Below are 83,293 nucleotides of genomic sequence, written 5' to 3'. Positions count from 1 at the left end.
CGGTCGGCCTGCATCGACGCGGTGGGGGCGGCGTGCGCGGCGAGGGCCGGGCCGGCGATCCCACCGGCGGTAGCGGCGACACCGGCGACGGTCAGGGCGGTCTTGCGGATCAGATCGGTACGCATGAGGGTGCACCTTTCGATCAGGGGGATACGCGCACACCGCCGGGGGACGGCAGCGCGTGAAAGGAAGTCAAAGAAGGGGATTGCCCGGCGGCCGCACAAGAGGCTCTGCTCGGGTGTCCGGGGGATGTAACCAACCGGGGCGGGCCGGCATTCCGCCGGGTCTGACTCTCCGGTTCACCCGTCCGGGCCGGGGGGCCACGGCGGTCTGCCATGTACAACGACCCCACCCGGCCGACCATTCCACCGGCCCGGTGACCTCCGAACCTGACGTCGCGGGTCGAACCGGACAGCTGGCCGGCGAACACCCGAGGTAACCCGGACATTTGCGTCGAACAGGCAAAGCGGGGACGGCATCCCGAGGCATATGACGATCGAGCGATATGCCTGTGAGGCATAAATATGACTCAGAGGCATATCGCTCACTGTGGCAATTGAGGGGCGGGCACGGACTGTAGCCCCGGCCCCCCGCGCCGACCGGACCCCGCGCCCAGCCGGCCACGCAGGCGGCCCGGTCGCCCGCCAAGCCCCCAGACCGCCCGGCTTCTGCTGGCCGACCGCGCGAGCGCAACGTTTCCACCAATCAACGGCGTTGCTGCCGGTGGTGGAAACTCACGCGCGCCGCGAGTCCGGCAGCCACCGGTGGCCGGGACGGCACGCTCAGCCGGCGAACAGCCGACCTGCAGCCCACCGGTCGGGGTGGCGCGCTCAGCCGGCGAGCGGCCGGCAGGAAGCTGACCGGGGGTCAGCGACCCGCCTTCGTGCCCTCGTCCAGGGCGGCCAGGATCGCCTCGGCGGTCCGCTTCCCCACCCCGGGCACCTCGGTGATCTCCTCCACGCTCGCGGCGGAGAGCCGCTTGAGCGAGCCGAAGTGCCGCAGCAGCGCCTTGCGGCGTACCTCGCCGAGGCCGGGAACGTTGTCCAGCGCGGATTCGGTCATCCGCTTGGAGCGACGCTGCCGGTGGAAGGTGATGGCGAAGCGGTGCGCCTCGTCGCGGACGCGTTGCAGCAGGTAGAGCCCCTCAGAGGTGCGCGGGAGGATGACCGGGAACTCGTCGTCGGGCAGCCAGACCTCCTCCAGCCGCTTGGCCAGGCCGCAGAGCGCCACGTCGTCGATGCCCAGCTCGGCCAGCGCCTGGGCGGCCGCCGCCACCTGCGGTGCGCCGCCGTCGACCACCACCAGCTGCGGCGGGTACGCGAACCGGCGCGGCCGCCCGGTGGTCGGGTCGATGCCGGGCCGGTCCGGGTCGGAAGCGGTCTCCTCGCCGATCTCGCCGCTCTCGGCCCGGGCGTCGAGGTAGCGGGCGAAGCGGCGGCGCAGCACCTCGGACATCGCGGAGAGGTCGTCGGTGGCGCCCCGGACGATGAAGTGGCGGTACTCGCTCTTGCGGGGCAGCCCGTCCTCGAAGACGACCATGCTGGCCACCACGTCGGTGCCCTGGATCTGCGAGACGTCGAAGCACTCGATGCGCAGCGGGGACGTCCGCATGCCGAGCGCCTCGCTGATCTCGTCGAGCGCCTTGCCGCGGGTGGTCAGGTCGCCGGCCCGGCGCAGCTTGTGCCGGGCGAGCGCGTCCTTCGCGTTGCGCTCGACCGTCTCCATGAGCGACTTCTTGTCGCCGCGCTGGGGCACCCGCAGCGACACCCGGCTGCCCCGGTGGCTGGAGAGCCAGTCGGCCAGCGCGTCGGCGTCGGCCGGCAGCTCGGGGACCAGCAACTCGCGGGGCACGTCCGCCTCGCCGTGCTCGCCGCCGTACACCTGGGTGCAGAAGTGGTGCACCAGGTCGCCGGTGCTCAGCTCCTCGGTCTTCTCCACCACCCAGCCGCGCTGGCCGCGCACCCGCCCGTCGCGGACGTGGAAGACCTGCACGGCGGCTTCCAGCGGGTCGTCGGCGAAGGCCACCACGTCGGCGTCGGTGCCGTCACCGAGCACCACGGTCTGCTTCTCCATGGCCCGGCGCAGCGCGGCGACGTCGTCGCGCAGCCGCGCGGCCCGCTCGAACTCCAGCTGTTCGCTGGCCTCGGTCATCTCCCGTTCCAGCTTGCGGACCATCGTGTCGGTGCGGCCGGCCATGAAGTCGCAGAAGCCGTTGACGATGTCGCGGTGCTCGTCGGCGGAGACACTGCCGACGCAGGGCGCGGAGCACTTGCCGATGTAGCCCAGCAGGCAGGGCCGGCCCACCTGGCCGGCCCGCTTGAACACCCCCGAGGAGCAGGTCCGCGCCGGGAAGACGCGCAGCAGCAGGTCGAGGGTTTCGCGGATCGCCCAGGCATGCGAGTACGGCCCGAAGTAGCGCACCCCCTTGCGCTTGGCGCCGCGCATCACCTGCAGGCGGGGGTACTCCTCGTCGAGGGTGACCGCCAGGTACGGGTACGACTTGTCGTCGCGGTAGCGGACGTTGAACCGGGGGTCGTACTGCTTGATCCAGGTGAACTCCTGCTGGAGCGCCTCGACCTCGGTGGCGACGGTGATCCAGTCCACCGACTCGGCGGTGAAGACCATCTGCCGGGTGCGCTGGTGCAGGTTGACCGGGTCGGCGAAGTACGAGTTGAGCCGGCTGCGCAGGTTCCTCGCCTTGCCGACGTAGATCACCCGGCCGGTGCCGTCACGGAAGCGGTAGACCCCCGGTGACTCCGGGATGGTGCCGGGTGCGGGACGGTAGGTCGAGGGGTCAGCCACCCGTCAAGACTAATCCGCACCCCCGACACGCTCCCCCGACCCGCGGGGGAGCTCCCCCGCCGCCCGGCCGGTGGATCATGAGGCCGGCATCGCCGACCTCATGATCACGCAGGTCCGCTGCCGGCACCGGCGGTTCAGGCCAGGCTGATCTGGTCGCCCTGGACCTTGAGCGGCTTCGGCGCGAGCGGCTTGGTGGCCGGGCCCTGCTTGACCGAGCCGTCGGTGATGGAGAACTTGCTGTTGTGGCAGGTGCAGTTGATGGTGCCGCCGTCGACGTTCGACACCGGGCAGCCCTGGTGGGTGCAGATCGGGTCGAAGCCCTTGAACTGCCCCGGCTCCGGCTGGGTGATCACCACGCCCTGGGCGGCGTAGACCTGCCCCCCACCGACGGGGATGTCGCCGGTGGTCGCCAGCGAGGACGAGCCCTCGCGGTCGCCGCCCTCCGCGTCGCCAGCGGTGGCGCCCGGTCCGCCGCTGGTCGGCGCGGTCGTCCCGTCCCCGGAGTCGTCGCCTCCGCAGGCGGTCAGGAGGACCGACGCCCCCACCGCGCCGGCGCCCGCGAGCAGGGCCCGCCGCGTCTGCGTACCGGGTCCGGTCAACACCTGGTCGTCACTCATCTCCGGCCTTTCTCTCGACTGCCGCCGCCGGTCGTCGACCTCGCGGCCTCACCTCGGCACACGCAACACTGTGCCGGACGGTTCAATCCGGTCGACCCGCGGCTCGCCGGGGAACGGGACGGGCGGGCCGGTTTCCCGACCCGCCCCGCCGTACCGTCGCTCAGTGCGCCGCGGCCGGCACCTTCCGGGTACGCGACTTCGTGGCGCTGCCGTTGGCCTTGGCCGCCCGGCTGGTCGCCGCCTTGGCGCCCTTGGCCTCGCCGTCGAGCTTGAGCACCTGGCGCAGGAACTGACCGGTGTGGCTCTCGGCCACCTCGGCGACCTCCTCCGGGGTGCCGGTGGCCAGCACCGTGCCGCCCCGGTGGCCGCCCTCCGGACCCATGTCGATCAGCCAGTCGGCCGTCTTGATCACGTCGAGGTTGTGCTCGATGGTGATCACGGTGTTGCCCTTGTCGACCAGGCCCTCCAGTACCATCAGCAGCTTGCGGATGTCCTCGAAGTGCAGGCCGGTGGTCGGCTCGTCGAGCACGTAGACCGTCCGCCCGGTGGAGCGCTTCTGCAGCTCGGAGGCGAGCTTGACCCGCTGCGCCTCACCGCCGGAGAGCGTCGGCGCCGGCTGGCCGAGCCGGACGTAGCCCAGGCCGACGTCGACCAGCGTCTTGAGGTGCCGGTGGATGGCCGGGATGGCGGAGAAGAACTCCGCCGCCTCCTCGATCGGCATCTCCAGCACGTCGGAGACGGTCTTGCCCTTGTAGTGCACCTCCAGCGTCTCCCGGTTGTACCGGGCGCCCTTGCAGACCTCGCAGGGGACGTAGACGTCCGGCAGGAAGTTCATCTCGATCTTGATGGTGCCGTCGCCGGAGCACGCCTCGCAGCGGCCGCCCTTGACGTTGAACGAGAAGCGGCCCGGGCCGTACCCCCGGACCTTGGCCTCGGTGGTCTCGGCGAAGAGCTTGCGGACGTGGTCCCAGACGCCGGTGTAGGTGGCCGGGTTGGAGCGCGGCGTCCGGCCGATCGGCGACTGGTCGACGCCGACGACCTTGTCCACGTGCTCCAGGCCGCTGACCCGGGTGTGCCGGCCCGGCACCAGTCGGGCGCCGTTGATCTGGTTGGCCAGCACCGCGTAGAGGATGTCGTTGACCAGCGTCGACTTGCCGGAGCCGCTGACCCCGGTGACCGCGATGAGCTGGCCCAGCGGGAAGGAGACGGTGAGGTTGCGCAGGTTGTGCTCGCGCGCGCCGTGCACCACCAGCTCCCGCTCCGGCGTCTGCGGGCGGCGCTGCCGGGGCGTCGGGATCGACCTGCGCCCCGACAGGTACGCCCCGGTGACCGACTCCGGGTTCTCCAGCAGCGCCGGCACCGAGCCGCTGTGCACGATCTCGCCGCCGTGCTCGCCGGCGCCCGGGCCGATGTCGACGATCCAGTCGGCGACCCGGATGGTGTCCTCGTCGTGCTCCACCACGATCAGCGTGTTGCCCAGCCCGCGCAGCCGCAGCAGCGTCTCGATCAGCCGGTGGTTGTCCCGCTGGTGCAGGCCGATGGAGGGCTCGTCGAGCACGTAGAGCACGCCGACCAGGCCGGAGCCGATCTGGGTGGCGAGCCGGATGCGCTGCGCCTCGCCGCCGGAGAGGGTGCCGGCCGGGCGGTCCAGGGAGAGGTAGTCCAGACCGACGTCGAGCAGGAACTTCAGCCGGGCGTTGATCTCCTTGAGCACCCGCTCGGCGATCATCTTCTGCCGGTCGGTCAGCTCGATGCCGGCGAGCAGCTCGGCCGCCTCGCCGACGGACAGGTTGCAGACCTCGGCGATGCTCTTGCCGGCCAGGGTGACCGCGAGCACCTCGGGCTTGAGCCGGGCGCCGCCGCAGGCCGCGCAGGGCACGTCCCGCATGTAGCCCTCGTACTTGTCCCGCGACCACTCCGACTCGGTGTCGGTGTGCCGGCGCTCGATCCACTGCACCACGCCCTCGAAGCCGGTGTAGTAGGAGCGCTCGCGGCCGTACTTGTTGCGGTAGCGCACGTGCACCTGGTCGTCGGAGCCGTGCAGGATCGTCTTTTGCGCCCGCGACGGCAGCGCCCGCCAGGGCGTGTCGACGTCGAAGTGCTGGCTCTCGCCGAGCGCCTCCAGCAGGCGGAGGAAGTATTCGAGGTTGTGCCCGGTGGCCCAGGGCTGGATCGCGCCCTCGCGCAGGGTGCGCTCCGGGTCGGGGACGACCAGCTCGGGGTCGACCTCCTTCTTGGTGCCCAGGCCGGTGCACTCCGGGCAGGCACCGTACGGCGCGTTGAAGGAGAAGACCCGGGGCTCCAGGTCCTCGATCGCCAGCGGGTGGTCGTTGGGGCAGGCCAGGTGCTCGGAGTAGCGGCGCTCCCGGCCGGGGTCGTCCTCGGCCAGGTCGACGAAGTCGAGCAGCACCAGGCCGCCGGAAAGGCCCAGCGCGGCCTCCACCGAGTCGGTGAGCCGCTGCTTGGCGCCGGCCTTGACGCTGAGCCGGTCGATCACCACCTCGATGGTGTGCTTCTCCTGCTTCTTGAGCTTGGGCGGCTCGGTCAGCGGGTGCACCACGCCGTCCACCCGGGCCCGGGCGTAGCCCTTGGCCTGGAGCTCGGCGAAGAGGTCGACGTACTCGCCCTTGCGCCCGCGCACCACCGGCGCGAGCACCATGAAGCGGGTGCCCTCGGCCATGCCGAGGACCCGGTCGACGATCTGCTGCGGGGTCTGCCGGGAGATCCGCTCCCCGCAGACCGGGCAGTGCGGCTCGCCGATGCGGGCGAAGAGCAGCCGGAGGTAGTCGTAGACCTCGGTGATGGTGCCGACGGTGGAGCGGGGGTTGCGCGAGGTCGACTTCTGGTCGATCGAGACCGCGGGGCTCAGGCCCTCGATGAAGTCGACGTCGGGCTTGTCCATCTGGCCGAGGAACTGCCGGGCGTACGACGACAGCGACTCGACGTACCGGCGCTGGCCCTCGGCGAAGATGGTGTCGAAGGCCAGGCTCGACTTGCCGGAGCCGGAGAGCCCGGTGAAGACGATCAGGGCGTCCCGGGGCAGGTCGAGACTGACGTCACGCAGATTGTGCTCGCGCGCGCCACGGATGATCAGTCGGTCGGCCACTGTCCGTGTACTCCCGGGTGAAGAAAGTGAGGCGGATCTGTCCGCTCGGAGCGTGATCTGAGCGGTTTACGGGCGCAGAAATGACGCCTCGGCAACTCTAGCCCCGAGGTACGACAACTTTCCGCGCCCGCACATTCCCCCAGCTCACACCGGTCGGGCCGGGGTAACCCACGCCGGTACGGGGTTCAGAATCCGCCCGGTGACGCCGGCGGTGCCGGACGCGCCGTCCGCCGGCGGCCACCCCGCCACCCGCCGCGCCGCTCGGCCGCCAGCCGGGTCTCCCGGCGGCGGCTCTCGTACGCCACCTCCCGCTGCAACCGGCTCCAGCTCTCCCAGCGCCGCGGGGGCAGCTCCCCGGTCTCCAGCGCCTCCCGCACCGCGCAGGCCGGCTCGGCCTCGTGCGCGCAGTCGGCGTACCGGCAGCCGGTGGCCAGCTCGGCGATGTCGGAGAAGGCACGGTCCAGCCCGGCGGAGCCGTCCAGCAGGCCCACCGCCCGTACCCCCGGGGTGTCCAGCACCGCTCCGCCGCCCGGAACCGGCACCAGCGCCCGCCAGGTGGTGGTGTGCCGGCCCTTGCCGTCCACCCGGCGGATCGCCTGGGTCGGCATGACCGCGGCCCCGGCCAGCGCGTTGACCAGGCTCGACTTGCCGGCCCCGGAGGGACCGAGCAGGCCGAGCGTCAGCCCGGGGGCGACGAGCGGACGCAGCGGCTCCAGCCCGGTGCCCCGCTCGGCGCTGACCGGCAGCACCGGCACCCCCGGCGCCACCGAGGCGAGCTGCCGGGCCACGGCCGCCGGATCGGCGGCCAGGTCGACCTTGGTGAGCACGACCACGGGCCGCGCCCCGGACTCGTGGGCCAGGGAGAGCAGCCGCTCGATGCGGGCGACGTCCGGTTCCGGGTGCACCGGCTCGACGACCGCGGCGGCGTCGAGGTTGGCGGCGAGCACCTGGCCGCTGGCGTCCTTGCCGGCGGTCCGGCGCACCAGCGCGGTGCGGCGCGGCAGCACCGTCTCGACGGTGACCGGGCCGTCCGGCCAGGTGGCGAGGAGCACCCAGTCGCCGGCGCAGGGCAGGGCGGTCAGGTCGCGGGCCGCGGCGGCGAGCACCGCCGGGCCGAGGCTGGCGCGGACGGGTCCGTCCGCGCAGAGCACGGTGCAGACCCCGCGGTCGACCCGGGCCACCCGGCCCGGTCGGCGGTCGGGGCGCCGTCGTGCGTACGCCGCCCGGTCGGCGTCGAGGCCGAGGGCGGTCAGATCGATGGTCATGGCATCCTCATCGGAGTCGGAACTGGCCGTGGTGGTACACGCGTGCTGCTGCTACCGGCATGGCCACCACCTCTCCTCCGATGTCCGGGTCCGCGTTCGATGCCGACGGTAGGTGCCGCGGCGACGCGCCGAAAGCGATTTCCCCGGCGACGGGCCGGCCCGGTACCGCTAGGGTCGGTGCGTGACCACTGATCCGCTTCTGCTGACCGGTGAGGTGGACGACGCCACGGCCCGGCTCCTGCGCGCCGCGGCCGCTCTCGACGACGCGGACGTCGCGGCGCCCTCGCTGCTGCCCGGCTGGACCCGCGGGCACGTCCTGGCGCACCTCGCCCGCAACGCCGACGGCTTCGTCAACCTGCTGACCGCCGCCCGTACCGGCGAGCCCATCCCGATGTACGCCAGCCCGGAGGCCCGCGCCGCCGACATCGAGGCCGGCGCGTCCCGGCCGCCGACGGCCCACCTGGACGACCTGCGCCACTCCGCCGAGCGGTTCGCCGAGGCGGTCGCGGCCATGCCCGTCGAGGCGTGGTCGGCCACGGTGCAGACCCGGCGCGGCCCCTGGAAGGCCGCGATGCTGGTCTGGGGGCGGCTGCGCGAGATCGAGGTGCACCACGTGGACCTCGACGTGGGTTACCGGGCGGCCGACTGGCCGGCGGCGTTCGCCCACCACCTGCTGCACGAGGTGGGCGCCGGCCTGGCCGCCCGCACCGACGTACCGGCGATGGTGCTGCGCTTCGACGGCAGCCGACACGAGCTGGTCGTCGGTGAACGTGAGGCCGCGCCGCTGGTCAGCGGCCCGGTCGCCGAGCTGGCCGCCTGGTTGATCGGGCGCAGCCGCGGCGAGGCGCTGACCGTCACCCCCGACGGACCCCTGCCGACTCCACCGGAATGGATATAGCCACGTCATGAGCTACACCGGAGACGTCACCGCCGGCGGCCCGCCCGCGGTGCGGGAGCTGGACCGGCTCACCGTCACGAAGCTGTCGGTGGGCCCGATGGACAACAACGCGTACCTGCTGCGCTGCAAGGGCACCGGCGAGCAGGTGCTCGTCGACGCGGCGAACGAGGCCCCGCGGCTGCTCGACCTGGTCGGCGACGGCGGGTTGGCCGCGGTGGTCACCACGCACCGGCACATGGACCACTGGGTCGCGCTGGAGGAGGTCGTCGCGAAGACCGGCGCCCGCGCCCTGGTGCACGCCGACGACGCCGAGGGCCTGCCGATCGAGGCGGAACGGCTCGCCGACGGCGACACCGTGCCGGTGGGCGACTGCGCCCTGGAGGTGATCCACGTCCGGGGGCACACGCCGGGCTCCATCGCCCTGCTCTACCGCGACCCGGCCGGCACCCCGCACCTGTTCACCGGGGACAGTCTCTTCCCGGGTGGGGTCGGCAACACCGACCAGGATCCGGAGCGCTTCGGCCAGCTCATCGACGACGTGGAGCAGAAGCTCTTCGACCGGCTGCCGGACGAGACCTGGTTCTACCCGGGGCACGGCAAGGACAGCACGCTCGGGGCGGAGCGCCCGTCGCTGCCGCAGTGGCGGGCCCGCGGCTGGTGAGGCGTCCGGCGTCGGTCAGCCCGGCTGGCCGGCGTCGGTCAGGGCGCGCAGCCGGCGCCGGGTGCCCAGCAGCACCACGCCGGCCAGCGCCAGGCCGACCGCCATGGTGACCAGCATCGGGCTGCCCTCCCCCGGCAGCAGCCCGGCCAGCGACCGGGACGCGGTGCCCAGCGCCAGGTAGAGGCCGGCCCAGAGCGCGGCGCCTGCCGTCGCGCAGGCCACGAACCTCCGGTACGACATCCGCAGCCCGCCCGCGGCCAGCGGCAGCAGCGCGTTGAACACCGGCAGGAAGGGCGCGACCAGCACCATCCGCCCGCCGCCGGAGCGCAGGATCCCCTCGGCCGCGGCCCAGCGGGCCTCGCCGATCCAGCCGCCGACCCGGCTGTGCCGCAGCCGCTCGCCGTACACGCGGCCGGCGAGGAAGCTCAGCGACCAGCCGGCGACGCAGCCCACCACCACCGCGGCGACGGTGGCCGCGCCGGTCGCCGGGCGGCCCACCCCCACCGCCGCGAGAACCGCGACGTCGCCGGGGACCAGCACCCCGAGCAGCGGTACGGCGTCGGCGAGCATGACCAGCCCCAGCGCCCCCATCAGCAGGGTGGTGGGCAACTCCCCGACCTGGGCCAACGTGTCCAGCATGGCCATGACGCTATGGGCCGCGGGCGATCCGCACATCGGGTCCGGTCCCCCACCCCGCCCTGAACCCCGGCTCGGGGTCACCCCTGAGCCGGCCGTCGGGTCAGCGCGGCCGGAGCACCTGCACCCGGCGTACCGGCGAGTCGACGTACGGCTCGGTGGTGGGCACCGGATAGCTGGCCACGACCTCCAGGGCCCCGGCCGGCAGGTGCCCCCGGTCGGGGTCGCCGACCAGCACCACCGCCCCGGCGGCGGCGGCCCGATGCAGGAACGGCAGCACCCGTCCGGCCAGCCCCGCGTCGTAGAGCACGTCGCCGGCGAGCAGCAGGTCCACCCCGGTACCGTCGCCGTCGAGCAGGTCGCCCTCGGTGGCCGTGACCGCCACCCCGTTGGCCCGGGCGTTGACCGTCACCGCCGCCACCGCCCACGGGTCGACGTCGTTGGCGACGACCTCGGACGCGCCGGCCAGCGCGGCGGCGATGGCCACCAGACCGGAGCCGGCGGCCAGGTCGAGCACCCGACGTCCGGCGGCCAGCTCGGGGTGGTCGAGCAGGTACCGGGCGAGCCCCTGCCCGCCGGGCCAGGCCGACGCCCAGTACGGCGGCGGGAGGGTACGGCCGGCCGCCGCCTCCATCCGGGCCCACCAGACGATGGCGTCCTCGGCGAGGTGCAGCCACACCTCCGGCACGAACGGGGTGGGCACCAGCCGCAGCCGGTCCAGCCCGTCGCCCGGCGCGCCGATTTCGCGCGTCAGGACGCTCAACGCCGCCGTGCTCGGTCCGCCCACCGGTCGAGCATGCCGGAGCCGACCGGGCATCGCGCGGCTTTCGCGTCCGACTCGCGATTTTTCCGTTTGCCGCCATGCGGCACTTCAGCCAGCGAACGGGGGGTTCGCCGGTTACGCTCGGGGGAGTACAGGGCGATCATCCGCCGACGCGCGGGTGCTCACCCGTCTTGAACAGGGAGAGATGCATGGCAACCGGCACGGTCAAGTGGTTCAACTCGGAAAAGGGCTTCGGCTTCATCGAGCAGGACGGCGGAGGCCCGGACGTCTTCGTCCACTACTCGGCCATCGCCTCCAGCGGCTACCGCGAACTGAACGAGGGCCAGAAGGTCGAGTTCGAGGTGACCCAGGGGCAGAAGGGTCCGCAGGCGGACAACGTTCGTCCGCTGTAGTTCCGTGCCGGTGGCGGCGGTCGGGGTCGGCCGCCGCCACTGCGCGTCCCCCCGGGCCGGTCGGACGCGGCCGGCCGGTGTCCGGCCTGCTCAAGCGACCATGCGTCGGGCGAGTTCGTCGGCGACCTGTTTGGCGATGGTCGGCGGGATCGCCGCGGCGATCTTCTCCGGCGTGAGGCCGGCCAGGACACCCTGGACGATCGCCGGCTCGTCGGTGAAGTCCTTGTTGGCGAGCGCGGTCAGCGCCGTCTGCAGCGCGGTGAGTTGCGCGCCGAGCGACTTCAGGGTCGGGTGCTGGACGACGAACGCGGGGTCCGTGTGGTCCTCGCCCAGCGCCATCCGGGTGTAGATCTGGCCGACCGGGTTACGTCCGTCCAGCACGGTCAGGTTGCGGTGGACGGTCTGCAGCCAGTTGTGCTCTTCGGGGGTCATGTCGTCGTCCTCCAGGAGTCCGATGGTGGTGAGATAGCGCCGGAACAGCGGTCGCTGGTCCCGGTTCGCCTTCGTGGAGTCGCGGAAGTAGCTGAAGTGGGTGTGGTAGAGGTGCGAATCGTCGCCGCTGCTGCGCCTGCCCAGCCGGTCCCACCGGCGGACGACCGTCCCGTCCGGTGAGTAGATGATTTCGCGCAGGTCGCGGCTGTCCGGCGTGTTCGCCACGCACTGGGCGACACACCAGGTGGAGAACGTGCGCAGGTTGTGCGTCCGGCCGCCGGAGCGGACCTCGAAGATGCCGACGTCCATCGCGGAGGCGTACAGGGTGAGCCCGGTGGAGTCCCGGGTGGACTCGACCACCGAGTAGTCGTTGGTCACCACCCGGTCGGAGCCGCAGTGGTAGCCGCCACGATGTGCGGGATCGCCGACGATGCCGACCTCACCGGGTTCGAGGTCGTCGTCGCGAGACGTGTCGGGGTCGATGTTGAGGTTGTCGAGCAACAGGCGGCGGGCGGCCAGCAGGTTGGCCGGAGCCGTTGTCATGGGATCCCCCTTCCGTAGGGTCAGGGGCCGGGCACGACAGTGACACCGCGTGGCGGTGTCCGGATGCGGGAGCGAGCCCGACCAGGAGATGCACTTCGTCGGGCGTTGGCTGAACGATAACCGGACGAACGGACAACGCCCAGCTCAAATGGCTTCTCTTCAGATGAGACGAAGCTGTGAGCCGGCTGGGACCACCGGCCGTAGGACAGCGCGCCACCCGCGCCGCCGCCCCCGGATGAGCCATAGTCCACAACGGAGAGTGACCGGAACGCCGGACGGCGGGTGCGCGGAACCCTTGGCTGAAAAACCTCGCCCCGGCGGCGGGTCAGCTCGTCGGGCGGCGGGCCGACTCGGCCCGGACGGCGTCCCGGTGCGCCCGCATCGAGTCGACCATCGTCGCCATGAAACGGTGCACGATCTCCAGTTCCTCGTCGCTGAAGCGGGCCATCACCTCGTCGGTGCGCCGGCCGAGCGGGCCGAAGAAACTCATCGCCAGCGCGGCGCCCTGGTCGGCGTAGTGCAGGAAGACCTTGCGCCGATCGGCCGTGTCCCGGTCGCGGCGGATGTGCCCGGCCCGCTCCAGCCGGTCGATCAGTGCGGTCACCGAGCCGGAGGAGAGGTTGAGCTGCTCTCCCAGCCGCCCGGGGGTGATCGGGTCGCCGGTCAGTTCCGCGTCCATGACGGCGATCAGGGCGTGCAGGTCGGTGGGGTTGAGCCCGTGCAGGCCGGCGAAGGCGTGCCCGATGTGCTGCGCGTCCACCGAGTACCGCCGCAGGTCGTTGGTGATCTCGGCGACCAGCTGACTGCGTCGGTCGTCCCGCCGTCGATACATGCCCTGCGCTGCCACGTCTGGTCGTTCCCCCTGTCGGACCGCCGCCCGGGTGCAGCATAGAGCAGCCCTCGACAATCTCGCTTGTCAAGATACTCGACAACTTGCACCAATGCTCTCGCCCGACAAGACTCTTGACAGTCGAGATTTCAAGTTGACGGACCGTGAGGGCATCCGATGTCTGTGTTCACCCGCGTCGCCCGCGGCCGGCTGACCGCCTGGCTCACCGTGCACCGTCATCGCGTCGTTCTTCGCCAGCCTCGGCGCGGCGTGGCTGCTCTTCGACCACGTCCTCGGGTTCCCGGCGCTGGACAGCGGGGTCCTGCTGATCGCGTTCGTGTTCCTGGTGGCGCTCGGCGTGGACTACAACATCTTCCTGGTCACCCGGGCCCAGGAGGACGCCCGCAGCGCGGGCACCCGGGACGGCATGCTCTCCGCGCTCCGGGTCACCGGCGGGGTCATCACCAGCGCCGGCATCCTGCTCGCCGCGGTCTTCGCCGTCCTCGGCGTCCTGCCGCTGATTACGCTGACCCAGGTCGGGATCATCGTCTGCATCGGTGTGCTCCTCGACACCCTGCTGGTGCGCACGGTCCTCGTCCCGGCACTGGCCTTCCTGCTGGGCGACCGGTTCTGGGCGCCGGGCCGCATCCACCGCGATCCCACGCCCGACGCGCCGGTGGAGCCGGAACCCGTCACCGCACGGCACTGACCGTTTCCGGGGCCGGGGCGCGTCGCGCCCCGGCCCCCGCCGCGCCCCCGCTAACGCCGGCTCGGCTTCTCGCGACGCTGTTGGGGCGGTGGGGCGCCGGTGGCGCGTACCGCCCGGTCCCGGGTGGCCCAGGCGACCACGAACACCGCCGTCCAGGCCACCCCGAGCAGCACCGAGGTGACGGTCCCGCTGGCCGTGCTCCAGCCCAGGTAGAGGCGGGCCCCGCCGAGCACGGCGATGCCGGCCGCCGCCGCCGTCCAGGCGGCCACCGCCACCGGCCAGCGGGCGTCGCGGGAGACCAGCCAGGCGAGCGTGCAGAGGCTCGCGGCGACCACCGCGTTCTGCGTCGGGAACATGACAGCCGCCCGGGCCGACGGGGTGGCGTCGGCGACCACCGCCAGCACCACCAGCGGCAGGAAGGCCCCGACCGTGCCGAAGACGCTGAGCAGGTCCGCCCGCCAGGGCCGGTGCCGCCAGGCGAGCACCCCGGCCACCACCGCCACCAGCACGATCAGGAACGACCCCCGCAGCACGGAGACCGTGGTCAGGGCGGCCTGCATCGCGCCCGGGGTGCGGCGGTGGGCGAACCAGTCCGCGATCGCGCCGTCGACCACGGCCAGCCCGCTGAAGCGCACCACCGCCTCCAGCAGCCAGGCGACGGCGAACCCCGCCGCCGACAGCAGCAGCAGGCCGGCGCCGAGGTTGAGCAGCAGCGCCCAGCCCGGCCCGAGGTGCATGGCGATCAGGAAGAAGAGGATGCCGTACCGGCCGGTGACCCAACGCACAGGCGGCAGGGCGGCGGCCCGGGTCAGCAGCGCCCGCGCCGGGTCGGGATGGCGTCCCAGCCACCGCCCGGCCAGCACGATCGCGGCCAGCACGGCCAGCAGCACCAGCACCACCCCGGTGGCCCGGCCCAGCAGCCGGGAGACCGTCTCGTACGACTCGCCGGCCAGGTAGCCCAGCAGCACCGAGCCGCCCACCCAGGTCGTCACCCCGGCCAGGTTCCACGGCGCGAACCGCCGGTACGGCAGGCCGGCCGCACCCGCCAGCCGGGGCACCAGGGTCCGGGCGAAGGCGATCCACCGGGCCGCGAACACCCCCCGCCCGCCCAGCCGGCCCAGCAGCGCGTCGGCCCGGGCCCACCGCTCGGGTCCCACCCGGGTGCCCAGCCCGCTGGCCCGCAGCCGGGGGCCGTACCGGCGGCCGGACCGGAAGGCGAGTGTGTCTCCCATCACCGCCGCACCTGTCATGACGAGCAGCGCGGGAACAAGCCGAAGCGTCCCCGCGTAGGCTAAGAAGCCGACCAGCAACAGGGTCGCCTCGCCCGGCACCAGCAGACCGAAGATCACCGCGGTCTCCCCCGCGACGATTGTCGCGGCGATCACATAGATCAGCAGGGACGGCAGGCCCTGCAGCGAGGTCAGCAGGTCATGCATCCGGTCCCCATGAACACGGGGGCCAGCATGCCAGCCGCGCGAACGGTCGGAACAGCAGTTCCGGCACAGATCCGGGCCATCTGGGGGTTACCCCGACACGTGCCCCGGCAACCGTAGACAGGAGTATGGAGGGTATGCAGCTTCGCACCGACCTCCGCAACGTCGCCATCATCGCCCACGTCGACCACGGCAAGACGACCTTGGTCGACGCCATGTTGCGGCAGGCCGGCGCCTACGGCGCCCGCGGCGAGGTAACCGAGCGGGTCATGGACTCGATGGACCTCGAACGGGAAAAGGGCATCACCATCCTCGCCAAGAACACCGGCGTGCGGTACATGCCGGCGGACGGCTCCGACCCGGTCACCATCAACATCATCGACACCCCCGGCCACGCCGACTTCGGTGGCGAGGTGGAGCGCGGCCTCACCATGGTCGACGGGGTCGTCCTGCTGGTCGACGCCAGCGAGGGCCCGCTGCCGCAGACCCGGTTCGTGCTCCGCAAGGCGCTCAAGGCCCGCATGCCGATCATCCTGGTGATCAACAAGGTGGACCGCCCGGACGCCCGGATCAAGGAGGTCGTGGACGACACCTACGAGCTCTTCCTGGACCTGGACGCCGACGAGGAGCAGATCGACTTCCCGATCGTCTACGCCTGCGCCCGCGACGGCATCGCCTCGCTGACCCAGCCGGCCGACGGCTCGGTGCCGGACGACAGCAGCTCCCTGGAGCCGCTGTTCCGCACCCTGCTGGACACCATCCCGGCGCCCGCGTACGAGGACGGTGCACCGCTGCAGGCGCACGTCACCAACCTCGACGCCTCGCCGTTCCTCGGCCGGCTGGCGCTGTGCCGGGTCCGGCAGGGCACCATCAGCAAGGGCCAGTCGGTCTCCTGGTGCCGCACCGACGGCAGCACCCAGCGGGTGCGCATCTCGGAGCTGCTGATGACCGAGGGGCTGGAGCGCAAGCCGGCCGACTCGGCGGGCCCGGGCGACATCATCGCGGTCGCCGGCATCCCGGAGATCATGATCGGTGAGACCCTCGCCGACGCGGAGAACCCGATCCCGCTGCCGCTGATCACCGTCGACGAGCCGGCCATCTCGATGACCATCGGCACCAACACCTCGCCGCTGGTCGGCCGGGTCAAGGGCGCCAAGGTCACCGCCCGGATGGTCAAGGACCGGCTCGACAAGGAGCTGGTCGGCAACGTCTCGCTGCGGATCCTGCCGACCGAGCGGCCGGACGCCTGGGAGGTGCAGGGCCGTGGTGAGCTGGCGCTGGCCATCCTGGTCGAGCAGATGCGCCGGGAGAACTACGAGCTGACCGTCGGCAAGCCGCAGGTGGTCACCCGGGAGATCGACGGCAAGATCTGTGAGCCGGTCGAGCGGCTGACCATCGACGCCCCGGAGGAGTACCTGGGTGCGATCACCCAGCTGCTGGCCACCCGGAAGGGTCGGATGGAGCAGCTGGTCAACCACGGCACCGGCTGGATCCGGATGGAGTGGCTGGTCCCGGCGCGCGGCCTGATCGGCTTCCGCACCGAGTTCCTCACCGACACCCGGGGCACCGGCATCCTGCACCACGTGTTCGAGTCGTACGAGCCGTGGTTCGGCGAGCTGCGGACCCGGCAGAACGGTTCGCTGGTCGCGGACCGGGCCGGCGCCGTCACCTCGTTCGCCATGATCAACCTTCAGGAGCGCGGACAGCTCTTCGTCGAGCCGACCACCGAGGTGTACGAGGGCATGATCGTCGGGGAGAACTCCCGCTCCGACGACATGGACGTCAACATCACCAAGGAGAAGAAGCTCACCAACATGCGGGCGTCGACCTCCGACGAGACCGAGAAGCTGATTCCGCCGCGCAAGCTCTCCCTGGAGCAGGCGCTGGAGTTCTGCCGCGAGGACGAGTGCGTCGAGGTCACTCCGAGCGCGGTCCGGATCCGCAAGGTCGTGCTGGACCAGCAGCTGCGCGGCCGGGCCGCCGCCCGCCGCAAGCACGCCGGCTGACCCACCGCACGGCACACCACCGGAGCCCGGACCGCCCCTGCGGTCCGGGCTCCGCCCGTTCCCGCTCCGCACCGGCCGTCGGTCACGACCGGCGGTGTTTGACGGCGAGCAGGGCGAAGAGGTCCGGCACCGGGCCGGACCCGGACTCGGTGGTCCGGGTCAGCGTGAGGCCGGCGGCGGTGACCGCGTTGAGCAGGTCGGCCAGGGGTACGTGCCAGGCGCCGACCCGGGCCCGCACCCCGTGCGTCGACCAGACCCGGAAGCTGCGTTCCCGCTCGGCGTAGCCGCCGTCGACGACGATCCGCCCGGGGTCGGACCGGTCGGCGAACGGGCCGATGAAGCACGGGTGCACGCCGACGTGGACGAAGCGCCCGCCGGGCGCCAGCACCCGGGCCGCCTCGGCGATCACCGCCGGGTAGTCGGGCACGTCGGTGTGGGCGAGCACGCAGGCCACCGCCGGCAGCGCCGAGTCGGCGACCGGCAGCGCGGCGGCGTCGCCCCGGGTCACCGACAGCCGGGCGCGGGCGTGCCGGAGCTGCCCGCCGGAGAGGTCGACGCCGACCGGCTCCCAGCCCGACCGGCGCAGCTCGGCGGCGTGCGCGCCGGTGCCGCAGCACAGGTCGAGGCAGCGGCCCGGGCCGGGGCCGAGCAGGTCGGCGAGCTGCCGGCGGACCCGGGTCATGTAGTCGGCGGCGGTGTCGGAGGCGAACTGTTCGTACCAGTCGGCGTGGGCGTCGTACGCGGCAACCGTCATGTCGGCACGGTAGGTGCCCGGGCCGGGGTCGCGCTGTCCCGCGCCGGGGATGATCGGCTACGGTCACCGGCATGACCTGGGATGATCTCGACGCGCGGCTGGAGCGGGTGCCCGGCACCGTCTCGGCGTACGTGGGGCGGCTGGGCGCGGAGCCGACCTGGACCCGCCGGCCCGACGCCACCCACTACGCGGCCAGCACGATGAAGGTCGCGGTGCTGCTCGCGCTGCACCGGGCCGCCGAGGCGGGCGAGCTGGACCTGGACGCGCCGATCCCGGTGGTCAACGGGTTCGACTCGGCGCAGCCCGGGACGCCCCGCTTCGCCTGTGCCCAGCACTACGACAACGACGACGCGGTGTGGGCGCGGGTGGGCGGGAGCGCCCCGCTGCGCTGGCTCGCCGACCGGATGATCACCCGGTCCAGCAACCTGGCCACGAACATCGTGCTCGGCCGGGTGGGCCTGCCGGCGGTGGCCCGCGCCTGGGCGCTGGCCGGGGCCCGGCACAGCGTCACCGGCCGGGGCATCGAGGACTTCGCCGCCCGGGACGCGGGCATCACCAACCTGGTCACCGCCGCCGACCTCGCGGCGCTGCTCGGCGGGCTGGTCACCGGGGCCGCCCGCCCGGGGCCGCTGGCCTCCCCGGCCGCCTGCGCGGCGATGATGGACGTGCTGCTGGCCCAGGAACACCGCGAGGACCTGGCCGCCGGCCTGCCCGAGGGGACCCGGATCGCGCACAAGAACGGCTGGGTACGCGGCGTCCGGCACGGCGCCGGCGTGGTCCTGCCGGACGACGCCCCGCCGTACGTGATCGTCGTCTGCACCACCACCGACCTCGCCGACGGCGGCGCGACCGGCGAAGAGGTCGAGGACGACGCCTGCCGGCTGATCGCGGAGGTCTCGGCGGCGGTCTGGGCGGCCCGGCACGACCTGGCCGGCTGACCCCGGGCGGGTCACTCCAGCAGGTTGTCCCGCAGCGCGTCGCGCACCTCGTCGGTGACGCCCAGCCCGTCGCGCAGGTACGCGTCGAACGAGCCGTGCACCCGGCGCACCTCCTCGTAGGCGGCGTCCAGGTACTCCGGGCGCACCTCCAGCACCGGGCGCACCGTCTCCGGGTCCAGCGCCGGTTGCCGCCCCACCATCGCCTCCAGCAGCACCTCGCGCAGGCTCACGGTCAGCTCGTTGTGGCACAGGTAGTCGGCGCGGATCGCCGCGGGGTCCACGTCCAACGCGGTGAGCAGCAGCACCGCCAGCCAGCCGGTGCGGTCCTTGCCGGCCGAGCAGTGGAACAGCAGCGGCAGGTTGTCCGCGTCCGCCGCCAGCCGCAGCGCCGTGCCGAACCCCGCCCGGGCCGCCTCCCCGGTGACGAACCAGCGGTAGATCGCCGCCATCGCCGCCGGAGTGCCCTCCCGGGCCAGCTCGTCGTACGCCTCCAGGTCGTGGCCGAGCAGCAGCGCCGAGACGTACGTGAAGACCGGGTGCGCCGGGTCGAGGACCGGCAGGTGCACCACCCGCGGCTCCCCCACCAGCCGGTCCGCCGGGGCGACCACCATCTCGGAGGCGTCCCGCAGGTCCACCACGCAGGCCGGGGCGAGCTTGCCCAGCACCGGCAGGTCGGCGTCGGTCAGCCGGCCCAGCGCCGGGGTGCGGATCAGCCTCCCGGCGCGCACCCGGCGCCCTTCGGCGGTGGGCAGTCCGCCCAGATCACGCGCGTTCGGCGCACCCACCAGCTCCCAGTCCCGCCTGCCCATTCGGCCTCCCCCTGCGCTGCCCGTCTCCGTATAGGGTGCCGCACATGACGATCGCCGCGGTACGCACCCACCGGCTTTCCGCGCCCCTGCACACCCCGTTCGTCACCGCGCTGCGCCGCACCACCACCGTGGACACCCTGGTGGTCGAGGTGATCGACTCCGACGGGCGGTCCGGGTTCGGCGAGGCGCCCCAGGTCTGGAAGGTGACCGGCGCCTCGGTCGCCGGCGCCGAGGCCTGCGTACGCGACATGCTGGCCCCCGCGGTCGCCGGCCGGGACGCCGACGACCTGGTGGCCCGCTGCGCCGAGGTGCGCACGGCGGTGACCGGGAACGAGTCGGCCAAGGCGGCGCTCGACGTCGCGCTGCACGACCTGGCGGCCCGGCGGCTCGGCGTACCCCTGGTGCGGCTGCTCGGCGGCACGACGCTGCGCGTCCCGACGGACGTCACGCTGGCCGCCGGCGACGCGGTGGAGCTGGCGGCGGCGGCCAAGCAGCGCCGCGCCGAGGGCTTCGACGTGCTCAAGCTCAAGGTCGGCACGGACGCGGCGACCGACCTGGACCGGGTCCGCGCGGTGCGGGCGGCGGTCGGCCCCGGGATGCGGATCCGGCTGGACGCCAACCAGGGCTGGACCCCGCGCGAGGCGGTGCGGGTGATCCGGGGCATCGTCGACGCCGGGCTCGACGTCGAGCTGGTCGAGCAGCCCGTGTCCCGGTGGGACCTGGACGGCCTGGCCTGGGTCAGCGACCGGGTGGAGGTGCCGATCCTGGCCGACGAGTCGGTCTTCGGCGTCCGCGACCTGGTCGAGGTGATCCGCCGTCGGGCCGCCGACATGGTCAACGTCAAGCTGGCCAAGTGCGGCGGCCTGCACACCGCCCGCACCCTGCTCGACCTGGCCCGCGCCCACGACATGGGCACCATCGTCGGTTCCATGATGGAGAGCGCGGTCGGCATCGGGGCGGCCGCCAGCCTGGTCGCCGCCTACCGCACCAGCGCCGTGTCGGACCTGGACGCCGCCTGGTGGCTGGCCTGGTCGCCGGTGCGGGGCGGGGTCCGGTACGACGGCGCCACCGTCGTGCTGCCGGACGCGCCCGGGCTGGGCATCACCTCCGTCACTGAAGCAAAAGTGCAGGCCCGCAGTTGATGATCGTTGGTTTCTTTCATAGGGTCGGATAGGCGCCCGCCCGAACCGGAGGTCGACGTGAAGCTGCAACCGGGCCGCGAGGCCGTCGTCCGGGTCGCCGTCGCGACGCTCTGGGCCACCCCCGAGGCGGTACGCCCCGTCGACCGCCCCGCCCTCGCCCCACGCACCGACATCCCGGCCTGGGTCGCCGGGATGGACACCGACCAGCGGGTCGGCGAGTGCGTGCTGAGCCAGCTGCTGCTCGGCGAGCGGGTGCTGATCACCGAGCTGCGCCCGGACGGCTGGGCCCGCGTGGTCGCCGTCGAGCAGCCCGCGGCGGAACTCGACCCGCGCGGCTACCCCGGCTGGCTGCCCACCGCCCAGCTGGCCCCCGCCGACCCGAACACCCCCGCCGGTGAGCCGCTGGTGGTCGACGCCGGCGTCACCGCCCTGCACGCCGCGCCGGACGGCCCGGTGGTCGTGCCCGGCGTCGTCCTCGGCACCCGACTGACCCCGGCCGGCGGCCCGGTCGACGGGTGGCGTCCGGTGCACGCCCCCGGCCACCCGGGGCCGCTGTGGATCTCCGAGGCGGACGTGGTCCCGCTGCCCACCGGCCGGCCGGAGCCCGGCGAGGTGCTGGCCGTCGCGGAGCGCCTGCGCGACGTGGTCTACATCTGGGGCGGGGTCTCCAGCCACGGCATCGACTGCTCCGGCCTGGTGCACCTGGCCTGGCGCCGGTTCGGGGTGACCCTGCCCCGCGACGCCGACGACCAGGCCGAGGCCACCGCGCCGGTGCCGCTGGGCGAGGAGCATCCCGGCGACCTGTACTTCTTCGCCCGCCCCGGGCGCCCGATCCACCACGTCGGCATCGTCACCGCCGAGCCCGGCGGCGACCGCCGGATGCTGCACGCCTGCTACCGGCAACGGCGGGTGCTGGAGGAGCAGCTCCCCGCCGACCGGGCCGCCACCCTGGTCGCCGTCCGCCGGGTCTGACCCGCACGCGAGAGGGGCACCCCGGCGAACGGGTGCCCCTCTTCTGTGTACGCGGGTGCGGCTCAGCGCCGGGCGTCGGCCAGCTCGCGGCGCCGGTCCCGGGACGACTTGATCAGGCTGGCGGCGGTGGCCACGGCGAGGGTGCCGAGGATGACCGTCAGGGAGAGCCAGATCGGGATGTGCGGCGCCCACCCGACATGCTCCCCGCCGTTGATGAACGGCAGGTTGTTCTCGGCCAGGGCCTCCAGCACCAGCTTGACGCCGATGAAGCCGAGCACCACCGCCAGGCCGTAGCTGAGGTAGATCAGCCGGTCCAGCAGGCCGCCGAGGAGGAAGTAGAGCTGCCGCAGCCCCATCAGCGCGAAGACGTTCGCGGTGAAGACCAGGTACGGCTCCTGGGTGATGCCGAAGATCGCCGGGATCGAGTCCAACGCGAAGATCAGGTCGGTGGTGCCGATGGCGATCATCACGATCAGCATCGGGGTGAACAGTCGCCGGCCGGCCTGGTGCGTGGTCAGCTTCGCGCCGTCGTAGTCCTTGGAGATCGGCAACGCCTTGCGGCTCCACCGGATCAGCATGTTCTCGCTGAACTCGTCCTCGTCCGGCTCGCCCTGCCGGGCGAGGTTCACCGCGGTGTAGATCAGGAACGCGCCGAAGATGTAGAAGACCCAGGAGAACTGGGAGATCAGCGCCGCGCCGGCGGCGATGAACCCACCCCGCATCACCAGGGCCAGCACGATGCCGACGAGCAGCACTTTCTGCTGGTACGGCCGGGGCACCCCGAACCGGGCCATGATGATCACGAAGACGAAGAGGTTGTCCACCGAGAGGCTGTACTCGGTGAGCCAGCCGGTGTAGAACTGGCCGGCCGCGCTCGCCCCTGAGGTGAGCCAGAGCCCGGCGCCGAAAATCAGGGCCAGGGCCACGTAGAAGCCGACCCAGAGGCTCGACTCGCGGACACTGGGTTCGTGCGGTCGTCGACCGACGATGAGAAGGTCGACGAGCAGGACCGCCGTCATCGCGACGAGGGTCCCGGCCCACACCACTCCGGACACGTTCAATGCATTCCTCCGGCAGACACGCGACGTCGGGCACACCGTAACGCCGGTTGGCGGCGAGACGAGCGGCGACGCGGACTCTGGTGACTGTCGGAGGTCTCTTCCGTCAGCGACCCGCGGGCGGGGCGATGACCGACGGCGCCGGGTCGGGCCGCCGGGTTCGGCGGTCGACCGTGCTGACGACTCCGTCGCGGGGGAATACTCCCCTCCTCGCGGGCCATTGTTCCCCATCCCGGCCGGGCACCGCATCTCCAGGTACCTGGATTGCCGGCAGTATCACCTTCCGACACGATCCGTGGCACGCTTTCTACGCCGTCCTAGGAGGCTAGGTGTCATCCTGGGGATCGGCGCCGCCTGCGGTGGATGCGCTGCTCAGCGGGGTGGCAGCAGCGGATCGGCGAGCGACCAGCCGGCGGCCAGCAGCGCGTCGCAGGCCGCCACCGCCCGGGCCAGCCGCTCCGGGTGCGGCCCGGTGAGTTCGATCACCGGCACCCCGCAGCCGGCCAGCTCGGCCCGGAACCGCTCGGTCATCCAGGCCCGCAGGTGCGCGCCGTCGCGCAGCCCGTCGTCGGTGAACGGCACCCCGACGTGGTCGGTCAGCAGGTAGAGCGCGGGCCGGCGGGCCGCCGCCCGGACCGGCTCCGACGCCGAGCCCAGGTAACGCTCCTCCCACACCGCGGTCGCCCGGGCGTCGGTGTCGCAGACCAGCAGCGGGCCGCTGGACCGGGCGGCGGCGTCCTCCGCCGCCTGCTGGGCGCGGACCACCTCGACGAAGTCGTCCCGGTCCCAGGTCACGTCGAAGACCGTCGCCGCCGGCCGCCCGGCGCGCAGCCGGGCCAGCTTGCGGGCGGTCAGCTCCCGGCCGTACTCCGGCACCCAGGCCGTGCCGTAGTGCGCGGCCAGGGCGGCGGCCATCGTGGTGGTGCCGGTGGACTCCGCCCCGACCACCACCACCCGCCGGACGAACCAGGCCCGCACCGCCGGGCTCAGCCGGTCCCAGTGCCCCGCCGGGTCCGCCCGCACCGCCGTGCCGGAGACCGGCACGACCCGCCGGTCCGGGTCCACGCAGACCGCCGTGGCGTCGAACCGCCGGGCCAGTTCCCCGCCGTACGCCTCCGAGGAGAACACCGCGTCCACCGGGCGCCCGCCGAGCGCGGCCCGGAAGACCGCGCAGTGCGCGTCCCAGGCCGCCGGGTCGGCGTAGTCCACCGGGTGGTCGTCGTAGCGGCCGACGAACCGGACCCAGGGGGTGTGCGCGTGCGCCTCGCGCAGCCAGTCCAGCCGCAGCGCGAGCGGGATGGACTCCCGGCGCGACGGCGCGACCACCACGGTCACCGCCGCGCAGCGGCCGGCGGCGGCCTCGATCAGGGCATGGTGCCCGGCGTGCGGCGGGTAGAACTTGCCGACCACCATGCCGTGCCGGAACTCCGGCCGGGCCGGGCCGCTCACGCGGTCGCGGGGGCCGGACCGGGCGGCACCAGGGTCGGAGCGCCGGCCGCGCGCAGGTCGGCCCGCCAGGCCCGCAACCCGAGTACGCAGAGCGCCAGGAAGACCAGGTAGAGCGCGCCGGTGAGCCAGAGCCCCTTGTACGCGTAGAGCGGGATGTAGACCAGGTCGGCCACGATCCAGAGCCACCAGCTCTCCACCAGCTTGCGGGTCTGCCCGTAGGTGGCCAGCAGCGACAGCGCGGTGGTGAACGCGTCGGCCAGCGGCACGGTGGAGTCGGTGGCCCGGTCCAGCAGCGCCCACAGCCCGCCGGTGAACAGCACCCCGGCGACCGCCAGCCCGGCCCACTCCCGGCCGCTCGTCCGGCTGACCGCGAGCCGGCTGCGCCGCTCGCCGCCAAAGAGCCAGTGGTACCAGCCGTAGAGGCCGAGCAGCACGTAGACGACCTGGAGGCCGGCGTCGGCGTACAGGCCGGCGGTCCAGAACAGCACCATCAGCAGCAGCACGTTGGCGATGCCCACCGGCCAGTTCACGATGTGCTGCCGGGCGACCAGCCAGACGTTGAGCACGCCGGTGGCGAAGCCGAGCAGCTCCGCCCAGGTCGTTCCGACGCCCCCGACGCTGAACGCCACCGTGGTCAACCAGTCCAGCATGATCCGCCCCTCCCCTGGCCCGAGCGATCACCCTAGGGCCTGTGTCAAAGTCCTCGGTCGAGCCGAGGCGGAGTCCAGGCGGCGATCCGGCAAGGCGGAGATCCGTCCGGATACCGGTGTTGTATCCGGACGGATCTCCAACGCGGCCGGTCGTCGTCTGGGCCCGCCGCAGGCCGGCCAGGGGCTTTGACACAGGCCCTTGGGCCGGGGCGGCCGGCGGAGAAGACCCCTCCGTCCGGTTCCACCGCCGGGCGTGCGAGGCTTCGGTCATGGTGCTTGAGGTCGCGCTCATCGACGTACTGCCCGGACACGAGGACGAGTTCGCCGCCGCCTACGCGCAGGCGGCCGGGATCATCACGGCCGTCGAGGGCTGCCGGTCGGTCCGGATGACCCGGGGCATCGAGACCCCGACCCGGTTCGTGCTGCTGGTTGAGTGGGACTCGGTCGAGGCGCACGAGCAGAACTTCCGGGGCACCGAGGCGTTCGACAAGTGGCGGGCGCTGATCGGCCCGCACTTCGCCGGCCCGCCCCGGGTCGAGCACTTCGTCGACGTCCCGGCCTGATCCGGCGGATCCACACCCGTCATTGTCGTACCCCCCGATTACCGTGCGAAGCACGCGCGGCACACCGGCCCCGACGCGTTCGGGGGTGCCGGGTCCGGTGGCCGCGCGGCGTCCTGCCGGCCTACCGCTGACCGGCCAGGTGACCGACCCGGCGGGCGGCTTCCCGCGGCACCGCCGAGCGCCCGTTCACCCGCCGGCCGGCTGACCCGCCGGCTCCCCCTCGGCGCCGCCGGGGCGCGCGCCGTTGGCGACCTCGCCGGCCCGGTCGCGCAGCAGCGCGGCGGTCTCCTCCGCGCTCAACGCCACCGCCGACAGCCACCCGGTCATCCGCTCGTAGCGGGCGACGTCGGCGTCGGTCACCAGCCGCACGTCGTTGGTGAGCGTCTCCAGCATCACGGTGCGCGGGTCGGCCGGGTCGGGGAAGGAGTAGCAGGAGTAGGCGGTCAGCGCGTGCACCGCCCCGGGCGGGGCGGCCGTGCGGGGCACCACCCGGATCGTCACGTTCGGCAGGTCGGCCAGGGCGAGCAGGTGCGCCAACTGCTCCTGCCAGATCTCGACCGGGACGCCGGCCGGGTCGCAGACCCGTTCGTCCAGCAGGCCGGTGTAGTGCGGCGGGTCGGGGCGGCGCAGCACCTCCTGGCGGGCCAGCCGCGCCCGCACGTCGGCCTCCACGTCCACGTCGGGGTGCAGCAGCCGGCCGGCGAGGACCCGCAGGCGGGCGTACCCGGGGGCCTGGAGCAGACCGGGTACGACGGCTGGCTGGTACTCCACGATGGCCGCCGCCCCCGCCTCCAGTTCGGCGTACGTGCGCTGCCGCTCGTGCATCTCGCCGAGCGCCTTCCACCACCCACGGCTGGTCGCGGCATCCCGGGCGATGACGATCAGCGCTTCCCGCTGCGGCGACGGCACCTGGTAGACGTCCAGCAGGTCGAGCACGTCGGCGAGGTCGGGCCGGCTCTGCCCCAGCTCGATGCGGGACAGCTTCGACGTGGAGGCCCAGCCCAGCAGCCCACACACCTGTTCCAGGGTGAGCGCCTCCCGTCTGCGCAGCTGGCGCAACTCGGCGCCGAGGCGCGCACGGCGAATGACAGGACTCGATGACAACGGCATCCCGGCCTCCCCACGACGGAGGGTACGCAGGACCGTCACCCAGGGCAATACCTTGCTTGCGCACCGCAACCGCCCGGCGACCCCCCGTCGGGTGCGACCCCCGCGCCGCCGGGCGGAGCGCACCGGTCAGGGCCGGTACGTGCCGAACGACCAGACGTTGCCGGCGAGGTCACGGGCGGTGTAGTCGCGGGAGCCGTAGTCGGTGTCGAACGGCTCCCGGACGATCTCCGCGCCGGCCGCCCCCGCCCGGCCGTGATGGGCGTCGACGTCGTCGACCGCCACGTAGACGACGTAGTCGTCGTCGGCCGGCCGGACCCGCAGACCGCTCCCGGTGGCCAGCATGATCAGATCGCCGCCGTAGCCGAGTTGGGCGTGCGCGACGGACCCGTCGGGCGCGTCGTGCACCTCGTGGACCTGGAAGTCGAACGCCGCGCAGAGCCAGTCGATCGCGGCGCGGGCGTCGGGATACCGGAAGACCGGGTAGATGGTTCGCATGGCCCGAGTCTGCCGCCGGCCCGGTCAGCCGGGATTGGACGAAAGCGATCCGGAGCGCGCCAGCGTGGCCGGCGTCGTACCGGCGAACTCGCGGAAGTCCCGAATCAGGTGGGACTGGTCGTAGTAGCCGCAGCGGGCGGCCACCTCCGCCCAGCCGCCCGGACCCACGGGGGCGTCGGCGCCCGGCCGGGGGACCAGGTCGCGGGCCAGCGTCGCGTACGCCCGCTGGAAGCGCAGCAGCCGGGCGGTCGCCTTCGGCGTCAGCCCCAGCTCCGCGCGGAACCGGACGGCGAGGTGCCGGCTGCTCCAGCCCAGCTCGTCGGCGAGCGCACCGACGCCGATCCGGCCGCCGGTGCCGGCGAGCCGGCGCCACGCCCGGCCCAGCGTCGGATCGAGCGGGGCGGAGCCGGCCAGCCGCGCGCCGAGCGCCGCGTCGAGCAGGGCGAACCGGCGCGGCCAGTCCGGCGCGTCGGCCAGCCGGCAGCGCAGCCCCTCCAGCCACCGGTCCGGCAGGTCACCGACCGGCACGGCCCGGTTCGCCAGCTCGCCCAGCGGCAGGCCGAGGACCCGGCGGGCCGCCGGTGGGGTGAGCACCAGCTGCACGCCGAGCCCCACACCCAGGGTCGAGGTGGTGCAGTGGCCGTCGAAGGGCCCGGCGACGAACGAGTCCACCCCGTACGCCCCGCGCCCGGCCGCCCGCGGGTCGACCACGTCGAGCGGGGCGCCCCAGCCCAGCACCAGCACCACGAAGGCGCCTGCCACCTCGCGGCGGACCAGCGGCAGCGGGGCGGGCTCGCGGTAGCCGAGGTACCGGTCGACGAACGGGCGCAGGCGGGGGTCGGGCAGACCGACGAGGACCTCGATCCCGCCCATCCCCCACTCCCTCTACTTCACGCCCGCGGCGTCCATCCCGCGCAGTTCCTTCTTGAGGTCGGCGACCTCGTCCCGGATCCGGGCGGCCAGCTCGAACTGCAGCTCCCGGGCGGCGGCCAGCATCTGGTCGTTGAGCTCCTGGATGAGCTGCGCCAGATCGGCGCGGGCCATCCCCTCCCGGGACGGGCCGGCCGCGCCGGCCCGACTGCGGCTGCGGGTCTCCTTGACCGGGGCCTTGCCCCGGGAGAGCTGGCGCACCGCCCCGCCGACCCGGCTGTTCTCGGTGTCCTCCGCCTCGCGGTAGATGTCGTCGAGGATGTCGTGGATCTTCTTGCGCAGCGGCTCCGGGCTGATGCCGTTCGCCTCGTTGTGCGCGATCTGCTTGGCCCGGCGCCGGTCGGTCTCGTCGATCGCGGCCGCCATCGACGGAGTGATCTTGTCGGCGTACATGTGCACCTGGCCGGAGACGTTACGGGCGGCACGGCCGATGGTCTGGATGAGCGACCGGCCGCTGCGCAGGAAGCCCTCCTTGTCGGCGTCGAGGATCGCGACCAGGGACACCTCGGGCAGGTCGAGGCCCTCCCGGAGCAGGTTGATGCCGACCAGCACGTCGTACTCGCCCTTGCGCAGCTCGCGCAGCAGCTCGACCCGGCGCAGCGTGTCGACCTCGGAGTGCAGGTACCGCACCCGGATGCCGTTCTCCAGCAGGTAGTCGGAGAGATCCTCGGCCATCTTCTTGGTCAGCGTGGTGACCAGCACCCGCTCGTCGCGCTCGGTGCGCAGCTTGACCTCGTGCATCAGGTCGTCGATCTGGCCCTTGGTGGGCTTGATCACGACCTCCGGGTCGATCAGCCCGGTCGGGCGGATCACCTGTTCGACGAATTCGCCCTGCGCCTGCTCCAGCTCCCACGGGCCGGGGGTGGCGGAGAGGTAGACCATCTGGCCGACCCGCTCCAGGAACTCGTCGAAGCGCAGCGGCCGGTTGTCGGCGGCGCTGGGCAGCCGGAAGCCGTGGTCGATCAGCATCCGCTTGCGGGACGCGTCGCCCTCGTACATGCCGCCGATCTGCGGGATGGTCACGTGCGACTCGTCGATCACCGTGAGGAAGTCGTCGGGGAAGTAGTCGAGCAGGCAGTGCGGCGGGCTGCCGGGCAGCCGCCCGTCCATGTGCATGGAGTAGTTCTCGATGCCGGAGCAGAAGCCGACCTGGCGCATCATCTCGATGTCGTAGGTGGTGCGCATCCGCAGCCGCTGCGCCTCCAGCAGCTTGCCCTGCCGCTCCAGCTCGGCCAGCCGCTCGCCCAGCTCGGTCTCGATGTCGCGGATCGCCCGCTCCATCCGCTCCGGGCCGGCGGCGTAGTGGGTGGCCGGGAAGATGACCAGCTGGTCGACCTCGCGGACCACGTCGCCGGTGAGCGGGTTGAGGTAGTAGAGCTTCTCCACCTCGTCACCGAACAGCTCGATCCGGACCGCCAGCTCCTCGTACGCCGGGATGATCTCCAGGGTGTCGCCGCGGACGCGGAAGGTGCCCCGCTGGAAGGCCATGTCGTTGCGGGTGTACTGGATGTCGACCAGGCGACGCAGCAGCTGGTCCCGGTCGAGCTCCTGCCCCACCGCGACCCGGACGGCACGGTCCAGGTATTCCTCCGGCGTGCCCAGGCCGTAGATGGCGGAGACCGTGGCGACCACGATCACGTCCCGGCGGGTGAGCAGCGACATGGTGGCCGAGTGGCGCAACCGCTCGACCTCCTCGTTGATCGAGGAGTCCTTCTCGATGTAGGTGTCGGTCTGCGGGATGTACGCCTCGGGCTGGTAGTAGTCGTAGTAGGAGACGAAGTACTCCACCGCGTTGTGCGGGAGCAGCTCGCTGAACTCCTTGGCCAGCTGGGCGCAGAGCGTCTTGTTGGGCGCGAGCACCAGGGTGGGGCGTTGCAGCCGCTCGACGAGCCACGCCGTGGTGGCGCTCTTGCCGGTGCCGGTCGCGCCGAGCAGCACCGTGTTGCGGTCGCCGCGCCGGACCCGACGCTCAAGATCGTCGATGGCAGCCGGCTGGTCGCCGGCCGGCTGGAACTCGCTGACGACCTGGAAGCGGCCGTCGAGCCGGGGAATGTCGAGCGCCATGACACCAACCGTACGCCGAGGGTCCGACACTCCGTCGCGACTACGGGCGGTCCGTGATCGGCTTCAATATTCCCATTGTGGGCCACATCCCACCGCGCTAGCCTGAACACCGTAGGCCGCTCGCGGCGGCCGACCGGGCAGGCGGCCGGGCCCTCACGGGGCTCCCGCCCCCGGCACAGGAGGGTCGCAGCACCCGGACATCGCCGGCGTGCGCACCCGACGTGGTCGCGCCCATGGCGCAGACCGGCCGCCGCGAGCGCCCCTGCCTCGGCACCGTCTTCCTCGTCACCCACGCCGCCGCCGGGCGTTCAACCACTCGTGGAGACCTCCCCCGACCGGCCGCCGCCCCCGTCCACCCCGACGGGTCCGCCCCCCGACATCCCCGTCGCCGCGCGGCCGCCCACCCGTACCCCCGGCGCCAACGGCGGACGCGGCTCGGCCGGCCACGGCACCGGGCGTCGACGGCCGGGCCGGCGCCGGCGCGAGGCCGCCCGGCACGCGCGGCGCACCCCGCCGGTCCTGGCCGCCGTCGCCGGCTCCCCGGAGGAGCCCGCCCGCCGGCGCACCACCCTGGTCGCCCTCGGCGTGGTCGCCGCCGCCTCGGCCGCGGCGCTGGTCGCCGGCCTGCTGAGCTGGGCGCCCGCCCCCGGGGAGCCGGCCCGGGCGCTGACCGCGGCCGAGGCCGAGCGGCTGGCCGCGACCCGGGTCACCAACCTCCGCGACGTGCGCGCCGGGGTCCGGGTGACGGTCGGCACCGGCGCCGCCCGCACCGACCTGGTCGGCTGGATCGACTGGGCGCGGCCGCTGGCCTACCTCGACGTGGGCGGTCCGGGCGCGGGCGCCGACCGGGGACTGGTGCAGGCGACGCCCTCGGTCGTCGTGCTGCGCCCCGACCCCGCCGCGGTCCCCACGCCGGCATCCCCTCCGCTGGTACCGCCGACGGACCGCTGGCGACTGCGCGACCTGCCCGCCGGCCGGCCACTCGCCGGGGCGCTCGACGTGCTCTTCGGGCTCAGCGCGGACCGGGCGGAACCGGCCGACCCACTGCGCCACGGCGCGGGGCGCTGGGTGGGACGGGAGACCCTCGCCGGCGAGCCGGTGGACGTCCTCCAGGCCCCGCTGCCCAGACCCACCGCCGCCGCCGACCCGACCGCCCGTCCACCCGCCCCGCCGGCGGCAAGCGACGGCGACCCCCGCTGGTGGGTCGACGGCGACTCCCGGCTGCACCGGTGGGAGGGCCGGCTGCCCGGCGGACAGCCGGCCGCCGTCGAGCTGGAACGCAACGACCGGCCCACCATCTGGCCGGTCGACGCGCTGGGCGGCCGACCCGGGCTGCCCCGCGCGCTCACCGACACCGAGGCCGAAAGGCTGGCCCGGCTGCCCGCCCAACTGCGAGCCCAGCCCGGTGCCGCGGTCAGCGTCGCCGTCCCGCTCGGCACCGCCGCCAACCTGCGCGGCTCGGGATGGTTGAGCTGGTCCGGCGGGGTGGCGTACCTGTCGGTGGCCGAGCTGGACACCCTCGGCCGGCGCACCCTGCTGCGGCGCGACCGGGGCGGCTTCGCCCGCGCGGAGGTGCCGGTCGAGCCGGGCGCCGGCGCCACCGGGGCCGCCAACGGCCCGCCGCTGCCACCACCGGCCGAGGCCGGCTGGCGGACCGGCGCCCGCCCGTTGGACGACCTCGACCTGCTGGTCGACGCGGCGCTGCGGGCGGACACCGCGCCCGCCCGGCCGACGGCCGCCGTGCGGCTGCGCACCGACCGGGTCGCCGGCCGGGTGGTGGACGTGGTCGAGCTGCGCGTGCAGGGCCTGCGGCTGCGTTACTGGCTGGACCGCACCGGCCTGCCCCGCCGGCTGGAGCTGCGCACCCGGGCGGGCGCCTGGGCCCAGCTCGACCTCACCCCGGCGCCGGTGCCGGCCGGGATCGTGCCGCCCCGGCCCGGACCGCCCGCCGCGGAGGCACCGGCGACGCGGGCCGGCACGGCAGGCCGCCGCTGACCGGTCAGGGCCGCCACCCGGTCTGCGCGGCCCACTCCTCGGCCCGCAGGTGCTCCTCGTCGAACCACGGGTCCTTGGCCGTCGCGTACGCGCCGCTGTCCGGGGCCGAGGCCGCCAACTCCCGCTTCAGCAGCAGGTAGGCGGCCCGCTGGTCCGGGTCGGCGCGCAGGTGGTCCCGCATCAGCAGGGCGTACCGCCAGCCGGGCGAGTCGGCCACCCGCAGGTGCAGATAGGCCGGGCGCCCCGGGTCGGCGCTGCCGTGGAACCGCTTGGCCCACCGCCCGCTGCCGGCCGGGCGTGGGCTGTCCCACCAGTCGCCGGGCAGCCGCGGGAAGCCGGCCCGGGCGAGCCGCTCGGCGAGCGGCCCGTCCGCCTCGTCTAGCGACGACACGGTCACCTGGATGTCGATCACGTCCTTGGCGGCCAGGCCGGGCACGGCGGTCGAGCCGATGTGGTCCACCCGCAGGTCCGCCGGGGCGACGGCGTGCCGGATCCGGGCGGCCAGCCGGGCGTACTGCTGGGGCCAGGTCGGGTCCGGCTCGGTCAGCACGACCCGCTCCGGCCGGGCCACCCGGCCCGCGCGGACGTTGCGCTCGTAGGGCAGCAACCGGTCCCGCCAGAGGGCGTCCACGGCGGCCCGCAGCTCCTCGAGGGTGCCGTCGTTGCTGAGCACCACGTCCGCCGCCGCGCGCCGGCGAGCGTCGTCGGCCTGCGCGGCGATCCGCCGCTCCGCCTCCGCGCGGGGCATCCCCCGGTCGCGTTCCAGTCGCTCCAGCCGGGTCGCGACGGCCGTCTGCACCACGACCACCAGGTGGTACGTCGGCGCCAGCCCCACCTCGACCAGCAACGGCACGTCGTTGACCACCACCGCGTCCGAGGGCGCGGCGGCGGCCAGTTCGGCGGTACGCGCCCGCACCCGGGGATGGGTGATCGCCTCCAGCCGCCGGCGGGCCACCTCGTCGCCGAAGACCACCGCGCCCAGCGCCGCCCGGTCCAGCGCGCCGCCGGCGTCGAGCACCCGGTCGCCGAAGGCGGCGACGATCTCCGCCAGCCCCGCAGAGCCCGGGGCGACCACCTCACGGGCGATCCGGTCGGCGTCGATGACCACCGCACCCCGCTCGGCCAGCCGGGCCGACACGGCGCTCTTGCCGGAGCCGATCCCTCCGGTCAGTCCCACCATCAGCACCGGACCAGTCAACCGGATCACCACCCCCACCACAAAACCGCGTGGGCGGGGGCGGCGATGTCCCCCGTTTGCGGCGTGTGGCGGTGTCCGGGACTCGGGAAACCACCACACGCCGCAAACGGAGTGGATCAAGTCGCCCTGGCGGCAGCCCCGACCCAGAGCAGCGACGGCGTCTGCGGCAGCAGCCGCTTGGCGGGGCGTCGACGGCGCCGGTCCGCGTGGGGTGGCGGTGGCGTCGCGGATTGCGGCGTGTGGCGGTGTTCAGGGCCCGGGACACCGCAACACGCCGCAAACGGAGTCGATCAAGCCGCCTCTGGCGGCAACAGCCGGCCACGGCGTGGCCGGAGCGGCTGAGCTTCGCCGCGCACAGCGATGCGCACAGCCAGGCGCGCGGCCAGGCGCGCGGCCAGGCGGGGTCAGGCGTGGCTCCCGCGTGAGCGGCGAGGGAGGACTGTCCGGAGACGCGCGAGGGCCCCGCCCCCGCGACCCGGTGATTACCGGATCGCGGGAACGGGGCCCGTCGTCGTCACTGACGGCTCCAGGTCGCTGCGCGGCGTCAGCCGCGCCGAGCTGGAGTTGTCACAGGATCACTTGCCGCCGGCGAGCTTCTCCCGCAGAGCGGCGAGCGCCTCGTCGGTGGCCAGGGTGCCGGCCGGCTCCTCGGCCTGACGGCTCGGGGCCGTGGTGGTCGTGGTGGTGGTGCCACCGGTGACGGCCGGAGCCGGGTTGGCAGCGGCCTCGGCGTCGGCCGCGCGAGAGGTCTGCACCTGCTTGGTGTGGGCCTCCCAACGCTGACGCGCCTCGGCGTACTGGTTCTCCCAGGTCTCGCGCTGCTTGTCGTACCCCTCGAGCCACTCGCCCGTCTCCGGGTCGAAGCCCTCCGGGTAGATGTAGTTGCCCTCGGCGTCGTACGTCGCGGCCATGCCGTAGAGGGTCGGGTCGAAGTGCTCCTCGCCCTCGACGAAGCCCTCGTTGGCCTGCTTGAGCGACAGCGAGATGCGGCGGCGCTCCAGGTCGATGTCGATGACCTTGACCATGACCTCGGAGCCGACCTGCACGACCTGCTCCGGGATCTCCACGTGGCGCTCGGCCAGCTCGGAGATGTGGACCAGGCCCTCGATGCCGTCGTCCACCCGGACGAAGGCGCCGAACGGCACCAGCTTGGTGACCTTACCCGGCACGATCTGCTGGATCGCGTGGGTGCGGGCGAACTGCCGCCACGGGTCCTCCTGGGTCGCCTTCAGCGACAGCGAGACCCGCTCGCGGTCCAGGTCGACGTCCAGGACCTCGACCTCGACCTCCTGGCCCACCTCGACGACCTCGGACGGGTGGTCGATGTGCTTCCAGGACAGCTCGGAGACGTGCACCAGGCCGTCCACGCCGCCCAGGTCGACGAACGCGCCGAAGTTGACGATCGAAGAGACGACGCCCTTGCGGACCTGGCCCTTCTGCAGCTTGTTGAGGAACTCGGTGCGCACCTCGGACTGCGTCTGCTCCAGCCAGGCACGGCGGGACAGGACCACGTTGTTGCGGTTCTTGTCCAGCTCGATGATCTTGGCCTCGAGCTCGCGGCCGACGTACGGCTGCAGGTCGCGCACCCGCCGCATCTCGACCAGGGAGGCGGGCAGGAAGCCGCGCAGCCCGATGTCGAGGATGAGACCACCCTTGACCACCTCGATGACCGAACCGCGGACGACGCCGTCCTCGTCCTTGATCTTCTCGATCGTGCCCCAGGCCCGCTCGTACTGCGCCCGCTTCTTGGAGAGGATCAGACGACCCTCCTTGTCCTCCTTCTGGAGGACCAGGGCCTCGATGTGGTCACCGACCGAGACGACCTCGGCGGGGTCCACGTCGTGCTTGATCGACAACTCCCGAGAGGGAATGACGCCCTCGGTCTTGTAGCCGATGTCGAGCAGGACCTCGTCCCGATCGACCTTGACGACGGTGCCTTCGACAATGTCGCCGTCGTTGAAGTACTTGATGGTCTCGTCGATCGCGGCGAGGAAAGCCTCCTCGGAACCGAGATCGTCGTGGGTGACCCGGGTGGCGCTCGAGGGGGCCTCGATGCTGCTCGTCATGTGGGCGGTTGCTCCGGTCGGATGGGTTGTCACAGCAGGCGTGGTGTCGCGGTGACCATTTCGCGCCAGCGGATCCGCCATCGGGCACACCGAACGATCGCCAAGTGAAGATCATTAGTGGCTCCGGTGACCGCGCACCTGCTCCCTGCCGAGGCACACGATCCGCGAGCGCATCGTCTAGCCTACCCGCTGCATTACCACAGCGTGCAAGGCCTCCCGTGTCCTCGCGACCTCGTCAGCTGCGAAAGCGGAGATTTCGGTGGAAAAGCGTCTCGACTGTCTCTTGCGTCACAGCCGTCCCACCACGCAGAGAAGGTAGCGCACCGCGGCGACGCCCGCAGACCGCCCTCGCCTTCGTGCCGATCGCGGCCGTATCCGCCGGCCGGTCGCCGTCGGCGTCGACCGGGCCAGGGCCTAGCGTGAGCGGGTGGACGACGACAGGGTGACCCGACGGCGGGTCGGCGACGCGGAGACCCGCCGGGCCAACCGGGGCTGGTGGGACACCGACGCCGACGACTACCAGGCCGAGCACGGCGCCTTCCTCGGCGACACGGACTTCGTCTGGTGCCCGGAGGGCCTGCGCGAGGCCGACGCCCGGCTCCTCGGTGACGTCGCCGGACGCCGGGTGCTGGAGGTGGGCTGCGGCGCCGCGGCCTGCGCCCGCTGGCTGGCCACCCAGGGCGCCCGGCCGGTCGCCTTCGACCTCTCCGCCGGCATGTTGCGGCACGCCGCGCAGGCGGCCGACCGCACCGGGGTACGGGTACCGCTGGTGCAGGCCGACGCGTTGGCGCTGCCCTTCGCCGACGGGGCGTTCGACATCGCCTGCACCGCCTTCGGCGCGATCCCCTTCGTCGACGACTCGGCCGCGCTGATGGCCGAGGTGCACCGGGTGCTGCGCCCGGGCGGCCGGTGGGTGTTCTCGGTGACCCACCCGATGCGGTGGATCTTCCTGGACGACCCGGGCGAGGGGGGCCTGACCGCCGTGCACTCGTACTTCGACCGCTCCCCCTACGTCGAGCAGGACGACTCGGGCGTGGCCACCTACGTCGAGCAGCACCGCACCCTCGGCGACCGGATCCGCGAGCTGGTCGGTGCCGGGTTCCGGCTGCGGGATCTGGTGGAGCCGGAGTGGCCGGCGGGGCACGAGGGGATCTGGGGGCAGTGGAGCCCGCTGCGCGGGCGGCTCTTTCCCGGCACCGCCATCTTCGTCACCGACAAGCCCGCCGGCTGACCACGCCGCAGGCCAGGTGGCGTCGTTTCGGGGCATCGACGGCGGGTACCCGCCCGGCATGGCCGAGCAGAGGGAATTCCGCGAGGGTGACCACGTCTCCTGGGCCAGTCACAGCGGCCGGGCGTACGGCGTGGTCAAGGAGAAGCTGATCGATCGGACGCACGTACGCGGGCACGCCGTCAACGCGACGGAGGACCATCCGCAGTACCGGATCCGCAACGACGACTCGGGACGCGACGTGGCCCACCGACCGGAGGCGTTGCGTCATGAGCAGAGGTGACGACGGCCGGGACACGTACCAGGAGTTCGCCGAGGCGGTGAACATGAAGCCCGGCGAGATCTCCTCCTGGCTGGAGACCGAAGAGTCGAAGCAGGTCGGCTGGCACAAGGGCGGCCGCTCCGGAGGCGGCGAGTCGGTGGGGCACGAATCCGGCCGGAAGATCATCGACCTGTTGCGGCGCAAGCGCGGCGACCTGTCCGAGGGCGACTACAAGCACATGCGGAAGGTGGTCGGCTACGTCCGCCGGCACATGGCCCAGCGCCCCTCCGGCGACGTGCGCGACACCAAGTGGCGCTGGTCCCTGATGAACTGGGGCCACGACCCCCTCAAGGGCCCGCTTCCGCCCCCGGGTGGCCCGTCCCGACGGGCCCTCGAGCGGCACGGCACCCCGCCGAAGGAGCGCCGGGGACCCGGACGCTGACCCACCACTCAGATCACAGCGCCGAACAGCACCGACCACAGAAACCCCGTCGGGTTCCGGGGGGAGCCCGCCCCGCGCAGGGATCAAGCCTGACCGCCCGGAGCGGGGTGGGCTCCCCCCGGAACCCCCAACCGCAACAAGAGCGTCAGTGGTCGGCGCTGTTCCAGTCCCGCCCCTCGCCGACCGACACCTCCAGCGGCACCGACAGCGGGTACGCCGCACCCATCTCCCGGCGCACCAGCGCCTCCAGGGTCTCCCGCTCGCCCGGCGCCACCTCGAAGACCAGCTCGTCGTGCACCTGGAGCAGCATCCGCGAGCGCAGCCCGGCGTCGCGCAGCGCGGTGTCGACGCGCAGCATGGCGACCTTGATGATGTCGGCCGCGGAGCCCTGGATCGGGGCGTTGAGCGCCATCCGCTCGGCCATGTCCCGGCGCTGCCGGTTGTCGCTGACCAGGTCGGGGAGGTAACGCCGGCGACCGAGGATGGTGGAGGTGTAGCCGTCCTGCCGGGCCCGGGCCACCACCTCGTGCAGGTAGTCCCGGACCCCGCCGAACCCGGCGAAGTAGTTCTCCATCAGCCCGCGCGCCTCCTCGGCGCTGATCCCGAGCTGCTGGGAGAGACCGAAGGCGCTCAGCCCGTACGCCAGGCCGTAGTTCATGGCCTTGATCTTGCGGCGCTGGTCGGGGGTGACCTCACCGACCGGCACGCCGAAGACCGACGAGGCGGTGGCGGCGTGGAAGTCGTGGCCGGAGTTGAACGCCTCGATCAACGCGTCGTCCGACGACAGGTGCGCCATGATCCGCATCTCGATCTGGCTGTAGTCGGCGGTGAGCAGGCACTCGTAGCCCTCCCCCACCACGAAGGCCCGGCGGATCCGCCGCCCCTCCTCGGTGCGGATGGGGATGTTCTGCAGGTTGGGCTCGGTGGACGAGAGCCGACCGGTCGCCGCCACCGTCTGGTTGAAGGTGGTGTGGATCCGCCCGTCGTCGGAGACGGACTTGAGCAGGCCGTCCACGGTCGACTTGAGCTTGGCGACGTCCCGGTGGCGCAGCAGGTGCTCCAGCACCGGGTGCGGGTTCTGCGCGTAGAGCCACTGCAGGGCGTCGGCGTCCGTGGTGTAGCCGGTCTTGATCTTCTTGGTCTTGGGCAGGCCCAGCTCGCCGAAGAGGATCTCCTGCAACTGCTTGGGCGAGCCGAGGTTGAACTCCCGGCCCACCGCCTCGTACGCGCCCTGCGCCGCGGCCTTCACCTCGGCGGCGAAGTGCGCCTCCAGTTCCGACAGGTACTGCGTGTCGGCGGCGATGCCGATCCGCTCCATGCCGGCGAGCACCCGCATCAGCGGCAGCTCCACCCCGGCCATCAGCCGGTTGGGCTGCTCACCGTCGCGGGAGAGCTCCGCGTCGATCGCGTCGGCCAGGTCGAGGGTGGCCCGGGCCTGGAGCATGAGGTTCTGCTCGACGACGCCCTCGTCGCCCAGCCCGTCGAGGGTGAGCTGGCCGGTCTCCGGGGCGTCGACCCGCAGCTCGCGGTGCAGGTAGCGCAGGGCCAGGTCGGTCAGGTCGTAGGAACGCTGGTCGGGGCGGGCCAGGTAGGCGGCGATCTGGGTGTCCCGGGCGATGCCCTCCAGCGACCAGCCGTGCGCGGCCAGCGCCAGCACCGCCGGCTTGCTGTCGTGCAGCACCTTGGGGCGCTGCGGGTCGGCCAGCCAGCCGGCCAGCGCCGACTCGTCGCCCGGCTCCAGCCCGGCCGGGTCGAACCAGGCCGCCGCGCCGCCCGCGGTGGCGAGCGCCATGCCGGTGACCGAGGCGGTGTGCCGGCGGTTCGGGCCGGTGCCGAGCTTGACCGCCAGCCCCACCGGGGTGCCGGCCGGGGCGTGCGTGGCCAGCCAGCCGGCCAGCGCGCCCGGCTCGGTCAGCACCGCGCCGGCCAGGTCGAACCCGGCCTCGGCCTCCGGCTCGACGGCCTCCAGGTACTGGTAGAGGCGGTCGCGCAGGATGCGGAACTGGAGGGTGTCGAAGACCTGGTGCACGGCCTCCCGGTCCCAGCCGGTCCAGCGGGCGTCCTCGGGGCGCAGCGGCAGGTCGAGGTCGGAGACCAGGCAGTTGATCTCGTAGTTGCGGATCACCCGGGACAGCTGGGCGCGCAGGTTGTCGCCGGCCTTGCCCTTGATCGCGTCGGCGCTGGCCACCACCCCGTCCACGCCGCCGTACAGGTTGATCCACTTGGCGGCGGTCTTCGGGCCGACGCCGTCGACGCCGGAGAGGTTGTCGCTGTCCTCGCCGACCAGCGCGGCCAGGTCGCGGTAGCGCTCGGGGCCGACGCCGTACTTCGCCTCGACGGCGGCCGGGTCCATCCGGGCCAGGTCGGAGACGCCCTTGCGCGGGTAGAGCAGGGTGACCCGCTCGCCGACGAGCTGGAGGGCGTCCCGGTCGCCGCTGCTGATCAGCACCTCCATGCCCTGGTCGCGGGCCTGGCAGGCGAGGGTGGCGATGACGTCGTCGGCCTCGAAGCCCTCCTTCTCCACCACCGGGACGCGCAGCGCGTCGAGGACCTCCTTGATCAGGCTGACCTGGCCCTTGAAGTCGGTCGGGGTCTCCTTGCGGCCGGCCTTGTACTCGGCGTACTTCTCGGTGCGGAAGGAGCGGCGGGAGACGTCGAAGGCGACGACGATGTGCGTCGGCTGCTCGTCGCGGAGCACGTTGATCAGCATCGAGGTGAAGCCGTAGACCGCGTTGGTCGGCTGCCCGGTCGTGGTGGAGAAGTTCTCCACCGGCAGGGCGTGGAAGGCCCGGTATGCCATCGAGTGTCCGTCGACGAGGAGCAGGCGCGGGGTCGTAGCTGTCACGGCAGCGACTCTAGTCGCAACGCCCGACATCTCCGGGCGGCGGCACCGCGCTCGTAGGAGGGAAACCGACACGCGGGCAGACGCCGGACGGCCGCCCGCCCCCTGGGGGACGGACGGCCGCCGACGCTACGACGCGGCTCAGGCCACGCCGAGGTACGCCTCCTTGACCGCCGGGTCGGTGAGCAGGTCCTGACCGGACCCCTCCTTCACGATCCGACCGGTCTCCAGCACGTACCCCCGGTGCGCCCGGGAGAGCGCCTGCTGGGCGTTCTGCTCCACCAGCAGGATCGTGGTGCCCTGCTGGTTGATCTCCGTGATGATGTCGAAGATCTGCCGGATGACCATCGGGGCCAGACCCATCGACGGCTCGTCGAGCAGCAGCAGCTTCGGGCGGCTCATCAGCGCCCGGCCGACGGCGAGCATCTGCTGCTCACCGCCGGAGAGCGTGCCGCCGGCCTGCTTGCGGCGCTCGGCCAGCCGCGGGAAGAGGGTCAGCACCCGGTCCAGGTCGGCGGCGATGCCGGCGGAGTCCCGCCGGGTGTACGCCCCCATGTCCAGGTTCTCCATCACGGTCATGCCGGGGAAGATCTGCCGACCCTCGGGCGACTGGCACAGCCCCCGGACGACCCGCAGGTCGGCCCGGAGCTTGCTGATGTCCTCGCCGTTGAAGGTGATCCGGCCCCCGGACAGCGCCCGGGTCCCGGAGATGGCCCGCATGGTGGTGGTCTTGCCGGCGCCGTTCGCGCCGATCAGGGCCACCACCTCGCCCTCGTTCACGGTCAGGCTGATGCCGTGCAGGGCCTCGATGCGGCCGTACGCGACGCTCACGTCGTCCAGCTCAAGCAGCGTCATCGGCGGGCTCCCCCAGGTATGCGGCGATCACCTTCGGGTCCCGGCTGACCTCGGCGGGCGCCCCTTCGGCGATCTTGCGGCCGAACTCCAGCACCACGATCCGGTCGGTGACCCCCATGACCAGGCGCATGTCGTGCTCGATGAGCAGCACGGTCAGCCCCTTGTCGCGGATCTTCCGGATCAGGGTGAGCAGTTCCTCCTTCTCCGCCGGGTTGAAGCCGGCGGCCGGCTCGTCCAGGCAGATCAGCTTCGGCTCGGTGGCCAGCGCCCGGGCGATCTCCAGCCGACGCTGGTAGCCGTAGGGCAGGTTGCGGGCCTCGTCGTTGGCCCGGTCGGCGATCCCGACGAAGCGCAGCAGCTCCAGCGCCTTGGCCTCGGCGGCCCGCTCCTCCAGGATGTGCCGCGACAGGCCGAAGGTCTTCGCGCACGACCGACGCACCTGCTGCCAGGTCCGCTTGATCCCGTCCGGGGCGGTGACCTGCGGCAGTTCCTCCGGCTTGGGCCGGACCCGGTAGAGCCGGAACAGCGCCCCGGGCACGCTCGTCTTGTGCCGGGAGTCGGTCCCGACCATGACGTTCTCCAGCGCGGTCATCTCCGGGAACAGGCGGATGTTCTGGAACGTCCGCGAGATGCCCATCCGGCTGATCTGGTGCGGCTTGCGCCCGGTGACCCGCTCGCCGCGGAACCGGACCGCGCCCGAGGTGGGCTTGTAGACGCCGGTCATCACGTTGAAGCTGGTGGTCTTGCCGGCGCCGTTCGGCCCGATCAGGCCGAGGATCTCGCCCTCGTAGATCTGAAAATCGATCTTGTCGAGGGCGACCACGCCGCCGAAGCGGAGCGTGACGTCGTCGACTTCGAGCAGCACCGGCCGGGGACCCGGCTGGGCCGGGATCTTCGGCGTGGCGGTGCTGGTGGTCTCGTCAGACATGAGCGGGCGCCTCCTCTGCCGCCGCCGCGCGGTCCTTCAGCTCACGGGCCCGCCGCCGGCTGGGGATGAGGCCCTGCGGACGCAGGATCATCACCAGCACCATGGCCAGGCCGAAGGCCAGCCACCGGTAGTCGGCGATCTCCCGGAACCGCTCCGGGAGGTAGGCCAGCAGCACCGCACCGAGCGAAACCCCGACCATGTTCCCCGAGCCGCCGACCACGACCATGGCGACGAAGAGGATGGAGAGGTTCGCGTTGAACTGGGTCGGGTCGATGAACGCGTTCCGGCTGGCGAAGAGGAACCCGGACAGGCCGCCGAGCGCCGCGCCGATGGCGAACGCCCACAGCTTGAACTTGAACGGGTAGACACCCATCACCGCGGCGGCGTCCTCGTCCTCGCGGACGGCCAGCCAGGCGCGGCCGACCCGGCTGTGCTCCAGCCGGCGCACCGCGAAGACCATCAGCAGCACCACGGTGATCGCCAGCCAGTACCACGGCTTCGCGTCGATCAGGCCGAACCATTCGTTCTCCGCCGCCGGCGGACCCTCCGGGCCCGGGATCGCGGAGATGCCCTGCGGGCCGTTGGTCACCCCGTTGGCGTTGCGGGCCACGATCCGGATGATCTCGCCGAAGCCCAGCGTGACGATCGCCAGGTAGTCACCGCGCAGCCGCAGCGTCGGCCAGCCCAGCAGCACCCCGAAGACCATGGTGAGCACGATCGCCAGCAGCAGGCAGATCGACCAGGTGACCGCCCAGGTCGGCGGCAGGTCGAACTCGTTCTGGATCCACTTCACCACCGGCGAGTTGACCGAGCCGAACAGCGCCACGCTGTACGCGCCGACGGCGAAGAAGCCGATGTAGCCGAGGTCGAGCAGGCCGGCCAGGCCGACCACCACGTTCAGACCGATCGCGACCAGCACGTAGATGGCGCAGACGAAGAGCACGCCGGCCCAGTTGTTGCCACCGGCGATCGAGTCGGTGCGCAGCCAGGTCAGGCCAGGGATGCCGAGCAGCGGCAGGTAGTACAGGAAGCCCACCAGGGCCACGAGCGCCGCGATCCGCTGCCACTTCGGCAGCGCGCCGAACCGGTCACCGACGGAGGTCAGCATGCCGACCCGGCGGCGGTCTGCGTTCCGAATCTTGTCGATCATGCGCGGGCCCTCCCGAGCGACTCACCCAACAGGCCGGTCGGGCGGAACATCAGCACCACGATGAGGACGATGAACGCGATGACGTCCTCCCAGTTGGAGGCGAAGAGCGTGGCGCCGTAGACCTCGACGACGCCGAGGAACAGACCACCCACCAGCGCGCCCCGCAGGTTGCCGATACCGCCCAGCACCGCGGCCGTGAACGCCTTGAGGCCGAGCACGAAGCCGATGCTGTTCTGGGTGAAGCCGAAACGCATGCTCCACAGCAGCGCGGCCGCGCCGGCCATGATCCCGCCCAGCACGAAGATCAGCATGATCACGCGCTCCTGGTTGACGCCCATCAGCGCGGCCGTCTCCGGGTTCTGCGCCACCGCCCGCACGCCCCGGCCGTAGCGGGTGCGGTTGATGAACCAGTCGAGGAGGGCCATCATCACCACGGCGGAGACGAAGACGATCACCTGGATGTTGGTGATCGACGTGCCGCCGATCTGGAACAGGGTCTCCTGCTTGATGATCGTCGGCATGCCGACGATCTGCCGGGCCCGGCCGAACAGCGACGGCAGCGCGCCGCCCGCCACGTCGGGCAGGAGCAGGCCGAAGACCTCGACCAGCACCAGGGAGAGGCCGATCGCGGTGATCAGGAAGATCAGCGGCGGCGCGTTCTTGCGCCGCAGCGGGCGGTACGCGATCCGCTCGATCGCCAGGGCCGTGCCGCCCGAGGCGACCGCCGCGGCGATCAGGCCGAGCACCAGGAAGAGGATGGCCTGGCCGGCCGGCGGGTTATTTTCCACCCCGAAGGCGGTCCACACGCCCAGCACCGCGAAGGTGCCGACCATGAAGACCTCGGAGTGGGCGAAGTTGATCAGTCGCAGTACACCGTAGACGAGGGTGTAGCCCAGGGCGATCAGGGCGTAGATCGCCCCCTTGGACAACCCGTCGACGGTGTGCTGGCCGAGGTGGCCGAAAAGTTCGTCGAAATTCACCGGGGTCTCCTTGCATCGAGTGCGGCCGGGGACGACACCCCGGCCGCACTCCAGTGCCATGACGTCAGCTGAGCTTGAGCTCCTGCAGAGGAGTGATCTCCGTGCCCTTGATCTGGTACGCCCAGATGACGACCTTCGACGGGTCGACATCGCCCTTGTCGTCGAACTTGATGTACTTCGAGACGCCCTGCTTGTCGTAGGACTTCACGTAGGCGAGGATGTCGGCCCGGCTCTTCTTGCCGTCCTTGAACGCGTCCAGGTAGACCTGCGCCGCGTCGAAGCCCTCCGCGCCGTAGGAACCCGGCGCCTGGCCGAACTCCTTCTGGTAGTCGGCGGAGAAGGTGCCGCCGGCCTTGTCGGCCGGGAGGCAGGGGCAGGTGATGATGGCGCCCTCGGCGCCACCCGACGCGCCCTGCGGGAACGCCGGGTCGTACAGACCGTCCGGGCCGACGAACTTGGCCTGGACACCGGCCGCGCGCATCTGCTTGACCAGCGGGGCCGCCTCACGGGTGTAACCGCCGTAGAAGACGAAGTCCGCCTGCGCCGCCTTGATCTTGGAGATCGTCGCGTCGAACTGCGACTGCTTCTCCTGGATCTTGTCGGTGCCGGCGAGCTGCAGGTTCTTGCCCAGCTCGGCGGTGATGCCCGCGCCGTACGCGCTGCCGTCGTCGATGGCGAAAACCTTCGCCGCGTTCTGCGACTTCATGTAGGTCGCCACGGCGCCCGCCTGGGTGCCGTCGTGGCCGACCACCCGGAAGAAGGACTTGTTGCCCTTCTGGGTCAGGTCGGTCCGGGTCGCCGACGGGCTCACCATGGCCAGGCCGGCGGCCTGGTAGATCGGCATGGTGGCGTCGGACTCGCCGGAGAAGTGCCCACCGATGACGCCGAGGAACGAGTTGTCACCGGCGATCTGGTTCGCGAACGGGGTCGCCACCGCAGGGTCACCCTGGGTGTCGAACTCCTGCATGGTGACCTTGCAGTCCTTGTTCTTCTCGTTGAACTGCTTGACGGCGAGCTTCGCGCCGTTCAGCGACGGGATCACCAGGCCCGCGTTGTCACCGGTGAACGCGCCGAAGATAGCGATCTTGCCACCGCAGTCGCCGGACGCGGTGCCGCTGCCACCGCCAGAGTCCTGGCAACCCGCGGCGCCGACCATCGCCGCAGCGATTGCGGCGGCTCCGAGCACCCGTACATAGCTACGCCTCACGGCTTCCTGACCTCCTCCAGAAGCAGATGGCGACGGCACCGAGAAGGACGGCGAGAGTACAGCCCGCACCACCACCCCACCCGGCAGGGACGCCCCTGCGTTACGGCTCGTGATGGCGGAGCGTACCGACACTCATACGGTCGAGGAAGGGCTTGGGGCGTGGTCTGCCAAACCGTTACGAAGACGCGCGCGATGGATACGGACGCCGTAACAGGTGGTTCCCTGAGCGGTCCTTAAGCCCCAGCTACGCCCTCACCGCGGGACGGCGAGCATCGGGGCCGACCAGGCCGCGGAGCGGACACCGTCGTCAGCGAAGATCCACAGCCGCTCCCCCACCGCCGCCAGCGCCACGTCCCGGTCCGCCCCGGCCGGCACCGGACCGGGCAGCTCCACCCGCCGCCAGGACCCACCCCGGTCGACGGACGTCCAGACCGAACGGGACTTCCCGTCGGAAACCGCCGCCACCAGCCACCCACCCGCCGTGACCAGGCCGTCCACCGACGGCACCTGCGACGGCGCCGCCCCGCCGAAGCCGCCGGCGGCCGCCCACCGGTCACCGTCGCGCCGCCAGGCGCCGAACGCCCCGCCCCGCAGCCCGACCGCCACCGCCGCACCGTCGACCAGGACGACCCGCTGCAACTCCTCGTAACGGTCGGTACCGGGCAGCGCCGTCCGCCGCCAGGTGCGGCCGTCCGCCGACGACCAGGCGACCGGGTCGCGGTCGATCCGGCCCGCCGGCAGCACGCCGCCCACCGCCAGCCACCCCCCGGGTACGCCCACCGCGTCGAACGCCCAGCTGACCCCGCGCCCGTCGCTGGCCAGCTCCGGCGCCCCCTCCACCAGGGCGAAGTCCGCCGCGTCCGGCGACACCCAGGCCGCCGCGCCGCTGGACCGGTTGCCGACGATCAACCAGCCGGCCGGCCCGCCCGTCAGGCGGGACACGTTCACCGCCTTCGGCCCGCCGTACGTCTCGAACGAGGCGGACACCTCGACCAGCCCACCGTCGGGGCGCTGCCGCCAGGTGCTCACCCGGGGATAGCCGTGCGCGCCGCCGACCTTCGCGCCGATCACCGCCAGCGCACCGTCGCGGCAACCGGCCGAATAGAGCACGTTCTGCTTGCCGTAGAAGGAATCCGCGGCGATCGGCACGACCGTCCAGTTCGTACCGTCCCGGCTGGTCCAGGCGGCCGGCCGGGTGCCGCCGGCGACGTCCGCGACGCCGCCCACCGCGTACCACCGGCCCGCGCAGGCGGTCGCGTCGCGCAGCAGCGCGCGGCCCGGCGGACCCGGCAGGGTCAGCGCCTGCCACGCCGGGCGGACCGGCTCCTCGGCAGGGCGTGGCGCGGGCGCCGGATCACAGGCGGCCAGCAGCACGGCGAGGACGCCGAGCACCGCGAGCACGCGCCGAGTGGACACGCGTCGATGCTAGCCACCGACGGTGGTTTCCGGGGACCCGGCGGGCCGACCGGTGTCAGGCGGTCGGCTGGGCGACCTCGCCGCCGGCGGTCTCCGCGAGGATCCGCTCGGCGACCTCCTTCATGGTCATCCGGTGGTCCATCGCCGTGCGCTGGATCCACTTGAACGCCTGCGGCTCGGTCATCCCGTACGTGGTCATCAGCGCGCCCTTGGCCCGCTCGACGGTCTTGCGGATCTCCAGCCGGTCGGTGAGGCCGGCGACCTCCGACTCCAGGGCTGCGATCTCCGAGTAGCGCGACAGCGCGATCTCCACCGCCGGCACCAGGTCGCTCTTCTGGAAGGGCTTCACCAGGTACGCCATCGCGCCCGCCGCCCGGGCCCGCTCCACCAGGTCGCGCTGGCTGAACGCGGTCAGGATGATCACCGGGGCGATGCGGGCGCCGGCGATCCGCTCGGCGGCGGCCAGCCCGTCCATGATCGGCATCTTGATGTCGAGGATGACCAGGTCCGGCTTGAGCTCCTCGGCCAGCCGGACGGCGGTCTCGCCGTCGCCGGCCTCGCCGACGACCTCGTAGCCCTCCTCGACCAGCATCTCGGCCAGGTCCAGCCGGATGAGCGCCTCGTCCTCGGCGATCAGTACCCGCCTGCGCTCGGCGTCCGTCTGCGTCTCGGCCACGAGCCACTCCTACCATCGATCTCGGCACGGCTACCACCCATGCTCTCGCATGAGACTAGTCGGGTACAGTGAGCCACACCCTCCGCAGGGGTGACGCCGGGATGATGGAATCGGCAGACATGAATGCCTCAAAAGCATTTGCCCGAAAGGGCGTGCGGGTTCGAGTCCCGCTCCCGGCACTTCTGTCATACACCTGTTCGATGATGCGCGTGTGCACCCTCCTGAGATAAGGGCCCGCGCCCGCAGTCAGTACCTTGCCGGTGTCAGCGTGGCAGCCACCGCCCGCGCCCTAGGTCTCCCCTACCGCACCGTCTGGCACTGGTGCAAAGACCGGCCCGAGCCGAGACAGCACGGCACCCAGCTACGGTGCTTCCGATGCAGGTCCGGCGTCGACAATCCGACAAAGCCGGCCGCCTATGCCTACCTGCTCGGCCTCTACCTCGGCGACGGCCACCTCGTCACCACGGCGCGGGTGCCGGTCCTCCGGATCTACTGCGCCAACGCCTGGCCGCACCTGATCGAGCTTTGCGAACAGGCGATGCGCGACGTGCTGGCGAACTCGGTGCAACGGGTACAGAAGCAGGGCTGTATCGGGGTGCAGAGCTACGGAACGCACTGGCCCTGCCTGCTCCCGCAGCACGGCCCCGGCAAGAAGCACGAAAGGCCGATCGTCCTCGCCGACTGGCAGCGCCAGATCGTCGAGGCCCACCCGGGTGACTTCCTGCGGGGTCTCTTCCACTCCGACGGCTGCCGGGTCAGCAACCGGGTCACCGTCCGCGGCAAGGGCTACGTCTATCCGCGCTACATGTTCTCCAACGAGTCCGCCGACATCATGCGGCTCTGCCAGTGGGCCCTCGACCTGCTCGGCATCGCCTGGAAGATGAACCGCAGCAACTCCCTCTCCGTCGCCCGCCGGGAGGCGGTCGCGGCCCTCGACCGGCACGTCGGCCCGAAATCATGAACGCGACATGACGGATCCCAGGAGACGCACCGGTCGCACCGGCCACGCGTGACGAGTGCGACAGGCACGGCAAGCGCCGGTCAGATCACGCCGAGCGCCCGCTCCAGGTCGGCCCGCAGGTCCTCCGGGTCCTCCAGCCCGACGGAGATCCGCAGCAGCCCACCGCCCGGCTTGGCCTCCCCCGCCACCGGCCGGTGGGTGAGCGAGGCCGGATGCTGGATCAGGGTGTCCACCCCGCCGAGCGACACCGCGTGGGTGATCAGTTCGCACGCGCCGGCGACGGCCGCGGCGGCGGGCGCGCCTCCGCGTACCTCGAAGGCGAGCAGGCTGCCGCTGCCGGACATCTGGCGGCCGACCAGGCCGGCCGGGTCGTGGACCGAGGGGTGGTGCACCCTCACGACGGCCGGGTGGCCGGTGAGCCAGCCGGCGAGCTTCTCCGCGCCGGCCTGCTGGGCGCGGACCCGCAGCGGCAGCGTCTGCAGGCCCCGGTGCAGCAGGTACGCGCCGAGCGGGTGCAGCACGGCTCCGGTGACGGCGCGGACCTGGCGCAGTCGGGCGGCCCAGTCGGCGTCGCAGGCGACGACGCCGGCGAGCACGTCGCCGTGGCCGCCGATGCTCTTGGTGGCGCTGTGCAGGACGAGCGCGGCGCCGTGCCGGGCGGGCTGCTGGAGCACGGGCGTGGCGACGGTGTTGTCGACGAGCAGCGGGACGTCGCCGGCGGCGGTGGCGAGCGCGGCGATGTCGACCAGGTCGAGGGTGGGGTTGGCGGGCGTCTCGACGATCACCAGGGCGGTGTCGGGGCGGACGGCGGCGGCGACCTCGTCGGGGCGGGCCCAGGTGACCTCGGTGCCGAGCAGTCCGGTGGCGAGCACGTGGTCGGTGCCGCCGTAGAGGGGGCGGACGGCGACGATGTGCCGTTTGCCGTCCCGGGTGGCGGCGAGCAGCGCGGCGGTCAGGGCGGCCATGCCGCTGGCGAAGGCGACGGCCGCGGCGGTGCCTTCCAGTTCGGCCAGGGCGGTCTCGAAGCGGGCCACGGTGGGGTTCCAGAGCCGCTGGTAGACGGCGCTGGCGCCGGCCGGGAGGGTGCCGCCGGTGGCGAGCAGCTCGTACGCGTCGCCGCCGCCCTCGACCGAGGGCAGCGGGTTGGTGGTGGAGAGGTCGATCGGCGGCACGTGGACGCCGAGGCCCGCGAGATCGTCGCGGCCGGCGTGCACGGCCCGGGTGTCCACGGTCGTCATGCCGGAAGCGTCGAACAATAAGCTGTCTCCGGGCAATAGAATCGAAGATGATTCTGCAGGAGCCGCTATCGTTGTCGCAGCATTCGCGGAAGGATGTTCACATGCCCCCTGCGCCGAATGATGTGCGGCCGTTCGCCGCGCTGGACGACGTCGACCGAGCGATCCTCACCGAGCTGGCCGCCGACGGCCGGCTGCCGAACAACGCCCTCGCCGAGCGGGTGGGAGTGGCCCCCTCGACCTGTCTCACCCGGACCCGGGCGCTGCGCGACTGTGGGGCGATCCGCGGCTTCCACGCGGAGGTGGACCCGGCCGCGGTGGGGTTGCCGTTGCAGGCGCTGGTGTCGGTCCGGCTGATCGCGCACGAGCGGGCTGCGGTGGACGCCTTCCGGGCCCGGTCGGTCCGGCTGCCCGGGGTGGTGTCGGTGTTCCACGTGGCCGGCGCGGAGGACTACGTGCTGCATGTGCGGGCGGCGTCCGGGGACGCGCTACGCGACTTCGTGCTCGACCACCTGGCGGTGGATCCGGCGGTGCAGCACACCCAGACCAGCCTGATCTTCGAGCAGGCACGCGGCATGGGCTGACCGGCGGGCGCCGACGGGATGGACCTCGCCACCCGTACCCGACGAGGGGAACAAATCCGGCGCGCGGCGGGTTGGCCACAGCCGTGATCGACGTACCGATGTCTGTTCTTGATCTTGCGCCCGTCGCCCGTGGGGCGTCCGCCTGGGAGGCCCTGCGGGCCACCACCGAGCTGGCCCGCCGCACCGAGGAGCTGGGCTACCGCCGGTTCTGGGTGGCCGAGCACCACAACATGCCGGCGATCGCCAGCTCCGCGCCGGCGGTGCTGCTGGCGCACCTGGCGGCGCACACCTCGACGATTCGGCTGGGCTCCGGCGGGGTGATGCTGCCCAACCACGCGCCGCTGGTGGTCGCCGAGCAGTTCGGCACCCTGGAGGCGCTGCACCCGGGCCGCATCGACCTGGGCATCGGCCGCGCGCCGGGCACCGACCAGGTGACCGCGCTGGCGCTGCGCCGGACCATGGAGGGGCTGTCGGCGGAGGGCTTCCCACGCGAGCTGGCGGACCTGATGAACTATTTCAGCGGCGACGAGCCGGGGCCGATCACCGCCACCCCGGGGCTCGGCCAGTCCCCCGCGGTCTGGCTGCTCGGATCCAGCGGCTTCAGCGCCCAGCTGGCCGGGCTGCTCGGGTTGCCGTTCTCGTTCGCGCACCACTTCAGCGCGCAGCACACCCTGCCCGCGTTGCAGCTGTACCGGGAGAACTTCCGCCCGTCGCGCTGGCTGGAGCAGCCGTACGCGATGGTGGCGGTCAACGTGGTGTGCGCGGAGACCGACGAGCGGGCCGAGTGGCTGGCCGGGCCGAGCGCGCTGTCGTTCCTGAAGCTGCGCTCGGGGCGGCCGGAGCCCCTCGCCACGCCCGAGGAGGCGGCGGCGTACCCGTACAGCGAGTTCGAGCGGGAGTTCGTGCGGCAGCGCCGCGACGGGCAGGCCATGGGTTCGCCGGAGACGGTTCGCCGACAGCTCGGCGACCTGCTGGCGCGCACCGGCGCGGACGAGCTGATGGTCACCACGATGGTGTACGACGTGGCCGACCGGGTGCGCTCCTTCGAACTGGTCGCCGACGAGGTGGCCGGCGGACTCACGCGGAATGCCTGAAACACGCTCTTCATACCCACGTCACCCCACCGTCGCGTGCCGCGCCTAACTTGGTGATCGGTGGTGGTACGGCACTCCCGGTCGGGACGGGTCGGGGGTGCTGCGGTGTGGAGCACCGGGTCGCCAGTGGTGCGGATTCCGCGGCTGGCGACCCGGTGCCTACCGGATCGGGGCTTCGGCCTCAGCGCAGGTAGATGTCCGGCGTGGGCGGGGTGCCCATGCCGTCGCCGATGAAGTAGCCGGTGTGCGGCGGCTGGTTGTAGGCGGTGTTCTGCCAGGCCACCGAGACCCGGTACTGCGGGTCGTGCATCAGGGTGGGGATGCGCAGGCCGGTCGGGGTGGGCGTGCTGTAGATCCGCAGTGCGCGACTGTCGGTGGTGGGCCAGACGACCTCCTCACGCCAGTCACCCAGCAGGTCGGCGGAGATCGACGGCGTGGCCTTGGTGCCGTTGATCGAGGTGACGCCGCTGCCGGTGAGCAGCCGGGTGTCGCCGCCGGTGCCGTACTTGGTCACGTACGTGCGGTCCAGCGGCGGTGAGCGGACATCCATCGACGTCCGTGTTTCGGCTCCGCGCACCGAGATTGCTAGGACAACCCCTTCCCGCCTGCAACGGCAGCCGGTCACCCCTTGCCCACGCCGGATCGGTTTGGTCGACTCGTCGGATGGCTGAGCACATGGACCCGGAGGAGTTCCGCCGCGCCGGGTACGCGGTGGTGGACTGGATCGCCGACTACTGGACGACGCTCGGGAAGCGTCCGGTCACCTCGCAGGACCCGCCCGGCGCGGTGGCGGCGGCGCTGCCCGCGAGCCCGCCCGAGCACGGCGAGCCGGTCGAGGCCGTGCTCGCCGATCTGGACACCCTGATCACTCCTCGGCTGACCCACTGGCAGCACCCCGGGTTCTTCGGCTACTTCCCGGCCAACACCTCCGGCCCGAGCGTGCTCGGCGATCTGGTCAGCTCCGGGCTCGGCGTGCAGGGCATGCTCTGGGCCACCAGCCCGGCCTGCACCGAGCTGGAGACGGTGATGCTGGACTGGCTGGCCGGGCTCATGGACCTGCCGCAACGGTTCCGCTCCACCGGTCGGGGCGGCGGGGTGATCCAGGACTCGGCCTCCTCGGCCACGCTGGTCGCCACCCTGGGCGCGCTGCACCGGGCCAGCGGCGGCCGGTGGCGCGCGGTGGGCATCGACCGCCGGTACCGGGCGTACACCTCCACCCAGGGGCACTCCTCCATCGAGAAGGCGGCGCGGATCGCCGGGCTGGGCGAGGACGGTGTCCGCCCGATCGAGGTGGACCCGGAGACGCTGGCGATGCGCCCGGCGGCGCTGCGGGCGGCGATCGAGGCCGACCGCGCCGATGGCGACGTACCGGCGATCGTGGTGGCCACCATCGGGACGACCTCCACCACCGCCGTGGACCCGCTGCCGGAGATCGGTGCGATCTGCGCCGAGTACGGCGTCTGGCTGCACGTCGACGCCGCGTACGCGGGCGCGGCGGCGGTCTGCCCGGAGCTGCGCTGGTCGCACGCCGGGCTGGAGCACGCCGATTCGTACTGCTTCGACCCGCACAAGTGGCTGCTCACCGGCTTCGACTGCGACGCGTTCTGGGTGGCCGACCGGGGCGAGCTGATCGAGGCGTTGACGGTGATGCCGGAGTTCCTGCGCAACGCCGCGACCGAGTCCGGCGCGGTGATCGACTACCGGGACTGGCAGGTGCCGCTGGGCCGGCGCTTCCGAGCGCTGAAGCTCTGGTTCGTGCTCCGCTGGTACGGCGTCGAGGGGCTGCGCGCGCACATCCGCGCGGGCGTCGCGCTGGCCGACCGGTTCGCCCGCCGGGTGACCGCCGACGACCGGTTCGACCTCGCCGCACCGCACCCGTTCTCGCTGGTCTGCTTCCGGCTGCGGGCCGGCGACGAGGCGAGCGCCGCGCTGCTGGCCCGGGTCAACGACACCGGCCGGGTGCACCTGACGCACACCCGGGTCGGCGGGCGGTACACGCTGCGCCTGGCGGTCGGCTCGCCGCTGACCGCCGAGGAGCACGTCGACGAGGCGTGGGAGCTGCTGGCGTCCGCGGCGAGCGACGTGCTCGCCGGCTGACCCCGCCGGGGGGTCAGTGGTCGGCGGCGGCGAGTCGGGGCACGGCCTCGACCGGCGCGACGGCCGCCTTCTCCGCGGCCTGGGCCGGCGCGGTCACGGCCCGCGCGGCCGGCCCGGTCGCGGGGTGGGCGGTCGCGGACAGCGCCGCGTCGACGGTGCTGCGGGCCCGACGGGTACGGCGCAGCGCGCGCACCGCCAGCGCCAGCGCGACCGCCCAGCCGACGGCGAGCAGCGCGTAGACCGCCGGGCGGGCGGCGCCGCCCAGCTCGCCGGCGCGCATCAGGGTGCGGGCGTTGGTCAGCACGATCACGCCGCCGATGGTCGCGCCGAGCAGTTGGGCCGGGACGATGCGCACCAGCCAGGCGGCGACCGGCGCGGCGATCAGGCCGCCGACCAGCAACGCGGCCACGGTGGGCAGCAGGAAGCCCTGGCTGCCCAGGCCGATCAGGAAGCCGATGCTGGCCGCGCCGGCGACCACGAACTCGGCGGTGTCGACGGAACCGATCACCTTGCGCGGCTCCAGCCGGCCGGAGACCAGCAGCGCGGGCGTGGCCACCGGGCCCCATCCGCCGCCGCCGGTGGCGTCGACGAAGCCGGCGACCAGGCCGAGCGGGCCGAGGAACCGGCCGCGCAGCCCACCGGCGTCGGCCCGGGGGCGCAGCGGCCGGGAGAAGCGGACCAACAGGTACGCGCCGAGCACGAAGAGGATGCCCGCCATCCACGGCGCGGCCGACTCGGTGGAGATGGCGCTGAGGAAGGTGGCCCCGGCGAAGGCGCCGAGCGCGCCGGGGACGGCGATCCGGGCGACCACCCGCCAGTCGACGTTGCCGAACCGCCAGTGCGCGACGCCGGCGGCGAGCGTGGTGCCGATCTCGGCCAGGTGTACCGAGGCGGAGGCGGTGGCCGGGGCGATGCCGGCGAAGAGCAGCAGGGTGGACGAGGTCAGCCCGTACGCCATGCCGAGCGCCCCGTCGACGAGCTGGGCGGCCAGCCCGACCAGAGCGAGGACCAGAAGCTTGCGCACGCGCGCCCCTCCGAACTTTTCGGCATCTCCTATCGACTTGGTCGACAATGCGGCACGACGGGGGCTGGGTCAAGCCCCCTATCGGTGGGTGGGACGGCACCGGACGGTGCGGCCGGGCTCAGCTCCAGGCGCGGGGATCGGCGGCCAGTTCGGTGATCCGGCCCGGCAGCTCCCCGGCGGCCACGTCGGCGATGCTCACCTGCTCCAGGATCTCCCGCTCGCTGGCCCGCAGCGCGATCCAGACCTCCTGCAACGCCCGGGCCGCGCCGTGGTAGCCCAAGTCCTCGGGGCGCTGCCCGCGCACGTGGGCCAGCGGACCGTCGATGACCCGGATCACCTCGGCCAGGGAGATCTCCGCGGCCGGCCGGGCCAGCCAGTAGCCGCCCTCGGGCCCGCGCTGGGCGTGCACGATGCCACCCCGACGGAGCTGAAGCAGGATGCTCTCCAGGAACTTCGGTGGGATCTCCTGGGCCCGGGCGATCTGCTCGGCGGTGACCGGCCGGGACCGCCCCGCACTCGCGCCGTCGGCGACCGAGGCCAGCTCGGCGGCCGCACGGAGGGCATAGTCGACCCGGGCGGAGAGACGCATGACCGCAAGGTTAGTCGGCAGGTCAGCCGGCCGGCCTGCCGCCCCTCACCCTTTTGATCACTCGCCGACGCGGCGGAGCAGGCCCTCCTGCACGGCGCTGGCGATGTGCCGGCCCTCGGTGGTGAACATTCGGCCGGTGGCCAGCCCACGGGCACCGGAGGCCGACGGGCTCCAGCAGTCGTAGAGGAACCACTCGTCGGCCCGGAACGACCGGTGGAACCACAGCGCGTGGTCGAGGCTCGCCCCGACCACGCCGCCCGGACCCCATACCTCGCCGTGCACCGAGAGCACCGAGTCCAGCAGGGTCAGGTCGGAGGCGTACGTCAGGGCGCACGCGTGCAGCAGCGGGTCGTCCGGCAGCTTGCCGTCGATGCGCATCCAGACCCGCTGGTTCGGGTCGGCGGGGCGGTCGCCGGGGCGTACCCAGCCGGGCTCGCCGACGTAGCGCACGTCTATCGGGCGCGGGATCTGCCCCCAGATGCCGAGCCGCTCCGGGTAGCGGGAGAGCCGGTCGGTCATGGTGGGCACGTCGTCCGGCCCGGGCACGTCCGGCGGGGTGGGGGCCTGGTGGTCCAGGCCCTCCTCCTGCCGCTGGAAGGAGGCCGACATGAAGAAGATCGGCTTGCCGTGCTGGAGGGCGACCGAGCGGCGCACCGAGAACGACCGGCCGTCGCGGACGTTCTCCACCTGGTACTCGATCGGCTCCACCGGATCGCCGGGGCGCACGAAGTAGCCGTGCAGCGAGTGCACGAAGCGCTCCGAATCGACGGTACGACCAGCGGCCACCAGGGCCTGGCCGGCGACCTGCCCGCCGTACACCCGCTGCGGGCCGACCGGCGGGCTCATCCCCCGGAAGGTCATCTCGCCGGTGTTGTCGAGGTCGAGGACCTCCAGCAACTGGTCGACCGCGGCCTGCCCGGCCACCTGGCCCTCGGTCACTGCAGGGCCCGCGCGGAGGCCGCGTCGACCAGCGAGCCGAGCTGGTGCACCCGCAGCGTGTTGGTGGAGCCGGGGGTGCCGGGCGGGCTGCCCGCCACGATCACCACGTAGTCGCCGGGGTTGGCCCGGTTGAGGCCGAGCAGCGCCTGGTCGACCTGGCGGAACATGTCGTCGGTGTGCTCGACGAACGGCATCAGGAAGGTCTCCACGCCCCAGCAGAGCGCGAGCTGGTTGCGCACCTCGGGCACCGGCGTGAAGGCCAGCAGCGGCAGGTCGCAGTGCAGCCGGGAGAGCCGCTTGACGGTGTCGCCGGTCTGCGAGAAGGCGACCAGCGCCTTGGCGCCGATGGCCCGGGCGATCGAGGAGGCCGCGACGGTGAGCGCGCCGCCGTGGGTACGCGGGTCGTGCTGGAGCCGGGGCACCCCGATCGAGCCGGACTCGGTGGTGGTGACGATCTTCGCCATCGTGCTGACGGTGAGCACCGGGTACTTGCCGACGCTGGTCTCGCCGGAGAGCATCACCGCGTCCGCGCCGTCGAGCACCGCGTTGGCGACGTCGGAGGCCTCGGCGCGGGTCGGTCGGGAGTTCTCGATCATGGAGTCGAGCATCTGGGTGGCCACGATGACCGGCTTGGCGTTCTCCCGGCAGAGCTGCACGGCGCGCTTCTGCACCAGCGGCACCTGGTCCAGCGGGAGCTCGACGCCCAGGTCGCCGCGGGCGACCATGACGCCGTCGAAGGCCAGCACGATCGCCTCGAGGTGGTCCACCGCCTCGGGCTTCTCGACCTTGGCCAGCACCGGGCGGTGCACGCCCTCCTCGGCCATGATGCCGTGCACGAGCTTGATGTCGTCGGCCGACCGGACGAAGGAGAGCGCGATCAGGTCGACGCCCAGCCCGAGGGCGAAGCGCAGGTCCTCCGCGTCCTTCTCGGACATGGCCGGGACGCTGACCGCCACGTTGGGCAGCGAGACGCCCTTGTTGTTGGAGACCGGGCCGCCCTCGGTGACCAGGACGCGGATGTCGTTGCCGGTGACGTCGCTGACCTCGACGGCGACCCGGCCGTCGTCGATCAGCAGCCGGTCGCCCGGCTTCACCTCCTGCGGCAGCTTGCGGTAGGTGCAGGAGACCCGCTCCTTGGTGCCCACGATGTCGTCGCCGGTGATCACGACGGAGTCGCCGGTGCGCCACTCGTGCGGGCCGTCGGCGAACTTGCCGAGGCGGATCTTGGGGCCCTGGAGGTCGGCCAGGACGGCGACCGGGTGCCCGGCGGCGTCGGCCGCCTCCCGCACCAGCCGGTACACCGACTCGTGGTCGGCGTGACTGCCGTGGCTGAAGTTCAGCCTGGCCACGTTCATGCCCGCCTCGACGAGCCCCCGGATCCGCTCCGGGGACGAGGTGGCAGGGCCAAGAGTGCAGACGATCTTCGCGCGGCGTGTCACGCCCATCAGGCTAGTCTCTCCTCCGGGTCGGCCGGCGGGCCGACCCCTTTCGGACTGCGGAACAGTTGTCCACCCGACGCGACCGCGGAGGGCGCGTGGCCGGCGGGCGCGGAGCCGCACCGGGGGACGTCGTGAGTGGCGGGCATCGGCGACCGCGCGCCGGGAATCGTACCGCCCGCCCGCATCCCCCGCCGGAGGCGCTCCCACGCCCGCGACGGGTGCCCGCCGCGCCGCCACTCACCCACCGCCGGTGGTCGCCGGCAGCGTGGGTACGGCGGAGAAGACCGTCGGTCGGGGCGGGGTGGTCGGCGTCGGCGGGCCGGAGCAACCGGTCGCCGAGCAGCTCACGCAGGTCGGCGGCGGCGCGGGGAAGGTCGGGGATGGCGGCTGGCGACAGTCGGTCAGCTCTGGGACTTGACCAGCGGGAACTCCAGCGAGCCGGCTGGGCAGAGGAAGGTCAGCACGTCCACCTGGTAGAGCCCGGCCTGCACGGCCGGGTCGGCCTCCATCACGCTGCGCACGTCGTCGACCGAGCCGGTGCGGGCCAGGCCGATGCCGATCGGCGGGGCCGGCTCCCGGGCGGGGCCGTCGATCGACCCGGAGACCAGCACGATGCCCCGGCGCTGCAACGCGTGCATGTGCTCGAAGTGCTCGGCCTGCAACCGTTGCACCGTCTCGCTGGGCAGGGCCCGACCGGCCGGCCCCGGGTAGAGCACGATGCACTCGTACGTGTCGAGCGCGAAGTCCAGCTGCGGCATACCCGTCATGGCGCCCCCTCCCACGCTGCCGGCGTCGGCACCGCGCCGGTCTCCCCCGACTCGGCACAGCGTCGCACGCGGCGGCGGGCCGCAGCGGCCGCTCGGGCCAACTGCCCCGCCGACGTACCCGGTTGCCGACCGGCTGGGTCGTTCGTCCAGCCGGTCATCACCGGCGACAATGGCCCCGGCCTGACAGCACGACGGGCGGACGGGGTGCTCCCGTCCGCCCGTCGCTGGTTCACAGGGCGAAGCAGTTGGGGCGAACCGGGGTGTCGGTGAGCACCTGCCGGACCACGGTGTAGGTGGTCCCGTCCAGGATCAGGCTGAGGTGACCGACCAGCCGCAGCGGGCACCAGCTCTGGATCAGCACGTTGGTCGCGCCGTCCGACAGCGCGGCATTGCCGATCGGCCAGACCAGTTCGTCCTGCCAGGTCCGCACGGTCGCCCAGCGGATGGCCCCCGGGGTGTCGTCCCCTCCGTTGAGGGCGGTGAGCAGGTCCGAGCCGATGGACATCTGCTGGCAGGCGACGATGCCGGCGCAGCTGCCGAGGCCGATGAACTTGAGGATGTTGGCGGCGTAGGTGCCCTGCTGGGGGCTGCCCAGGCTCACGTACCGGCCGACGGCGTCGGCGCCGCCGAGGAACTTGACGTACCAGCGGGAGACCAGGCCGCCCTCGGAGTGGGCGACCAGGTCCACCTTGGCCGCGCCGGTGCTGGCGCGGACCTGGTCGACGTACGTCTTGAAGGCGCGGGCGGACTCGCGGATGTCGCCGAAGCCGAGCCCGGGGATCTGGAAGATGGAGACCCGGAAGCCGTCGGCACGCAGCCGCGCGGCGATCGGCTCGTACGCGATGGAGACGCCGATCAGGCCGCCGACCACGATGACCGGGTTGGCGTTCGCGTTCGCGGCGGCGGCGGTGGACGTGGTTGCGGCGCTGGCGGTGGTGGTGCCGGCGGTGGTGGTGCGGTCGGGGGCGGCCGCGGCGGCGGTGGCCGGGACGAGCAGTGTGGCGACGGCGGTGGTGGCGGCGAGGATCGTTCGGAGCAGCATGGCTGCACCTCCGGTGGGAGGTTCCCGGGGAGCCGGGACGGTGGGTGGTGGGATCCGATCGATCGGTGGGACGATGATGCGCGTCACAATTCACACACGTCAATGACAAGTTACGCGCCGGTAACCTGATGTTGCACCGGAGGTGTCTTCCGGCAAAGCGGGCGAAGCACGACGGGGCCGACCGCGAACGCGGTCGGCCCCGGTGGGGTTCCTGGTCAGGCGGTCGGGCCGGTCTCCCCGTCCGCCGCCTCGCGCAGCGCCCGAGTGGTCTGGTCGAGCAGCTTGGTGGGATCCGTCCGGCCGTTCACCTGGATCTCCGCCTCGGCGTCGCCGACCTGGATGCGGATGGTCACCTCGGTGCGCTGCTGGTCCACCCAGGACTGCACCAGGTTGAACAGGCCGGGCAGCAGCCCCTGGGCCACCACCGCGATGATCACCGCGTCGCTGAAGCCGGGCCGGCCGCCCTGGCCGGCGGCGGCGTCGCGCACCGCGGCGCGGAACTCCGGCCGGCGGTGGATCCAGGCCAGCAGCGGCACCCGGGGCGGCCGGGCGGTACGCGGGGTCAGCACCATCCGCACGGGTCGCCCCGGCCGGGTGGACGGTTCGGTCATGTCGGCTCTCCCTTACTCGCCGCTGGGCCGGAACGTCAGCTTGCCGTCCACCACGGACAGCAGCCCGACCACCTGGATCTCCTCGTCCTCCGTGAACGGGGTGGTGCCGAAGAAGCCGGTGGTGGTGCCGGTCGCCCGGGCCGACCCGCGGCCCTCGAACGGCGTCGACACCTGCGCCGTGGTCGGGCCGGTCAGGGTGAGCTGCACCGTCGGGTACCGGGTGATCTTCCAGGCGATCTTCTTCACCGTCTCCCCGGTGTAGTACCGGAACGGACACCCCTGGGGCGCGGCCACCGTCTGCGCCGCGCAGGCGTCCAGGTACGCCTTGACGCTCTCCTCCGCCGTGGCCTGGGCCGCCGGGGCCAGCGTCGGCGTCAGGTCGGGGGCCCCCGCGCTCTCCTGCCCGGGCAGGACGTAGACGACCTGCGACGGCGTCTCGCTGAGGGCGTTGCGCTGGCCGCCGACGGTGTACGCCCCGGGCAGCAGCGCCAGCTCGACGCCCTCTCCAGCCGCCGGTGCGGGTTGGCCGTTGACGGTCAGGCCCGCCGCGCCGGGCAGGCTGAGCCGCGCGGGTGGCGCGGCGATCTGCCACCGGTGGAACAGCCCGAGGGTCGCCGACTCGTCCCGGCGCAGCGGCAGCTCGGCGCTCAGCTTCTGCCCGGCCAGGGTGTAGGCGACCTTGGCGACCGCCTCGTCGCCGTCGCGCTCGACCGACGTGACGTCCACGTCGGTCGGCGGCTGGTAGCCCTCCCCACCGACGATCCGGGCGAGCTGCTCGCCGTCGCCCGCCGCCGCCCTGGCGTCCGGGGTCAACGCCGCCAGGGCGCCCCGGCCGTCCCCGTCGTCCAGCGCCGAGAAGTAGGCGTCCACCGCCGCCTGCGGGCGGAACAGCAGCCACTGCGCGGTGGTGAGCGCGCCGCCGCCGAGGCAGCCGATCAGCGCCAGCGTGCCGACCAGCAGCCAGGCGCGCCGGGAGCCGACCGGCCCCGGCCGCCCGAACAGCTCCTCGGTGCCCACCCGGGCGGGGCTCCCGTCGGCGGCCGTCGCCTCGTCGGCGGTGGCCGGCGTGAGTCGCTCGAGCCGGTCGAGCCGCAGCTCGGACGGCGGGTGGGTGGCGCACACCGCCTCGTCCCACCCGCTGCGGCCGGTCTCGAAGGACCGACGCCGTTCCAGCATCGACCGCATGCCGGCCGCGTGGCCGGCGAGGACCGCCCCGGCGTCGGCCCGGTACTCGGCGGCCCGGACGTCGCGGCGGTGGCAGGGCAGCACCACGAACCGCATGGTCAGCAGCACCGGCCAGAAGACGATGAAGACCAGCAGGTCGGTGGCCGGGTGCGGGAACCGGCGCATCAGCCAGGTCGGCACCGCGTGGACCAGCACCAGCGGCAGCCCGACCCCCCGGACGAACGCGCTGGTCACCTCGTCACCGGTACGCCAGTGCACCAGTTCGTGGCTGAGCAGCGCCGCGACGTCCTCGTCCGGCTCGTCGAGCAGACTGGTGGTCACCACGATGTGCCGGGCGTAGGCCCGGGCGTTGGTAAGCACCGGGTCGTCCTCGATCAGCAGCCGGGGCACGGTCGGCAGGCCGAGGCGGGTGGCGCACCCGGACAGGATCGGCCGCAGCCGCTCGGCCTCCCGCCGGCTGAGCTGACGCGCGCCGGAGACGCTGAGCAGCCACGGCTCCAGCAGCACCCGGCCCAGGGTGTAGACCAGGCCGACCAGAGCGGCGGCCACCACCATCCCGACCAGGCCGGTGAACAGGTTCGCCGGCTCGTCGAAGGCGTCCCGCCAGGGCAGCACCAGCACGACCAGGAAGCCGGCCAGGAAGCCGACCGCGAAGCCGGCGAAGCCGCCGACCACCCCGCCGGACCGGTTGAGGAAGGCGTCGAGCAGGGGACCGACCAGCGGCGCGTCGCGCACCACCGACGGCAGGGCGTCGCCCGCCTGGGTACCCCCGGCGACCAGCCCGAGCACGCCCAGCGCCAGCCCGCCCCACACCGCGGCCAGCAGCGCCAGCGGCACGTAGAACCAGGTGGCCAGGAAGCTGCCGAGCACGCCTCGCCAGTCGCGCAGGATGCCGGCGCGCAGCCACACCAGCGCGTTCGGGTACCCCGGCGGCCGGTCGGCCAGCCGCCGGTCGAGTCCGCCCGGTCCGGCCGGGCGCGGCTCGGTCGCGCGCTGCTCGACCGCGGGTCTCACCTGCGGGTCAACGTCCGGGTCGCTCACGGGAGACTCCTCGACGACAGACGCCACCACCCGGGACGGCGAAGGGGCGCACGTTCCACGGGCACGGCGCATCGGACGGCGGCCGGGCCGACCGTCGACGGTATGTGCGCGGGCAGGAATGCGGTGCCGAAATCGATCAGTGGATTTCGACGTCGCAGGACATTACCTGTCGCGAATGGATATCGCCACCACCAAATCGGCCTGGCCCGCTGCCGCCGGCGCGCCGCGGTGGCCCGATTCCCCGTTCCACCAGGGCGTTCGCCGCTCGCCGCCCGGGTCGCTGGCGGCGTCGATCGATGCGAAAACAGGGGTTGGCGGAGGCCTTCGGCGAATTGGCCGGGAAACCGCGCTGATTGGTCGCGAACCCGCCAGGATATGCAGAGGAGTGCAGGCGGTACCGCCCTGTTCCGGATCAGCTATCCGACATCGGGGCGCGGCATTGCCGGCTGGGCGGGGCCGGGCTCAGCTGCCCAGCGCCCGGACCTTGGCGATGGTCTCCTGGACCTGCTGGGTGGCCGGCCCGGCGCCCTGCGCCGCCTGGGTCAGCGCCTGCCGGTAGGCGTCCAGCATCCCGATCAGCGGTCCGGCCGCGACCCCTTCCAGGGCACCGGCGACCAGTTCCCGCGCCTCGGCGGCGTCCTGCGCCGCGGCGGCGGTCTTGGCCTTCGCCTCGTCCAGCTTCTGCGCCGCCGCCGCCAGCCTGGCGATGACCTGTGCTGCGCTCACGCGCCCTCCCCTGGTCGTTCCGCGTCGATCGACGCGGCCACCGGCGTGGACCACAATGGAGGGTACGAGATAACCTGCCCTCCGGCGATCACACGACGACGAACCGATTGTCGACTACCGCTCGGCGACGAACACGCCAACGCCGCCGACTCCCTCGACGAGCCCTTCGATCTTGAGCGCGTTGATCGCCTGCCGGACGACGATTGCCGAAACGCTGTGCTGACGGCACAGCTCGGACGTCGACGGCAGCTTGTCTCCCGGCGCGAGTTCGCCGGACTGGATCTGAGCGCGGATGCCATCGGCTATCTGCGCCCACTTGGCTTTGGCGGGCATTGGTGTCTCCCAGGTCTGCACCGCCATTTGATCACGTGAAACTTTGTATAGCAAGCAATGTCTGGTCCACTGCTTGCCCTTGCATGACCTGTTATATATGCTCTATCTCGGCCGGCTCCCAGGTCTGCAAACCGGAGTTGGTCCTTCCCCACCGCGCAGAGCGCCCGGTCGGCCGGTCCCCCTGGACGGCCGGGCGTGCCGCGGCCTGCCCGCAGGCAGCGCCCAGGCTGAAGCGAACCCCACCAAGGAGACGCCACCGGACGGGAGTACTCGATGCACGACCAACCCGAAGAGAACCGCTCGATGAACGGGGACGAGGACGGAGCGGGTGGAACACCATGGGTGTCACACAGCTCCGGTGACACCCATGGTGTTCCACCGACCGGCCGCGCCCGTCCTGCACCCGTGGACCGGGACGACCGGGCGGGGCGACCGGGCGACGACCAGCCATCCGGGCGACCAGGCCGTCCGGAGTCGCTGGTGTCCGCACAGGACGTCGAGGACGCCGACGACATCCTCTTCGCTCATCCCCCGCGGGTGGTCACCCGGTGGCTCTGCGGCTGCGGCGAGGACTACCCCTGTCCCGACGTCCGCTTCGCCCGGCCGGTCAGGGCCGTCCACGCCACCGCCACCGGCGTCGACGACAGCCGGTGAACGCCAGTGACCTGCGCAGGTACGCGGCCGAGCAGGCTGCCGACGCGCGGCGGACCATCTCTGAGCACCGCACGGAGGCGTACACCGGGGTGTGCCGGACGTGCGGACGGCCCGGGCCGTGCGACGAGCAGCGGGCGGCGCGGACCCGGCTGGCGCACCACGACGGCACGCTGGACGCCCTGCGCGCGCGGGCCGGGCGCGGTCAGCGCAGGAAACGGACGAGCAGCAGGCTGGCGCAGTACGCGGTCGGCACCAGCGCGACGCAGATGACGAAGCCGAGCGGGACGAACCGCGGCGGCTCCACGGTGGCCAGGGCGGGCCGCCCCCAGCGGCCGAGGATCAGCCAGCCGGCGGCGAAGGAGAGCACCGGCAGCCCGGCGCAGATCCAGGCGCCCAGGGTGAAGCCGCTGACCAGCCCCACGCCGGAGGCGACCACCAGGACCAGCATGAGCAGCACGCCCGCGGCGGCGCAGGCGACGTAGACGGCCACCGCCCGGGCCGTCGGGGACCAGGTCGGCAGCAGCTCCGGCCGGGCGGCGAGGGCCTCGACCTCCCGGGTCCGCAGGTCGGCCTCGTCGACCAGCCGGCGGGCCTCCTCCAGCACGACGGCCGGATCGGCGTCGGGATCGACAGCATCGTTGGCGACCGGGGGGCCGGTGACGGCGTCCGGCCCGTCCGGAGCGGCCGCGGTGGCCGGCGGAAGACCGATCGCCTCGCCGAGCTGGTCCAGCCGCTGGCCCTGGGCGGCGAGCCGCTGGCCGACCTGGGCCACCCCGGCGTGCAGCCGCCGCCGGCGTTCCGCCTCGGCGGCGGCGCCCCGCTCGCCCTCGCGTACCTGCACGGAGAGCTGGCGCACCGCGGCGGCGTACTCGTCGAAGGTGGACACTCAGCGCTCCTCGTCCTCGGGCCGGTACCCGGGGCGGACGAACGGCACGATCAGCGCGGTCCGCTGCGCGTGCCGGTCCACCAGCAGCGCCCGGTCGGCCCGTGGGGTGTACGCCAGGTCGGTGACGCCCAGGTGCAGGCCGAGGTCGGCGCCGGGCACGTTGAGCGCCACCAGGCAGGCCACGTCGTCGCGGTTCTGCGAGCCGCCGAGGTCGTCGGCGAGCCGGCGCAGCCCGCGCCACCAGCCGAGCAGGTGCACCAGGTGGCCGGGGCCCTGGCGCAGCAGCGCCCGCAGGTCGTCGTGACCGGAGCGGAAGGTGTCCGGGTCGGTCCGGGCGAGGGTGGCGCCGGCCGCGTCCACCCCGAAGACCACCAGGTACGTCCGGCCCCGCTGCCCCGGGTCGGCGGCCAGCTCGCCGATCCGCCCGCGTAGCCCGGCCGCGTCGACCACGGTGACCGGGTGCCCGGCGGCCTTGATCCCGGCGGCGGTCTCGTCGGCCAGCTCGTCGGCGGCCTCGACCAGCGGCGCGAGCACGAACTCCGCCTCGCCCGGGGCGTGCTGGCGGGCCAGGCTCAGCGCGGCGGCGCGCAGCACGTGCGCCCCGGTCGCCGCGGTGCCCACCACGGCCAGGTGCCGCCCGGGGCCGGCGTCCAGGGCGAACCGGGCCGGGCTGCCCGCCACGTCGACCGTGCGGCCGACCAGCGCCGACGGGCGGCGCGCGCCGGGCCGCAGCGCGGCGGCGGCCGGCTCGTCCTCCAGGTGCGCCGGCTCGTAGCCGCGGAAGACCGCCGGCGGCGGCCAGCCCTCCGGCCGGTCGTCCCAGAGTTCGTAGCGCAGCCGGGCGACCTGCCGGGCGTCGGCGTGCGCGTCGGGGAAGCGGACCAGCACGTCGGCCCCGGGCGCGCCGGCGGCGGTGTTGACCACGGCGGTGCCCACGGGGCCGGCGGTGCCGGTCGCGGCGCGGGGACCGAGCACGGCCTCGCCGCCGGGCAGCGCCACCCGCAGCGCGAACTGCCCGAAGAGCGTCTCGGCGCGGCCGTAGAGGGCCTCGACGCCGGTGGTGCTCTGGCTGGCCAGCACCAGGTGCACGCCGTACGAGCGGCCCTTGCGGGCCAGTTCCTCCAGCAGGTCGACGGCTTCCCGGGCCAGCCGGTCGTTGCCGGCGAGCAGCACGTGGAACTCGTCCACCACGGTCACGATCCGGGGCACCGCCGCGTCCGCCGGCAGGTCGGCGAGCTTGGTGATCCCGTGCCGCTTGAACTCCTCGGCCCGGCGGCCCAGTTCCCGGCGCAGCTCGCGGAGCACGGCGAGGCCGTACTCGCGGTCGGACTCGACGCCGACGGTGCGGGCGTGCGGCAGGAACGACGGGTCCCGTTCGGTGGGCACGAACTCGGTGAAGCTGACGCCCTCCTTGAAGTCGAGCAGCCAGAGCTGGAGGTCGGCCGGGGAGTAGCGGGCGGCCAGTCCATAGAGGACGTCGACGAGGAAGACGGTCTTGCCGGCGCCGGTGCGCCCGCCGACCAGCCAGTGCGGGGTGGCGTCGTCGAAGGCGAGGGTGACCGGCTCCCGCCCGGCCCGGCCCACCACCGTGCGCAGCCCGGCCCGCGCGGACTCCGTCCAGCGCCGCTCGGGCAGCAGGTCCGCGACGTGCAGCGCCGCGTCGCGCCGCACGGCTGCGGCCAGCCGCCCGGCGAGCGAGCGGACGGCCTCCTGTGGCGGGTCGCCGTCGAGCAGCACGGGTACGGCCAGCCCGGTGCCGTCGTCGCCGAACGGGTACCCGGGCGGGTCGCCGACCCAGGCGTACCGCTCGTCGAGCCGCAGCGTGGTGGTGGCGCCCAGCGGTGGGGCCTGCCCGGGCGGCGCCACCGGATGGCCGGCGAGCAGCACGCAGACCGCGGCGGCGGGCCCGGCGTGGGTGAGCGCGGCGAGCCGGGCCAGCTCGCGCGGGGCCGGCACCGAAGCGGCCACCACCAGCAGCAGCTCGTGGTCGTCGCGGTCGGCCTGCTGGGCGGCGCGGGCGTGCGCCTCGGCGGCGTCGAGCAGCGCGACGATCTCGGCCTCGGTGGTGGCGGTCGCGCCGAGCACGCCGGCGTCGCGCAGCGGCCGCAGCGGCAGGAAGGTGGCACCCAGCGCGGCCGGGTCGATGCCGACCACCCGGACGGCGCCGGGCGGGGCGGTGGCCAGCAGTCGCAGCACCAGCACCCGCAGCAGCACCGCCACCCGGGGGTCGCGGGCGTCGGCGCTGATCGCCAGGTGCCGGCCGGCGCCCAGCGGCAGCAGCAGCGGAAACCGGCCGTCGGCGGTGGTGGCGTCGCCGACGCGCACCGGCGCGGGTTCGCCGGCCGGCCGGGTCGCCGGCGCGGTGGGGGCGGTCAGGCCGGCGGCGAGGCGGCCGAGCCGGGCGACGAGGTCGACGGTGCGTTCCGGCACGGGCTGCCCGGCCAGCCGGTCGAGCAGCGCCCGGGCCCGGGTCCACCGGTCACGGGCCCGCCGGTGGGCGGTGACCGCCTGGCCGTACGCCGACGCGAGCCTGCCCACCGTCTGCTCCCCCACCACGTCCGTCCGGTCGAGGGAACCCTAACGGAGCCGGGCCGGCGACGCACCAGGCGTCGCGGGTGAGCCGTTGGTCCACTGTTCACCTGCCGGTCCGCCGCCGCGCCGCCGGGTGTTCCGCCGGTCCGGATTGCCTGCTGGCGGACGACATGGTGAAAGAACTGGAAGGTGACGACGTGACCTCCTCCCCCATCTCCCGCCGCAACCTGCTGCGCAGCGGCGCGGCCGGCGGCCTCGGCATCGTGGTGGTTGGCAGCCTGGAGGCGATCGCCGGACCGGCCGCCGCCCGGGCCGCCTGCCGCCCGGCCGTCGGCTACGGCGAGCTGGTCCCGGACCCGGCCGGCCTGCTGGCGCTGCCGCCCGGCTTCTCGTACACAATCGTGGCGCAGGCGGGCAGCACGCTGCTGGAGAGCGGCCACCCGACCCCCAGCGATCCCGACGCCAACGGCTGCTTCCGGTCCCCCACCGGTTCGGTGCTGGTGAACAACCACGAAATCGGCGGCAGCGAGCCGTACCCGGTGCCGGCGCTGCCGGGCCTCACCTACGACCCGGGCGCCCGGGGCGGCACCACCACCATCGAGGTGGACGCCGCGGGGCGGCGGCTGCGTGAGTACGTCAGCGTGGCCGGCACCCACAACAACTGCGCCGGCGGGATCACCCCGTGGGGCACCTGGCTGACCTGCGAGGAGACCGAGCAGCGAGCCGGCGGGAGGTTCCTCAAGGACCACGGGTACGTCTTCGAGGTGGACCCGCACGACCGGGAGCAGAACCTCGACCCGGTGCCCCTGACGTTCCTCGGCCGCTACGCCCACGAGGCAGTGGCGGTCGACCCGTACACCCACTCGATCTTCCTCACCGAGGACGCGGGCGGGCCGAACGGCCTGTACTTCCGGTGGACGCCGCCGTCGGGCTTCCGGGGCGGCAAGGGCGCGCTGCGCGCCCTTGCCCTGCGCCCCGACAGCGGCACCGCCGGCGAGCTGCAGGCGATGAACTGCTTCCAGGACAGCCGGCACATCGCCGACCTGTCCGAGGCGACCACCCCGGGCACCCGGTACAAGGTGCGGTGGATGGACGTGCCGGACCGGGACGCGAAGACCGTCTCGGTGCGCAAGCAGTTCACCGACGAGCAGGTGACCCGCAGCCGCAAGCTGGAGGGCGCCTGGTGGGCCGACGGGGGCGCGTACTTCGTCGCCAGCTTCGCCCGGCATGCCGACGGCAGCGTCAACGAGCACGACGGCCAGGTCTGGTTCTACGACCCGCGCTCGGAGACGGTCACCCTGAAGACGATCTTCGGGGTCAACCCGGACCCGTCGGTCGCGGGCGGCTACGACGGCCCGGACAACATCACCGTCTCGCCCTACGGCGGGGTGATCCTGGCCGAGGACGGCGATGGGCTGTCCCACCTGGTCGGGGTGACCGCGCAGGGCAAGGCGTACCCGCTGGCCCGCAACGAGCTGAACGACAGCGAGTTCGCCGGCCCGACGTTCAGCGCGGACGGCACGGTGCTGTTCGCCAACATCCAGTCCCCCGGCTACGTCTTCGCGATCACCGGGCCGTGGGGGCGGCCGAGCAACGCCGACCCGGCCTGATCCCGGCGGCGGCTGCGGCCGGCGTCCCCGACCGGGACGCCGGCCGCCCGGCCCTCACGCGGGACGGCACGCCGGATCGGGCGGGCCGTCGGCGGCGCCGCAGTAGTACACCTCCACCGGCTCCGCGGCCACGTCGGGCACCTCCGCCACCCGCAGCAGCGCGATCCGCTTCGCGACCGGCTCACCGGAGTCCGGGGCGTACCGGACCACCCCGGCGACGCCCGGGTAGCCGCCGGCGGCGTTCTGCCGCAGCACCTCGGCGTGCACGCCGGCCGGGTTGACCGCGCGGGGTTCCCAGCGCCGGCCGGTGTCGGCGTGCCGCAGCCGGGCGGCGAGGCTCTCCAGGGCCCGCACCATCATCATCGACGCGTCGTAGGCGAGGCTGACCCGCTCCCCGACCGGCGGGCCGGCGTCGTCCCGGCAGCGCGGCGGCTCCAGCAGGTCGTCGGCGCGCACCCAGCTCAGGAAGGTGCCCCGGGCGTCGTCGCGGCGGGCCTGCGCGGCCCGCAGCGCGCCGCAGGTGGCCAGGGCGGCCTTCGACACGTACGTCACCGGCAGGTTGCCGGGCGCGCTGGCCCGCAGCCCGGGGTTGGCCATGTAGCGGTTCACCGAGTCGTCGGCGAGCAGGTGCCGGGGCGGGTTCGCGCCGCACTCCTTGAGCGCGCGCAGGAACCCGTCGAACTCCGACCAGCGGCCGGCGAAGACCAGCACGCCGGGGTAGCCGCACTCCTGGGTCAGCCGCCGCCCGGTACGCCACTCGTCCAGCCGGGTGAGCCGGTCGCCGAAGCGTTCCCGCAGGCCGTCCACGAGGGTGGAGACGTAGAGGTCGTCGGCGAGCGAGCTGCCCTCCCCGGTGGTGTGGTACACGTGCGCCTCGGTCACCTTCAACACCTGCCGGGCGTACGTCTCCAGCATCCGGGCCTGGTCGGAGTTGGGCGCCGACATCTGCAGGTAGAGGCTGGAGTTCTGGTCCATCCGGTCGGCCGACAGGGTGGGCGCCAGCACCGGCAGGCCGACCCGGTTGAGCTCCCGCAGCGCGGCGGCGGTGCTGGTCCGGCTCTCCACCAGGCCGACCACGCCGAGCAGGGTGGGGTCGTCGCGGGCCAGACCCTCCAGCATGGTCACCGCCCGGCCGGCGTGGCGCATCTGCCGGCCGCCGTTGGCGACGACGATGTGCAGCAGGGCGGCGCCGTCCGCGGCGGCGGACTCCTTGAGCAGGGCGTACTGGGCGGTCGCCATGCCCTCCAGCTCCTCCCGCTCGGAGACGTAGGACTCCTCGTCCGCGCGGGTCCGGTTGCCGGTCAGCGAGCCCAGGTAGACCAGGGTCAGGTACGGACGGCGGTGCTCGCTGCGCCGCCAGACCTCCTCGGCGGCGCGGTTCTGCGCGAAGATCCGCCGTTGCACCGCCCGGAGCCGGTCCTGGCCGGGGTCGCTGTTGAAGAGCTGCCCCGCGCTGTCGCTGTAGCCGACGCACTCACCATCGACCATCTGCACCCGGACCTGCCCAGTGAGGGACGGGTGACAGTCGGGCGCCCACCGTCGGTCGGCCCACGCCCCGGCGGCCAGCAGCAGCACCAGGACCACCGCCGCCGGCAGGAAGCGCCGCGACCACCAGGGCGGGTCCGGCGCCACCAGCGCCCGGGGGGTGACCCCCGGCGGGGGTACGACGTCCCCGGCGTCCAACCGCAGGACGAGCAGCCAGGCGGCGGCCCGGCGCAGTCGCCGGGTCTCCGGCAGCGCCTCGGCCCACTCCTCGTACGCCTCGTCGGCCTCGCGCAGCGCGCGGGTGGCGGGCAGTTCCGGCGGCGGCTCGTCGGCGACCGCCACCACCAGCAGCGGGTCGTTGCGACCGGTCTCGTTGCGGACGTCGTTGAGCAGCCGGACCAGGGTGTGCCCGACGGTGCCCACGGCGACCCCGTCGAGCAGCAGCACCGGGTACGCGGTGCGGCGCCAGTCCCCCGGCCGCCAGAACCGCCGGCGGTACGCCTGCCGCAGGTCCTCCAGGAAGGCGTGCAGCAGCAACTTGTCCACCTGGGCCGGCTGTTCACCGTCCCGCCAACCGGCGGTGAGGCGTTCGGCGAAGCCGAGGAAGGTCACCGACTGCCGGGGCGCGAGGTACTGCTGCCGCATGAACCACCGGTAGCGCCGACCGACCACCGGCACCCGCCCGGAGACGGCGATCCGGAACACCGCGCTGGGCACCGCGCGGCGCAGCAGCCAGAGCAGCACCTGCAGGGCGGTGCCGAAGCCCGACTCGCCGGTCACCGGGGGTTCCTCGGCGGAGCGCCGGCCCCGCCGGTCGCGCAGCCGCCGCACCAGCGCGGCCCGGCCGCTGTCGGCGGCGTCGACGCCGTCGGCGAGGGTCTGGTGCATCAGCCAGTCGGCCAGCGGATAGTGCCGGAACCGCAGCCGGGCGGTGCCGAACGCCTCCAGGGACAGCTGCCGGTGCAGCTCGCGCAGCACGGCGGGGATGTCGTCGGCGCCGGGCCGGGTGGCCGGGTCGAGCACGGCGTGCGGCACCCGGCGGCCGGCGCCCTGGCCGACGAAGCGGCGCAGCAGCCCGGCCACGTCGCCGGCGCCGGCCGCGCGGACCAGCCAGAGCAGCGGCAGCCGCCGGTCACCGCGCCGGGGCCGGCGCAGCAGCCGGGCCAGCAGGGAGAGCAGCTCCGGCCCCCCGGTGGGGAGCCGGTCCTGGGCCGGCCGGGGTCGCTGCCGGGTGGTTGGTTCTCGCATTGCGCACCTCCGCCGGGTCCGGGCAGCCACGGACTCTCCATTGTCGGCGATGGATGCAACGGCGGCCGGCGGCCCGGGTACGGGACCGCCGGCCGCCGGGGCGCGTCGGTCAGCCGAGCACCGCGTTCAGCGCCGGCAGGTAGCCGTACCGGTAGCCGGCGGCGTTCGGGTGGTAGGCCTCGATGACCCCGGAGACGTCCCGGATCCACGGGTCGGCGGCGCAGACCCCGTGACCGGCGAAGAAGGGACGGGTATCGGCGAAGGTGGCGCTGGCCGCGCGGGCCCGGTCGGCGATGACCGTGGCGAGCAGGTCGGCGGCCTCGTTGAGGATGGTGCGCTTGTACGTGCTCATGGCCAGCAGACCGCAGTAGTTGGTCTCGAACAGCCGCGGGTAGCCGAGGACGACGAGCCGGGCGTTGGGGGCCCGGCTGCGGATGGCGGCGTAGGTGGCGTCGAGCCGGCCGGGCAGTGTCGAGGTCGCGAAGCTCTTGGACTCGTTGACCGCGTTCACGCAACTGGTGGTGCTGCCGAACCGGCAGCTGGTGATGACATCGGCGAAGCCGGCGTCGTTGCCGCCGATGGTGACGGTGACCAGCGTGGTGCTGGCGCTCAGCGAGTTGACCTGGCTGTTGATCACGTCGGCGGTGACCGCGCCGCCGCAGGCCGGGAACCGGAAGCTGGTCACCGCGTTGGCGGCGGCCCAGAGCGGGGCGTACGACTTCTCGCTGCGCAGGCAGGTGGAGAGGTCGTACGGGCCGGCGCCGACCCCGGAGGAGTAGGAGTCGCCGAGGGCGACGTAGTTGACGGTGGCCGCCTGGGCGGTGCCGGGGACGAGCACGACGCCGAGGACGGTGGCGAACAGGGCGACCAGCGCGGTGACGGCGCGGGCCAGGGCGCGGTGGGGCATCAGGGACCTCCACGGAGCAGGGGTGGTGGGATCCTCGTGACCGCGCGCTGGCCAGGGGTGTGGGTCTTGTTACTAGCGAGTAATACTATCGAAACATTTAGATCAAGTGAACAGCTGATCTCGTCGGGCGGGGCGGACACGTTCACAAACGTCGATTAGGTTCGTCCTGCGAACACCCCGACGGAGGGAGTCCACCTCGTGCGACGTGTTTTCACGGCGGCCATCGCCGCCCTGACCGTCACCACCGCCGGCACCCTGGTGACCGGCACCCCCGGCCAGGCCGCCCTACCGGGTTGGGGCCGGCCGGTCCCGGTCGCCGCCGCACCGGCGCCCGGCAGCCCGGGCCTGGGCGACAGCTACTTCCCCGACTACGGCAACGGCGGGTACGACGTCAGCCACTACGACGTCCGCCTGCGCTACGAGCCGGCCACCGACCGGCTCACCGGCACCACCACCATCCTGGCGACGGCCACCCAGGACCTGTCCCGCTTCAACCTCGACTTCCTGCTCGACGTGGAGTCCGTCCGGGTCAACGGCTGGTCGGCCGCGCACACCCGCGAGGGCACGCACGAGCTGGTGGTCACCGCGCCGCGCGCCATCGTGAAGGGCCAACTGCTGACCATCGTGGTCAGGTACTCCGGCGTGCCGTCGGAGACCCTGGTCGGTGGCTACACCGGTTGGACCCGGACTGACGACGGCGCGCTGGCGGTCAACGAGCCCGAGTCGGCCTGGTGGTGGTTCCCGGCCAACGACCACCCGCTGGACAAGGCCACCTTCGACATCTCGGTGTCGGTGCCCACCGGGGTCGAGGTGATCAGCAACGGCGTGCAGCCCCGCCCGCCGCTGGCCGAGCCCGGCAACCGGATGCGGTGGGGCTGGCGCAGCACCAAGCCGGCCGCCACCTACCTGGCGTTCCTGGCGATCGGCCAGTACGACATCGTCACCGACAGCGCGCCGAACGGGCAGCCGGTGATCAACGCGTACAGCGCCACGCTGGGCGAGCGCGGGCCGGCCGCGCGGGCCAGCATCGAGCGGACCGCCGAGATCGTCGACTGGGCGAGCGGGCTGTTCGGGCCGTACCCGTTCGAGGCCCAGGGCGGCGTCGCCGGGCCGATCGACGGCATCGGCTTCGCGCTGGAGACGCAGACCCGCCCGGTGTACGGGCCGGGCTTCTGGCGCCGCGGCGCGAACACCTACGTGGTGGTGCACGAGAACGCCCACCAGTGGTTCGGCGACTCGGTGTCCGTCGCGCAGTGGCGGGACATCTGGCTCAACGAGGGCTTCGCCTCGTACGCCGAGTGGCTCTGGTCGGAGGAGCAGGGCGAGGGCACCGCGCAGGAGCTCTTCGACTTCACCTACGCCGCCTATCCGGCGGACTCCGGGTTCTGGCAGGTGCGGCCGGGTGACCCGGGCGCCGACCGGGTCTTCGACGACGCGGTCTACGACCGGGGCGCGATGGCGCTGCACCAGCTCCGGCTGGCCGTCGGCGACGAGGCGTTCTTCGAGATCCTGCCGGCCTGGACCGCCGAGCACCGGTACGGCAACGGCACGGTGGCGCATTTCCAGGCCCTCGCGGAGCGGATCTCCGGACTGGACCTGGACGAACTCTTCACCACCTGGCTGTTCACCGCCGGCCGTCCGGAACTGACCACGGCCGCCCGCGCGACGGCGGCGGCCGCCCCGGCGCAGCCGAAGTCGTGGACGAAGATCCGCGAGGCGCACCAGCTCCTGCAACGCTGACCCCCGGCCCGGCCGGGTGCCCGCTCCCCTTCCGGGGGGCCGGGTACCCGGCCGGTGCGCCGTTTCGGCGGCGACGCCTCGCCGGGCGGGCGCAGGTTGCGCGAACACCCGGGCGCGCGGCACCGCTCGGCGCGGAAGCCGCTCGGGGCAGGGCCGATGGGCGCGGAGGCCGGCAGGTGCAGAGGCCGCTCGACGCGAGGGCTGCCTTGGGCGCACACCGTCAACGGGACGCTACCGACCTGATGACGTAGCCGACTCACGGCGCCTGGAGGGGCGTCAGGCCGCCGGCGCCGACACCGGCGGCGCGCCGGCGGCCTCGATCGCCCGGATGTGCCGGTAGGCGAACCAGAGCGGCGGGAAGGCGCCGACCGCGAAGGAGAGGTCGACCAGCGTCCAGAACCACGGGATGTCCCGGATCGGCCCGCAGATCAGCGCCAGCGGCACGATCCCGGCGCAGGCGATCATGCCGAGCTGTACCACCCAGACGTTGCGCACCGGATCCCGTAGCGGTCCCCAGAAGGCCACCGCCAGCACCAGGTGGGCGAAGGCGAGCCAGTCGGTGCCGTAGAGCATGAACGGGTAGCGGTCGCCGGTCTCCACCAGCCCGGTGTGCACCCGCTCGATCCAGCCGACCAGCGCCGGCAGGTCGTCGGCGAGCGGGTCGAGCGCGCGCAGCAGCCAGCGCACCTCGATCTCCAGCGGGAACGCCGTCGCTCCACTGAGGAAGAGACCCACCAGCACGATCCACAGCCACCGGCGGATCCGCCGCAGCCGCTCCTCGGTATCCATGGCCGGAGCGTAACGATGATCTTCGCGCCGCTCGGTCCCGTGGACGCCTGATCCACCGGCGAACCTCATGACCTGGCTCACCGGTAGCCGGTCCCGGCCACGCCCGGTGACTCCACCAGGAACGGCCACGCGGCCACCGGAGGAATCCGCATCGCCACTGTGAATCGTCTACGACATCAGGTCCGTAGCGTCCGGACACCGCTCGGGGTCGCACCGGGTGAGGTCCAGGGCGCAGCCGGGTCGGCGGGCTCGCCCGAGGCAGGTGTGCAGGCGACACCGACAGTCCTTCCGCCCGCGCCCTGCCCCGGCGTCGAGCCGCCTCAGGGCAGGCAGTCGCCCGGGGGCGCCTCGATCAGGGCCGCGCCGCCGGCCAACCGGGGGCGCGGGCGGGACCGGGCCGGCGCCCCGCCGGCGCAGTCGGCTGCGGCCCGGACCAGTCGGCTGGACGGCAGCCGCCCCGCCCCCGGCCGGCGCACCGCCGCCGGGTACCAGCCGGGCGGCGGGCTCCCCGCCGGGCGGGGCGTCGTGGCCGGGCGGGCGGTCGCCACGGGCCGGGTCGCGGGCCGGACGACGCGGGTGGCGATGGCGGCGACCCGGCGGGCCGGGCGGCGCACCACGGGCGCGGCCAGCACCAGGGTGACCCGGCGGCGCAGCCGGTGGTCGCGCAACCCGTCGAGGGCGACGCCCGCGGCGGCCGTGGCGACGGCCGCCACCGCGCCGGCCAGCACCAGGGTCTGCCGGGGGCCGGCGTGCTCGGAGAGCCAACCGAGCAGGGGCGCGCCGACCGCCGCGGAGACCGAGCCGGTCACCGCCAGGGCGGCCAGCACCCGACCGCGCATGGCGTAGTCGGTGTCGAGCTGGGCGCGGGCGCCGACCGTGGTGTCGATGACCACCGCCGCCGCGGCCACCGGGAGGATCACCGCGGCGAAGCTGACCGTGCCGGGAGCCAGCCCGGCGGCGATCTGCAGCACGCTGGCCAGCAGGCCGGCGCAGATCAGCACCCCGTAGCCCAGCTCGCGGCGCCGGGCCGCCACCAGCGCGCCCAGCACCGTGCCGACCGCGAAGACGGTGGAGAGCACGCCGTAGCCCGACGCCCCGGCGGCCAGCGGGCCGTCACTCATCGCCGCCATGGTCACCTGGTAGTTGCGGCCCAGGCTGCCCAGCACGAACGACAGCGCCAACGCGACCAGCACCACCGGCTGGCGCAGCAGGTAGCGGAAGCCGGCCCGGATGCCGCCGTCCGCCGGCACCGCCTCGGCCGCCGCCGGCTCGCCGGTGTGCCGCTCCCCCTCGCGTACGGCGAACAGGGCGCCGACCACCGCGACGAAGCTGGCCGCGTTGACGGCGAAGAGCAGTGCGGGGCCGACGGCGGCGACCACGACGGCGCCGGCGCTCATGCCGAGAATGCGGCCGGCGGAGTTGGTCAGCGAGCCGAGCGCGAGGGCGTTGCCGAGGTCCTCCCGGTCGACCAGCGTCGAGGACCAGCGGCCCGACACCGGCCCTTCGATCGCCGACACCGCCCCGGTCACCAGCGCGATCGCGTAGATCGCCGGGAGGCCGCCGACGCCGGTCACGGCGACCACCGCCAGTCCCGCGGCGAGCAGAGCGTGTACCGCCTGGGCGGCGATCAGCACCGGCTTCGCCCGCAGCCGGTCGGCCAGCGCCCCGCCCCAGACGCTGAGCAGCAGCGTCGGCAGGGCCTGGAGCAGGACGGCCAGGCCCATCGAGGTCGCCGAGCGGGTCTCCTCGAGCACGTACCAGTTGACGCCGAGCACCTGCATCCAGGTCCCGATCACCGATACGAAGCCGGCACCGGCCCAGATCCGGTAGTTGCGGTGACGCAGTGCGGCGAACGTGCTTCCGAGGGCCACGAGGGCCTCCCCGTCCAGACGACGACATGACGAAGCCGAACCCAGGGCGGGATCGGCAGCGGCCAAGTCTGCCGCGCGCTAAACCGATTTGCGGCTTTCGTGAGCGGACTCACCGGGTCGACGGCGCCGGCGTGGGGCAGGCCCCGCCAGCCCGGCAGGACCCGGGACGGACCGGACGGCGACGACGGACGCCCCGGTCGGGACGGGCGCGTCCGGACCGGGGCGTCGGTGCGGCGGGGTCGCCGCCGGGGTCGTCAGCGGGCGGCGAGCGGCTGCCGCGCCGGGTCCACCGGGGCCGCCAGCTCGCCGACCCCACCCAGGTACGCGTGGATCGCCGCGGCGGCGGCCCGCCCCTCGGCGATGGCCCAGACGATCAGCGAGGCGCCCCGGTGCATGTCACCGGCGACGAAGACGCCGTCGGCGTCGGTCTGCCAGTCGGGTCGGGCGTCGACCGCGCCCCGGGCGTTGCGGCGCACCCCGAACTGCTCCAGCAGCGGCTGCTGCTCGGTGCCCTCGAAGCCGATGGCGAGCAGTACCAGGTCGGCCGGGAGTTCGCGCTCGGAGCCGGGCAGCGGGGTGACGATCCGCCGGCCGTCCCGCTTCTCGACGCTGACCTCGGCGATCCGTACGCCCTTGACCTGGCCGGTGCCGTCGTCGACGAACTCCTGCACCGCGACGGCGAAGACGCGCTCGCCGCCCTCCTCGTGCGCCGGGTAGCTGCGCAGCACCCACGGCCAGGTCGGCCACGGGTCGCGGGCGGCGTCCCGGGTCTGCGGGGGCTCCGGGTAGAGGTCGAGCTGGTGCACCCCGGCGGCGCCCTGCCGGTGGGCCACCCCGAGGCAGTCCGCGGCGGTGTCCCCACCGCCGATGATCACGACGTGCTTGCCGGCGGCGTCGATCGGGGTGCCGTCGGACAGCACGGCGAGGGCCGGTCGCCCGTCGCCGGCCGCCGCCACCACGCGGTTGGCGGCGACCAGGTGCGCCATCGCCTGGTGTACGCCGCGCAGCTGCCGCCCGGGGGTCTCCGGGGTGTCCCGGCCCTGGAGCGCGCCGCAGGCCAGCAGCACCGCGTCGTGCTCGGCGCGCAACTGCTCGGCGGTGACGTCCACGCCGACGTCCACCCCGGTGCGGAACTGGACGCCCTCGGCGGCGAGCTGGGCCAGCCGCCGGTCGATGTGCTGCTTCTCCAGCTTGAAGTCGGGGATGCCGTACCGGAGCAGGCCACCGATCGCGTCGTCGCGCTCGTACACGGTCACCGCGTGACCGGCGCGGGCGAGCTGCTGCGCGGCGGCGAGGCCGGCGGGGCCGGAGCCGACCACGGCGACCGACCGGCCGGTCGGCGCCGGCACCGGGCGGGGCCGCAGCCCGCCCCGGGCCACCGCCGCGTCGGCGATCTCCACCTCGACCTGCTTGATGGTGACCGGCTGCCCGCCGCCGATGCCGAGCACGCAGGCGGCCTCGCAGGGCGCCGGGCAGAGCCGGCCGGTGAACTCCGGGAAGTTGTTGGTGGCGTGCAGCGACTCCACCGCGGCGTCCCAGTTGCCGGTGCGGACCAGGTCGTTCCAGTCCGGGATGCGGTTGCCCAGCGGGCAGCCGTCGTGGCAGAACGGGATGCCGCAGTCCATGCACCGGGTGGCCTGCTCGCGGATCAGCTCCTCGCCGGCCGGCGGGTAGACCTCGCGCCAGTCGCTGATCCGCACCGGCACCGGGCGGCGCGCCGGCAGCCGCCGGTCGTAGCGCAGGAAACCGTTCGGGTCAGGCACGAGCCACCTCCTGGGCCGCCACCCGCGGGGCGGGCGGCACCGGCGCGGTCAGCGCAGACATGACCGCGTCGTCGACGTCACGGCCGGCGGCTTCGGCGGCCCGCATGATCTCCATCACCCGGCGGTAGTCCCGGGGGACCACCGCGGTGAACTCCTCCACCGCCTCCGGCCAGCGCTTGAGCAGCTCCGCGCCGAGGACCGAGTCGGTCTCCGCGACGTGCCGCTGCACCAGCTCGTGCAGCAGGTCGCGCTCGGCGTCGCGCAGCGACACCAGGTCGACCAGCTCGGCGTTGACCCGGTCGGTGTCCAGCCGGTGCACGTACGCGGTGCCGCCGGACATGCCGGCGGCGAAGTTGCGGCCGGTCTCGCCGAGCACCACCACGGTGCCGCCGGTCATGTACTCGCACCCGTGGTCGCCGACGCCCTCGACGACGGCCACCGCGCCCGAGTTGCGCACCGCGAAGCGCTCCCCCACCCGGCCGCGCAGGAACAGCTCGCCGCCGGTGGCTCCGTACAGGATGGTGTTGCCGGCGATGATCTGGTCCTCGGCCCGCGCCCCGGCGGCGGCCTCCGGGTCGGCGAACGGCGCGGCGGCGTCCGGGCGGACGACGATCCGGCCACCGGAGAGCCCCTTGCCGACGTAGTCGTTGGCGTCGCCGTGCAGCCGCAGGGTCACCCCGCGCGGCAGGAACGCGCCGAAGGACTGGCCGGCGGTGCCGCGCAGCACGAACTCGATCGTGTCGTCGGGCAGGCCGGCGCCGCCGAAGCGGCGGGTGACCTCGCCGCCGAGCATCGCGCCGACGCTGCGGTGCTCGTTGCGCACCGCCACCTCGACCCGGACCGGGCTGCCGTCGCGCAGCGCCGGCTGCGCCAGGGCGATCAGCTCGTTGTCCAGGGCCAGTTCCAGGCCGTGATCCTGGGCCCGCACGCCGCGCCGGGCGGCGTCCGCCGGCAGCTCCGGCACGTGCAGTACGCGCCCGAGGTCCAGCCCGTGCGCCTTCCAGTGCTGCACCGCCGGGGCGACGTCGAGCAGCTCGGCGTGCCCGATCGCCTCGTCGATGCTGCGGAAGCCCAGCTCGGCGAGGTAGCCGCGGACCTCCTCGGCGAGGAAGAGGAAGAAGTTCTCCACGAACTCCGGCTTGCCGGTGAACCGCTCGCGCAGCACCGGGTTCTGGGTGGCGATGCCGACCGGACAGGTGTCCAGGTGGCAGACCCGCATCATCACGCAGCCCTCGACGATCAGCGGGGCGGTGGCGAAGCCGAACTCCTCGGCGCCGAGCAGCGCCGCGACCAGCACGTCCCGGCCGGTCTTGAGCTGGCCGTCGACCTGCACGGTGACCCGGTCGCGGAGCTTGTTGAGCAGCAGCGTCTGCTGCGCCTCGGCCAGGCCCAGCTCCCATGGGGTGCCGGCGTGCTTGAGGGAGTTCAGCGGGGACGCGCCGGTGCCGCCGTCGTGCCCGGAGATCAGGATGACGTCGGCCTTGAGCTTGGCGACGCCGGCCGCGACGGTGCCCACGCCGACCTCGCTGACCAGCTTGACGTGCACCCGGGCGGCCGGGTTGACGCACTTCAGGTCGTGCACCAGCTGGGCGAGGTCCTCGATCGAGTAGATGTCGTGGTGCGGCGGCGGGGAGATCAGGCCGACGCCCGGGGTGGCGTGCCGGGTACGGGCGATCCACGGCCAGACCTTGTTGCCGGGCAGCTGCCCGCCCTCGCCGGGCTTGGCGCCCTGCGCCATCTTGATCTGGAGGTCGTCGGCGTTGACCAGGTATTCGCTGGTCACGCCGAAGCGACCGCTGGCGATCTGCTTGACCGCGGAGCGGCGGGCCGGGTCGTACAGCCGCTCGACGTCCTCGCCGCCCTCGCCGGTGTTGGACTTGCCACCGAGCCGGTTCATCGCGATGGCCAGGGTCTCGTGCGCCTCCGCCGAGATCGACCCGTACGACATGGCGCCGGTGGCGAACCGCTTGACGATCTCGGTGGCCGGCTCGACCTCGTCGATCGGCACTGCCGGGCGCACCCCGGTACGCAGGGTGAACAGCCCGCGCAGCGAGCCGGCCCGCGCGGCCAGCTCGTCGACCTTGGCGGTGTACTGCCGGAACACGTCGTACTGGCGGCTGCGGGTGGCGTGCTGGAGCAGGAAGACCGTCTCCGGGTTGAACAGGTGCAGCTCACCCTCGCGGCGCCACTGGTACTCGCCGCCGACCTCCAACCGGTCGGAGGTCTCCGCGCCCGCCGCCGGCCAGGCCAGCGCGTGCCGGGCGGCCACCTCGGCGTGGATCTCGTCCAGCCCGATGCCGCTGATGGTGCTGGGGGTGCCGCGGAAGTAGCGCTCCACCAGCCGGGTGTGCAGCCCGACCGCCTCGAAGACCTGCGCACCGCAGTACGACGACACCGTCGAGATGCCCATCTTCGACATGATCTTCAGGACGCCCTTGCCGAGCGCCTTGACGTAGTTGCGGATCGCCTTGCCGGGGTCCACGCCGACCAGCGCGCCGGTGGAGATCATGTCCTCGACCGACTCGAAGGCCAGGTACGGGTTGACCGCCGCCGCGCCGTACCCGATCAGCACGGCCGCGTGGTGCACCTCGCGGCAGTCGCCGGACTCGACGATCAGCGCCACCTGGGTACGGGTCTGCTCGCGGACCAGGTGCTGGTGCACCGCCGCGGTGAGCAGCAGCGACGGGATCGGCGCCAGGTCGGCGTTGGAGTCCCGGTCGGAGAGGACGAGGATCCGCACGCCGTCCTCGATCGCCTCCGAGACGTGCCGGCAGATCTCGGTCAGCCGGGCCTTGATGCCGGCGCCGCCGTCACGGACCCGGTAGAGCCCGGAGACCCGGACGGCCTTGAAGCCGGGCAGGTCGCCGTCCTCGTCGATGGAAAGGATCTTGGCCAGCTCGTCGTTGTCGATCACCGGGTACGGCAGCACGATCTGCCGGCAGCTCGCCGGGCCCGGGTCGAGCAGGTTGCCCTCCGGGCCGATGGTCGACGACAGGCTGGTCACCAGCTCCTCGCGGATGGCGTCCAGCGGCGGGTTGGTGACCTGGGCGAAGAGCTGGTGGAAGTAGTCGTAGAGCAGCCGCGGCCGGGTCGACAGCGGGGAGATCGGGGTGTCGGTGCCCATCGAGCCGAGCGGCTCCGCGCCGAGCCGGGCCATCGGCGCGAGCAGGATCTTCAGCTCCTCCTCGGTGTAGCCGAAGGTCTGCTGGCGGCGGCGTACCGAGTCGTGGGTGTAGACGATGTGCTCGCGCGGCGGCAGGTCGGTCAGGTCGATCAGCCCGGCGTGCAGCCACTCGGCGTACGGCCGGGCGGCGGCCAGCTCGGCCTTGATCTCGTCGTCCTGCACGATCCGCCCGTTGACGGTGTCGACCAGGAACATCCGGCCCGGCTGGAGCCGCCCCTTGGCGACCACGGTGGCCGGGTCGAGGTCGAGCACGCCCGCCTCGCTGCCGAGCACGACGAGTCCGTCGGAGGTCCGCCACCAGCGGCCCGGGCGCAGCCCGTTGCGGTCCAGCACCGCGCCGACGATCTCGCCGTCGGTGAAGGCGACCGAGGCGGGCCCGTCCCAGGGCTCCATCAGGCTGGCGTGGAACCGGTAGAAGGCCCGCTTGTCCGCCCGCATGCCCGGGTCGTTCTCCCAGGCCTCCGGGATCATCATCAGCACCGCGTGCGGCAGGCTCCGCCCGGCCAGGTGCAGCAGTTCGAGGACCTCGTCGAAGTTCGCCGAGTCGGAGGCGCCCGGGGTGCAGACCGGGAAGATCCGCCGGATGTTGCCGGGGATCTCGGGGCTGCGCAGCAGCGCCTCCCGGGCCTGCATCCAGTTCCGGTTGCCGCGGATGGTGTTGATCTCACCGTTGTGCGCGATGAACCGGTACGGGTGGGCCAGCGGCCAGGACGGGAAGGTGTTGGTGGAGAACCGGGAGTGCACCAGCGCGATCGCGCTTTCCACCCGCTCGTCGGTCAGGTCCGGGAAGTACGCCGGCAGCTGGTCCGGGGTGAGCATGCCCTTCCAGGTCATGGTCCGGGAGGACAGCGACGGGAAGTACGCCGGCACGCCCCGCTCGGCGCTCTCCCGCTCGGCCTGCTTGCGCACGCAGAACGCCACCCGGTCCAGGTCGAGGCCGGTCAGCGGCGAGCCGGCCGGACCGGCCGGGGTGTCGGTGAGCCGGTGCGCGGCCAGGAAGAGCTGACGGATCCGGGGCATCGCCGCGAGCGCCGTCTCGCCCAGCCCGCTCGGGTCGACCGGCACGTCCCGCCAGCCGAGCAGGTCGGCCCCCTCCACCAGGGCGTACTTCTCCACCACCTGCCGGGCGCGGGCCTCCGCCGCGTCGTCGTCGGGGAGGAAGACCAGGCCGGTGGCGTACTGGCCGACCGGCGGCAGCGGGAAGTCGACCACCGCGCGCAGGAAGGCGTCCGGGACCTGGATCATGATCCCGGCGCCGTCACCGGTGTTGTGTTCCGCGCCCCGGGCGCCCCGATGGTCCAGGCGACAGAGCGCGCCGAGGCCGCCCGCCACCACCGCGTGGGAGCGCCGGCCGTGCAGGTCCGCGACGAAGGCCACGCCGCACGCGTCGTGCTCGTTGGCGGGGTCGTAGAGACCGGCCGGGGGCGGGGCCGACTGCGGGCTGTGAGGGTACGGAAAGGCCACCGGGCCTCCTGTCGTCACTCAGGTTGGATCATGGTCGGGACGACGTCGGCCCTTGGCGGTTTATTGAGTCTACGTTAGGGAGACCCGCGCAAGGCCAGTGCAGATTGATCACACCTTCCAGACTCTGGGACAGGTAGTCTCGCGCGGTGGATCCCCTGCGCAGCGAAATCCTCGCCCGGCTGGAACGCTTCTACGACGCGG

67 protein-coding genes, 1 tRNA gene and 3 pseudogenes (1 of these 71 only partly in view) are annotated in these 83,293 nt (G+C 73.3%); 23 read left to right on the top strand and 48 right to left on the bottom strand.

Annotated features, from left to right (window positions below; genetic code table 11):
• Positions 1–867: 867 nt before the first annotated feature.
• The 4 genes from uvrC to rsgA all read right to left on the bottom strand — a co-directional run bounded on the left by uvrC (position 868) and on the right by rsgA (position 7,790).
• Positions 868–2,802: an excinuclease ABC subunit UvrC gene (gene uvrC, locus ACTMS9_RS09580; RefSeq protein WP_280840764.1), complete on the bottom strand. Its 1,935-nt coding sequence runs from the start codon at positions 2,800–2,802 to the stop codon at positions 868–870.
• 134 nt (positions 2,803–2,936) lie between these two features.
• On the bottom strand, positions 2,937–3,419 hold the full coding sequence (locus ACTMS9_RS09575) for a Rieske (2Fe-2S) protein (protein WP_350797697.1): 483 nt from the start codon (positions 3,417–3,419) through the stop codon (positions 2,937–2,939).
• A gap of 160 nt (positions 3,420–3,579) precedes the next feature.
• The gene (uvrA, locus tag ACTMS9_RS09570; RefSeq protein ID WP_441164700.1) at positions 3,580–6,525 is read right to left on the bottom strand and encodes an excinuclease ABC subunit UvrA; all 2,946 of its coding nucleotides are present in this window, start codon (positions 6,523–6,525) and stop codon (positions 3,580–3,582) included.
• Between the two features lie 185 nt (positions 6,526–6,710).
• A complete protein-coding gene (rsgA, locus tag ACTMS9_RS09565) occupies positions 6,711–7,790 on the bottom strand; it encodes a ribosome small subunit-dependent GTPase A (protein ID WP_441145020.1) in 1,080 nt (359 codons plus the stop codon).
• A gap of 181 nt (positions 7,791–7,971) precedes the next feature.
• On the opposite strand from rsgA, the gene ACTMS9_RS09560 reads away from it, so the two are divergent.
• Together ACTMS9_RS09560 and ACTMS9_RS09555 are read left to right on the top strand one after the other, a co-directional pair.
• Positions 7,972–8,688, top strand: coding sequence for a maleylpyruvate isomerase family mycothiol-dependent enzyme (locus ACTMS9_RS09560; protein WP_441164699.1), 717 nt, complete (start codon positions 7,972–7,974; stop codon positions 8,686–8,688).
• 7 nt (positions 8,689–8,695) lie between these two features.
• Positions 8,696–9,349 carry an MBL fold metallo-hydrolase gene (locus ACTMS9_RS09555; protein WP_441164698.1) on the top strand — a complete coding sequence of 218 codons (654 nt, stop codon included), beginning with the start codon at positions 8,696–8,698 and terminating at the stop codon, positions 9,347–9,349.
• A 15-nt stretch (positions 9,350–9,364) separates the two neighbouring features.
• On the opposite strand, the gene ACTMS9_RS09550 is transcribed toward ACTMS9_RS09555, so the two are convergent.
• Together ACTMS9_RS09550 and ACTMS9_RS09545 are read right to left on the bottom strand one after the other, a co-directional pair.
• On the bottom strand, positions 9,365–9,988 hold the full coding sequence (locus tag ACTMS9_RS09550; protein WP_441164697.1) for a DedA family protein: 624 nt from the start codon (positions 9,986–9,988) through the stop codon (positions 9,365–9,367).
• Positions 9,989–10,088: 100 nt separating this feature from the next.
• Entirely contained in the window at positions 10,089–10,802 is a 714-nt protein-coding gene (locus tag ACTMS9_RS09545; RefSeq protein ID WP_441164696.1) for a class I SAM-dependent methyltransferase, read from the bottom strand.
• Between the two features lie 155 nt (positions 10,803–10,957).
• Here ACTMS9_RS09545 and ACTMS9_RS09540 point away from each other — a divergent pair, with 155 nt between their 5' ends.
• Positions 10,958–11,161, top strand: coding sequence for a cold-shock protein (locus ACTMS9_RS09540; protein WP_088961229.1), 204 nt, complete (start codon positions 10,958–10,960; stop codon positions 11,159–11,161).
• A 90-nt stretch (positions 11,162–11,251) separates the two neighbouring features.
• On the opposite strand, the gene ACTMS9_RS09535 is transcribed toward ACTMS9_RS09540, so the two are convergent.
• Both ACTMS9_RS09535 and ACTMS9_RS09530 read right to left on the bottom strand, forming a co-directional pair.
• On the bottom strand, positions 11,252–12,136 hold the full coding sequence (locus ACTMS9_RS09535; protein ID WP_441164695.1) for a hypothetical protein: 885 nt from the start codon (positions 12,134–12,136) through the stop codon (positions 11,252–11,254).
• Positions 12,137–12,460: 324 nt separating this feature from the next.
• Positions 12,461–12,968: pseudogene (locus ACTMS9_RS09530) on the bottom strand (MarR family winged helix-turn-helix transcriptional regulator); the annotation flags it as partial.
• Between the two features lie 229 nt (positions 12,969–13,197).
• On the opposite strand from ACTMS9_RS09530, the pseudogene ACTMS9_RS09525 reads away from it, so the two are divergent.
• Positions 13,198–13,674 (top strand): annotated as a pseudogene (locus ACTMS9_RS09525) (MMPL family transporter); the annotation flags it as partial.
• 50 nt (positions 13,675–13,724) lie between these two features.
• Here ACTMS9_RS09525 and ACTMS9_RS09520 read toward each other — a convergent pair.
• On the bottom strand, positions 13,725–15,110 hold the full coding sequence (locus tag ACTMS9_RS09520; protein WP_441145031.1) for a DedA family protein: 1,386 nt from the start codon (positions 15,108–15,110) through the stop codon (positions 13,725–13,727).
• A gap of 134 nt (positions 15,111–15,244) precedes the next feature.
• Between ACTMS9_RS09520 and typA the strand changes: the two genes are divergently transcribed.
• Positions 15,245–17,113, top strand: a complete 1,869-nt coding sequence (gene typA, locus ACTMS9_RS09515) for a translational GTPase TypA (RefSeq protein WP_441145033.1) — start codon at positions 15,245–15,247, stop codon at positions 17,111–17,113.
• Between the two features lie 82 nt (positions 17,114–17,195).
• Here the strand turns inward: typA and ACTMS9_RS09510 are convergent, their stop codons facing one another.
• Positions 17,196–17,867, bottom strand: a complete 672-nt coding sequence (locus ACTMS9_RS09510; RefSeq protein ID WP_441164693.1) for a class I SAM-dependent methyltransferase — start codon at positions 17,865–17,867, stop codon at positions 17,196–17,198.
• A gap of 71 nt (positions 17,868–17,938) precedes the next feature.
• On the opposite strand from ACTMS9_RS09510, the gene ACTMS9_RS09505 reads away from it, so the two are divergent.
• Positions 17,939–18,805, top strand: a complete 867-nt coding sequence (locus tag ACTMS9_RS09505) for a serine hydrolase (RefSeq protein WP_441145037.1) — start codon at positions 17,939–17,941, stop codon at positions 18,803–18,805.
• Positions 18,806–18,816: 11 nt separating this feature from the next.
• Here ACTMS9_RS09505 and ACTMS9_RS09500 read toward each other — a convergent pair whose 3' ends face one another.
• Positions 18,817–19,614 (bottom strand): tyrosine-protein phosphatase, encoded by a 798-nt coding sequence (locus ACTMS9_RS09500; RefSeq protein WP_441164692.1) that lies wholly within the window; start codon positions 19,612–19,614, stop codon positions 18,817–18,819.
• Between the two features lie 44 nt (positions 19,615–19,658).
• Between ACTMS9_RS09500 and ACTMS9_RS09495 the strand changes: the two genes are divergently transcribed.
• Both ACTMS9_RS09495 and ACTMS9_RS09490 read left to right on the top strand, forming a co-directional pair.
• Entirely contained in the window at positions 19,659–20,756 is a 1,098-nt protein-coding gene (locus tag ACTMS9_RS09495) for a mandelate racemase/muconate lactonizing enzyme family protein (RefSeq protein WP_441164691.1), read from the top strand.
• Between the two features lie 57 nt (positions 20,757–20,813).
• Positions 20,814–21,728, top strand: a complete 915-nt coding sequence (locus ACTMS9_RS09490; protein WP_441164690.1) for a C40 family peptidase — start codon at positions 20,814–20,816, stop codon at positions 21,726–21,728.
• Positions 21,729–21,790: 62 nt separating this feature from the next.
• Here ACTMS9_RS09490 and ACTMS9_RS09485 read toward each other — a convergent pair whose 3' ends face one another.
• From ACTMS9_RS09485 to pnuC, 3 genes are all read right to left on the bottom strand, one after another.
• The gene (locus tag ACTMS9_RS09485) at positions 21,791–22,789 is read right to left on the bottom strand and encodes a TerC family protein (RefSeq protein WP_441145045.1); all 999 of its coding nucleotides are present in this window, start codon (positions 22,787–22,789) and stop codon (positions 21,791–21,793) included.
• A 369-nt stretch (positions 22,790–23,158) separates the two neighbouring features.
• Positions 23,159–24,235, bottom strand: a complete 1,077-nt coding sequence (locus tag ACTMS9_RS09480; protein ID WP_441145047.1) for an AAA family ATPase — start codon at positions 24,233–24,235, stop codon at positions 23,159–23,161.
• Entirely contained in the window at positions 24,232–24,885 is a 654-nt protein-coding gene (pnuC, locus tag ACTMS9_RS09475) for a nicotinamide riboside transporter PnuC (RefSeq protein WP_441164688.1), read from the bottom strand. Before pnuC ends, ACTMS9_RS09480 begins: the two co-directional genes overlap by 4 nt.
• A 269-nt stretch (positions 24,886–25,154) precedes the next feature.
• Here pnuC and ACTMS9_RS09470 point away from each other — a divergent pair, with 269 nt between their 5' ends.
• On the top strand, positions 25,155–25,448 hold the full coding sequence (locus ACTMS9_RS09470) for an antibiotic biosynthesis monooxygenase family protein (RefSeq protein ID WP_441145051.1): 294 nt from the start codon (positions 25,155–25,157) through the stop codon (positions 25,446–25,448).
• 186 nt (positions 25,449–25,634) lie between these two features.
• Here the strand turns inward: ACTMS9_RS09470 and ACTMS9_RS09465 are convergent, their stop codons facing one another.
• The 4 genes from ACTMS9_RS09465 to uvrB all read right to left on the bottom strand — a co-directional run bounded on the left by ACTMS9_RS09465 (position 25,635) and on the right by uvrB (position 30,047).
• On the bottom strand, positions 25,635–26,558 hold the full coding sequence (locus ACTMS9_RS09465; protein ID WP_441145052.1) for a helix-turn-helix domain-containing protein: 924 nt from the start codon (positions 26,556–26,558) through the stop codon (positions 25,635–25,637).
• 126 nt (positions 26,559–26,684) lie between these two features.
• Positions 26,685–27,053, bottom strand: a complete 369-nt coding sequence (locus ACTMS9_RS09460; RefSeq protein ID WP_441145054.1) for a VOC family protein — start codon at positions 27,051–27,053, stop codon at positions 26,685–26,687.
• Positions 27,054–27,077: 24 nt separating this feature from the next.
• The gene (locus ACTMS9_RS09455; protein WP_441164687.1) at positions 27,078–27,926 is read right to left on the bottom strand and encodes a helix-turn-helix domain-containing protein; all 849 of its coding nucleotides are present in this window, start codon (positions 27,924–27,926) and stop codon (positions 27,078–27,080) included.
• 12 nt (positions 27,927–27,938) lie between these two features.
• Positions 27,939–30,047 carry an excinuclease ABC subunit UvrB gene (gene uvrB, locus ACTMS9_RS09450; RefSeq protein WP_441164686.1) on the bottom strand — a complete coding sequence of 703 codons (2,109 nt, stop codon included), beginning with the start codon at positions 30,045–30,047 and terminating at the stop codon, positions 27,939–27,941.
• A gap of 318 nt (positions 30,048–30,365) precedes the next feature.
• On the opposite strand from uvrB, the gene ACTMS9_RS09445 reads away from it, so the two are divergent.
• Positions 30,366–32,042: a hypothetical protein gene (locus tag ACTMS9_RS09445; protein ID WP_441164685.1), complete on the top strand. Its 1,677-nt coding sequence runs from the start codon at positions 30,366–30,368 to the stop codon at positions 32,040–32,042.
• Between the two features lie 4 nt (positions 32,043–32,046).
• On the opposite strand, the gene coaE is transcribed toward ACTMS9_RS09445, so the two are convergent.
• Positions 32,047–33,228, bottom strand: coding sequence for a dephospho-CoA kinase (gene coaE / locus ACTMS9_RS09440; RefSeq protein ID WP_441164684.1), 1,182 nt, complete (start codon positions 33,226–33,228; stop codon positions 32,047–32,049).
• A 587-nt stretch (positions 33,229–33,815) separates the two neighbouring features.
• Positions 33,816–35,306, bottom strand: a complete 1,491-nt coding sequence (rpsA, locus tag ACTMS9_RS09435; RefSeq protein WP_088961211.1) for a 30S ribosomal protein S1 — start codon at positions 35,304–35,306, stop codon at positions 33,816–33,818.
• Between the two features lie 427 nt (positions 35,307–35,733).
• Between rpsA and ACTMS9_RS09430 the strand changes: the two genes are divergently transcribed.
• Genes ACTMS9_RS09430 through ACTMS9_RS09420 form a run of 3 tightly spaced genes read left to right on the top strand, consistent with a single transcriptional unit; the run spans position 35,734 to position 37,238 of the window.
• A complete protein-coding gene (locus tag ACTMS9_RS09430; protein ID WP_280840791.1) occupies positions 35,734–36,537 on the top strand; it encodes a class I SAM-dependent methyltransferase in 804 nt (267 codons plus the stop codon).
• A 58-nt stretch (positions 36,538–36,595) separates the two neighbouring features.
• The gene (locus ACTMS9_RS09425; protein WP_441145065.1) at positions 36,596–36,817 is read left to right on the top strand and encodes a DUF2945 domain-containing protein; all 222 of its coding nucleotides are present in this window, start codon (positions 36,596–36,598) and stop codon (positions 36,815–36,817) included.
• Positions 36,804–37,238 carry a DUF3140 domain-containing protein gene (locus tag ACTMS9_RS09420; protein WP_441164682.1) on the top strand — a complete coding sequence of 145 codons (435 nt, stop codon included), beginning with the start codon at positions 36,804–36,806 and terminating at the stop codon, positions 37,236–37,238. Before ACTMS9_RS09425 ends, ACTMS9_RS09420 begins: the two co-directional genes overlap by 14 nt.
• Positions 37,239–37,383: 145 nt before the next feature.
• Here ACTMS9_RS09420 and polA read toward each other — a convergent pair whose 3' ends face one another.
• The 8 genes from polA to ACTMS9_RS09380 form a co-directional block, all read right to left on the bottom strand.
• Positions 37,384–40,083 carry a DNA polymerase I gene (polA, locus tag ACTMS9_RS09415; RefSeq protein WP_441164680.1) on the bottom strand — a complete coding sequence of 900 codons (2,700 nt, stop codon included), beginning with the start codon at positions 40,081–40,083 and terminating at the stop codon, positions 37,384–37,386.
• Positions 40,084–40,221: 138 nt separating this feature from the next.
• Positions 40,222–40,935: an ABC transporter ATP-binding protein gene (locus ACTMS9_RS09410; RefSeq protein WP_357614141.1), complete on the bottom strand. Its 714-nt coding sequence runs from the start codon at positions 40,933–40,935 to the stop codon at positions 40,222–40,224.
• Complete coding sequence (locus ACTMS9_RS09405; protein WP_357614144.1) at positions 40,922–41,863, bottom strand: ABC transporter ATP-binding protein; 942 nt, start codon at positions 41,861–41,863, stop codon at positions 40,922–40,924. Before ACTMS9_RS09405 ends, ACTMS9_RS09410 begins: the two co-directional genes overlap by 14 nt.
• Positions 41,856–43,013: a branched-chain amino acid ABC transporter permease gene (locus ACTMS9_RS09400; protein WP_357614147.1), complete on the bottom strand. Its 1,158-nt coding sequence runs from the start codon at positions 43,011–43,013 to the stop codon at positions 41,856–41,858. Before ACTMS9_RS09400 ends, ACTMS9_RS09405 begins: the two co-directional genes overlap by 8 nt.
• Complete coding sequence (locus ACTMS9_RS09395; RefSeq protein ID WP_357913188.1) at positions 43,010–43,993, bottom strand: branched-chain amino acid ABC transporter permease; 984 nt, start codon at positions 43,991–43,993, stop codon at positions 43,010–43,012. Before ACTMS9_RS09395 ends, ACTMS9_RS09400 begins: the two co-directional genes overlap by 4 nt.
• 64 nt (positions 43,994–44,057) lie before the next feature.
• Positions 44,058–45,200, bottom strand: a complete 1,143-nt coding sequence (locus ACTMS9_RS09390; RefSeq protein ID WP_441145071.1) for a branched-chain amino acid ABC transporter substrate-binding protein — start codon at positions 45,198–45,200, stop codon at positions 44,058–44,060.
• A gap of 252 nt (positions 45,201–45,452) precedes the next feature.
• Positions 45,453–46,616 carry a hypothetical protein gene (locus ACTMS9_RS09385; protein WP_441164679.1) on the bottom strand — a complete coding sequence of 388 codons (1,164 nt, stop codon included), beginning with the start codon at positions 46,614–46,616 and terminating at the stop codon, positions 45,453–45,455.
• Between the two features lie 55 nt (positions 46,617–46,671).
• On the bottom strand, positions 46,672–47,292 hold the full coding sequence (locus ACTMS9_RS09380; protein WP_154943735.1) for an ANTAR domain-containing response regulator: 621 nt from the start codon (positions 47,290–47,292) through the stop codon (positions 46,672–46,674).
• Positions 47,293–47,387: 95 nt separating this feature from the next.
• On the opposite strand from ACTMS9_RS09380, the gene ACTMS9_RS09375 reads away from it, so the two are divergent.
• Together ACTMS9_RS09375 and ACTMS9_RS09370 are read left to right on the top strand one after the other, a co-directional pair.
• A tRNA-Leu gene (locus ACTMS9_RS09375) sits at positions 47,388–47,471 on the top strand.
• Positions 47,472–47,560: 89 nt separating this feature from the next.
• Positions 47,561–48,253: a transcriptional regulator gene (locus ACTMS9_RS09370; RefSeq protein ID WP_441164678.1), complete on the top strand. Its 693-nt coding sequence runs from the start codon at positions 47,561–47,563 to the stop codon at positions 48,251–48,253.
• A gap of 80 nt (positions 48,254–48,333) precedes the next feature.
• Here ACTMS9_RS09370 and ACTMS9_RS09365 read toward each other — a convergent pair whose 3' ends face one another.
• Positions 48,334–49,509: a trans-sulfuration enzyme family protein gene (locus ACTMS9_RS09365; RefSeq protein ID WP_441164677.1), complete on the bottom strand. Its 1,176-nt coding sequence runs from the start codon at positions 49,507–49,509 to the stop codon at positions 48,334–48,336.
• Positions 49,510–49,592: 83 nt separating this feature from the next.
• On the opposite strand from ACTMS9_RS09365, the gene ACTMS9_RS09360 reads away from it, so the two are divergent.
• Positions 49,593–50,072 (top strand): Lrp/AsnC family transcriptional regulator, encoded by a 480-nt coding sequence (locus ACTMS9_RS09360; RefSeq protein WP_441145079.1) that lies wholly within the window; start codon positions 49,593–49,595, stop codon positions 50,070–50,072.
• Positions 50,073–50,170: 98 nt separating this feature from the next.
• Positions 50,171–51,166, top strand: a complete 996-nt coding sequence (locus ACTMS9_RS09355; RefSeq protein ID WP_441164676.1) for an LLM class flavin-dependent oxidoreductase — start codon at positions 50,171–50,173, stop codon at positions 51,164–51,166.
• A 181-nt stretch (positions 51,167–51,347) separates the two neighbouring features.
• Here ACTMS9_RS09355 and ACTMS9_RS09350 read toward each other — a convergent pair.
• Positions 51,348–51,695: pseudogene (locus ACTMS9_RS09350) on the bottom strand (rhamnogalacturonan lyase); the annotation flags it as partial.
• Between the two features lie 134 nt (positions 51,696–51,829).
• On the opposite strand from ACTMS9_RS09350, the gene ACTMS9_RS09345 reads away from it, so the two are divergent.
• A complete protein-coding gene (locus tag ACTMS9_RS09345; protein WP_441145083.1) occupies positions 51,830–53,263 on the top strand; it encodes a pyridoxal-dependent decarboxylase in 1,434 nt (477 codons plus the stop codon).
• 13 nt (positions 53,264–53,276) lie between these two features.
• Here ACTMS9_RS09345 and ACTMS9_RS09340 read toward each other — a convergent pair whose 3' ends face one another.
• From ACTMS9_RS09340 to pyk, 4 genes are all read right to left on the bottom strand, one after another.
• Positions 53,277–54,287, bottom strand: a complete 1,011-nt coding sequence (locus ACTMS9_RS09340) for a sulfite exporter TauE/SafE family protein (protein ID WP_441164675.1) — start codon at positions 54,285–54,287, stop codon at positions 53,277–53,279.
• Between the two features lie 118 nt (positions 54,288–54,405).
• On the bottom strand, positions 54,406–54,876 hold the full coding sequence (locus ACTMS9_RS09335; protein ID WP_346539392.1) for an RrF2 family transcriptional regulator: 471 nt from the start codon (positions 54,874–54,876) through the stop codon (positions 54,406–54,408).
• A 57-nt stretch (positions 54,877–54,933) separates the two neighbouring features.
• Positions 54,934–55,815, bottom strand: a complete 882-nt coding sequence (locus ACTMS9_RS09330) for an acyl-CoA thioesterase (RefSeq protein WP_441145088.1) — start codon at positions 55,813–55,815, stop codon at positions 54,934–54,936.
• Positions 55,812–57,260: a pyruvate kinase gene (pyk, locus tag ACTMS9_RS09325; RefSeq protein ID WP_441164674.1), complete on the bottom strand. Its 1,449-nt coding sequence runs from the start codon at positions 57,258–57,260 to the stop codon at positions 55,812–55,814. The genes ACTMS9_RS09330 and pyk overlap by 4 nt, the downstream gene beginning before the upstream one ends.
• 244 nt (positions 57,261–57,504) lie before the next feature.
• Here pyk and ACTMS9_RS09320 point away from each other — a divergent pair, with 244 nt between their 5' ends.
• Positions 57,505–57,672, top strand: coding sequence for a hypothetical protein (locus ACTMS9_RS09320; protein WP_441145090.1), 168 nt, complete (start codon positions 57,505–57,507; stop codon positions 57,670–57,672).
• Here the strand turns inward: ACTMS9_RS09320 and ACTMS9_RS09315 are convergent.
• The 6 genes from ACTMS9_RS09315 to ACTMS9_RS09290 form a co-directional block, all read right to left on the bottom strand.
• A complete protein-coding gene (locus tag ACTMS9_RS09315) occupies positions 57,656–58,021 on the bottom strand; it encodes a YciI family protein (RefSeq protein WP_441145092.1) in 366 nt (121 codons plus the stop codon). The two genes, ACTMS9_RS09320 and ACTMS9_RS09315, sit on opposite strands and share 17 nt — an antisense overlap.
• A 229-nt stretch (positions 58,022–58,250) precedes the next feature.
• A complete protein-coding gene (locus ACTMS9_RS09310; protein ID WP_441145094.1) occupies positions 58,251–59,063 on the bottom strand; it encodes a lipase family alpha/beta hydrolase in 813 nt (270 codons plus the stop codon).
• Between the two features lie 215 nt (positions 59,064–59,278).
• Entirely contained in the window at positions 59,279–59,674 is a 396-nt protein-coding gene (locus tag ACTMS9_RS09305; RefSeq protein WP_441145096.1) for an effector-associated constant component EACC1, read from the bottom strand.
• Between the two features lie 12 nt (positions 59,675–59,686).
• Positions 59,687–61,900 (bottom strand): M48 family metalloprotease, encoded by a 2,214-nt coding sequence (locus ACTMS9_RS09300; protein ID WP_441164673.1) that lies wholly within the window; start codon positions 61,898–61,900, stop codon positions 59,687–59,689.
• A gap of 462 nt (positions 61,901–62,362) precedes the next feature.
• Positions 62,363–62,626 (bottom strand): DUF6244 family protein, encoded by a 264-nt coding sequence (locus tag ACTMS9_RS09295; RefSeq protein ID WP_154943759.1) that lies wholly within the window; start codon positions 62,624–62,626, stop codon positions 62,363–62,365.
• A 114-nt stretch (positions 62,627–62,740) separates the two neighbouring features.
• The gene (locus ACTMS9_RS09290; protein WP_088961183.1) at positions 62,741–62,986 is read right to left on the bottom strand and encodes a winged helix-turn-helix domain-containing protein; all 246 of its coding nucleotides are present in this window, start codon (positions 62,984–62,986) and stop codon (positions 62,741–62,743) included.
• 453 nt (positions 62,987–63,439) lie between these two features.
• Between ACTMS9_RS09290 and ACTMS9_RS09285 the strand changes: the two genes are divergently transcribed.
• On the top strand, positions 63,440–63,613 hold the full coding sequence (locus ACTMS9_RS09285; RefSeq protein ID WP_441164672.1) for a hypothetical protein: 174 nt from the start codon (positions 63,440–63,442) through the stop codon (positions 63,611–63,613).
• Between the two features lie 202 nt (positions 63,614–63,815).
• Here the strand turns inward: ACTMS9_RS09285 and ACTMS9_RS09280 are convergent, their stop codons facing one another.
• Both ACTMS9_RS09280 and ACTMS9_RS09275 read right to left on the bottom strand, forming a co-directional pair.
• The gene (locus tag ACTMS9_RS09280) at positions 63,816–64,499 is read right to left on the bottom strand and encodes a hypothetical protein (protein ID WP_441164671.1); all 684 of its coding nucleotides are present in this window, start codon (positions 64,497–64,499) and stop codon (positions 63,816–63,818) included.
• On the bottom strand, positions 64,500–67,037 hold the full coding sequence (locus ACTMS9_RS09275; protein WP_441164670.1) for an FtsK/SpoIIIE domain-containing protein: 2,538 nt from the start codon (positions 67,035–67,037) through the stop codon (positions 64,500–64,502).
• A 191-nt stretch (positions 67,038–67,228) separates the two neighbouring features.
• Here ACTMS9_RS09275 and ACTMS9_RS09270 point away from each other — a divergent pair, with 191 nt between their 5' ends.
• On the top strand, positions 67,229–68,641 hold the full coding sequence (locus ACTMS9_RS09270; RefSeq protein WP_441164669.1) for an alkaline phosphatase PhoX: 1,413 nt from the start codon (positions 67,229–67,231) through the stop codon (positions 68,639–68,641).
• A gap of 54 nt (positions 68,642–68,695) precedes the next feature.
• Here ACTMS9_RS09270 and ACTMS9_RS09265 read toward each other — a convergent pair whose 3' ends face one another.
• Together ACTMS9_RS09265 and ACTMS9_RS09260 are read right to left on the bottom strand one after the other, a co-directional pair.
• Positions 68,696–71,374, bottom strand: a complete 2,679-nt coding sequence (locus ACTMS9_RS09265; protein ID WP_441164668.1) for a hypothetical protein — start codon at positions 71,372–71,374, stop codon at positions 68,696–68,698.
• A 109-nt stretch (positions 71,375–71,483) separates the two neighbouring features.
• Complete coding sequence (locus ACTMS9_RS09260; RefSeq protein WP_441145114.1) at positions 71,484–72,281, bottom strand: SGNH/GDSL hydrolase family protein; 798 nt, start codon at positions 72,279–72,281, stop codon at positions 71,484–71,486.
• 198 nt (positions 72,282–72,479) lie between these two features.
• Here ACTMS9_RS09260 and ACTMS9_RS09255 point away from each other — a divergent pair, with 198 nt between their 5' ends.
• The gene (locus ACTMS9_RS09255; RefSeq protein ID WP_441164667.1) at positions 72,480–74,021 is read left to right on the top strand and encodes a M1 family metallopeptidase; all 1,542 of its coding nucleotides are present in this window, start codon (positions 72,480–72,482) and stop codon (positions 74,019–74,021) included.
• Between the two features lie 276 nt (positions 74,022–74,297).
• Here ACTMS9_RS09255 and ACTMS9_RS09250 read toward each other — a convergent pair whose 3' ends face one another.
• From ACTMS9_RS09250 to gltB, 4 genes are all read right to left on the bottom strand, one after another.
• On the bottom strand, positions 74,298–74,810 hold the full coding sequence (locus tag ACTMS9_RS09250; protein WP_441164666.1) for a hypothetical protein: 513 nt from the start codon (positions 74,808–74,810) through the stop codon (positions 74,298–74,300).
• Positions 74,811–75,130: 320 nt separating this feature from the next.
• Positions 75,131–76,681 carry an MFS transporter gene (locus ACTMS9_RS09245; protein ID WP_441164665.1) on the bottom strand — a complete coding sequence of 517 codons (1,551 nt, stop codon included), beginning with the start codon at positions 76,679–76,681 and terminating at the stop codon, positions 75,131–75,133.
• 254 nt (positions 76,682–76,935) lie between these two features.
• Positions 76,936–78,444 (bottom strand): glutamate synthase subunit beta, encoded by a 1,509-nt coding sequence (locus ACTMS9_RS09240; protein WP_441164664.1) that lies wholly within the window; start codon positions 78,442–78,444, stop codon positions 76,936–76,938.
• Positions 78,437–83,092 carry a glutamate synthase large subunit gene (gene gltB, locus ACTMS9_RS09235; protein ID WP_441145124.1) on the bottom strand — a complete coding sequence of 1,552 codons (4,656 nt, stop codon included), beginning with the start codon at positions 83,090–83,092 and terminating at the stop codon, positions 78,437–78,439. Before gltB ends, ACTMS9_RS09240 begins: the two co-directional genes overlap by 8 nt.
• A 146-nt stretch (positions 83,093–83,238) precedes the next feature.
• Here gltB and ACTMS9_RS09230 point away from each other — a divergent pair, with 146 nt between their 5' ends.
• Positions 83,239–83,293 carry the 5' end (the start) of a GNAT family N-acetyltransferase gene (locus tag ACTMS9_RS09230; protein ID WP_441145126.1) on the top strand. The gene runs 788 nt beyond the window's last position, so only the first 55 of its 843 coding nucleotides appear in the window; its start codon is at positions 83,239–83,241; the stop codon falls past the right edge of the window.

It is taken from the genome of Micromonospora sp. L31 (assembly GCF_052068075.1).
In the GTDB taxonomy this organism is placed as follows: domain Bacteria; phylum Actinomycetota; class Actinomycetes; order Mycobacteriales; family Micromonosporaceae; genus Micromonospora; species Micromonospora purpureochromogenes.
The sequence above is the reverse complement of the archived record's forward strand: the minus strand, read 5'-3'. Positions and strand labels throughout refer to the sequence as shown.

What these genes read in the sequence shown, in the direction of transcription:
- ACTMS9_RS09290 (WP_088961183.1), bottom strand. Translation starts at nt 62,986, where the DNA reads ATGGCGGTGCAGACCTGGGAGACACCAATGCCCGCCAAAGCCAAGTGG.
- ACTMS9_RS09360 (WP_441145079.1), top strand. Translation starts at nt 49,593, where the DNA reads ATGCCCCCTGCGCCGAATGATGTGCGGCCGTTCGCCGCGCTGGACGAC.
- ACTMS9_RS09460 (WP_441145054.1), bottom strand. Translation starts at nt 27,053, where the DNA reads ATGCGAACCATCTACCCGGTCTTCCGGTATCCCGACGCCCGCGCCGCG.
- ACTMS9_RS09410 (WP_357614141.1), bottom strand. Translation starts at nt 40,935, where the DNA reads ATGACGCTGCTTGAGCTGGACGACGTGAGCGTCGCGTACGGCCGCATC.
- pyk (WP_441164674.1), bottom strand. Translation starts at nt 57,260, where the DNA reads ATGGGCGTGACACGCCGCGCGAAGATCGTCTGCACTCTTGGCCCTGCC.
- ACTMS9_RS09265 (WP_441164668.1), bottom strand. Translation starts at nt 71,374, where the DNA reads ATGCGAGAACCAACCACCCGGCAGCGACCCCGGCCGGCCCAGGACCGG.
- ACTMS9_RS09500 (WP_441164692.1), bottom strand. Translation starts at nt 19,614, where the DNA reads ATGGGCAGGCGGGACTGGGAGCTGGTGGGTGCGCCGAACGCGCGTGAT.
- pnuC (WP_441164688.1), bottom strand. Translation starts at nt 24,885, where the DNA reads ATGCTGGACTGGTTGACCACGGTGGCGTTCAGCGTCGGGGGCGTCGGA.
- ACTMS9_RS09305 (WP_441145096.1), bottom strand. Translation starts at nt 59,674, where the DNA reads ATGACCGAACCGTCCACCCGGCCGGGGCGACCCGTGCGGATGGTGCTG.
- ACTMS9_RS09315 (WP_441145092.1), bottom strand. Translation starts at nt 58,021, where the DNA reads ATGACGGGTATGCCGCAGCTGGACTTCGCGCTCGACACGTACGAGTGC.
- ACTMS9_RS09555 (WP_441164698.1), top strand. Translation starts at nt 8,696, where the DNA reads ATGAGCTACACCGGAGACGTCACCGCCGGCGGCCCGCCCGCGGTGCGG.
- ACTMS9_RS09310 (WP_441145094.1), bottom strand. Translation starts at nt 59,063, where the DNA reads ATGCTGCTCCGAACGATCCTCGCCGCCACCACCGCCGTCGCCACACTG.
- ACTMS9_RS09250 (WP_441164666.1), bottom strand. Translation starts at nt 74,810, where the DNA reads ATGGATACCGAGGAGCGGCTGCGGCGGATCCGCCGGTGGCTGTGGATC.
- ACTMS9_RS09260 (WP_441145114.1), bottom strand. Translation starts at nt 72,281, where the DNA reads ATGCCCCACCGCGCCCTGGCCCGCGCCGTCACCGCGCTGGTCGCCCTG.
- ACTMS9_RS09425 (WP_441145065.1), top strand. Translation starts at nt 36,596, where the DNA reads ATGGCCGAGCAGAGGGAATTCCGCGAGGGTGACCACGTCTCCTGGGCC.
- ACTMS9_RS09540 (WP_088961229.1), top strand. Translation starts at nt 10,958, where the DNA reads ATGGCAACCGGCACGGTCAAGTGGTTCAACTCGGAAAAGGGCTTCGGC.
- ACTMS9_RS09550 (WP_441164697.1), bottom strand. Translation starts at nt 9,988, where the DNA reads ATGCTGGACACGTTGGCCCAGGTCGGGGAGTTGCCCACCACCCTGCTG.
- ACTMS9_RS09405 (WP_357614144.1), bottom strand. Translation starts at nt 41,863, where the DNA reads ATGTCTGACGAGACCACCAGCACCGCCACGCCGAAGATCCCGGCCCAG.
- ACTMS9_RS09455 (WP_441164687.1), bottom strand. Translation starts at nt 27,926, where the DNA reads ATGGGCGGGATCGAGGTCCTCGTCGGTCTGCCCGACCCCCGCCTGCGC.
- rpsA (WP_088961211.1), bottom strand. Translation starts at nt 35,306, where the DNA reads ATGACGAGCAGCATCGAGGCCCCCTCGAGCGCCACCCGGGTCACCCAC.
- ACTMS9_RS09400 (WP_357614147.1), bottom strand. Translation starts at nt 43,013, where the DNA reads ATGATCGACAAGATTCGGAACGCAGACCGCCGCCGGGTCGGCATGCTG.
- ACTMS9_RS09345 (WP_441145083.1), top strand. Translation starts at nt 51,830, where the DNA reads ATGGCTGAGCACATGGACCCGGAGGAGTTCCGCCGCGCCGGGTACGCG.
- ACTMS9_RS09335 (WP_346539392.1), bottom strand. Translation starts at nt 54,876, where the DNA reads ATGCGTCTCTCCGCCCGGGTCGACTATGCCCTCCGTGCGGCCGCCGAG.
- uvrB (WP_441164686.1), bottom strand. Translation starts at nt 30,047, where the DNA reads ATGGCGCTCGACATTCCCCGGCTCGACGGCCGCTTCCAGGTCGTCAGC.
- ACTMS9_RS09495 (WP_441164691.1), top strand. Translation starts at nt 19,659, where the DNA reads ATGACGATCGCCGCGGTACGCACCCACCGGCTTTCCGCGCCCCTGCAC.
- rsgA (WP_441145020.1), bottom strand. Translation starts at nt 7,790, where the DNA reads ATGACCATCGATCTGACCGCCCTCGGCCTCGACGCCGACCGGGCGGCG.
- ACTMS9_RS09535 (WP_441164695.1), bottom strand. Translation starts at nt 12,136, where the DNA reads ATGACAACGGCTCCGGCCAACCTGCTGGCCGCCCGCCGCCTGTTGCTC.
- ACTMS9_RS09510 (WP_441164693.1), bottom strand. Translation starts at nt 17,867, where the DNA reads ATGACGGTTGCCGCGTACGACGCCCACGCCGACTGGTACGAACAGTTC.
- ACTMS9_RS09505 (WP_441145037.1), top strand. Translation starts at nt 17,939, where the DNA reads ATGACCTGGGATGATCTCGACGCGCGGCTGGAGCGGGTGCCCGGCACC.
- ACTMS9_RS09545 (WP_441164696.1), bottom strand. Translation starts at nt 10,802, where the DNA reads ATGCCCGGTCGGCTCCGGCATGCTCGACCGGTGGGCGGACCGAGCACG.
- ACTMS9_RS09355 (WP_441164676.1), top strand. Translation starts at nt 50,171, where the DNA reads ATGTCTGTTCTTGATCTTGCGCCCGTCGCCCGTGGGGCGTCCGCCTGG.
- ACTMS9_RS09520 (WP_441145031.1), bottom strand. Translation starts at nt 15,110, where the DNA reads ATGCATGACCTGCTGACCTCGCTGCAGGGCCTGCCGTCCCTGCTGATC.
- ACTMS9_RS09420 (WP_441164682.1), top strand. Translation starts at nt 36,804, where the DNA reads ATGAGCAGAGGTGACGACGGCCGGGACACGTACCAGGAGTTCGCCGAG.
- ACTMS9_RS09575 (WP_350797697.1), bottom strand. Translation starts at nt 3,419, where the DNA reads ATGAGTGACGACCAGGTGTTGACCGGACCCGGTACGCAGACGCGGCGG.
- ACTMS9_RS09470 (WP_441145051.1), top strand. Translation starts at nt 25,155, where the DNA reads ATGGTGCTTGAGGTCGCGCTCATCGACGTACTGCCCGGACACGAGGAC.
- ACTMS9_RS09465 (WP_441145052.1), bottom strand. Translation starts at nt 26,558, where the DNA reads ATGCCGTTGTCATCGAGTCCTGTCATTCGCCGTGCGCGCCTCGGCGCC.
- typA (WP_441145033.1), top strand. Translation starts at nt 15,245, where the DNA reads ATGCAGCTTCGCACCGACCTCCGCAACGTCGCCATCATCGCCCACGTC.